Origin of the sequence: Solirubrobacter phytolaccae (assembly GCF_027587195.1) — a bacterium.
Classification (GTDB): Bacteria; Actinomycetota; Thermoleophilia; order Solirubrobacterales; family Solirubrobacteraceae; genus Solirubrobacter; species Solirubrobacter phytolaccae.
The window spans coordinates 56,666-170,708 of record NZ_JAPDDP010000003.1; the positions used below are offsets into that span (position 1 = coordinate 56,666).

Sequence of the window (114,043 nt, forward strand, 5' to 3'; positions counted from 1 at the left end):
AGACCGAGGACCTGACCGACCAGCGCGAGGCGATGGAGGCGGCCGTGCGCGACGCGCGCTCCGACCGCGACGGCCTGCGCAACCGGCTCGAGAAGGCGACCACGGACAAGGAGCGCCAGCGGCTGCGTGCGCTGGTCAACCAGGCGACCCGCCGCGTCACCCGGCGCACGCGCGAGGTCAACGAGCTCGGCCGCGACGTCAGCTACGCCACGGTCGACCTGGAGATCCGCGGCACGAAGTCCTCGGGTGCGGCCGCACCGGCCGACGACGACGGCCGCTGGACCGCGGGCGACGCGGTCGGCGACGCGGTGCGCGTGCTCGAGGTCGTGGCGGGCGTGTTGGTCATCGTCCTCGCAATCGTTCTTCCGATCGTCGCGATCGGCGTCCTGGCGTGGATTGCGGTCCGAATCACCACGCGCCGACGGCGGGAGCGCGCACTCGAGGGGGCATAGATTCCGCTGGGAGTGGTAGACCCCCCGGGTACGTGACGGGCAGCACACTCCCAACCGCCGAGCTTCTCTCCCGCGTCCCGGTGTTCGCCTCACTGGGTCCCGACGACCTCGCCCTGGTGGCCGAGGTCTCTCACCCGCGTCGCTTCGGCGCGGGTGAGGTCGTCTTCCGCGAGGGCGACGAGTCCAACACCTGCTACGTCGTCCGCACCGGCCATGCGCGCGCCGTGCGCGAGCACGCCGACGGCCGGCAGATCGCGCTCGCGACGTTCGGTCCGGGCGACATCTTCGGCGAGCTGGCGATGTTCGACGACGAGCGCCGCAGCGCCACGGTCGAGACGATCGACGCGATGGAGGCGCTCGCCATCCTCGGCCCGGACATGCGCCGCGTGATGCTGCGCCGCCCGCAGCTCGCGGTCGCGCTCGCCAGCTCCCTCGCGCGCCGGCTGCGCGCGACCAACGAGCGCCTCGCCAGCCAGTCGTTCCAGACCGTGCAGTCGCGCGTGGCGGGCGTGATCCAGCAGCTCGTCGAGCAGGCGGTGACCGAGGGCGCCTCGCCCGAGGAGGTGCAGATCACGGCCACCCAGGCCGACCTCGCCATGCTCGCCGGCTCCTCACGCGAGTCGGCTTCCCGGTTCCTCGCGACGCTCGAACGGGCAGGGGTGATCTCTCAGGGTCGCGGCCGGCTGGTCGTCCACGACCCTGACGCGCTGCGCAACTATGTCTACTGAGCTCGAGACGTCTTACGGCGGAGTGGTCCTGCGGGGAGAAGAGCTCCTCGTCATCACCCCCGCGGGCAAGACCGTCACCGGGCTCCCCAAGGGCGGGATGGAAGCGGGCGAGACGCCGGAGGAGGTCGCAGCACGCGAGGTGCGTGAGGAGACGGGCGTGGTCGCGACCGTGCTCGAGCCGCTCGGCGATGTTCGCTACACCTACCGCCGCGGCGGCCGGCGAGTCCGCAAGACCGTCCACTTCTTCCTCTGCGAGTACGTCGACGGCTCCACGAGCGACCACGATCACGAGGTCGACGACGCGCGCTGGATCGCGCTTTCACACGCCCAGGAGACACTTTCCTACCCGGGCGAGCGAGCCTTGATCGAGCGCTTGTTGTCCAAGAAGGCCTCCGGACGCTAGTCTGCCGCCTCGTGCAGGTCCTCAACTTCTACTCCACGGTGTTCGCCGACCAGATGAAGCGCGGTCGCAAGACCGCCACCATCCGCCTCGGCGACAAGCGGCACAAGTACCGCAAGAACCAGGTCGTGCTCGTCACCGTCGGCTACCAGTACTCGCCGCGCGAGAAGCTGTTCCACGCCGTCATCGACAACGTGGAGGTCAAGCGGGTCAAGGACCTGTCTCCGCGGGACATCGAGCACGACAACCCCGAGTTCCGCCGTACCGAGGAGCTCGTGCACTTCCTCAAGCAGATCTACGATCGTGAAGTCGCGCTCGACGACACGGTCACGGTGGTGCGCTTCTCGCAGATCGTCGAGAACCCCCCGGATTTCCAGGATCGCCTGCGCGGCGTCGGCGGCGCTCAGAATTAGCGCCACCTAAAGGAATTGGCACTCTTGTGAAGCGAGTGCCAATTCCCTCTTGACGACCTCGACTTTCGTCGTATCATGGGCCGCCGCTGGCACTCTCGCTGTGGGAGTGCCAACAGGATTCCGCAGGCACCCATCTGAGTGGAGGTCACTCAATGAAGCTCAAGCCGCTCGGCGATCGTCTGATCGTCAAGGCCGTCGAGGAGGAAGCGACCACTGCTTCCGGCATCGTTCTTCCCGACACGGCGAAGGAGAAGCCCCAGAAGGGCAAGGTCCTCGCGGTCGGCGACGGCAAGCTCGACGACAACGGCACGCGTCAGCCGCTCGACGTCGTCGAGGGCGATGAGGTCCTGTACTCGAAGTACGGCGGCACCGAGATCACCGTCGAGGGCGAGGATCTCCTCGTTCTCCGTGAGTCGGATGTCCTCGCCAAGGTCACTGGCTGACCCCCTAAGGAGATTTAGACTCACATGGCTCACAAGGAACTGAAGTACGACGTCGAGGCCCGCAAGGCCCTCGAGCTCGGCGTGGACGCCGTTGCCAACGCCGTCAAGGTGACCCTCGGCCCGCGCGGCCGTTACGTCGTCCTGGACAAGAAGTTCGGTGCTCCCACGATCACGAACGACGGTGTGACCATCGCTCGTGAGATCGAGGTCGAGGACGTCTTCCAGAACCAGGGCGCCCAGCTCGTCCGCGAGGTCGCCACGGCGACCAACGATGTTGCCGGCGACGGCACCACGACCGCGACGGTCCTCGCGCAGGCCATCGTCCGCACCGGCCTCAAGAACGTGGCCGCCGGCGCGAACCCGCTGTCCCTGAAGAAGGGCATCGAGATCGCCGTCGACCAGGTCGTCGAGCACATCCGCTCGCAGGCCAAGGAGATCTCCGGCAAGGACCAGATCGCTCGCGTCGCGACGATCTCGGCCGGCGACGAGGAGATCGGCGACGTCATCGCCGACGCCATCGACAAGGTCGGCAAGGACGGCGTCGTCAACGTCGAAGAGGGTCAGACCTTCGGCATGGACCTCGAGTTCACCGAGGGCATGCAGTTCGACAAGGGCTACATCTCGCCCTACATGGCGACCGATCAGGAGCGCATGGAGGCGGTCCTCGAGGATCCGTACATCCTCATCGCGAACCAGAAGATCGGTTCCGTCCGCGACATCCTCCCCGTGCTGGAGCAGGTCATCCAGTCCGGCCGCCCGCTGCTGATCATCGCCGAGGACGTCGAGGGCGAGGCTCTGGCCACGCTCATCGTCAACAAGCTCCGCGGCACGTTCACGGGCGTCGCCGTCAAGGCCCCGGGCTTCGGCGATCGCCGCAAGCGCATGCTCGAGGACATCGCGATCCTCACGGGCGGCGAGGTCATCACGGAAGAGATGGGCCTCAAGCTCGAGAACACGCAGATCTCGCAGCTCGGCCGCGCGCGTCGCGTCGTTGTCGCCAAGGACAACACGACGATCGTGGACGGCGCCGGCGAGACCGACGCCATCAAGGGCCGCATCAACCAGATCAAGGGCGAGGTCGAGAACACCGACTCCGACTTCGATCGCGAGAAGCTCCAGGAGCGCCTCGCCAAGCTCTCCGGCGGTGTCGCCGTCGTCAAGGTCGGCGCGGCCACCGAGACGGAGATGAAGGAAAAGAAGCACCGTGTCGAGGACGCCCTCCAGGCGACCCGCGCGGCGCTCGAAGAGGGCATCGTCCCCGGCGGCGGCATCGCGCTGGTTGAGGCCGCTGCGGCCATCAACCTCGACGCCACCGGCATCGACGACGAGAAGACCGGCATGCGCATCGTCCTGCGCTCGCTCGAGGAGCCGCTCCGTCAGATCTCGGAGAACGCCGGCTTCGAGGGCTCGGTCGTCGTGAACGAGGTCCGTCGCAGCGAGGCCGGCATCGGCCTCAACGCCGCGACCGGCGAGTACGTCGACCTCGTGGCCGCGGGCGTCATCGACCCGGCCATGGTCACGCGCTCCGCGCTGCAGAACGCCGCGTCGATCGCCAAGAACATCCTCACCACCGAGGCCATCGTGGCCGAGGTCCCGGAGAAGGATGGCGGCGGCGGCGGTGGCATGCCCGACATGGGCGGCATGGGCGGCATGATGTAAGCCAGCCTCACGGCTGAAGTTGTTGGCTCGAGGGCCCGGCGTTTGCCGGGCCCTCGGCCGTTAACGGCAACAGCGACGGCAGACCACACCGTCGGGCGCCGCGTCAAGAAATTCATGCCCGCGCGGCCGCGCGTTGTGCTGCCGCAACAGGAATTTCTTGACCCGTCGCGGCCGGTGTGGTGTGGGCAGGTGAGGAGGGTTCCCCTCACTGTGGAACGCGCTGCGTTCCCCCGGTTTGACGGCTAGGGCCGGTTTCGGGAGGGGGTGCCCTTACGAAACGGTCCTGTCAGGACGCTCACGTTGGGCACCCCCCTCGATCAGGCCCGAAATCGGGGGGTGCCGCACAAAAGCGGCCTGGCAGGCGCGTTTTGTACGACACCCCCTGCGAACCCGGCCCTAGCCATGTCCGAGGGGAACGCGTACGCGTTCCACAGTCCGGGGAACCCGGCTCATCTGCACATGAGCGCGCCGGCCGCGTCGGGTCAAGCGGGCTCGCCGCGAAGCGCGAGTTTGCTTGACGCGGCGCCCGACGGTGTGCTCAGCCGTTGACGTTCGCCGTCAGCGCGAGGTCAAGTGCCAGCCACCGCAGATGGTGCACTGGTACGGGCGGGTCGCGGCCGGGCGGCCCGGCGCCGCGTTCATCAGCGCGATCGACCGCGCCTCGGCCTCGCTGGCGTAGCGCTCCTTGTTCTCACAGCTCGTGCGCTGCGCGCGGGCGGGCTGGAACAGGACCGGCGGTGGGCCCGGGGCACGGCGATTGCGGCGCGGCACGGCGATTCACCGGCCGAGCCAGTTCACACGCAGCGCGCCGGCGTCGTCGAGCTCGGCGTCCACGCGCCACACGTCGCTCAGGCGCTCGGGGGTCAGGACTTCGGCGGGCTTGCCGGTCGCGGCGGTCTTGCCTGCGGCCATGACCACCACGGTATCCGCGATCGCCGCGGCCAGCGCCAGGTCGTGCACGACGAGGATCACGGACAGGCCGTCGTCGGCGAGGCGGCGCAGGAGCCGCGCGACGATCGCGGTCGCGCCGAGATCGAGGTGCGAGGTGGGCTCGTCGGCGATCAGGACGGGCGCTTCCTGCGCCAACCCGACCGCGATCTGGACGCGCTGGAGCTCGCCACCCGACAGCGTCGTCAGGCGCCGGTCCGCGAACTCGTAGGTGTTGGTGCGCTCCATGGCCTGGTCGACCGCGTCGTGGTCGTGCCGGGTGGGGCGCTGGAAGGCCTTGATGTGGGGGGAGCGGCCGAGCTCGACCGCCTCGCGGACCGTCACGCCCGCGGGTACCGGCGCGCGCTGGGGAACGAACGCGCGCAGCCGGGCGATCTTGCGCCCCTTGAGCTCGCCGAGCGGGGTGCCGCCCCAGCGGACGTCGCCCTGCTCCATCGCCTGCAACCCGGAGACCGCGCGCGACAGCGTCGACTTGCCGGCGCCGTTGGGCCCGACGACCGCGAGCAGCTCGCCCGCGTGCACGCTCATCGAGGCGCCGTGCAGGATCGGCGTGTCGCCGATCTTCACGTGCACGTCGGTGGCGACCAGACGCGCCTCGCTCATACGGCTTCGCGCAGGAGCCAGAGGAACAGCGGCACGCCCAGCACGACCATCAGCGGGCCGACGGGCAGCTCGATCGGCGCCAGGACCACGCGCGCGAGCGTGTCGGCGGCGACGAGCAGCGCCGCGCCGGTGAGCGCCGAGGCGGGGATGACGAAGCGGTGCGACGCCGTCCCGCCCGCGAGCCGCACGAGGTGCGGGATCACGAGCCCGAGGAAGCCGAGCAGGCCCGCGATCGCGGCGGCGGACGACGCCAGCAGCGCGGCCGCGGCGGCCGCCGCGAGGCGCACGAGCCGCGGACGCCCGCCGAGCGACGCGGCGACATCGTCACCCAGCGCGAGCCGGTCGAGCGGCCGCGCGAGGAAGATCGCCATCACGAAGCCGACGCTGAAGTACGGCCAGACGACGCTCAGCGACGACCACCCGTCCGACGACAGGCCGCCCGCGATCCAGAAGATCGCCGACTGCACCCGGTCGCTGTAGGCAACCATGAGCGACGTGGTGGCGGCGCTGAAGAGCGCCGTGATGGCGATCCCGGCGAGGATGACCCGCCCGATCGCACCCGCGTGCGCGCCGGACCAGCCGATCAGGAACACGATCCCCGCGGCGGTGACGCCGAAGACGAGCGCGCCGACCGGCAGCAGCGCGATCGCGCTCGGCCACACCAGCAGGGTCAGCATCGCGCCGAACCCCGCGCCGCCCGTCACGCCGATCACGTCCGGCGACGCGAGCGGGTTCGCCAGCGCGCCCTGCAGCAGCGCGCCGGCCACACCCAGCGCGGCGCCCACGACGATCGCGGACACCGTCCGCGGGAGCCGCAGCTCGACGACGATCTGCCGCAGCGGCCCTTCCTCGGCCTGCCCGGTCAGCGACTGCCAGATGTCCGAGAACGGCACGTGGACCGCGCCGAGGATCATCGACGCCGTCGCGGCCGCGAGCAGCGCGACGGTGGCCGTCACGACCACGGAAGATCGGCGGAGCGTCAAATCAGTAGTTCTTCAGGAACTTGGCGCGGACGCTGCGGATCGTCGCCGCCACGCCCGGATAGGGCTGCAGCAGCTGGTTGCCCGTGGCAACGTACACGCGCTTGTTCTTGACGGCCTTGGTGTTGCGCCAGTTCGGGTTCGACGCGTAGTACTTCGCGAGCTTGCTGATCGCGCCCGGGTTGCCGTGCGGCACGGCGATGATGATGTCCGGGTTGCGCTGCACGACGATCTCGTCCGAGATGCGGACGATCCCGCTCGGCGCGGTGAGGCCGTTGGTGAGCAGCTGCCCGCCGGCCTTGGCGACCACGTCGCCGCCCCAGGAGTTCGCGAGCATCGCGTAGGGCGTGCGGCCGACGCCGAGGATGAGCAGCACGCGCAGGCGGCGCTTGATGCCCTGCTGGGCGGCGCGCACGTCGTTCTCGATCTTGGTCGCGAGCGAGTTGGCGGCCCGCGTGCGGCCGAGGAGCTTGCCGATCGCGCGCGTCTCACGGCCGACGGCCGCAACGCTCGTGGGATCGGACTCGTAGACCTTCATCCCGAGCCGGCGCATCGGCGCGGAGCCACGCTGCCAGGTCTTGCTGGACAGCACGATGCTCGGGTTGTAGGTGGCGAGCTGCTCCATGTTCGGACCCAGCGGATGCGTGAGCGTCAGCACCGGCACGCCCTTGAGCGAGGCGAGGTACTGGTCGGTGCCACCGAGGGTCTGGCCGACCACCACCGGGCGCACGCCGAGGCGGGTGATCGTGGAAGCAGAGAAGGGAGTCAGCGCGGCGACGCGGGGAGCGGCCTGCGCGGGAGCGGCAAAGAGCAGGAGAGCCAGAAAGACGGCGACGACAAGGCGGTTCATGGGGCCCATTAGGCTACCCTAAGCCGGTGTGTTAGGGTCGTTTTCCGTCCACCCAGGTCGGAATTGGACTGATGTCTTACTGTCGCTCTGTCTTCGCTCTCGTCGTTGCGTTCTGCGCCGTGGTTCCCGCCACCGCTGCGGCCACCCCGGCACCCGCTTCCATCGAGCTGTCGGCCTCCGGCCAGCGCGCGCTGAAGCAGTCGTCGCTGAGCGTCGCCTCGGTCCCACGCGGCCCGAAGAAGACGACGCTGTGGCTCGGTCCGGGCAAGACGACGATCGGCTCCTCAGCCACCGTCGAGCTCATCGGCTCGCTCCGGTTCACCGCCGGCAAGCGCAAGGTTGACGCGACCGCGCTCGAGCTCGCGCTCGGCCGGACGTCGTCGTCGATCTCCGGCAAGGTCGGCAAGCAGCGCGTCAAGCTGTTCGCGGTCACGCCGACCCGGCCCGCTGAGCTCGACGCCGCGGCCGGCCGCCTGGCGCTCACCCGCGCGAAGATCGCGCTCACGCCGGCCGCCGCGAAGGCGCTGCGCAGCACGCTCAAGCTCAAGCGCACGCCGTCGACCGCCGCGCTCGGGACCTTCAGCGTCGCGATCGCGCCGGAGCTCGGCACGGTCCCGGCCCCGACGCCGATCGCGGTGCCTGCGCCGGGTCCGTCACCGACCGTCCAGGCCTCGCCCACGCCGGAGTCCACCCCCATCGCCACGCCGACGGTGACCGCAACGCCCACCGCCACGGCCACGGCCACCCCGAGCGCGACCGCGACGCCCGGCCCCGCCCTCGACTGCGCGCAGCGCTTCGACAAGACGCCCGCCGGCGTCGTCGACTGGTTCGGCTGCGCGCTGCCCGGCTCCACCGATCTCAAGAGCTGGACGAACTACCTGCAGATGCCGTTCCCGCAGTTCCCGTGCCCCGGCTCGGCGGGGAGCATCGTGCCCGGCTTCGGTGCGTCCCAGGTCGTCGCGGGCGACAAGTACGACCACCGCTTCCCGGTGCTCAGCAGCGAGGTGGGAACCGACGGCTCCGCCACGGTCGTGCTCGGGGGCAACGTGACCTACACGCTCCCCGTCCACGGCATCAACGAGCAGATCGGCTCGCTGCGGGTCGTCATCAACCCCGGCGGCCTGACCGGGACGGTCTACGCCGATGGCTACGCGAAGCCGTTCGACACGAGCCCGGCGACCTGCACCGCGGCGCCGACCCCGTACACGGGCCAGCCCGTCCTCTCGCTGAACCTGACGGGGATCACGCCCGTCACCACCAGCGGTGTCACGCGCTGGATCAGCGTGCCCGCGACGGTCATCGACACCGGCGACCGCATCGGCGGCGGCTCCTACGACGGCTCGGCGTGGGGCACCTTCACGATCGCGCTGCCGACGCGATGAAGCGCCTCCTCGGCACGGCGCTGGCCTTCGCGGTGCTGGCTCCGTCCGCGCAGGCCGCCACCACCGGCTCGCTCACGCTCACGGTCACCGCGAAGGCCGACCGCGCTCTCGACGCGCGCGGCGTGACCCTGGGAACGACGGGCAAGGTCTCGCGCAGCGGCCGCACGCTCTCGCTCCCGCTCAGCGCCGGGGACGCCAAGTCGCTGCGCACGGCGGGCGGGTTCCGACTGCGCGCGAAGCGCCGCTCGATCACGCTCACGGCCCCGCGTCTGGAGCTGGGCACCAACCCGCGCGTCACGGCCGTGCTCGGCGGCAAGCGCAGCACGCTCTTCACGCTCGCCGTCGCGCCCAACCAGACCGCCGCCGGCGTCTCGCTGGAGCGCACGGGCGCGACGCTGGGCGCCGCGGCCGCCCGGACGATCGCCCGCAAGCTCAAGGTGCGGGCGCTCCCGCGCTCGAGCTTCGCCACCGTCGCGGCCGCCGCCAGCTTTGGCGCCCCGGCGCCGACGGCGCCGCAGCCCGCGCCGACCGGCCCCTGCGTCACGACCACCGCCGGTGGCACGCCGCCGACGCCGGGCACGACCGAGCCACCCGTGAAGGCCCGGCCCGCCGGCGCCCGCACGGTCACCGGCGCGACGCTCACGTGGCGCGTGCGCGAGTCGTTCATCCGCTACATCGCGGCCGGCGAGGGCACCACGCCTTCACGCGGCGCCGCCGGGACGGCGCCCGAGTCGCTCGAGGGCGCCCCGCCGCTCGTCTACGCCTTCACCTTCCCGTTCGCCGAAGGCTGGTGCGACCCGGCGACGGGTGCCGCGCGCATCGCGTTCACCGGCACCGTCGCCTTCCGCTATCAGCAGCACACGATCGACCTCGTGGTCAACGACCCCGAGGTCGAGCTCGACGGACCGGCCTCCCGCGTGATCTTCCGGATGACCGGTTCGGACGGCACAGCCGGAGGCAACAAGCGGGCCGTCGTCGAGACGCTCGACGTCTCCAAGGCCACCGTCACCGGCGGGGGCAACGCCTTCGCCTACGAGCGCATCCCGGGCGCGATCCCGCCCGGGGCTGCCAGTTCGCTCTTTGCCGGCTACTACCTCCCGGGCGAGCCGTTCGGGTCGGTCTCCATCTCCTTCAACACCGAATGATCCCGCGAAAGGACTCACGGACTCACATGCGCAAGCTCTTCCTGGCGCTCGGCGCGACGGCGCTGCTCGTCGCCCCGGCCACGGCCTCGGCCGCCGACTACAAGGTCACGGGCGGCAAGGTCGACTGGACCATGGCCAACGCCTACGCCTCCGGCGCCACGACGAACACGTGGTTCGGCTACATCACCAACGCCACGGGCGGCTTCCCGTCCAACGGCTCCGTGACCGCGAACGCTCCCGCGACGATCACCGGCCCCGCCGGCGCGATCACGACGATCGACCCGGCCTCGCCGAAGGGTCTCGACCAGATCTACACGCTCGGCTTCCCGGTCGACGCCGGCGGCACGTACAGCGACCTCGGTGTCGGCACGGTCAACCTGACCGGCAAGCTGGACCTCGTCTCCCACGCATGGAACGGCACGTTCGTGAATCCGCGGATCACGCTCAACGGCCTGACCGGCACCATCACCTCCACCGGGACCACCATCGCGGCGACCCCGGTGGCCGTGGATCACTCGAAGGTCCAGTTCAACCTGGACCTGTCCAACGCGACGGTCACGCAGCGCGCCGACGGCTCCAAGCGCATCAGCAACATCGTCCCGATCGGCACCGCGGACAGTATCCTGGCCGGCTACGCGGGCCAGGCTCGCTACGGCGCGATCACGCTGACGCTCGCGGTCGAGTACCCGGAGCCGGGCACGGGTCCGCAGGGCCCGAAGGGCGACACGGGCGAGACGGGTAACGCCGGCGCGGCCGGCACGACCGTGCTGGGGTCCCCCGGCGCCGTCGGTCCGCAGGGTCCGGCCGGCCCGCAGGGTCCCGCCGGCAAGGACGGCAAGAACGGCACGAGCGCGAAGATCAGCACCTTCACGCTGAAGTCGGCGCCGTTCACCGGCACCGCGACGCGCAAGGTCCGCGTGCTCCAGCGCAAGACCGGCAAGGTCCTCGCCACCGGCACGCTCAAGGGCCGCAAGCTCCGCGTCAGCCACCTGACGACGACGAGCCTCAAGGGCAGCTACGTCGTGAAGCTCACGAGCGGCACGCGCCGCGCCCTCATCACGCTCCGTTAGGGTCACCTAACAATCTTGGCGACAGGTGTCTTGATCTTGGAGACACCTGTCGCTAACGTGCCGGGACATGGCCGCTCCCGCGTTCCCGACTGACCACATCGCGCCCGCTGACGCCTACATGGGCGCCGCGCCGCTGACTCCCGTCACTCCCTCTCAGACGCGCACCGCGGCTGAGGAGGCCCGGACGCTCGTCGCCCAGGGCAAGATGGCCGCCCTCGCGACCACGAGCGAAGACGGCACGCCGTGGGCCTCGGCCGTCCTGTACGCGGCGCTCGCGGACGGCACGCCGATCCTCTGCCTCTCCACGCTGGCCGAGCACGGCCGCAACCTCACGCGTGAGCCGCGCGCGTCGCTGATGATCGGCGAGGCCGATCCCGTCGGCGACCCGCTCGACAACGGCCGCGTCACGCTCGCGGGTCGCGTCGAGGTGCTCGCCGGCGCGGCCGAGGAGGAGGCGAAGGAGGCCTACAAGGCCGCTTCGCCCGCGTCCGGCCTGTACGGCGGCTTCGGGGACTTCACGTACTACGCGCTGCGCGTGGACCGGGTGCGCTGGGTCGGCGGCTACGGCCGCATGGACTCCGCCGACGCCGCCGACTACCACGCCGCCGAGGCCGACCCCACGGCCGCCGGCGCCGCCTACGCGATCAAGCACCTCAACGAGGACCACGCCCAGAACCTGCTGGACATGGTCCGCGTGCTCGGCGGCCACCCGGACGCGACCGAGGCGACCTGCTCAGCGATCGACCGCTACGGCATGAACCTCAACGTGCAGACGCCGCGCGGCTTCACCACCACGCGGATCGCGTTCGCGGAGACGGCGAACAAGCCGGGTGACCTGCGCGGCGCGACGGTGGAGCTCGCCCGCCGCGCCCGTGGCGAAGCGGTCTAACCCCCGCGCTTGAAGGTCACGTTCTTCTTCAGGACCTGCTTCGGCTTCTTGGTGCCCTTGACCGTCTGAGTCACGGTCAGGGTCGCCTTGAAGGACTTGAGCTTCTTGCGGAGCTTCTTTCCCTTGCTGTTGAGCTTGATCGTGACCTTCTTGCTCTGACCGCCGTTGAGCGTCACGGTCGCCTTGCCGATCGTCGTGAGCTTCGCCGCCGAGCTGTGCGCGCCCGGGAAGCCCTTGACGTACTCGCGCGTCTGGACCAGGTAGACCAGGCTGCACTTGTCCTGCGGCGGGCCGACGCAGATCTGGTTCGCGGTGATGCTGTCGCCCTTGACCGAGGGCTTGGACACGCTCGCCGTCGCCACGGTGCCGCCGGTGAGGACGGTCGTCGTGGTCGGGGTGGGCGCGGTGCCCGGGGGCGTCACGACCGTTCCCTCGCCGCCGGTCTCGGGCCCGCCGCCGCCACCGCCACCGCCGGTCGGCGGTGCGATGCCCTCGAGGCCGACGAGCCGGCCGATCGCCGTCCCGCCCGCGCCGGCGCCGCCGACGAACCAGACCGTGCCGCGCGCCGTGTCCGGCACGGCGTTGAGCGGAGCGTTGGCGCTGCCGAGCCGGTAGAGCGTGGCCTGCAGGCTCACCGCGTCCACCCGGACGATCGCGTTCGCGCTCGCCGCACCGCCGACCGCGAGCCAGAGCCCGCCGTCCGCGCCGACCGCGATCGACCGCGGGATGCCGCCGACCAAGCCCATCGCGTCGAGCGGGTACTCGACCTGGGAGGCGCCCGGCACCATGCGCGTCACCGCGCGCTTGAGCTCGTTCGTGTACCAGACGGCTCCGTCCGGGGCGACCGCGACGTCGGTGAGCCCCGTGCCGGTGTGGCTGCCCGAGCACGGCGACCCGGCGCCGCACGGCGCGTCGTACTCCACGTAGCTGCCGCCCGTCACCTTGGCGACCCGATAGCCGGCGTTGCCCGGGTTCGCCTGCGTGAACCACGGCGTCCCGTCGGGCGCGACCGTCACGCCGCGCGGCAGCGCGTCGAACCGGATCGAGTAGTAGGTGCCGGTGTAGGTCTGCAGGCTCGGCAGCTCGCCGAGCGTGAGATCGGGCGCGACGAACGCCATCCGGCTGCCGAGCCGCTGGAACGGGTCCGCAGTCCCCGGCCCGGCGGAGTACTCCGCCATCCAGGCGCCGCCGCCGGGCGCCGCGGCGATGCCCCAGGGCGCGACCGGCACGGTTCCGAGCGTGACCGTGTCGCCGACCAGCTTGCCGACCGTGCGGTCGCTGCGGGTGAAGTACAGCCGCGCGTCCTTGGCCGACCAGGTCATGTCGCGCAGCTGCGAGGAGCAGCAGCCTTCGGCGTCCGGCGTCTTGAGGCCGGTGATCCCGGTCGAGGTCCCCGGCGTGACCTGCGCGGTGTTCACGCGGCCGATCGGCGGCTCCTCGGTGTTGTCGCTGCCGCCGAAGAAGACGTTCCCGTCCGGCGTGACCTCCAGGGCACCCGTAGTGCTCGCGATCCCCGCCGGAAGCGCGAAGTATTGGGTGGTGACGTCGGCGTGGGCAGCCGGTGTCGCGACCGCCAGACCCAGCGCCGCGACGACGAACATGGCTCTCATGGCACCGACTCTCTCGCGGCCGCCACCCGCTGTGCGCCCCCCGACCGCCTAGCATTTCGCGTTCATGCCCCAGATTGACGCGCCCACAGTCGTCGAGCACCGCGCGCAGCAGCGCGAGGCGCTGCTGGACGGCGCCGAGCAGATCCTCCTCGAGGAGGGTCACAGCGCGCTCAACTTCGGGCATCTCGGCGAGCGCACCGGGCTCGCCCGCAACTCGATCTACCGCTACTTCAAGAACCGCGACGAGCTGATCGCGGCGCTGTGCGAGCGCGACATGCCTCGCTGGCTGGAGGAGCTGCGCACCGCCATGGACGCCGCCCCGGACCCGGACGCGCGCATCGCCGCCTACGTCTCGATCCAGCTCCGGCTCGTCGTCGCGGGCGCCCACCGGCTCGCCCAGCTGCTGGGCGACGCGCCGCTCGGCCCGGCCGTCCGCGCGCGCATCAACGCGCTCGCCTACCGTCCCGCCGCGCTGCTCGAGCCCGAGCTGCACGGTGACCCCGACGCCCGGCTCGCCGCCCAGCTCGTCCAGGGCGTTGTCAACGCGGGCGTCCGCCTGCTGCACTCGGCGTCGATCGACGACGTCGAGCCGCTCACCGTCGCCCTCGCGCAGACGCTGGTCGCCTCCCGCCGCGCATGAAGCCCGCGCTCGAGATCCGCTACCGCCGGGCATGACCGGTGAGGCGCTGGTCGAGCAGACGACCTTCGAAGGCGAGGAGGCGACGCGGTATCCGCTCGCACGCGCCAAGCAGGGCGTGCTGGTGGCCGGCATGCTGGTTTTGACGGCCGCCGGGAACGTCATCGCGCTCTTGGGCGAGCCGCTGATCGGCGGGTCCATCGCCGTCGCCGGCGGCGCCATGGCCGTCGTCAACGGGGTCGCGCTGCTGCGCCCGCGCGGAATCGTGCTCACCCCGACCCGGCTCGTCGCGGTGCTCAACCGCCGGCACGAGCTGTCCTGGGATGAGGTCGAGGGGGTCGAGCTCGACTCGAGGCGCTCGCGCGTGATCGTGATTCGCACCGCGAGCCAGGCGATCAGGCTGCCTGCCGACGTGTTCACCTCGCGCCCCGAAGAGATCGTCGCCGCGATCGAGGATCGTGCTGGGCTTCGCTGACCTGCCCGCGCGGATCGACGCGCTCGCGGCGGAGCAGGATCAGCTCGGCGTCGTGCTGCTGGACGCGTTCGGGTGGGCGTTCGTGCAGCGCCACGCCGACCATCCGTTCCTGAAGGGCCTGGAGATCGAGCCGATGCGCTCGCAGTTCCCGTCGACGACGACCGCGCACCTGACGACGCTCTACAGCGGGTTGCCGGTGACCGAGCACGGGTTGTACGAGTGGCGGTGCTTCGAGCCGGTCGTCGGCGACGTGATCCGGCCGCTGCGGTTCGCGTACGCCGATCGCGACGAGCCGCTGACGATCGCGCCGGCCGAGCTGTTCCCGTGGCCGAGCCGCTGCGCGGGCGCCACCGTCCTCCAGCCCGCACAGATCGCGGACACGCCGTACGGCTCGGCGGCGTTCGCGGGCGCGACGATCATCCCCTTCGAGACGATCGAGGAGGGCGCGGCGCGGCTGGGCGCGCTGCCCGGGCTCACCTTCCTCTACTGGGACGCGATCGACGCCACCGGCCACCGCGAGGGACCGTCGAGCCAGGCGTTCGTCGACGCCTCGCTGCGGGCGCTCGACGCGCTGGCGACCGTGAAGACCCCGCTGCTCGTGACCGCCGACCACGGCCAGCTCGACGTGCACACCACGGACCACCTGGACCTGTTCTGGCCGGAGGTCACGCGCCACCTGACGCGCCCGCCCGCCGGCTCCGCGCGCGACCTGTTCCTGCACGTCGACGACCCGGACACCGTCGTGCGTGAGCTGCAGGCCCGGCTCGAGCACCGCGCCGAGGTCCGCCTCGCGCACGAGCTGTTCGAGCAGCTCGGCCCGCGCCTGCGCGACCGCCTCGCCGACGTCTGCGTGCTGCCGGCGCCCGGCCGCATGGTCGGCCTGACGAGCGCGCCGAGCCCGGAACGCCGCTTCAAGGGCCACCACGGCGGCCTCACGCCCGAGGAGTCCGAGACCTGGATCGGCATCCAGGCATGAAAGTGACGGGGCGGAGGAGGTGTTCCTCGTGCTCGCCGGCACGCTCACGCTCGGCATCGAGGGCGAAGAGCGGGCGCTGGAGCAGGGCGAGATCGTGCGCGTCGCGCCTGACGTACGGCGCCAGCTCGTCAACCGCGGCCCCGCCGACTGCCTGCTGCTCGCGCTCGGCGGCGCGGGCGAGCACATCGGCCGCGACGGCGAGGCCTACGAGGCGTGGGACGCCGAGACCGGCGCCCCACCCCAGCAGGTGCCGCTACCCGGCGATCTCTGAGCGGACGTCGACGAACGCGTCGATCGCGCGGTCGATGTCCTCGAGCGAGTGCGCGGCCGACATCTGCGTGCGGATGCGGGCCTGCTCGCGCGGGACGACCGGGAACGAGAACGCGATCACGTAGACGCCGCGCTCGAGCATCGCCTCGGCCGTGCGACCGGCCAGCACCGCGTCACCGAACATGACCGGCGCGATCGGGTGATCGCCTGGCAGCACGTCGAATCCGAGCTCGGTCATGCGCGAGCGGAAGCGCTGGGTGTTGGCGCGCAGCTTCTCGCGCAGCTCGCCGCCGCTCTCCAGCAGCTCGAGCGCCTTCAGCGAGGCGGCCACGATCGGCGGCGCGAGCGTGTTGGAGAACAGGTACGGGCGCGAGCGCTGGCGCAGGAGCGCGACGATCTCGGCCTTGCCGCTCGTGTAGCCGCCCGACGCGCCGCCGAGGGCCTTGCCGAGCGTGCCGGTGATGATGTCCACGCGGTCCATCACGCCCTTGAGCTCCGGCGTGCCGCGGCCGCCCTCGCCGACGAAGCCGACGGCGTGCGAGTCGTCGACCATGACCATCGCGTCGTACTTCTCCGCGAGGTCGCAGATCTCGTCGAGCTTGGCCACGTAGCCGTCCATGGAGAAGACGCCGTCGGTCGCGATGAGCCGGCGCCGGGCACCGGACGCGGCCTTCAGGTGCGCCTCGAGCTCGTCCATGTCCGAGTTCGCGTAGCGGTAGCGCTGGGCCTTGCAGAGGCGGATGCCGTCGATGATCGACGCGTGGTTCAGCGCGTCGGAGATGACCGCGTCCTCAGGCCCGAGGAGCGTCTCGAAGAGCCCGCCGTTGGCGTCGAAGCAGGAGCCGTAGAGGATCGTGTCCTCCATGCCGAGGAACGACGAGATGCGCGCCTCGAGCTCCTTGTGGATCTCCTGCGTGCCGCAGATGAAGCGCACGGACGCCATGCCGAAGCCCCAGCGGTCCAGGGCCTCCTGCGCGGCCTCGATCAGCGCGGGATGATCCGCGAGCCCGAGGTAGTTGTTCGCGCAGAGGTTCAGGACCTCACCGCCAGCGACCGTCACGTTGGCCTGCTGGGGCGAGCCGATCACACGCTCGGCCTTGAACAGGCCCGCGGCGCGGATCTCGTCGAGCTCACCGGCGAGCTGCTCACGAACCGAGTACATGCCCTAGTCCCTCCAGTGCAGGATGACCTTGCCCGCCTCGCCGCTCGCCGCCGTGGCGAAGGCTTCCTCGTGGTCGGCGGCGGAGAAGTGGTGCGTGATCACGGGCGAGATGTCCAGCCCGCTCTGGACCATGACGGTCATCGCGTACCACGTCTCGTACATCTCGCGGCCGTAGATGCCCTTGATCGTGAGCATGTTGAACACGACCTGGTTCCAGTCGATCGCGAACTCCTCGGGCGGGATGCCCAGGAGCGCGATCTTCCCGCCGTGCGACATGTTGGCGATCATGTCGCGCAGCGCGCTGGCGTTGCCCGACATCTCCAGGCCGACGTCGAAGCCCTCGTCCATGCCCAGCTCGTGCTGGACGTCGGCGAGCTTCTCGGTGCGCACGTCGACGGCGCGCGTGACGCCCATCTTGCGCGCGAGCTCGAGCCGGCTCGGGTTGACGTCGGTGATGACGACGTGGCGCGCGCCGGCGTGGCGGACGACCGCCGCGGCCATCGCGCCGATCGGGCCCGCGCCGGTGATCAGCACGTCCTCGCCGAGCACCGGGAACGCCAGCGCCGTGTGGACGGCGTTGCCGAACGGGTCGAAGATCGACGCCACGTCGCGGTCGATGTTCGCGCCGTGATGCCAGACGTTGGTCATCGGCAGCGCGATGTACTCGGCGAACGCGCCGGTCCGCGAGACGCCGATGCCCTCGGTGTGCGCGCACAGATGGCGCCGGCCCGCCATGCAGTTGCGGCAGCGGCCGCAGACGAGGTGGCCCTCGCCGCTGACGTGGTCGCCGGGCTTGAAGCCGGTGACGTTGTCGCCGACGGCGACGACGTCCCCCGCGAACTCGTGCCCGATCACGAGCCCGACCGGGACGGTCTTCTGGGCCCAGGCGTCCCAGTTGGAGATGTGCAGGTCAGTGCCGCAGATCCCCGTGCGGTCGACGCGGATGAGCACGTCGTTGATCCCGATCTCAGGCTCGGGTACGTCCTGGAGCCACAGACCGGGCTCAGCGTGTGCCTTGACAAGTGCGCGCATAAAGCGGCGACGACACTAGTAGGTAGGGTGCCCGGATGGTGGACACCGCGTTCGCTTCCGCCGTGGAGATCTCTGCGCTCGTCCGGAGCGGGGAGGCCAGCGCGCGGGAGGTCACCGAGGCGGCGCTGCGCCGGATCGAGGCGCTGAACCCGGCGATCAACGCGTTCACGGCCGTCGAGGCCGAGCGGGCGCTCGCCGCGGCGGACCGGGTCGAGCCCGGCGACGGGCAGCCGTTCGCGGGCGTGCCGATCGCCATCAAGGGCAACGTGCCGGTCGAGGGCTATCCGCTCAGCAGCGGCTCGAAGTTCCTCGACGGCTTCCGGCCCGATCACTCGGCCTTCCTGGTCCAGCGCCTCCAGGAAGCGGGCTTCGTGGTCGTGGGCATCACGAACCTGCCGGAGTTCGCGATCCTGCCGACCACCGAGCCGCGCTTCGACGGTCCCACGCGCAACCCGTGGAACCTGGAGCGCACGCCGGGCGGCTCCAGCGGCGGGTCGGCGGCGGCGGTCGCGGCGGGGCTGGTGCCGATCGCGCACGGCAACGACGGTGGGGGCTCGATCCGGATCCCCGCGGCCTGCTGCGGGCTGGTGGGGCTGAAGCCGAGCCGCGGCCGCGTGTCGGTCGGCCCGGACATGGGCGAGTCCTTCCTGGCCTGCAACGGCGTGCTCACGCGCACGGTCGCGGACACCGCGCACGCGCTGGACGTGATCGGCGGCTACGAGGTCGGCGACGCCAACTGGGCGCCGAAGCCGCCCGAGCCGTACGCGACGGCGATGCGGCGGGACCCGGGGAAGCTGCGGATCGCCGTCACGGCCGCGAACCCGCTCGGCGTGGAGCCGCCCGCGGACGCGCTCGCCGGCGTGCGCACGGCGGCGGAGATCCTCCAGGGCGTCGGCCACGAGGTCGAGGAGGTCACGCCGCCCTTCCCGCCCGCCGAGGTACTGGACGCGTTCATCAACGTCTTCGGCCCGGCGATCGCGCTCGGGATCGAGTCGGCGGTGCGGATCAACGGCCGCGAGCCGGGAGAGGACGAGATCGAGCCGCTCTCCCGCGCGATCCTCGACCGCGCCCGCACGACCCCCGCCGTCGCCTACCTGAGCACGCTCGCCCAGCTGCAGGGGCTCGCGCGGCGGCTCGTGGCCTTCTTCGCCGACTACGACGTCCTGCTCACGCCCGCGCTGGGCGAGCGGCCGCTGAAGATCGGCGAGTGCCACGGCTGCGGCGAGGAGCCGATGCGCGACCTCTCGCGCTCCGGCGTCTTCACGCCCTACACGTCGCTGTTCAACGTGACCGGGCAGCCCGCGATCGCGGTGCCGATCGGGCTCGGCGCCGACGGCCTGCCGACCGGCGTGCAACTCATCGGCCGGCCGCTGGCCGAGGATCGGCTCCTGCAGCTGGCACGGCAACTCGAGTACGCGAATCCCTGGGCGCACCTAAGACCGCCGACATCGGGCGCGGGGTGACGCCGAGCGCGCGGGCGTCCTCGGTCCCGCGCGTGGAGAGCATCTCGATCGCGAGCAGCTGCGCCTCGTCCCACGTGATCAAGGACGTGGGCCCGGCGAGCGTCTCCTCGGCCCGCAGCGCGGCCCGCAGGCCCGCCAGCGGCAGCGGGAGCGGGCGGCGTCGCCTTCCGGCCGCGGCCAGCACGAGCCGGACGACCTCACGCTGCGTGAGGGTCTCCGGGCCGGCGAGCTCGAACCGGCGGTGCCCGTCGGCGCCGTTCAGCGTGGCGAGCACCGCGTCGGCCATGTCCTCGGCCCAGATCGGCTGCGTGCGCGCGATCCCGCGACCGACCAGCGGCACCACGGGCAGGTAGCCGAGCCGCTCGATCCACAGCAGGTGGCGGTCGCCGGGAGCGTAGATGAGCGAGTGGGCGAGCGTCGTGGTCGGGATCTCGGCCTCCTCCACCACCGCGCCGGCGAGCGCCTTCGCCCGCTGCATGCGCATCGGGTGGTGGGGCGTCGCGCCGAGCGGCGTGATCCACACGAAGTGCTCCACGCCCACCCGCTCCGCGGCCTGCAGCAGCCGGAAGGTGGCGAGGCCGTTGAGCTCCTCGACGGACGCGCGAGCCTGGTCGCGCGCACCGCCCGCGAGGTGGATCACGGTGTCCACACCACGCAACGCGTTGCGCCACGAAGACGGATCGGCCAGATCTCCGATCGCCAATTGCACCCTTACGCGCTCGGGTCCCAGACGGCGCGGATCCCGCACCAGACAGCGCACGGGGACGCCTCGCGCGACCAGACGTCGCACGACGGCGTGACCCAGCAGGCCAGTGGCACCGGTCAGAAGCAGCAAGTCGATCTTCAGCCTATGCGACCATTGACGCCATGGCCTACGTGATCGCCGAGCCCTGCATTGGAACCAAGGACAACTCCTGCGTCGAGGTCTGCCCCGTCGACTGCATCCACCCGACGCCCGACGAGCCGGACTACGACAAGGTCGAAATGCTCTTCATCGACCCGGACGAGTGCATCGATTGCGACGCCTGCGTCGAAGCCTGCCCCGTAGACGCGTGCTTCGCTGAAGATCAGCTGCCGGAGGAGTGGGCTCCCTTCGCTGAGCGCAACGCTGCGTACTTTGCCGGTCGCTAGCACCCAGAGCGTCCTCGACGAGCTTCACGCCCGCGGTCTCTTCGACGAGTGCACCGACGAGGAGGCGCTGCGCGCCCGCCTCGCCGAGGGCCCGCTGAAGCTGTACTGCGGGTTCGATCCGACGGCGTCCAGCCTGCACGTCGGCCACCTGCAGGGCCTGGCCGTGCTGCGCCTGTTCGCGCGCTTCGGCCACCGGCCGATCGCGCTCGTCGGTGGCTTCACCGGCATGGTCGGGGACCCGTCGGGCAAGAGCGCCGAGCGCAACCTGCTCGGCGAGGAGGAGCTGGACCGCAACCGGGCCGGGCTCTACGAGCAGATGTCACGCCTGCTCGAGGGCTCGGAGCCGATCATGGCCGACAACCGCGACTGGTGGCTGCGGATCTCCGCGCTGGAGCTGCTGCGCGAGATCGGCAAGCTGGTCTCGGTCAACGACATGCTCAACCGCACTTCGGTGCGCACGCGGCTGGCGTCGGACGCCGGGCTCTCCTACACCGAGTTCAGCTACCAGATCCTCCAGGCCTACGACTTCGTGCACCTGCGCAAGGCGGAGGAGTGCGAGCTCCAGGTCGGCGGCTCGGACCAGTACGGGAACATCACGGCCGGCACGGACATGATCCGGCGCCGCGGCCTCGGTCGCGCGTTCGGGCTTGTCTGGCCGCTGATGACCAAGGCCGACGGCACCAAGTTCGGCAAGACCGAGGGCGGGAGCGTCTGGCTCGACCCCGAGCGCACCTCGCCCTACGCGTTCCACCAGTTCTGGCTCAACAGCGCCGATGACGACGTCCGCTCGCTGCTGCTGAAGTTCACGCAGCTGAGCGCCGAGGACGTCGACGCGCTGATGGCCGAGCACGAGGAGAACCGTGGCCGGCGCTTGCCGCAGGCGCGGCTCGCCGACGAGCTGACGTCCTGGGTGCACGGCGAGGAGGCCACGGAGGCCGCCAACCGCGCCCGCGCGGCGCTGTTCAGTGGCACGCTGGAGGAACGCGACCTCGACGTGCTGGACGGCGAGATCCCGACGTTCCGGTTCACCCGCACCGAGCTGGCCGAGAAGAACACCGCGGGCCTGCTGCAGGCCACCGGCCTCGTCTCGAGCTACTCCGAGGGCCGCCGCACGGTCGAGTCGGGCGGCGCCTACGTGAACGGTGAGCGCGCCGAGGCCGAGCTGGACGCGGCAGACGCGACGTTCCTGCTGCTGCGCCGCGGTCGGCGCAACCACGCGCTGGTGCGGATCGAGGACTAGCCGAGGCGGCGGCCCCCGCCGCCGCCTCGAAGCTTCTTGCTAGCCGGCCATGGGGAGGGACATCCCCACGGGCTGCGGCGGGCCGGCCTGGACGACCTGGAGGGCCGGAGCCGGGGTGGAGTCCAGCACGGGCAGGGCGATCGGCTTCGCGGGCGCGAGCGCGATGAGGCCGCGTGCGGCGTGGAAGATCGCCTGCGCGGCGGCGTCGTCGGGATCGACGGCCACCAGCGGGATGCCGGCGTCCGCGTGGGCGCGCAGCGGCATCGTCAGCGGCACCTGGCCGAGCAGCGGCACGTCGAGCTCGTCGGCCAGGTTCTGGCCGCCGCCCTCGCCGAAGATCGGGAAGCGCTCGCCGGACGGCGTCGTGAAGCCGGACATGTTCTCGATCACGGAGCTGATCGTCAGGTCGACCTTGTCGGCCATCTGCGCGGCGCGGCGCGCGACCTTCTGGGCGGCGTCCTGGGGCGTCGTGACGATCATGAACGTGGCCTGCGGGAGCAGCTGGGAGAGCGTCATCGAGACGTCGCCGGTGCCCGGCGGCAGGTCGATCAGCAGGTAGTCCAGCTCGCCCCAGGCGACGTCGTCGAGGAACTGCGTGAGCGCCTTGTGCAGCATCGGGCCACGCCACACGACCGCCTCGTCCTCCTTGAGGAAGAAGCCGATCGAGATGACCTTCAGGCCGTGCGCCTCCAGCGGGAGGATCTTGCGCTCGGGAGAGACCTTGGGACGCTGGCCGCCGAGGCCGAGCATGCGCGGGATCGAGTAGCCCCACACGTCCGCGTCCAGCACGCCGACCGTCTTGCCCTCGGCCAGCAGCGCGGCGGCGAGGTTGACCGTCAGCGTGGACTTGCCGACGCCGCCCTTGCCCGAGCCGATGCAGACGACGTTCGCGACCTGCGCGAGTGCGCCCTCGGGCAGCCCCGCGGCACGACCGAGCTTCTTCTGCAGGCCCTGCTTCTCGACGTCGGACAGCACGTCGAAGCCGACGCTGACGGCGGTGACGCCTTCGACGGACTTGACCGCGGCGGCGACGCCGGTCTGGAAATGGCCTTTGATCGGGCAGCCGGGGGTCGTCAGCGAGACCGTGACGTTCACGGCACCGGACTCCGCGATGTCAATCGAGCGGACCATCCCGAGCGTGACGATGTCTTTGTGGAGCTCGGGATCGATGACGACCTTAAGCGCCTCGAGGATCTGGTCTCTCGTGGGCATGCCGCCTATTTTGGCAGGGTGCGCTAGGCGGCCGCGAGGGGTCGGCGCCCCGACAGCCGCGCGAGCATCTGCTGACGCCGCGTAAGCGCCGACTGGAGCGAAAGGCCGAGCGTCGACGCCAGCTCCTCCTCGGATACGCCGTGGGCGAGCATGCCCAGGATCGCGAGGTCCGACGGCTCCAGCCGCTCCCCGACGGCCCGCAGCGCGCGCGGGTCCAGCGCCGGGCGCAGCTCGCCACGCAGCACGGACGTCAGCGCGCGCGGCGACGCCGACTTGGCGAGCACCGCGTAGGCCCCGGCGATGGCCGCCCGCACGCCGAGCGCCGCGTCCGCGAACGCGCTGTAGATGACGACCCGCGGCGGCTCCGGCAGCGCGCGCGTGCGCAGGGTGAGCGAGAGCCCGTCGTCGTCGGGCAGGTGCAGATCCACGAGCGCGACCGCCGGACGCAGGTCCGCGATCGCCTCGAACCCCTCGCGCGCGGTGGCCGCGGTGGCCACCACGCGCAGCCCGTCCTCATCGTCGAGCAACCCGCGCAACCCCGACCGGACCGCGGGATGGTCATCGACGATCACGAGATCCAGCATCCGCCGAGGATGCGGGAGCGGCGGGGCCCGGTCTATCCGGGCCGCCCCGTATTTCGCGACTAGGGCTCCACCAGTCCACGCCGGATGGCGTAGCGGACGAGCTCCACGCGGTCGCGCATCCCGAGCTTGGCGAGGATGTTCGTGCGGTGGCGCTCGACCGTTTTCTCGCTCAGCACGAGATCGCCGGCGATCTCCCGCGTCGTCCGCGCCTCGGCGATCAGCTTCACGATCTCGACCTCGCGCGGGGTGAGCGGATCGTCGGGCGGCGTCTCGCCGCGGCGGGCGCGGTCCACGAAGTCGCGCATCAGCGCGCGGACCGCCCCCGGGTACAGGAACGGCTCCCCACGCATCGTGGCGCGGCAGGCCTCGACCAGATCCCGGTCGGCGACGCTCTTGAGCACGTAACCCGACGCGCCCGCCCGCAGCGCCTCGAACAGGTACTGCTCGTTGTCGTGCATGCTGAGGATCAGCACCCGCAGGCCCTCGCGCCGGTTCGTCAGCTCGCGCGCGGCCTGCAGGCCGGTCATGCGCGGCATCGAGATGTCCAGCACGGCGAGGTCCACGTCGTCCTGCAGCCCGCGCTCGACGGCCTCGGCGCCGTCGCCGACCTCCGCGACCACGCGCAGGTCCGGCTCGCCTTCGAGCACGAGGCGGAGGCCGCGGCGGACGACGGCGTGGTCGTCGGCGAGCATGATTCGGGTCTGGAGGCTCATGAGGGAAGCTCAAGGGTGACGCGTGTGCCCCCGAGTGGGCTGCGGGCCACCTTCAGCGTCCCACCGACGAGTACCGCCCGCTCGCGCATGCCGAGCACCCCGCCGCCCTCCTGGGCTTCGCCCGGGACGCCGCTGCCGTCGTCGTCGACCTCGAGCCGCGACCGCCCGGCGGCGCGCTCGAGCCGCACCTCGGCGCGCTTGGCGCCGGCGTGGCGGGCGACGTTCGTCAGCGCCTCCTGCGCGACCCGGTAGAGCACGAGCTCCTCGTCGGCGCCGAACTCCAGGCTGGGCTGGACGTGGACGTCGACGCGCAGCTCCGTGTGCTCGGCCACCCGCTCGCCGAGCACGTGCAGCGCGCTGGCGAGCCCGAGGTCGTCGAGCGCCTCCGGCCGCAGCCGGCGCGCGATCCGGCGCACCTCCTCGAGGCTCTCACGCGCGGTCTCCTGGGCCTCGACGACGCGCGGGCGGGCGCCTTCGTCGACGTCGCGCACCACCCGCCCGAGCTGGAGGACCACGCCGGTGAGGCTCTGCCCGACGCCGTCGTGCAGCTCCTGCGCCACGCGCAGCCGCTCACCTTCCTGGGCCGCGAGCGCACGGCCGACGCTCGCGCGCCGCTCGGCCTCCAGCCGGTCGAGCATGTCGTTGAACGCGTCCGCGAGCTCGGTGGCCTCGGAATCGCCGCCCGTCACCTGCAGGCGCAGGCCGGGCTCGAGCGGGTCGATCCGGCGCGCGAAGCTGGTCAGCTCCCGCAGCGGGCCGAGCGCCCTTCGCAGCAGCAGCAGGTTGATGGCGAGCATCGACGCGAGGCCGCCGAGGAAGATCGCGAACTCGCGCAGCGCGATGTCCGTCTCGCTCGGGGCGAACACGAACGCGGTGATCACGCACGCGACGGCCAGGACTGCGGCGTTGCCGATGGCGACGCGCCAGAACAGTGCCGGGCCGCGAGAACGTGGGGTCACGGCGCTCAGTCTGACGGCAACCGAGGCGACGGAGTCGGGCGCCACCGGCACGCTAACCGAAGCGTGCTCGAGGGGGTCTGGCCGCGGGCACGCCGCCAGTGAAACGGCTAGCGATGCCGGTGGGCCCTACGTCCATGTCGCAGGGTGGATACTCACACGTCCGTCTCATCTGTGCCATGAGGGTTACCCCGCATATGCGGTCGGGGGCGCCCCGCTAAACGGCTCCTAAGCGAAGGTGACGCCGGTCAGCTGCTCGGACAGCGTCCACAGACGCTCGGCCGCCCGCTCGTCGGCGATCGGCTTGTAGGGCTTCTGCTCGGCAGGCGCGCCCGCGAGGTGTTGGAAGCCCTTGGGGCCGTAGAACCGGCCGCCCTCGGCGTCTGGGCTGGTCGCGGCGTAGAGCGCGGGCAACGCGCCTTCTCGGGCGGTCTGCCCGAACGGGAGGCGGCTCGTTGCCACGCGACGGATGATGCGGACCGCTCGCGTGTCGCTCTCGCGGCCCAGCTCGGGATGTGACGCGAGCAGGTTGGTGGCCGAGATGCCCGGGTGGGCGACGTTGCTGGTAAGCCCCCAGCCGTGCTCGCGGCTGAGGCGGTCGAGCTGCAGGCCGAACAGGGAGACGGCGATCTTCGAGCTCGCGTACGCCTTGTCCGTGTCGTAGCCGCGCTCCCACTGCGGGTCGTCCCAGTGGACGCCGCCACTGCGGGCCGCCACGCTGGACTGCGTCGTCACCCGCGCGGTGCGCAGCAGCGGCAGCAGACGGCCGGCGAGCGCGAAGTGCCCGAGGTGATTGGTGGCGAGCTGGAGCTCGAAGCCGTCGACGGTCTCCCGGCGCTCCGGCGGGGTCATCACACCCGCGTTGTTGACCAGGATGTCGATCGGGCGGCCCTCGGCCACCAGCTCGGTGGCAAGCCGCCGGACCGAGGCCAGCGAGGCGAGATCCACCTCCCGCACGTGGACGACCGCGCCAGGGACGCTCGCGCGGATGCGGTCCGCCGCCGTCATCCCCTTGGCCCGATTGCGGACCGGCATGAGCACTTCGGCGCCGGCCCCGGCCAGGCGCTCGGCGAGGACCAGGCCGAGGCCGTCGCTGGCGCCGGTGACGAGTGCGAGCTTGCCGGTCAGACGGGGGACGTCGATGTCGACGAGGGTGCGAGGCATACGACGAGCGTCGCGCGCCGCGGGCGCCGGTTGAAGAGAGCGCTGATCCAGGGATCGCCGCTCCCTGGATCAGGAGAACTGCTGGGTCCCGATCACCGACAGCAGCTGGAGCTTGTCGTAGTCGTCGGTGCCCGGCGTAGCGGTGTAGACGAGCAGCACCTGGCCCTCGTCGGCGGCGATCAGCTCCTGGCAGTGGAGGTCCAGAGTCCCGACGCGGGGATGCACGAAGCGCTTGCGCTCGCTGAAGTCGACGGCCACCTCGTGCTCGTCCCAGAGGGCGGTGAACTCGGGGCTGTGGAGCTTGAGCAGCTCGACGATCTCGCCGGCGCGCACATCCGCGGGGTCACGGGCGAGGACGCCGCGCGCGTAGGCCACGTAGACGCGGGAGTGCTGCAGGTGCTCCTCCGGCGCGTAGAGCGCGCGCTCGGCGGGATCGGTGAACCAGCGGTGCAGCAGGCTGCGCGCCGGGCCGGTGAAGCGCGTCTGATCGCCGACGAGCGCGACCGCCAGCGGGTTCTGGACGAGGGTCTCGCCGAGGTCGGACATGACCTGGGCCGGCGCGTCGATCCGGTCCAGCACCCGCATCAGGGCCGGATTGACGTGGTCGGTGCGCCGCGCCCGCGGACCGGGCGTCTTGCCCCCGAGCCGGAACAGGTGATCCCGCTCGTCCTGACTGAGCCGGAGGGCACGGGCGAGCGCCGCGAGCATCTGCTCGGACGGCTGCGGGCTCCGCTGCTGCTCCAGCCGCGCGTAGTAGTCGGTGGACATGTGCGCGAGCATCGCCACCTCCTCGCGTCGCAGGCCCTTGGTGCGGCGCCGCGCACCGGAGCCGAACCCGACATCCTCGGGCCGGAGCGCCTCGCGCCGGGTGCGTAGGAAGTCGGCGAGCTGGACGCGATCCATCATCAGACCAAGTATCGACATCCCAGGACCGCCGAACCAGGGAGCGTGGATCTCCCCTTAAACACCACCGCCGCCCCCAAAACGGGAGCGGCGGCTGAGGGAGGAGAGGGTGCTACACCCACTGGTGGACCCAGTGAGTCCCACCGACGGGATATGAGGTCGGCAGGCTTACCCGCAAGGCCGCACCCTCTCCGGTGCGGGCGGGGGAAATCGGTCCTACACGAGCGCGGTGACCCGGTCCTTCGCGAGCGTGCCCACGCGGGAGACGGTGGCGACGCCGACCTGGGCGACACCTTCGACGCGCGAGGAGACGCCGGCCAGCTGCTCCGTGACCACGTTGCCGCGGCGCGAGGCGTCGCGCTCGACGGCGTTGCGGTTGCGGCGCACGGTGCGCTCGACGCGCGTGCGGGCCTTCTTGACGTCGCGCTCGAGCTGGTTGCGAGCCTTCACGCCACGGCGCTCGGCGCGGCCCTGCAGCTTGTTGAGCTCACGCTCGGCCGACTTGCGGCTGCCGAGCGTGTCGACGACCGTCGTGGCGGCGCCGAGGACGCGATCGCGCACCTCGAGCGTGGCGCCGACGTAGGTGAGCGCGGCGCGCTCGGCCAGCGACTTGCCCTGCTCGGCCGTGATGCGAGCGGCGCGCGCCTGCGCCGAAGCGGCGGTACGCGTCTCGTTCTTGGCCTGCGTGCGGACCCGACGACCCGTGGTGCGCGACGGCGTGGTCGCCGTCGCGCGGCGCGCGGCCGACTTACGCTTCGCGGCGGCCTTCGCCTTCGGCGTGCGCTTGGCAGCCGCCGGCTTCTTGGCGCTCGGCTTCGTCGTGGTGGAAGTGGTGGTGGTGTTCTCGGCCATATGGCTCAACCCCTGCCCTTGTTCGCGTTCAGAAACTATGTTCGCCTCGCTCACAGATACGGGCCGAACATATGTACGTAAACCGAAGCCCTGGACGGGTTACAACTGCGTGCCTCAGTTTGTAGCACTAACTGGGATACCAGCCGTGAACGAGCCGTAAACTCCCCAAAAGTTTGTGCGGATCAGAACGCGGGTTCGACCGGCTGCGTGCGGTTGAGCCACCCGGACGGATCGCTGAGCTCAGACCACGCGGGCATGGTCTCGGGCGAGATCCAGACCCGGTTGAGACCGTCGATGCCGGCCTGCGCGACCACCGCGTCGCAGAACTCCTTGCCCAGCTCGTACTGGCGCAGCTTGAGGTCCATGCCGATCAGCCGTTCCAGCAGCTTCAGCAGGCCAGAGCGGTCCCGGCGCCGGCGCTGCAGGGCGCTGCGGAGCGCGGGCAGGTCGTCGAGGACGTCCGCGCCGACCGCGTCCATGACGTGCTCGGCGTACCCCTCGAGCACGGCCATGAAGGCCTGGACGCGATCGAGCGTCTCACGCTTGTCCTCACCGATCATCACCGTCGCGAGCCCGTCCTCGCGCAGCCGCTCGACGAGCTTCTTGAGGTCTGTGACATCCGGCACACGCAGCAGCGAGCCCGGGTTCATCTGCAGCGCGTCCAGCAGCTCGCGCAGCATCCCGGCGAGGTGCTCACGCAGCCACGGGACGCCACCGAACTGCAGCGCGTGCGTCATCTCGTGCAGCGCGACCCAGCGCAGGAGCTGGTCGGCGGGCGCCTCGAGCGCCTCCGCGGCCTGCGCGAGGTTCGGCGTGACGAACAGCAGCCGCGCGGGGCGGTCGGGCTCGAGTACGGGGAACTCGTACTGGCCGAGCACGCGCCCGGCGAGGAAACCGCTGATCGCGCCCGCCTCGATCGCCATCACGCCGCCGGCCACGACCCCGAGCGGGCCGAGCTTGCCGCCGATCCGCTGCGTGGTCGGCTCGAGCACGGTCCCCAGCGAGGCGAGGTTGGCGTCGATCCAGCCGGGCCGTTCGATCGCCTCGGCGACCGGGACCGGCTGCGCGGGCACGAGGCCGGTGTAGGCGGAGACGAGACGCTCGGCCTCCGCGGCCGGCCCGGCCAGCTGCTCGAACGGTCCCGGGTTGCCGGCGGGCTGCAGGTTGGCGACGCCGCGGGCGACGGTGCCGGCGAGCTTCCAGTCGATCACCTGGCCCAGCATGCCAGGGCGGGCTTCGCGAACCCTAAGGCCAGGCGGGTACGCGACGCATGTCCTCGATGCCCGCCTGCGTGCGTGCGGCGATCACCGGCGAGCGCGGCTCGAGGTCCAGCGGCGCGGCCAGCGGGTCGTCGTAGGTGACGAACTCGACGATCCCGCCCGCCTCGCGGACGATCAGCTGCGCCGCGGCCGCGTCCACGGCCCGGCAGCGCTTGAGCGAGGCCATCGCGTCGAAGCGACCGGCCGCAACCTGGCATAGGGACACGGCGATCGCGCCGATCGCGCGCAGCCGGTGCGCGGTCTCCACCAGCACGTCGGCGGACTGCGCGACCCAGCGCGGATCGGCCGACTCGATGCCGAGCACCTCGAGCTTGCCGTCGCGCGTGCGGCGCTCGACGATCGAGCCGTCGAGGGGGACGCCGTCGAGCAGCGCGCCCTCGCCGCGGGTCGCGACCCACTCCTCGTCGGGCCCGAAGTCCTGTACGAACCCGAACACGACGTCAGCCATGGTTGCGCCCTCGGCCACCGCGATCGACAGCGCGTGATGCGGCAGTCCGCGCTTGGCGTTGACCGAGCCGTCGATCGGGTCGATCACGACGAGCCGGTGCGGATCGCCGAAGTCCACGGTCCCGCGCTCCTCGCTGATCGCCGTGAACCGGGCGCCCGCGTCGTGGAGCTTCTCGAGCTCGGCGAAGACGAAGTCCTCGGCCGCCGCGTCGATCAGCAGCGTCTTGTCACCGCCCTCGCCGCGGGTGCCGGTCTCCTTGACCCGCTCGGCGATCGTCGGGCGGTCGGCGAGCATCGCTCGGATGGCATCGGCGGATCGCCGACACGCTCCAAGCCAGTCAGGGGCTGAGTCGGCGGCCATGCGGGCCTATCCTACGGCGGTGCCTGCCGTGCTCGAGCCGACCTCCGCCCAGCGCGAGGCCGTCGAACATGCCGGCGGCCCGCTCCTCGTCCTCGGTGGCGCCGGCACGGGCAAGACGACCGCGCTGGTCGAGCGCTTCGTGCGCCTCGCGGCCCTGCGCCCGCCGGACGAGCTGCTCGCGCTGACGCTGGACGCCGACGCCCTGCGTGAGCGGATCGAGTCGCGCCTGACGGTCTCCTACGACGAGCTGTCGGTCACCACGTTCAGCGGTCTGTGCGCGCGGCTCCTGCGCGACGAGGCGCTCGAAGCGGGCGTGGACCCATTCGCCACGCCGGTCGCGGCCGCCGACCGGCTCGCGATGCTGCTCGAGCACATCAACGCGCTGCCGCTGCGCCATCACGACCTGCGCGGCAACCCGTCGGCGACGCTCGGCGAGATCGTCCGCCGGATCGACCACCTGAAGGAGGAGCTGGTCTCCGCGGCGGACTACCGCGCCTGGGCCGCGCGACTACCGGAGGACCCGCTCGGCGCCCGCGAGCGTGAGTTCGCGGCGCTGTTCGCCGCCCACGACGCGCTGCTGGGCGAAGCGGGCGCGCTGGACACGGGCGACCTCGTCCTGCACGCGTTCCGGCTCCTGCGCGAGAAGCCACACGTCCGCGCCCGGCTCGCCCAGCGCTACCGGCACGTGCTGGTGGACGAACTCCAGGACGCCAGCTTCGCCCAGGGCCTGCTCCTGCGGCTGCTCGTCGCCGAGCACGGCGGGATCAGCGCGTTCGCCGACGACGACCAGGCGATCCACCGCTACCGCGGCGCGGCGACCAAGAACGTCCGCGACTTCCGGGCCGAGTGGCCGCTGGCGACGATCGTGCGGCTGGACACCTCGCTGCGCTCGTCCCGCCAGGTGGTCGTGGCCGCCCAGGCGGTGGTCGAGCCGATCGAGGACCGGCTGGAGAAGACGCTGCAGCCGGCCGAGGACGCCGCCGAGGGTGAAGTCGCGTTCTGGCGCTGCGCGTCCGAGCGCGCGCAGGCCCAGGCCGTCGCGGCGGACGTCGAGCGGCTGATCGCCCGCGGCGCGTGCGCTCCGGAGGACATCTGCGTGCTGGTGCGCTCCGTCCGCGCGGAGGGTCAGGCCGTGGGGGTCGCGTTCGAGGAGCGCGCCGTGCCGTACTACCTGTCCGGCGCCGCCGCGTTCTTCCAGCGCGCCGAGATCCGCGACCTGATCGCGTGGCTGCGGCTGCTGGTCGACCCGGGTGACGCGGGCGCGGTGGTGCGGGCGCTGGCGCGGTCGCCGGTGGAGCTGCGTGCGGTCGACCTCGCGCGGGTGACCCAGATCGCGCGCCGGCGCAAGCTGGACATGGTCGCGGCTTTGAGCGCGGCGCTCGAGTCGCCGCAGATCCCGCCCGAGGCGCGCGACCGCATCCAGGTCTTCCTCAAGCTCTACCGGAGCGCCGCGGGCGCGATCGACACCACGCGCCCGGACCTCTACGTGCACCGGCTGATCGAGCGGCTCGGCCTGCGCCGGCAGCTGCTGTTCGCGGCCACGACCGAGGTGGTCGAGCGGCTGCGCAACCTCGCGCGCTTCGCGGAGATCGCCGCCGCCTACGTGCGCCGCGCGCCGAACGCCACCGCACGCGAGTTCGCCCGCTCGATCGCGGCCGTGGCGGACGCGGGGCTGCGCGAGGAGGAGGCGACGGGCGCCGAATCCGCGCGGGGCGTGCGCGTGATGACGATGCACGACGCGAAGGGCCACGAGTTCGAGCACGTCTTCGTCCTCGGCCTCATGAGCGCGCGGATGCCGGGCCCGCGGCGCCAGACGCTCGAGCCGATCGCCGACGCGCTGCTCAAGGAGTCGCTCCCGCGCGCCTCGCGGTCGACCCACGCCGCCGGGATGCGGCGCCTGCTGCACGTGGGGATGACCCGCGCGCGGACGCGGCTCGTGCTCGCGTACCCGGAGAAGACGGACAAGGGCGCCGTACAGCAGCCGTCGCCGTTCGCCGAGGACGCGCGGCTCGCGGTCGGCGGCGAGTGGGAGCCGCGCGAGGAGGAGCTGTTCGGGCCGGCGGAGACGCTGCAGTCGACGTTCCGGCTCCTGCGCGACGAGCTGCTGACGACGGTCGCGCAGGTCGGCGGGCGGCTCGGCGAGCTGCGCTTCGACACCGACTTGGACGTGTCGCACGCGGTCGTGCGGTACCTGGAGCTGCTGAAGCTCAGCGCGCTGCTCGAGCGCACGCGGTCCGGCGAGCTGTCGGTCGAGGAGGCGCTGCCCGAGGTCAACATCCGGCTGCTGCAGGCCGCGACCTCCGAGCAGAAGGAGATCTTCGAGACCAGCGCGCTGGACGAGTACCTGCTGGACGCCGAGCGCGACGAGCAGGCGCGGGCGCGCGCCGTGGCCAAGCGCAACGAGCCGTCGCTGGAGCCGTTCCTGCCCCGGCGCGGCGACGGGCTGCTGCTGAGCGCGACCGACATCGAGAGCTACCGCTCGTGCCCGCTCAAGTACAAGTTCGCGCGCGTGTTCCGGATCCCGAGCGAGCCGACCATGAACCAGCGGTTCGGCATCCTCGTCCACCAGGTGCTCGAGCGCTACCACGGCGCCACCGACGCCGGGCTCCCGGAGATGCTCGGGCTGCTCGAGGCCGGCTGGCGGCGCGGCGGCTTCGGCGACTCCGAGGAGGAGCGCCAGTTCCGCGCGAAGGCCACCTCGGCGCTCGTCCGCTACCACGACCGCTTCAAGGAGGAGGACGGCGAGCCGATGTGGTTCGAGCGCTCCTTCCAGTTCCGGATGGGGCCGCACGTGCTGCGCGGCCGGGTCGACCGGGTCGACCGCAAGCCGGACGGCGGCTACGAGCTGATCGACTACAAGACCGGGCGCCCGAAGACCCCCGCGCAGCTGCGCGAGGACGTGCAGCTGTCCCTGTATGCGGTCGGCGCGCGCGAGTCGTGGGAGCTCGACGCCGCCTCCCAGGCCTACTACTACGTGCTCGACGACGAGAAGGTGCCCGTCGAGCGCTCCGAGCGGGACCGCGACTGGATCACCGAGACGGTGATGACGGTCGCCGACGGGATCCTGTCGCAGGGCTTCGAGCCGACCCCGTCGTGGGCGGCCTGCTCGATGTGCGACTACCGGATCGCGTGTCCGGCCGCCGAGCGCTAAGCGTCAGATCCGCGTTGGCGCAGGAAGCGCTGGAACTCGCGGGCGATCACGTCGCCGGACGGGAGGCTGCCCGGGTCGGGACGGCCGGATTCCTCGTCGGCGGCGCGCTCGAGGCGTTCCACGAACGCCTGCACGTCGGGGTCCAGCTCGACGGCGCGGGAGACCTGGGTCTCGTACTCGGTGGCCGCGTCCTCGAGGTCGGTCGCGTCGACGGTCACGCCGACGAGCGATTCCAGGCGCCGCAGCAGCGCGAGCGCGCCCTTCGGGTTCGGCGCGACGGCGACGTAGTGCGGCACGGCCGCCCACAGCGAGGCGGCGGGCAGGCCGGCGTCCGTGAAGGCCTGGTGGAGCACGCCGACGATGCCGGTCGGGCCCTCGTAGGTCGGCGGCGTGAGCGCGAGCCGCTCGACGAGGCCCGGATCGGACGCGTGGGCCGTCACCGAGACGGGACGCGAGTGCGGCACGTCGGCCAGCAGCGCGCCGAGCAGCACGGCCATCTGGACGCCGAGCGCCTCGGCCAGATCCACGACCGTGCGGCTGAACGTGCGCCAGCGGAACGCGGGCTCGGGGCCGGAGAGCAGCACGAGGTCACGCGGCGCGCGCGGGATCCGCACGGCGTGCAGCTCGTACTCCGGCCAGTCGATCCTGCGCGTGACGCCGTCCTCCAGCCGCACCAGCGGGCGCGTGTTCTGGAAGTCGACGAACTCCTCCGGGTCGATCTTCGCGAACGACTCGGCACCGAGGCTCGAAGCCACGAACGTAAGGGCCGACGTCGCGGACTCACCCGCGTCGTTCCAGCCCTTGAAGGCACAGACGAGCGCGGGTGCTCGCAGACCATCTGGACGGCGCTCCCAGCGCAGCGGCTGCATGAGTTCACGGTACCGCGTCAAGATGGAGCCCTTCCGCGATGACCGCCCCCACCGAGACCACGATCGCCTCCCTCCGCGCCGGAGACAACGTCGACGCGGTCTTCGCCTGCTCGCGCAAGGACCGCCTGACCGCCCGCTCCGGCTCGCCCTACCTGGCGCTGGAGTTCCGCGACAAGACCGGGACGATCCCGGGCCGCGCGTTCCGCGACGCCGACGTGCTGGCGGGCCGCTTCGAGAAGGGCGACCTGGTCCGTGTCGCGGGCCGCGTCGAGCGCTTCCGCGAGGAGCTCCAGCTCGAGGTCCGGGCGATCATGAAGGTCGAGGCCTCGGACCCGTCCGCCTTCCTGCCGGTCGCCTACCGGGACCTGGACGAGCTCGACGGGTTCCTCGAGCACCTGGCGCGCGAGGTGCACGATCCGGCCTACCGGGGACTGCTGGACGCCTTGCTGGGCGACGCGACGCTGCGGGCCGAGTGGCGCCGCGCGCCGTGCACGCGGGCCGGCCATCACGCGTATCTGGGCGGCTTGCTCGAGCACACGGTCGCGGTGGGGACTCTGGCTCTGGAGGCGTGCCAGCTGCACCCGCGGCTGAACTCGGACCTGCTCATCACGGCCGCTTTGGTGCACGACCTCGGCAAGACGCGCGAGTTCACGTACGGCGCCGAGATCGGGTTGTCCGACGCGGGCCGCCTACTGGGCCACATCGTGCTGAGCCAGCAGTTGCTCGAGCCCTACTCGTTGCCGGACGACCGGCGGCTGGCGCTGCTGCACTGCGTGTTGACCCACCACGGGGCTGACGGTGCCCCGGGGCGGCGGTTCGGCTCGGCGGAGGCGCTCGCGCTCTACCGGCTCAATGCGCTGGACGCTTCGGTGAAGGGCGCGCTCGAGCACGGACTCCCGTAGGCACGCGCAACTGATAAGTTGCGCGTCATGGAACTGCTCGTCCTCGGCGGCACCGTGTTCCTCGGCCGCCACGTCGTCAACGAGGCTGTTGCTCGCGGCCACGACGTCACGATCTACACGCGCGGACTGCACGGCGCCGCGCATCCGGACGTCGAGCACGTCAAAGGCGACCGCGCCGACCTCACCCCGCTCCACAACCGTCATTGGGACGCCGCGATCGACACGTCCGGCTTCGATCCCGAGCCGGTGCAGGCCAGCGCGAGCCTCGATCTCGGGCACTACGTGTTCGTCTCCAGCTGCAACGTGTACCCGGACTGGCCCGACAAGCCGGTGGACGAGGACTCGCCGACGTGGCAGGACGGCGAGGGCTACGGGCAGGGCAAGGCGGCGGCCGAGCGCGCGGCGCACGCCGCGATGGACGGGCGCTTCGCGACCGTGCGCGCCGGGCTCATCGTCGGCCCGCACGACAACGTGTTCCGGCTGCCGTGGTGGGTGAGCCGGATCATGCGGGGTGGGAAGGTCCCGGCGCCCGGCGCCCCGGAGCGCAGCATGCAGATCATCGACGCGCGGGACCTCGCGCGGTTCCTCGTGGACCTGGCCGAGCAACGCGTCAGCGGGACGTTCAACGGGACCGGGCCGATCGGGCAGACCTCCTGGGGCGAGCTGCTCACGGCCGCCGGCGACGCGGAGCTGGTCTGGCTCCCCGACGAGAAGCTGATCGAGGCCGAGATCGAGGAGTGGACGGAGCTGCCGATGTGGCTTCCGGCGAAATATGAGGGAACCTGGCGCGTCGACACGACCCGGGCACAGGCGGCCGGGCTGACCACGCGACCGGTCCTCGAAACCGTGCGGGATGTCCGCTCCTGGCTGGAAAACGGCGGCGCGGACGAGCTGCACGACTGGCGCTCGGAGTTCCGGCCCAAGCCGATGAGCGCCGAGCGTGAGGCAGCGCTATTCCGACTGGTCTGATAGGTATTAGGCCGCCCTAACACGCTCCGTCCCCCGAGGGGTCCATGTCGCGCTCCATGTTTGCCGTTGTCGCCTGCCTCGCCGCGTTCGCCAGCGCGTGCGGAGGCGATGAAGAACCCAATGCGTCCGCCGAGTCCACGCCTGCCGCCACGCAGACGGCGGAGGCGGCGGCGAACCTCGACGCGATCAAGACGTACCTGCTCGAGCACACGGAGCGGCTGGTGACGGACACGACCCAGCTGCAGACCGACGCGCAGGCGTACTACGACCTCGCCAAGGCCCAGGACTTCGACTACGCGAAGCTGCTCGAGGGCGATCGCGAGTCGGTGCAGGCCGCGGTCACCAAGATCCAGGAGGACCACGTCAAGGCCAACCCGGCCTACGAGGAGATGGAGGGCGTCGTCGCGGGCGTGCCCGAGCTCGCCGACTACGACGTGATCATCGACGCCGGCAGCGACGGGTCCGACCCCGAGAGCGCGGTGCCGTTCAGCTTCAAGACCCAGGACGGCCGCGAGTTCAAGCAGCCCGGCAACTTCTTCGCCCTCGTTGAGACGAGCGCGTTCGGCACCGAGCCCAAGTTCGTGGCCAAGGATGTCGAGCCCGACCTCGACGGCGACGGCAAGGTCGCGTTCCCGGAAGCGCTGCCGGACGCGGACTTCCTGCTGGCCGCGACCACCGAGTTCGTCAAGTACGCGAAGGAGCTCGACGAGGCCGCGAAGGCCTGGGCGCCCAAGCCCGAGGACGCGTTCACGGCCGTGGTCGTGATGACGCCGACGATGTCGGAGTACTTCGACGCCTGGAAGAACTCGCGCTTCATCGCCGGCGAGAAGGCAGATGAGAAGGGCTTCGTGGCAACGTCGCGCCTCTCGGACATCCGTGACATCCTCGGCGGCATCGTGCTGATCTACGAGAACCTGCGCCCGAGCATCGAGGCCGTCGACCCCGAAGGCGCCGGCCAGACCGCGCAGCAGCTCACCGAGCTGCACCAGTTCGCCGAGCGGCTGCTCACCGAGGAGCAGGGCGGCAAGAAGTTCACGGCCGAGGAAGCCGACACGCTCGGCTCGGAGGCGCAGCGCAAGGCGGAGGCGATCGCGGGCCAGGTCTCCCAGCAGGCGGGCAAGCTGAACCTCCAGCTGGAGAACTGATGCGGTTCGCGCTGGCCCTCCTGGCAGCGCTCCTCCTCACCCCGGCCGCCGCACAGGCGGCCGAGCCGTGGCAGGACGCCGGCAAGATCACGGACGGACTCTTCGACGCGCAGACGGAGCTCGTCCTGTCAGGCCCGAAAGAGGCGGCGCGCGACGCCACGCGTGCCCGCGCCGCCTATGACGGCGCGTTCGCGAGGACGATCGCCGCCGCCGACCCCGAGACCGACGAGGCGATCACCGAGGGCCTGCGGGAAGCCGCGCGCGCCGTCGAGGAGAACGACCAGACCGCGCTCGCCGGCGCCCGCGGCGCCGTGCGCGCCGGGCTGTTCCGCGGCGCCTACGCCGTGACGACCGAGGCGACCGCGCGCGGCGACGCGGACACCGCGCGCCGCTGGCTGCTCCTGCGCGAGTACCGGACCGCCACGCGCTTCACGCGCCCAGGCGCGCACGCGACGCTCGCGCTCGACCAGCTCGAGCGCGGCAAGACCTCCCCGAAGGCCGCGTCCCAGGCGGTCACCAAGGACCTGCTCGACGCCTACCAGGCGCGCCTGCGGGAGCTGCTCGCCGACGTCCAGCGCGGGATCGAGCAGGACTTCGCGACGCGCCAGGCCGAGGCGTCCGCGCAGGCCGCGGGCTACTTCGCGATCCTCGCCGACCGCTACACGGCCGACCGCGGCGCCGCCGCCACCGAGCAGGCCACCGCCGCCTTCGCGGGCCTCCCGGACACGCTCGCCCAGGCCCAGGCCGCGCTCACCGGCTTCACCGCCGCCCCGTTCACGCCCGAGGAGGCCGCGCGCCGCGCCCAGCAGCTGCTGCAGTTCCTCGAGCTCGTCCCGGTCGAGTACGGCCGCGGCGTCAAGGACGACAACGTCACGCGCGACTTCGAGATCCAGGAGGCCGTCGCCTTCCGCACCGGTGCGGTCGGGGCGTTCGCCGACCTGCGCGACCAGCTCGCCAAGCGCGATCCGCAACGCACGCAGCTCGCCGCCGACGCCATCACCGAGCTCGGCCGGATGGTCGAGAACGCGAACAAGACCAAGCAGGGCGTCGCGACGCACGAGCAGGTCGAGCAGGTCGAGCTGCGCGCGGAGAACGCGCTCAAGGCCGCCATGCCGAAGGCGTGGACCGAAGAGACCGACGAGTCCGACTACGACCTGATCGCCCTCACGCTCGACCGGATGGAGGCCGCCGTCGGCGCCGGCCAGTACCGCCAGGCCGAGCAGGCGCGGCTGGAGGCGTACGCGTTCTTCGAGTTCGGCCCGGAGCGCCGGCTGCGCTCCTTCGACCCCGGGCTCGCGCTCGACATCGAGGGCCTGATCTGGTTCGGCGCGGGCGGGAAGGACGGGCTCGCGACCCAGATCGCCGACCGCGCGGGGCGGCGCCAGATCCGCGAGACCCGCCTCGCGCTGGACACCAAGCTCGGCGACGCCGCCGCCACGCTCGGCGACTCCGCCAACAAGGCGACGGTGGTCACCAACAGCGCGATCATCGTCTTCCGCGAAGGCCTGGAAGGCGTGCTGATCCTCGCCGCGATCACCGCCTCGATGGTCGGGCTGCGACGCCGGCTGCGACGCCCGGTGTTCATCGGCGCGTTCGCCGGGCTGATCGTCTCGATGATCACCTGGGTCCTGGCGATCACGATCCTGCAGTCGCTCGAGCGCTACGGCGAGAAGCTCGAGGCGGTGGTCGGGCTCATAGCCATCGGCGTATTGCTGCTGATCACGAACTGGTTCTTCCACAAGGTCTACTGGTCGGAGTGGATCGCCAAGTTCCACCGCCAGCGCAAGCGCTACGAGAAGCTGGAGCGAACCGGCTTCATCTCCGCGCAGGCGATCGGCCTGTTCGTGCTCGGCCTGACGAGCGTGTACCGCGAGGGCTTCGAGACGGTGCTCTTCCTGCAGTCGCTGCAGCTCTCAGCGGGCACCGCGACCGTGCTCGAGGGCGCGGGCCTGGGTCTCGCGCTGACGTTCGCGGTCGGCGCGGTCACGTTCTTCCTCCAGCGCAAGCTCCCCTACAAGAAGATGCTGATCGTCACCGGCGTCTTCATCGGGTTCGTGCTGGTCGTGATGGTCGGCCAGACCGTGCGCACGATGCAGGGCACGGGCTGGGTGCCGATCACGCCGATCGACATCACCCTCCCCTACTGGCCCGGGCTGTGGCTCGGCGTCTACCCGACCGTGGAGACGATCGGCGCGCAGGTCGCCGCCGCCGTGTTCGTGATCGGCTCCTACTACCTCGCGCAGGAGATGAAGGTCAAGCGCCCGCGCCGCAAGTCAATGCGCAAGCGCGCCGACGCGGCGGGTGCGGTCGAGCGGCCGGCGGTAGCGACGAACGGGCAGGGGCTCGACCGCGGCGAGGCGCAGCCCGAGCCCGTGCTTCGCGGCGACGCGCCCGATGAGGCCCGCGTCGAGTGAGCCGTGGCGCTCGAGCACCAGCTCGGCGCCGTCGAACCCGATGATCGAGGTCGAGCACGGCCGGTGGTGCGGGTAGCGCCGCCGGTTCGCGCGCTCGTTGCGGTGGCCGATGAAGACGACGTCGTCGCGGTGGCCGAACTCCTTGCGGATCTCGGCGATCGCGTAGTGCGTCTGATCCTTGTTGGCGTTCGCGGAGGTGATGTAGAGGATGTCCTCGCCGATCAGGTCGAGGACGTTGCCGACGAGCGCGTTCGACGGGCAGGCGTCGCCGGGCGTGATCAGCTGCACGGTGCCGTCGACGGTCAGGTGCGCGGGGATGTGCTTCGCCGCGGGGCCGCGGAAGCCGATCGGGCCGAGCGCGTGCAGGTCGGCCATCGTGCCCATTAGCGCGCTCCACAGGAGCTGGACGGCGTCCCAGTCGAAGACGCGGTTGCCGAGCTCGGGCGTGGTCGTGACGCTGCCCACCTGGTCGCGCGGGCGGCCCTTGAGCGCGTTCATCGCGTGCAGCGTCTCCAGGTCGGGCTTGGCCGCGAGCGCGCAGAAGTTCCCGAAGGCGTAGAAGAGCGCGGCGCCGTCCGCGACGGCCTCGGCCGCCTCCCGCCGGTGGGCCAGGTCTGAGATGTCGAGGATCGGCTGCATGTGGGATGTCTCCCACATGCAGCTTGGCCTCTTCTTGACTGCTTCTTGGCGCTACGGGGTGCTGGTCGCCAAGGTGAACGTCAGCGAGCGCGTGTAGGCGCCGGTGCGCAGCGCGTCGGTGTCCTTCACGAGCTGCTTGAAGGCGATGTCCACGTCCTCGTTGGTCGTGGGCGCGTTCCAGCTCGTCTTGGCGAGCTCCACCCGCAGCGGCTCCGGGAGGGAGAAGGCGCCGTTGGCGAGGTGGCCCGGCTCGGAGACGGACAGCGTCGCGTCGGCGGCGGTGGACACGACCGTGGCCTTCGTCTGCGCCGTGTACTCCTTCGTGACGCCGGGGGTGAACGCGCCGAACGTCGGCGTGCCGGCGAGCGTGAGCGACAGCGTGGCCGGGACCGTGCCGCCCGCGGTGCTCGGCTTGGTGTCCGTGGCCGTCGGCTGGACCGGCTTGCCGTCGGCGCGCAGGTGCAGCGTGGCGTTCGGCTTGCCGTCGAGCGCGACCTCGACGCGCGCGCCGTCACCCAGCGCCGCGTGCTGCAGGTCACTGATCGGGAAGCGGGCCTTGCCGTCGGTGACCGTGGCAGTGCCGAGGTCGAAGCGGTCGCCCGTGTGCGGCTCGACGACCTGCGTCGCGGCCGTGGTGGCGGCGCCGGTGACGGCGACCTCGATCGTGCGGCCGGTCAGGGTGGCGGTGGTCGCCTCGCTGGTGACCGGCGTACGCGCGGCGTTCATGAACTTCGTCGCCGGGAGCGCGTGGTCGACGATGCGGACGTCACCGATCAGGCCGTTGAAGGTCTGCTCGACCACGTTGGCGTAGTCGGTGGCGCCGAGCATCCAGTACTTGCCGGTGCTGCCGAGGCCGATCGCGGGCGAGAGCGGGTTGCGGCCCATCAGCGCGCCGTCGATGTACAGGTCGGTGTAGCGACCGTCGTTGACCGCGGCGACGTGCGTCCAGCGCTGCGACGCCATGCCGTGGCCCCAGGCGGTGATGTTGCGGTCGGTGTTCGTCGGCCAGACGGCCCACTGCAGCTCCGCGCCGCCGGACAGCGCCAGGGCGATCGCGGACTCGTCCGGATCGTCCTTCGTGCGACCGAGGTCGCGCCCCGTGCCCTGCTGGCCGAGGATGCCCATCCAGCTGTTGCTGTTGCAGCAGCTCGCGGGGAGCTTGACGAACGCCTCGATCGTGTAGCCGTTCTTGAACTCGTTCGTGTTCAGCGGCGCGCCGTCGGCCGTGCGCAGGTACGTGCCGCGGCGCTGGCTCTTGTTGGCCGTGAACTTGAGGGAGCGTGCCGACGGCTGGTCGTCACCGTGGTCCTCGTTGACGCTGATCTGCGCCTGCTCGCCCGTGGAGCTCGCAAGCGTCGTCGGCGTCAGGTCGTTGCCGTTGCCGGAGAGGTCGTCGAGCTTGGTGACGGTGCCGGTGCCGGTCGGGCGCCACAGCGCGACCGTGCCGGGGACCTTCAGGGCGTCGGTGGCGACCTCGGCGGGCGCCGGCTTCGGGTCCAGGCGCTGCGCGAGCGCCTTGAAGTCGAGCGGGATCGAGAAGCGGCTCTGCGGCTCGGTCTTCTCCATCATGAGCCGCTCGTGCAGCGAGCGGTCGGCCTCGTTCTGCGCCAGGATCCACGGCGAGAAGGTCTCGACGTCGATCGTGTCGCGGTCCAGGTCGAACTGGTACGTGCGGATCATGCCGGCGCCGCCGTAGTACATGTCCTGGTAGTCGGCGAGGTTCAGGTACACGTCGTGCCCGAAGTCGTTCTTCTGCGTGACGCGCCCGACCGGCCAGTTGTGCCCCGAGAGGCTGAGCACGATCTGGTCGTTCTTCCTGATCAGGTTGTTCCACAGCGTGGTGCCGTAGGACGTGAGGGAGGCGTTGCCCTCCGCGTTGCTCGAGAGCGTCTCGTGCGTCGTGACGATCGTCGGGACGGTCTTGTTCGCGTCCAGGACCGACTGCGCCCACGCCGTGCCGGCCGTCGAGAGGCGCCAGTCGAGCGCGAGGATCAGCCACTGGCGGCCGCCCGCCGTGAACTTGTGCGCACTGTTGTACCCGTTGGCCGAGGAGCCGAGATACGTCGGCATGCCCGTGTAGCGCTGCGGGCCGAACGCCTTCGAGAACGGCGTCTCGCCACGCGTGTCGTTCGTGCCCGAGTTGATGTCGTGGTTGCCGGCGAGGACGCTGTACGGCAGCTTCGCCCGGTCGAGGATCTTGTACGCGTGATCCGCGCGATCGACCTCGTTCTGCAGGCCATCCTGGGTCACATCGCCCAAGCCCGCCGCGAACGCGATGTTCTCGCGCTCGCGGTTCTCGACCATCCAGTCGAACGCGGCCGCCACCGGCTCGGTGTCCCCCCGGTCGTCGTCGAACAGGTACTGCGTGTCCGGGACCACCGCGATCGTGAAGCGATGGCTCGTCGGATCGAAGCTCGGCGCGGAGGCTCCGCCGCCGGTCTGGGCGTTCACAGCCACCGCGACCAGCAGCGTGAGCACGAAGCTCAACGCCGCCGCGGCGCGCACGGGTCGGGTCATACGTCGTCCTTTCAAGGTCATTGGCGGGGCGACGCTATGCCCGCTGTGCGCGCGGGTTGTGACGGGTCCGTGTCCGACCCGTGAACGCCTGGTTAGCCGCGCTGCGGGACCGCCTAGACAAGCGCCGGCCCCGACAACTACGTCTGCCACATGGCCGCCGACCGGACTCGCCGTTCACGGTCGAGGGTGAGCGGCCGCGAGCACGGCTGACGCCGCGCGACGAAGGCCCTGAACGACATGCACTGTTTTCTGTTGGTGGCGGGATTCCCTCTAGGTCCCGCCGATTCGCGGCAGTCTGGCATTAATGAGCACTTCTAGTGTGCCTTACGTGCCGGGTCGGTGGTGGGTGCCCACGGGAGTAGGCACCCACCAGACGCTGCTAGTCGACGAACTCGAACTCGCCGTTCAACAACTCCTGCTTCATGTCTCGCATGATGTTGGCCGCCTCGACCTTGTCACAGCCGGTGCCCACGACCGCCGCCACCAGGCGGACGTTGACCGACGTCCAGTAGCGGTTCGTGTGGAGCCCGGGATGGTAGGTACGCCGCTTGTCTCGGTCCGAGAGGAGCGCGTAGCCGCCGCGGGTATCGGCCACGTGGCGATACCGGTTCCGCAGATACACGCCGTTGACGACGTCATTGGGCTCGATCTCGCACTTCGAAGCGATGATCCGAGCCCAGACCGCTTTGCGATGGTGGGCGCCGACAATGTGATGGGCCGCGAACCCCTTCCGGACGTTGTTCGTGTCCGCAGGGGCGTCCCCGAGCTCGAGCCGGAGAGCCTTTGACGCGCTACTACGGACGATGCTGCCGCCAGGCTGCAGCTTCACCCGGTCCTTCCACCACTGCGGCGTGTGCGGCCGGTTGGCCTCGGTGCAGTGGCCGAGCAGCTGGCACACCTCGATGAGCTCGCAGTTGTGTGCCGGCGGCGGAACCTCGCAATCGTCTACCAGCGGAGTGCTTCCCCGGGAAGCGGACGTGGTGTCTCGGAGCGCGACGAAGAGGTCGTGTGTCATGGCCTCGAATCCGTCCCCGGTGCCGTCGCCCGTCCAGGTGGACGGGCTGCTGCTGTACCCGGTCTGTTCCTCGACGAACGCTTGGTCGGCCGGACTCAGCAGGTTCCATATCTGCTCGGCAGCGGACTGGCTGCTCGCGTTGTCGATCGCGTCAGCAACGTCCTCCGCCTCCGAATCCGTGTTCACGACGTGATCGGGACCACCGTGGTTCCACGACGTCGGGTAGATCAGCGGCTGCTCGTTGGGTGCGAGCCCGGTCCACAGGTGGCTGTCCGGCCTCCCATAGTGCGTGGTACCGAACACATCACGGACGTTCTGGATGTCTTGAGCCGTGTCGATGACGTTGGGGTAGCCACCACCCGAGTTGCCGTGTACGTAGGACGTGGCGTAGATCCACGGGATGTCCGAGAGGTCGACGTTGGTCCAGATGTACGGGTTGTGGTAACCGGTCGGTCCGGCCAGGGCACGGATGCAGGCCTGCTCCGCGGGTACGGTCTCGTCGACGGTGCCGGTGGTCGGCAGCTCGGTGTCGCAGGTGATCGACCAGGGGTGGTCGACGGCGTTGCCTGGAGGGCTGCCGTCCGTGCGCACGATGCCGGGCATGTCGCGAGGGTCCGCATCCTTGATCCAGTCACCGACAACGGGGTAGTCGCCCGGGTTGCCATACGTGAACGAGACGTGGGGTGCGGTGGCCGGAGTCTCGTGGTCGTTGCGCAGCTTCCACGTTGCGTTGGCCGGGTTGTAGATGCCGATGGTGTCGGTGCCGTTCCCGTCCCAGTCGCCGGCCAGCGGGATGACGCCGCTGTTGGGATCGCCGAAGTGGACGATGTGGTGGGTCGTACCGCTGAAGTCGTTCGACAGATAGAAGCGCGCCTCCCCGATGCGATAGACGCCTGGGGTGTCGGTGCCGTTGCCGTCCCAGTCACCGACGATCGGGATGTCTCCGACCCAGAGCCCGTAGACGACAAACCGATTGTGGTTCACGTCCCAGTGGTGGTCCTGCAGGTACCAGCCGCGGTAGTGCGTGTCGTGCTGGCGGACCACGCCCTGGGAGTCGTACTTGTCGGCGTTCCAGTCGCCGGCCACGGGGTAGTCGACCGAGTTCCACCCGAAGCTGAAGCTGAAGGTGGCGTCCAGCTGGCGGAGCCAGTCGTTCCGCCCCAACCACGAGAGCAGTCCGTTGCTGCCGCTGCGGACCACCAACGGCGTGTCGACGTCATCGGCATTCCAGTCCCCCGCCCGGAAGACGTCGCTCGGCCAGCCGTATTGCGTCCAGGTGAAGCCGTACCCCGGTGCCTGGGAGTTCTTCGGATACCACGTCGCGCGCACGGGTCCAGGCGTCGGGGTAGCGGTCGGCGTGGCGATCGGCGTCGCGGTCGGCGTCGCGGTCGGCGTCGCGGTCGGCGTGGATGTCACGGTCGGAGTCGGAGTCGGCGTCGGGTTCGGGTTCACCGGCGGGTTCGTCGCGTTTGCGGCCACCGTCACCGTGATCGGATCCGGCCATTCAGCAACCTCGACTTCGATGACCCCGTGAGTCCCTAGGAAGTGCAGGTTGCAGTCGTCGATCCACGGCTCGAGCGTCTCGTCGAGGCACCAGTTCCCAGCGTTGGGGTCTTCAGTGAGGTTGCCGGACGTGATCGTCACGCCCTCGATCGATACCGAGGTGGTGCCCGTGTTCGTCAGCGTGAGCGTCGAGGCGTCCCACCAAGCCTGCAGCTTCGGCTTGGCGGCGGCGTTGGTGGGCACCGTCACGAGGATCGGCTCCGGCCACTCGTACACGTCCACCTCGAGGGTCCCGAAGCCACCCGTGATGCTCGTGTAGCACGTGCTGCTCGACGGAGTGAGGACCTGCCAGCGGCAACCATTGCCCGCGCCCTCGCCGAGGGGTCCGGACGTGATCCGGATGTCATTGATCGACAGCGTCATGTCGCTGTTGTTGCTCAGCGCGAGGACGCCGTCGTCCCAGAAGGCTCCGATCTCAGGGGCCGCCGGGGTCGGAGTCGCCGTCGGCGTGGACGTCGGAGTCGCCGTGGGCGTGGACGTCGGAGTCGGCGTCGACGTCGGCGTGGGAGTCGGCGTCGGCGTGGGAGTCGGCGTGGGCGTGGGAGTCGGCGTGGGAGTCGGTGTCGGTGTCGGCGTCGGGCCGGGATTGGTCGGCGGGGAGGTGTCGGACCCGACGACGACCTCGATTGGGAACGGATGCTGGAACGTGTCGACCTCGAGCGTTCCGTAAGAGCCGAAGAAGTGCAGATCGCACGCCGGCCCCCAGGGCTCGAGCGTCTCGCCGACGCACCAGTTCCCGGCGATCCAGTCCTCCCACAGGTCTCCGGAGGTGATTCGCACCTCGGTGACCGTCAACGGAGTCGAGCTGGTCGACATGAGCTGCAGATAGCCACTGGTTTCCCAGTACGCCGACAGCTGAGGGTCGGCGGATGCAGCCGCCGGAGCCCCCGCCATGCCAACGAGCATGGCAACGAACGCGGCTATCGCCGCGCGAAAACTACCCCTGAACGACATGGACCGCCTTCTGTTGTTGACGCAACCCCCTACGGTTCCGTCGGGCGCGCGCAGTCTGGCATTCATGAGTGATCAGTGGGAAATTGGTTAGTGTTGAGATAGCTCAACACTCATGACGACGCCGGTCCAGTCGAGCTGGGGAGACGGAACTCGGCTGACTTGGACCGAGTGCTCATCATGGGCTCGTGAACACGATGCTGCGCGACCTCGCCGACGAGTCGTTCGTCTCCCTGACCACGTTCCGCCGCACCGGTGAGGGCGTTCCCACGACGGTGTGGGTGGCCGCCGACCCTGACGGCGACGGGCTCGTGGTGATGACCATCGACGGCAGCGGCAAGGTCAAGCGGGTGCGCAACGACCCGCGCGTGACGCTGCGGCCGTGCGGGCGGCTCGGGAACGTGGACGACGACGCGGCGACGGTGGAGGCGACGGCGCGGGTCGGGGCGTTCACCGAGCGGATCGAGCAGGCGTTCAAGGACGCCTATGGCGCGGAGTACGCGGTCGTCCGCGGCGTGGAGCGGCTGACGAGCGACAAGCGGCGCGTGGCGTTGCACCTGACCGCTTAACGAGTTGAGCCGCCCGGTCGGGGGCGGCTCGTCAATCGGGTTATCGGCAAAGCCACGCCCGGGCTTTAGCCCCTCGCGTATGCTTGGCGCGTTGCCACTCGGAACGCTTGAGACGCTCGATCGCTGGAGCCGCTATCCGGTTCCCCGCATGGTGCGCGAAGCGGCCATCGGTGCCCTGCTGTTCGGGCTCATCTGGGTCCTCGGAAGCCACTTCATCTTCGATCGCGATGCGAGCTGGGCGAGGAGCGCGCTGATCGGCGCGTTCGCGGGCGCCGGGATGTTCGTCCTGGACTTCGGGCGGATGCTGTGGGCGCGGCGCCAGGCGCGCCGCGGTGAGTTCACCGCGCTCACCGAAGACGACGGCTGACCGCCTCGACTTACGAAGTTCCCAGGTTCCTCATAGCTGGCTCTGACGGACGGCCGGAAGGCTGGGGCCATGTCGACCATGACCTCCGCCCAGCCCCTCACGCTCCGGCCGCCGACGCAGCTCGCCGGGCGACTGTTCGTCGGGAACGCCGACGACGCCGGCACGTGGACGCTGCACGTGCTCTCCGACGCGGGGAGCGACACGCTGCTCGTCACCCGCGAACGCCGTGATCTCGCGGAGGCGATGCTCCGCGACGCGTTCCCCGGTCATCTGATCCGCGCCGACCTGATCGACGCGCTGAGCCGCGAGTGGGAGCCGCCGGACGGTGGCTTCGTGTTGCCGGCCGATCTCGTGGCGGGCTGGGCGCTCCGCTGGGCCCTCGACCACTAACCGTCGCACTGGGTAAGGCCGAGGTCGCCGGCGAGCGCGGCGGCGCGGTCGAACCGGTCGAGCACGCGGTCGCGGGCGTCCTCGTTGCCGGCGTCGGCGGCGTAGCGGCGCCAGGCCTGGACCAGGTCGGCGTTCGCGCGCACCCACTTGGCGTGCGCGGCGCGGTCCTCTTCCGGCGGCTCGAGGGCGCGCAGGACCTCGAGCTCCTGCTCGTAGAGCCGGGTGGAGGCGTCGAGCAGCTCGTCGGCTTGGAGCTCGGCGAGCGCCTCCTGCCCGGCGGCGCGGTCACGGCAGGCAGAGTTGGCCTCCCGGACGAACGTCTCACGGTCCGGGCCGCCGCAGCCGACGACCACCAGCCCGAGGAGAAGCGCACACCGCCGCATCGGGGGTGTGGTACCCGTTCAGGGACATGCTGGACGTGCTTCGCAGCTGGGCGGTGCAGGACTCCCCGCCGGGAGCGGCGGTCGCGGCGCTCGTCGCGCGGACCGACCTCGAGGTGGGTGCACTGGACCGCGCGCTGTATGAGGAGCGGACCGCGGTCGCGCTCTACAACGCCCGGTCGGCGACGGCGATCGTGCCCGCGGACGAGGTCGCGGCGTACGCGACCGCGCAGCTCCCGGAGGGCGACGACCAGCTCGGCCCGCTCTTCAAGAACGCCGCGCCGGAGGGCGGGTACGCCGACGCGTTCGCGCTCGCGACCGACGCCATCAGCGACGCGCTCGACGGCCGCGCGCTGAGCCGCGACGACCTGCACGAGGCGCTGCGCCAGCGGCTCCCGGAGGCGCTGCTGCCGTGGTGCGAGGGCTGCCAGAGCCATCACGCGCGGCGCGGGCTGCTGATCATCGCCGGGCTGCGCGGGCGGCTGTGCCTCTCGGGGCGGGTCGGCCGCCAGCCGGAGTTCGCGCGCACGGACCAGCTGATCGGCTGGGACGCACCCGCGCGCGAGGAAGCCGGCAAGGCGCTGGTCGACCGTTATCGGCGTCAGTACGGCGCGTCGAGCGCGACCGAGTTCGCGCAGTGGTCTGGGCTCGCGCCCGCGCACGCGCGTGAGCTGTGGGCGCTGAGCCGCGTGAAGGGCGGCGTCGAGCAGCTCGACGGCGTCCGGCTGCTCGCCCCCGGCGACCCGCAGCTGCAACGCCGCGACCGCGAGGCGTTCATCGAGGACGCGGCCTGGCGCAAGAAGGTGTGGGCCGCGTCGGGCGGAGCCGGCGTAGTCACGGAGGACGGCCAAGTGGTCGCCCTGTGGCGCGCGCGCAAGAAAGGAAAGAAGCTGGAGGTAACGGTCGAGGGCGCGGAGATCGACGTGACCGAGCAGGCCGAGGGGCTCGCCCCGCACCGCGGTTGTGTGACCGCCGTCATCCAGTTCGCCTGAACACCTCACCCCGCCGAGTGAGAAATATGGGTCGAGCGCGGAGTACTTGCTCACCGTGACCCGCTCTCTCCTCGCCGCCTTCGCGGCCCTCCTCATCGCCGCCGTCCCGGCCGACGCGGCCCCGCGGACCGTCCAGTCCGTGGTGACGCTGTCCTCGCCGACGCTGACCGTGCAGCTGGCCTCCGGCTCGCGCGTGAAGACCGTACGGGGCGGCACCGTGAAGGTCCGCGGGCGGGTGGCGACGATCGCCGCGCGCGGGAAGACCGTGCGGCTGACGACGACGAGCGCGCCCAAGGCGTTCCGCGTCGGCGCGACGCAATGCACGATGAAGAAGGCCGGCAAGCGCAAGCTCGCGGTGACGTGCCCGGCGCCGCAGGGCGCGAACGGCGGCGCGCCGGGCGCGGGCGGCAACGGCGGCACGGGCGGCAACGGCGGCACGGGCGGCAACGCCGGCACGGGCGGCAACGGCGGCAATGGCGGCAATGGCGGTGGCGCAACGCCGGGCGGCGGCCCGACGACCGGCGGCGACGACACGCCCGGCGGCGAGCCGGCTGACGCGGCGGCGCCGTTCCGCTTCGCGCCCTACGTCGACATGTCCCTCCCGCCCTTCCCGGACCTGCCGGCGCTCAGCGCGACGACGGGCGTCAAGCACTTCTCGCTCGGCTTCGTGGTCGCGGACAGCACCTGCGCGCCGTCCTGGGGCGGCTTCAGCGAATACCCCGCGACCGGCGACAGCGCGTTCCGCAAGGACAACATCGCGCAGCTCAAGGCCGCGGGCGGCGACGTCGTCATCTCCTTCGGCGGCGCCGCCGGCAAGGAGCTCACCGACTGCCACACCGGCGTGAAGGCGCTCGCCAACGCGTACGACGCCGTGATCACGACGTACGGCGTGACCCACCTGGACTTCGACATCGAGGGCGGCGCGCTGGACACCAGCAACCACGACCTGCGCGCGAAGGCGATCCGGCAGCTGCAGGTCCGCCACCCCGGGCTCGTCGTCACCTTCACCGTGCCCACGCTCACGACCGGGCTGCTGACGAACGCGAAGACGATGCTCGCCAACGCGGTCGGCAACAGCGTGGACATCGCCGCCGTGAACATCATGGCCATGGAGCTGGAGGTCTCCAGCACTGCGGGCAAGCTCGGCCAGCACGTGATCGACGCCGGCAACGGCCTCTATGGCAACCTCGTCGAGCTCTACCCCGGCCTCACCCCCGCCCAGCGCTGGCGCAAGGTCGGCATCACCCCGATGCTCGGCATGAACTGGAACACCGAGCAGGTGTTCACGCCCGCGGACGCCCGCAAGGTCACCGACTGGGCCAAGACGCAGCACATCGGCATGCTCGCGATGTGGCAGCTCGGCATCGACAAGGCGTGCCCGGCCCCGACGACGATGCCGCAGCTCACCTGCTCCGGCACCGCTCAGCAGCCGTTCGAGTTCGCGAAGATCTTCAACGAGTTCACCGGCTGACCCGGTTAGGCTCGCGCCGTGCGGCGCGTCGCGATCATCGCCTCGGCATCCGGGAACGGCAAGACCACGCTCGGGCGGGAGCTCGCCTCCCGCCTGGACGTGCCGTTCGTGGAGCTGGACGCGATCGTGCACGGCCCGAACTGGACGCAGATCTCCGACGACGGGCTGCGCGCGGCACTCGAGCCGATCCTGCCGCAGCCCGGCTGGGTAATAGATGGCACCTACCACGGCAAGATCGGCAACCTGGTGCCGGACGCGGCCGACACGATCGTGTGGCTGGACCTGCCGGTGCACGTGTGGCTGCCGCGGCTGCTCCGGCGCACGTACCGCCGCATCCGGGGCCACGAGCGGATCTTCAACGACAACCGGGAGTCCTGGCGGACCGCGCTGGTCGGCCGTGACGCGCTGATCCCGTTCGCGCTCCGCAGCCACTTCCGCCGCCGGCGCGAGTGGCCGCAGCGCTACTCGGGACGCAACGTGATCCGTCTACGGACCCCGCGCGAGGTCGCCGAATGGCTGAGCTGAGTCCCGGCACCGAGTTCGCCGATCACGTCATCCGTGACGTGATCGGCCGCGGCGGGATGGGCGTCGTGTACCGCGCGACGCACGTCCCGCTCGACCGCGACGTGGCGCTGAAGGTGATCGCGCCGGGCTTCTCGGACGACCACGAGTTCCGGCGCCGATTCCGGCGTGAGTTCCGCGCCACGGCGTCGATCCAGCACCCGAACGTGATCCCGATCTTCCACGCCGGTGAGGAGGACGGGCAGCTGTACGTGACGATGCGGTACGTCGACGGCACGGACCTCGCGCGGCTGCTCCGGCAGGAGAAGCGGCTCGACCCGGTGCGGGCCGCGCGCCTGATCGCGCAGGTCGCGAGCGCGCTCGACACCGCGCATCGGGCCGGGATCGTCCACCGCGACGTCAAGCCCGCGAACGTCCTGATCGACGGGGACACCGCGGTGCTGACCGACTTCGGGCTGATGAAGGACGTACGCGCGACGACGCAGCTGACGAACGCCGGCACGGTGATCGGCACGTTCGACTACGCCGCGCCCGAGCAACTGCGGGAAGGCCCGGTGGACGCGCGCGCCGACGTGTACGCGCTCGGCGGCGTGCTCTACCAGGCGCTGACGGGCAAGGTCCCGTACCCGCGCGAGACGGCCGCGGCGACGATGCTCGCGCACCTGGACTCCCCGCCGCCCTCGGTCCTCTCGATCCTGCCGGACGCGAGCGAGCGGCTCGGCGAGGTCGTGCGCCGCGCGATGGCCAAGGACCCGAACGCGCGCTACCCGTCGGCCGGCGACCTCGGCCGAGCCGTGCTCGCCGCGGTGGAAGACCACGACGGCGCGCCGCAGCCCGAGCGCAGCATCGCCACCGGCCCGGCCGCGGGCGCCGCCACCGCCGCGCTGCCGCTCCCGCCCACGCTCTCCACCGAGACCACGCGCGGCGCGTTCGCCGGCCGCGCCGAGCCGCTGCGCGCGCTCGAGACCCGCTACGCCACCGCCGAGGCCGGCCAGCGCCAGTTCGTGCTGATCGCGGGCGAGCCGGGGATCGGCAAGACGCGCCTGGCGACCGAGTTCGCGCGCCGCGCGCACGAGGAGGGCGCGACCGTCCTCTACGGCCGCTCGGACGCCGAGTCGCTCATCCCCTACCAGCCGTTCATCTCCGCGCTCGCGCACTACGTGGACGAGAGCGAGCGGCTGCGGCTTCCCAATGGCCTCGACCTGGAGCTGTGGGAGGTCGCGCAGTTCGTGCCCGGCCTGCGGGCGCTGCTGCGCGAGCCGAGCGACGCGGGCAGCGGCGCCGACGTCCGCCGCTACCGGCTCTTCGAAGGCGTCGCGCGGCTGCTGGCGAGCGCGGCGGCCGAGCGCCCGCTCGTGCTGATCGTCGACGACCTGCAGTGGGCCGACACCGGCACCCTGCAACTGCTCGGCCACGTGCTCCAGGACGCCGCGCGAGCCCGGTTGCTGGTCGTCGGCACCGCCCGCGCCGCCGACCTAGGCGAGCTCCTCGGGCGTCTGCGCCGGCTCTCTTCGTTCGAGCAGGTCACGCTCGAGGGCCTCACCGCCGACGAGACCCGCGCGCTGATCGGCGACCAGGCCAGCTCGGGCTTCGTGCGCCGCCTGACCGAGGAGACGCAGGGCAATCCGTTCTTCATCGAGGAGACGCTGCGCTCGCTGCCGGAGCTGGAGGAGCGCGCGCTGAGCCGGATCGCGGTGCCCGAAGGCGTCAAGGAGATGATCTCCCGCCGGCTCGCCCAGCTGTCCGCCACCGCCAACCAGGTGCTCGGCATCGCGTCGGTCGTCGGGCGCCAGTTCGACCTCCCGCTGTTGGAGGAGCTGCTGCCCGGCGAGGCGGTGCTCGACGCGCTGGAGGAGGCCGTCGCCGCCGGGCTGATCCGCGAGGCCGACGAGATCGACCACTTCACGTACGCGCACGCGCTCGTGCGCGAGACGCTCTACGAGACGCAGTCCGCGAGCCGCCGCGCGCGGCTGCACCTGCGGATCGGCGAGGCGCTGGAGGGCACGTCCACGCCCGCTGAGCTCGCCTACCACTTCGCCGAGGGCCGCTCCGACAAGGCGGTCGCCTACGCGCTCGCGGCCGGTGACGCCGCGGTCGCCGCCTTCGCCTACGACGAGGCCGCCGAGCACTACCGCCGCGCCGGTGACGAACTCCCCACGCTCCTCAAGCGCGGCGCGGCCGAGCTGCGCGCCGGGGACGCCGCCGCCCGCGCGACGTTCACCGCGGCGGCGGCCGCAGCCCGTTCGGCGCACGACCGCGACGCGCTCGCCCAGGCCGCGCTCGGGTTCGCGGGCCGCCACGCGGAGGCGGGCGTGATCGACGACGACGGCATCGCGCTGCTCGAGGAAGCGCTCGCCGCCTACGACGAGGACCACCTGGTCGCGATCCAGCTGCGTGCCCGGCTCGTCGACCGGCTGCAGTTCGCGAATCAGCCTGAGCGGCGGGAGGCGCTGAGCGAGCAGGCGCTGGCGATGGCCGAGCGGCTCGGCGACCCGCGCGGGCGCGTCGCCGCGCTCGAGTCACGCCACGGCGTGCGCATGCACATCGACCACGTCGACGAGCGCCTGCGGCTGAGCGAGGAGCTGCTGATGCTCGCCAAGCGGGTCGGCGAGCCCGAGCTGGAGGCGCTGGCGCAGCACTGGCGCGTCTACGACCTGCTCGAGGCCGCGCGCGTGGACGAGGCCCGCCACGCGCACCGCCGCCTCGCGGTGCTTGCCGCCGAGCTCCGTCAGCCACTCTACAGCCACTTCTCCGTCGGCTGGGAAGTCGTGTGGGCGCAGATGGCCGGCCGGGTCGAGGACGCCGAGCGGCTCGCGCGCGAGAGCTTCGACCTCGGCCGCCGCGCCCAGGCCCGCGACGCCACGACGATCCTCGCCGCCCAGACGCTGATCCTGCGCCGGCGCGAGGACGCGCTCCAGGACTTCGTGGGCGCGATCGAGCACCACATCGCGCAGAACCCGGCGCTCGTCGCCTGGCGCTCGATCCTGCCCATGGCCCACCTGCTGGGCGGGAACACGGCCGCGGGCGTCGCCGCGTTCCGCGAGCTCGCGCCGGACGACTTCGCCGCGATCCCGCGCGACATGTTCTGGTTCACCGCGATCGCGTTGCTCGGCGAGACGTGCGCGCTGATCGGCGACACCGAGCAGGCCGCCGTCCTGTACCGGCTGCTGCACCCGCACAGCGAGCGCATGGTCCAGGTCACGCAGGCCGCGAACCTCGGCTCCACGCACCGCTTCCTCGCGCTGCTGAGCGCCGCCTGCGGCGACCTCGGCGCGGCCGAGCACCACTTCGAGACGGCGCTGGAGGTCAACCGCCCGCTGCGGCCGGTGGTCGCGCTGATGCGGCGCGAGTACGCGGAGATGCTGCTCGCGCGCGACGGCGACGGCGACCGCACGCGGGCCGAGGCCCTTCTGCGCCAGACGCTTCGCGAGGCGCAGGAGGGCGGCATGTCCCAGCTCATCAGCCGGATCGAGTCACGCCTGGCCGAGCTCGGCGCGTAACGCCTCGAGCACACGCTCGGCCTCGTCGCGATCCGCATCGACGATGTGGATCTTGCGGCCGCCGTACTGAAAAGCGAGCTGACCCGGGATGCGCAGGTTCGCGAAGGGCACGACCCAGGACAACGTGTGGCCCTCCTCGAGGCGGAGGTCCTCGATAGCCGCGCGCTCATATTCTCGCCGCAGCCGGAGTGGACCGAGGCCGCGGATGCGCACCAGGCGCCGGGGATCGACGAGCAGCCGCTCGCGGTACAGCGCCTGCCAGAAGGCGACGACCAGCGACACGACGCCCACGCCGAGCCAGATGATGCGAACGTCCGTCGCCTTCGTCTCGACGAACAGGGCGCCGATCGTGATCAGCACGATCAGCACGACCACGGTGACGAACCGCCCCGCGAGCGGCTTCCGACGCACGTCGATCCGGTGCGGCACCCCGGACCAGTTACCCCAGCGGCCCGCCCAGCGAACCGGGCGGGCCGCTGGACCGCGGTCACGGGTTCGTGGTCGACAGCGTGAACGTCAGCGTCTTCGAGTAGGAGCCCGTGCGCAGCGGCTCCTTGTCCCCGATCGCCTGCTTGAACGTGATCGGCACCTTCTCGTTCGACGTGGGCGCGCTCCACGTCTTCACGACGCCGAGCCCCTGCAGCGGCTGCGCGAGCTTGAACGCGCCGTTGAGCAGGTAGCCCGGGCTCGGGCCGGTGTCGGCGACGCTGAGCGTCGCGTCACCCGCGGTGGAGACGACGGTGGCGTCGGTCGAGGCCGTGTACTCCCTCGTGACGCCCGGCGTGAACGCGCCGAACGACGCCGGAGCGCCGAGCGACAGCGACAGCGTCGCCGGGACCGTCCCGCCGACCGTGCCCTCGTCGCCGCCGGTCGCGTTCAGGAACGCCTCCGAGCCCCCGACGACCGGGAGCGAGAGCGACGTGCCGGCCAGGTCGACGGAGACCTCGGTGCCCGGCTGCGGGCGCAGCGTGAACAGGCGGTCGCTGGAGAAGACCATCAGCGCGAGCTGCTGGCCCGCCAGGACGACCTTGTCCGTCGGCTGCAGGTTGAAGTTCACGTCGACGAACTCGCCCGGGACGAGCGGGGCGCCGCCGGAGATTCCGCCGCGGTTCTGCGGGTCGGCCCAGCCGCGCGTGATCACGTGCGACGTGTTGATCGTGGTCGACGTGCAGGTGAGCGACGGCGTGAACGGCAGCGCGACGAGGTAGACCGACAGGTTCGCGGCCGCCTTGCTCGCCGCCATCCGCACCTTGATGCGCGGCGTGCCCGAGAGGTGCACCGGCGCCGTGAGGAAGTTCGTCGAGTACAGGAGCCGCTGCGGGCCCGCGTTGACGAAGTTGCCCGGCTGGCAGGAGACGTCGTCGACGAGCTTCTCCGTCCCCGTGCCCGCGGGCGCGACCGACAAGCCGCCCGTCGTGTTCCCGCCCGCGCGCGGACGCAGCTCGACCGCCTTGGAAGCCGGGTTCGGGTAGTCCCCGTACGGCGTCGGGTTCGCGGTCGAGCAGACGATGCTCACGGTGGCGCCACCCGCGACCTTGTCGCCCGCCGCGGTCGCGACCGCCGAGTCCAGCAGGACCGTGGTCGCGCTCGGGATCGCCAAGATCGCCCGCGTGACGTTGGCGGTCGTCCCGGCCGCGTTCGTCTGCGGGATCGTCAGCGTCATGCCGACCTGCAGCTGGCTCGTGCTGCCGACCGTGAGCGTCGCGGTGTTGGTCTGGTCGCCGGTCACCGTCGCCGTACGCGGCGGGCAGGCCGCCGTCTCACGCGTCACCCACGCCTTCGGGTCGTTCTCGACGCCGTTCTGGACGCCGTACAGGTAGCGCGTGAACCAGCGGTTGCGCAGGCCGAGCGGCGGCGCCCCGCCGTGCCCACCCTGGTGGTAGAACTGCTGCAGCGGCACCTTGCCCTTGAGCGCCTCGGCGATCCGCACGCTGTGCTCGGGCACGACGTTCCAGTCGTTGAACGCGTGCGCCATCAGCGTCGCGGCCTTGACCTTGGCGAGCTGGTTGAGCTGGTCGCGGCCGGCCCAGAAGTCGTTGGAGTCGCCGGTGGTGCGGTCCTGGCGGACCTTCATCAGCCCTTCGCGGACGGTGTCGATGCAGTACTGGCGCCGCGCCGGATCGCCGCTGTTGATGTAGTCGAACAGGTAGTCGATGTCCTCGCCGACCCAGCCGCCCGGGTTCCGCACCATGCCGTTGGAGCGGTAGTAGTGGTAGTAGGACGTGTTCGGCGCGATCGGGATGATCGCCTCGAGCCCGTCGACGCCGGTCGTCGCGGCGGAGATCGGCAGCGTGCCGTTGTAGGACGTGCCGGTCATGCCGACCTTGCCCGTGGACCAGCTCGCCGCGACCTCGGTGGTGCCGTCGATCGTCGTGTAGCCCTTCGCGCGGCCGTTGAGCCAGTCGACGACCGCCTTGGGGCCGTCGTTCTCGTTGCTGCCGCCGACCGTCGGGCAGCCCTGCGAGAGCCCGGTGCCCGGCGACTCCGAGTGGACGACCGCGAACCCGCGCGGCACCCACGTGTTGACCTCGCTGGTCGAGATCGAGGTCCGGTTCGGGTTCCACGAGATCGCCGGCGGAGACGTGCGCGGCGGCGGCGGCGTGCCGAGCTCGTGGTTCGGGTTCCAGAAGTACTGCGACGCCGTCGAGGCCGTGCCCGCGTAATACGGGCTCGTCTCGTAGACCACCGGCACCTTCAGGTTCTCGGTGTTGGTCTGCGCCGGCCGCGTGACGTCCACGTGCATGCGGTCGCGCTTGCCGTCGCCGTCGCTGTCGAACTCGGTCTCGACCCACAGCCGCTGGCGGATCCAGTCGGCCGACACGCTGAAGGCCGGCACGACCTGCGCCTGGCCGTTGACGAACACCGGCTGCGTCTGCGCCGACGCGGCCGCGGTCGGCACCACCGCGAGCACCGCGGCCAACAGCCCTACACGACTTCGAATTCCCATCCCGTCATCCCTCCGTCAGAGCTGATGCACCCTCTCGGGGCGACCGTACGCCAGTCGCGCGGCGCGCTCATCCAACGGTTGTCGGAAGCCCAGGTCCCGCTCAGAGACGGTCGTCGCGATGCACCACACGCCCGCCGACCACGGTCAGCCAGACCGGGGTGTCCGGGAGCTCCGCGGCGGGCGTGTCGATCGGGTCGCGCGCCAGGCCGGTGAGGTCGGCGCGCATCCCTTCGCGGATGCGGCCGGTCCACTCGTCGCCGGCCACGAGCGCGGGCGCCGTCGTGTAGCCGGCCAGCGCTTCCGTCGCCGTGATCCGTTGCGCGGGAACCACGTCGCGGAGCTGGGCGGCGGCGAGGCCGCGGCGCGGGTCGGCGTCGGCCACGGGCCAGTCGGATCCCAAGGTCAGGAGCGCGCCCGCGTCGAGCAGGTCCCGCATCCGGAACGCGCGGGCGGCTCGCTCCGGCCCCAGCCGCTCGTTCCAGACGCCGGTGCCGTCCGCGCGGACCGAACTCACGTGGACCGGCTGCATCGAGGCGACCACGCCCGCGCGCGGGATCGACCGGACGAGGTCGTCGGGGATCGCCTCCAGGTGCTCGAGCCGGTGCCGGACGCCGGGCGCCGCGCCGGCGCGGATGTAGGCGCCGAGCGTGAAGCGCACGGCGGCGTCGCCGATCGTGTGGGTCGCGAGCTGGAAGCCCGCCACGGCGAAGCGCGCCATCACCGCCGCCATCCGCTCCGGGTCGGGCCAGAGCGGCGCGTGGCTCTCGCCGTGGGTGTCGGGCGCCTCGAGCCAGGCCGTGCCCGCGTCGATCACGCCGTCGGCGAAGCACTTCACGACGCCGCCGCGCCAGAGCCGTCCGCGGACGTCCTTCAACGTCAGCAGGTGCTCGATCTGCTCGTCGGTGACCTCCGGCGTGATCCAGAACGGGACGCGCAGGCGCATCGTCAGATCGCCCGCGCCTTCGAGCTCGCGGAGCATCTCGAGCGTCGAGAGGTCGCCGTCCATCATGTGCCCGCCGGTCAGCCCGAGCGCGTTCAGCTCTCGCAGGATCTCGGCGTGGCGGGCCCGCAGCTGCGGCCAGCGCAGCTTCGGCGCGGCGCGCAGCACGAGGTCGCCCGCGGTCTCGCGCAGCACGCCGGTCGGGGCGCCGTCGTCGTCGACCACGACGGACTCGTGGTCGCCGGTGACGTGCGCGAGCTGCAGCGCCCGCGGGGAGGCGAGCGCCGTGTGCAGGTCCGCGAGCTGGACGAACACCGCGGCGCCGCGGCACGCCTCACCGATCTCGACCGGCGTCGGCGCGACGTCGTAGTCCAGCCCCCAGGCGAACAGCCAGCCGCGCTGCGGTTCCGCGGCCGCGAGCCGCTCCAGCGCCTCGGCCGGCGATGCGCACCCGCGCAGGTCCACGCCGCGCGTGACCTCCGCGCCCCAGAACGGGTGGATGTGCGAGTCGACGAGCCCGGGGATGAGGGCCGCGCCGCGCGCGTCGATCACCTCCGTGCGGGCGTCGCAGGCCGCGCGCACCTCGTCCCCCACGGCGACGATCGTCCCGCCGCGCACCGCCACCGCACGGGCGAACGGGCGCTCCGGGTCCAGCGTGCGCACCCGCGCGCCCACGATCGCGAGATCAGCGGCCATCCACCCAATGATGGTGGAGGCCGTTCCCACCCCAGGGTGAGGCGAGCGACCCCGCGCGGCGGCGAGGATCAAGCGCATGATTCGCCCCCTCCTCCCCGTGCTCTCCGTCCTGGCCGTGTTCGCGGCCCTCGCTCCCTCCGCCCACGCCGCTTCCAAGAGCTGCACCCGCGACGGCGCGACGCTGCTCGCCGCCTCCGGCAAGGTGCGGGTCGTGTCCGTCAAGGAGAAGCCGCAGAACTCCGAGTCGCGCCGCGACCGGATCTACGGCTGCTGGACGACGACCGGCCGCCGCTTCACGCTCTTCCAGTCGCGCGACTTCGGCCTGGACTCGATCGAGCGCGACCACTTCGAGATCGTCGACGGGCGCTTCATCGGCGCGATCCGCAGCTTCGAGGGCGGCGCGAGCGAGTCGCGCACCGCGGCCACGTTCGACGCTCAGAAGCACAAGGCCGTGCACGACACCGATCCGTGCGACGAGGTCTCCGCCGGCGACTTCACCGGGGTCGAGGACGCGGTGTTCTTCCGCAATGGCGGAATCGCCTACACGTGCTTCAAGCAGTCCCGGATCGTCGACGGCAAGGGCGACCGTGTGCTGGAGCCCAACGGGGTCGTCGTCACGAGCCTCGCCGTCTCGGCCAACTCCAACAGCTTCAGCGAGCGGCTCTTCTACCTCGCCGACGAGGCGCCGAAGAGCGTGCAGCTCTAGGTCTCTGCCAACGCGCTGTTAAGGGCGCCGCACAAACACGGACCAGCCACGATGACCAGACTGTGCCTGAGAGCGATTATGTCAAGGCGATTTCGACGTTGTGCCTCGAGACGCGCCCAGGAAGGATTGGCGCGTCGAGCGCGGCGGACATCCCAATATCCGAGATGGGAGTCGTGTACAGATCGCGACCGAACCAGGCGCGGTATCGGTCGATGATTCGCTCTGAGTCATCGACCGACGTCCCCTCGCGGGCGAGCCTTTCCTTCTGGTAGGCGACATGGCCGGTCAACGTGCCGCGAGAGGTCAGAACTCGATGACCCGGCAGCCCCGCTGCCTCGGCGCGCTTGACGTATGCGGGGAGCGCTCGCACGTACGCGCGCTTTCCGCCGATGAGCCTCAGCAGGATGTCGTACGTCAACACGTTGCCCGCCGGCACCTGACCTAGCACCCACGCGGCTCGGCTCGCCATTGCGTCCGGGACAACAGGGAACCGCGCGTGATCGTCGAGCACCACCCGTCCGCCCCTAAGAATTGCGCCGTCGCGCACGACGACCCCTAGGGCGCCTCGCTCGCCGACGAGTGCCCTGTACGTGGCGGCGTCGACGAATTTGCGGAGCGCAGAGCAGATCTCGCAGGCGTGGGTTATACGGACGACGGCGCCCGATTCGAATACAAGAACCCGACCTGAAGTCAGGTCTTCCTCGCCGAAGCCCGCCACGACGGCGTTCGCACGAAGAGAGCACGCGTCGGTGCCGAGACGATCTAGCACTTCCTGCCGGCAGATCAGTACCTGTCGCGGCCCGAGTGGACCTCCATTGCAATCGCCGAGCAACCCGACCCCGACTCGAGCGTCTAGCGCCGGCCGCGGTTCCATTGGACAACCCGCCTTGGGCTTCACAAGTACCTCAGTGACCGTTCCGACCTGCACGAGACAACTGTTCGCCGGGTGAGGCGTGCGTCCTCCGTTCGTCTACTTGACTGAGAACACGATCGGCGCAGGAGACAGATCGAGATCGATCACGCGTTGCCCGGCCGACTCTGCAATTCGTCTGGCGACGGCCCGGCGCGACTCGTCCGGACCGCCGATGAGACACGTGCGGTGCCTAAGGGCAAGCCCAGCCGCCCAGGTGTCGCCCTCTCTGCCTTTCGCCTCCAACAAGGAGGGCCGCGAAACGTAGTACGTATCGATCTGTACACACGTCCGCGCGATCTGAATCCCTTCGGCCTCAGATCGAAGATCTAGGACAAGTTCGATGTCTTCCCCCGAGAACAACTGCGCGAGTCGCTCGTCGTCGCCGGCCTGCGCCGTAAACAACGAGCGATTGAAACGAGCCTGATGCCCTGTCATTCGCCGGTCACCTCTCTCCAGGTTGCCCGTGGGACGGCAAGGGTGACCCTGGCTTTCCCACGCGCGTCGTACTCGGCGCCGAGCCGCGCCTCGCGGCTCAGTTTCGTTTCGCGCCACCATTCGGCCCGAACCTGAGGCCTTACTCCCGTGAGCGGAACATCATCCATGTTCGCGCGCAGATCCGGGTCTGGCCGAGCTGGCTCCTTTGCTCGAATAGCGAGTTCGCTGAATGGCGACCATCGAGTCGGAGCCTGCCCGGGGTGCCTCCCGAAGCCGAGAATCTCCGACCAGTGGTCGAGTGCAACCGCCGTGCGGAGGCTCACACGCACGATCTCGCCGAGGTCGGCGTCTTGGTCGGCTCCAAGGACACGCAAGTCCCATCCTTCCACGGCTCCGAGCGCCGCGACAAGACTCGCCAGCTCAAACCCCGCATCGTCCGCACGCGGCACGATCAGACTCAGGATGTCGGTTTCGGGCGCTCGAATACGCGCCGCGACATATGCAGCGAGACTTGCCACGTCGCCATCAGCATCGACATCAATTGCCTCCCAGCCATGTTGCGGGCGTGTCTCGGAGAGATAGCCCGCGAAAAGGCAACCGCTGTGACCCCCGGAGTACCAGTGCGCCTGCACGGCCACGACCAGTTCATCGTCCGAAACAAGATCGCGCTCACACCGGACGAGTCCACGACGTCGCAGTGCGACGACATAGTCGTGTCGAGTCGGGTACACGAACTCATTTCCAGCGCCGCTGTCGTAGACCCCCGTCGGGACAAGGGCTTCGAGCGCAGATTGGATTTCGTGGTTCGTCCTCATCGATCGGTACGATCGTTTTGAGGAGACTTTACGTAGCGATACAGACAGATGCCGAAACGACGAGAGCAACATGGGTCCACGCGGATCTGGACGATTGGACACTCTCACCACGATGTGGCGCTGGTCGTATCGCTACTGCGAGCGCATGACATCAAACGCGTCGTCGACATCCGCTCCCGTCCGGCATCGCAGTGGGCGCATCAGTTCGACAAGGTCCGCATAGAACCGACACTGCACGCCGCCGAGTTCGCCTATAGCTGGCGTGGCGAACTGCTAGGCCAGCGTCCTGAGGGAACGGAGTTCTACGACGAGGACGGATGCACGCTGTATGACCGCGTAGTCGCTAGACCGGGATTCTCGGATGAATATGACGCGCTAAAGGCAACTGCTAACGAACAGCGGACTGCGCTGTTCTGCCTTGAGGAGGAGCCCGAGCGCTGTCATCGCTACCACATGCTGGGCATCATGCTCACGCGCGATGGGTTCGAGGTGCTCCATATTCGCAAGACCGGTCGCGTCGAGTCTCAGAAGGACGTTTTCCTTCGACTGGGCGGTGAGCAGCGGTCACTGCTGGACGCCCCCAAACCGTGGCGTTCGCCGATGCCCATGGAAGGCGGGCACGGCGTGGCCGGAAAACCAACTCGCTGAGGTAGAGAGGCTCCGCCGTCCGTGATCGACGAGCGACGGACACGCGCCACCGCATTGCGTTTCTCTCCGCCCGCCAATTTTATCCCGACCACAGGCAGTAAAGGCGACTAAGACAGCGCCGCCGCCAGCTTGTGGTGGCGCAGCTTCTCCGGCGGATCGCCGTGGAGGAGCCACGCGCCGTCGTCGCGGCGACTGACCTTGCCGGACTTGGCCAGCGCGCCCATCGCCGTCGTCACGGACGGGCGGTGGGCGCCGACGATGCTCGCCAGCCGCTCGTGGGAGAGCGGCAGCGGCACGACGATCCCGTCCGGCGTGACCTTGCCCCAGCGCTCCGCGAGGTGCCAGAGCGTCAGCAGCAGCCGGTCCTCGACCCGGTTGTGATGGGCGATCGCGAGCGCGACCGCGAGATGGTGCGCGCGCCGCGTGCCGCGGTTGAAGAGCTCCACGCCGAGCTGCGGCCACGGGTTGATGCGGGTGACGAGCGCGTGGTCGAGCACCGCCAGCTTCGTCGGCTCGAGCACCTCCCAGCCGACCTCGGCGCGCACGTGCGAGCCGGCGTCGTCCCAGCTCCAGGGCCGCATCACGTCGCCGGGACCGATCAACTCGATGCAGTGGCGGCCGAGCACGTCAACCTCACGCGACAGCAGGCCTTCGGCGATCATGAACCCGCGGTGGTGCACGTCGGGCTCGAGCGCGTTCGCGACGTCCCACTCGCCGGGGCTCAGACGTTGCACGCGGGTCAGCGCCTCATGGCGCGCCCGCTCGAGTTGCTCGTCGTCGAGCTGCTCGGCGAGGTCCGGGTCGGCGTCGACGATGGAGATGGTCGATGCGCTCACGCCGGGTGTAGTACCCGACCACGCGACGCGCACACTGCGGCCGGAAGGGGAGCCGGTCGCAGGACGGAGGTAAATGCGCGTCGCGTGGTGGGGAGGGGAGGAGAGCGGGATTCGGAGGTGCTCACCCTCAAGTTCGGCCGCCGGCGACGGGTTGCTGACCCGCCCCACCCCCGCACGGGGGACGGGTGCGCACCCCAGCGCTAGGGTTCGGCCGCGATGCCCGTCGTGCTGCGACTGGATGACCCGGACGCCCGCTTCAAGGCCGTCCGCCTCGCCAGCGACCTTCACCTCTCGCACGAGCAGCGCTCGTTCACGCGCAACGGGGAGAGCTGGAAGCTCGAGGTCGAGCTGCCCGACGTGCAGCGGCTCGAGTACAAGCTCGAGGTCGAGCATCCCGACGGCGGTACCGAGCACATCCTGGACCCGGCCTCCGACAAGCGTGCGCCGGGGGCGTTCGGCGAGAAGTCCGTGCTCGAGCTCGACGGCTACGAGGCGCCCGCCTGGCTGGAGGCCGAAGGCGTGCCCGGCCGCTACGACGACGCCGAGATCCGCGGGCGCGGGCTGGGTGGCAGCGTCGCCCTGCGCGTGTGGAGCCCCGAGGACGCGCCGCCCGGCACGCCGCTCCGGCTGCTCCTCGCCAACGACGGCCCCGAGTACGACGCGCTCGCCCAGCTCACGCGCTACGCCGCCGCGACGATCGCCGCCGGGACCGTGCCGCCGTTCCGGGTCGCGCTCCTGCAGCCCGGCGACCGCGACAACTGGTACTCGGCGAGCGCCGCCTACAGCCGCGTGCTCGACTCGGACGTGCTGCCCCAGCTGCGCGGCGCGTTCGGCGTGATCGGCGCGCCGGTCGGGATGGGCGCGAGCCTCGGCGCGCTGGCGATGCTGCACGCGCAGCGGCGTTTCCCGCGCATGTTCAGCGGCCTGTTCCTGCAGTCGGGCTCGTACTTCATCCCGCGCTACGACCGGCACGAGAGCGGGTTCAGCCGGTACACGCGGATCACGCGCTTCGTCCGCGACACGCTGCGAGACGGTGAGTACGCGATGCCCGTTCCGGTGACCATCACCGTCGGCAAGGCGGAGGAGAACGCGAGCAACAACCGAGATATGGCGCGTGCGCTGGCCGCTCAGGGGTACGAAGTGAGCTTGGAGGAGGTGCTCGACATGCACAACTACGTCGGTTGGCGGGATGCTTTCGACCCGCACTTGACCCAGCTGCTCAAACGCGCCTGGACACGATGAACCACGCCCACCACGAGCTGTACTCGCCTGCCATCGGCACGGCCGGCACGGTTGCGGTCTTCGGGCACTACGGGCGGGCGGTGCTCGCGTTCCCGTCCGAGGCGGGCAAGGCGTACGACTGGCGTGACAACGGGATGGTCGGCGCCGTCGCCGACCTGATCGACGCCGGCCGCGTGAAGCTCTACTGCGTGGACTCCTACGACGCGGCCTCGTGGTCGAACCGCCAGCTGTCGCTCGAGGACCGGGCGCGCGAGCACGGCCGCTACGAGTCGTGGGTCTTCGACCAGGTCGTGCCGTTCATCCACCACGACACGGGCGGGGAGATCATGACCACGGGGTCGAGCCTCGGCGCCTTCCACGCCGCCAACTTCGCGCTCAAGCGCGCGGACCTGTTCCCGCTCGCGCTCTGCATGTCCGGCAACTACGACCCGTCGACCTGGAACGCCTGGGGCGACCGCGGCGAGCAGACCTACTTCAACAACCCGATCGACTACGTCGGGAACCTGGGCGGCGACCACCTCGAGTGGTTGCGGTCGCAGCTGAGCCTCCTGCTGGTGTGCGGCCAGGGGCAGTGGGAGGACACCACCGGCGCGCTGTCGTCCACGCGGCGGCTCGCCGGCATGCTGGCCGAGAAGGGAATCCGCCACGAGCTGGACCTGTGGGGCTACGACGTCCCGCACGACTGGCACTCGTGGCGCGCGCAGCTCGCCCACCATCTTCCGAGGTTCTGCTGATGCCTTCCGACGCTTCGCACCTGATCGGCCTCCTGCTCGGCACCGAGGAGGACTGGCCGCGTGCCTTCGAGACGCTGCTGAGCCGCGTGGGGCAGGTGAAGTACAAGGGCTCCACGCACCACGTGAGCAGCGAGCGGATCACCATCGAGCCCTTCGACCTGCGCGATAAGCCGCGCTACGACCTCGTCGTGGACCGGCTTGCGTGGTGGTACTTCGTCCCGCGCGAGTGGCTCAAGAAGGCCGCGCTGATGGACGACGTGTACCTGCTCAACTCACCGTTCACGTTCCAGGCGATGGAGAAGCACGCGGCCTACGCGGCGATGATCCGGCTCGGGCTCAAGGTGCCGCAGACCGTGCTGGTCCCGCACAAGAACCCGCCCGAGAACACGCGCTTCGAGTACACCGCGGCCAAGTACAACAAGCCGTTCGACCTCGGCGCGATCGCCGCCAACATCGGCTACCCGTTGTTCATGAAGCCCTACGACGGCGGCCAGTGGGTCGGCGTGACGCGGATCAAGGACCACGAGCAGCTGATGGCGGCCTACAACGAGTCCGGCGAGCGGCTCATGCACCTGCAGGAGTCGATCGAGGGCTTCGACAAGTTCGCGCGCTCGCTGAGCATCGGCGCCGAGACGATGGTCATGGACTTCCAGCCCGACCAGCCGATGCACAACCGCTACTCGATCTCGCACGGCTTCCTCGCGCCGGAGACGGGCGAGGAGATCATCACGATCTCGCGGCTCATCAACGCGTTCTTCCGCTGGGAGTTCAACTCCTGCGAGACGCTCGTGCGGGGCACCGAGGCGCACCCGATCGACTACGCGAACGCGTCGCCGGACGTGGCGCTGACGTCGCTGCACTACTACTTCCCGTGGGCGATCTCCGCGCTGCTGAAGTGGACGATCTTCTGCACCGTGACCGGGCGCGACTCGCGCGTGGTGGACATGGACACGCGCCGCTACTTCGCGGTCGGCGACCGCGAGGACCTCAGCTACGAGGAGAAGCTCGCCGCGTACCGCAAGATGGCCGACGAGCACTTCCAGGTCGAGGAGTACAAGGCGTTCTGCTCCACGGCTTTGAAGCACGTGGACGAGCTGATGCTCGAGTGGGTGTCCTCCTCGGACTTCGACGGCCTGCTCGCCGGCACCGTGCGGGAGACCTACCCGGCGCACGAGCACGAGGAGTTCCTCGAGCTGTTCCGTGGCCGCGTCGGGTTGTGGGTGCGCGAACGCGGCCGGACGCCCCAGACGGCATGAAGGGCTGGGTCGAGGGACCGGAGGCGCGGGACGACCTCCCGGAGCCCGAGGGCGACACGATCGTCGCCGTGCGGGCGACGTCGGTCAACAACATCGACCGCTTCACGAAGGGCGTGCTCGGCCATGACTTCGCGGGCGTGACCGACGACGGCTCCGAGGTGTTCGGGGTCGTCTGGGGCGGGGCGTGGGCGGAGCGGATCGTGCCGGGCGAGCTGATCGCGCCGAAGCCTTCGTCCCTGAGCATGGCCGAGGCGGGCGCCGCAGGCCTCGCGGGGTTGTTCGCGCTGGTCTACGTCGAGTCGCTGGGCCTGAAGGGCGGCGAGCGGGTGCTCATCGAAGGCGCCAACGGCGGCGCGGGCGCGTTCGCGATCCAGCTGTGCGTCGCGGCGGGCGCGACCGTGATCACCCCGGCGCTGGCGATCGACGAGGCCTACCTGCGGGGCCTCGGCGCGAGCGAGGTGGTCTCACGCGAGGAGCATCCGGCCACCGATCACGTCATCGACTTCGTGTCGCCGGCGCGCGGCATCATGGCCTCGAACGGCTCGATGGCGCGGCTCGGCGAGCTGATCGACGCGCACTCGATCCGCGTCCCGATCTGCGAGGCGTTCTCGTTCGGACAGGTGCCCGAAGCGCTCGAGGCGTTCGGCGAGCACAAGCAGGGCAAGTTGTCGGTCGCCTGAGCGCGATTTTCGTCCCGCGGTCCAATTGCGGGCCGCGGAGGCGGGCATTAGCGTGGCGCGAGCATGCTGCTGACGCCTTCAGACCAGGCCAAGCTGCTGCTCGCCGTCGCGGGGATGGTCGCCCGGGATCGCCTGGAGCGCGGGGTGAAGCTCAACCAGCCGGAGGCGGTGGCACTGCTCTCGTGCTGGGTGATCGAGCGGGCGCGCGAGGGGCGCGCCGTCGCGGACCTGATGAGCGAGGGGCGCTCGGTGCTCGCGCGCGATCAGGTCATGGAGGGCGTGCCCGAGCTCGTGAGCGAGGTGCAGGTGGAGGCGACGTTCCCGGACGGGCGCAAGCTCGTGACGCTGCACGAGCCGATCACATGATCCCCGGCGAGCTGATCGTGGGTCCCGGCGAGCTCGAGCTCAACGCGGGGCGCGAGACGAAGACGCTCCGGGTGATGAACGTGGGCGACCGGCCGATCCAGGTCGGCTCGCACTTCGAGTTCTCCTCCACGAACAGCGCGTTGTCGTTCGATCGCGAGGCGGCGTACGGGTTCCGGCTGGACGTGCCCGCGGGGACGTCGGTGCGCTTCGAGCCGGGTGCGGAGCGCGACGTGGACCTGGTGGCGCTCGGCGGGTTGAAGACCGTGCGGGGGCTGCAGCGATGAGGATCTCGCGGGAGCGCTACGCCGCGCTGTATGGGCCGACCGTCGGCGATCGCGTGCGGCTCGCGGACACCGACCTCTGGCTCGAGGTCGAAGAGGACCGCTGCGTCGGCGGCGACGAGGCCGTGTTCGGCGGCGGCAAGACGATTCGCGAGTCCATGCTGCAGGGCATCGGACAGGGCCCGGACGTGGTCATCACCAACGTCGTCGTGCTCGATCACTGGGGCGTCGTCAAGTGCGACGTCGCGATCAAGAGCGGGCGGATCGCGGCGCTGGGGAAGGCCGGCAACCCGGACGTGATGGACGGGGTCGACATCGAGATCGGGCCGACGACCGAGATCATCGCCGGCGAAGGGCGGATCCTGACGGCGGGCGGGATCGACTCGCACGTGCACTTCATCTGCCCGCAGATCGTCGACGAGGCGGTCTCGGCGGGCATGACGACGCTGATCGGCGGCGGTACCGGCCCGGCCGAGGGCACGCGCGCCACGACGTGCACGCCTTCCCCGTGGCAGATCCGCGAGATGCTGCTCGCGCTCGACGAGTACCCCGTGAACGTGCTGCTGCTGGGCAAGGGGAACACGGTCAGCGAGGCCGGGCTGCGCGCGCAGGCGGCGGCCGGGGTCGGCGGCTTCAAGCTGCACGAGGACTGGGGCACGACGCCCGCGGCGATCGACACGTGCCTGCGGATCGCGGCCGAGACCGGCGTGCAGGCGGCGATCCACACCGACACCTTGAACGAGGCCGGCTACGTGCAGTCGACGCTCGACGCGATCGCCGGCCGTTCGATCCACGCCTACCACACGGAGGGCGCGGGCGGCGGCCACGCGCCGGACATCATCACCGTCGCCGGGCAGCCGAACGTCATCCCGGGCTCCACGAACCCGACCCGCCCGCACACGGTCAACACCGTCGACGAGCACCTCGACATGCTGATCGTCTGCCACCACCTGAACCCGCGGATCCCCGAGGACCTCGCGTTCGCGGAGTCGCGCATCCGGGGCACGACGATCGCGGCGGAGGACCTGCTGCACGACCTGGGCGCGATCTCGATCATCGGCAGCGACTCACAGGCGATGGGTCGCGTCGGCGAGACGATCATCCGCACCTGGCAGACCGCGCACGTGATGGCCGGCAAGCGCGGCGGCGCATCGAACGAACGCCTGAAGCGCTACGTCGCCAAGTACACGATCTGCCCGGCGATTGCTCACGGGATCGACGACCAGGTCGGCTCGGTCGAGGTCGGCAAGCTGGCGGACCTGGTGCTGTGGGACCCCGCGTACTTCGCGATCCGCCCGCGGCTGGTGTTGAAGGGCGGCGTGATCGCCTACGCGCCGATGGGCGACGCGAACGCCTCGATCCCGACGCCGCAGCCCGTCCTGATGCAGCCGATGTTCGCGGGGCGCGGGCGGTTGGCGGGACGTCGCTCGCTCGCGTTCGTCTCGCCTCTGGCCGTCGAGGGCTTGGCCGATCTCGGGCTGGAGGCGGGCGTGGTCGCGGTCAAGGACACGCGCGCCGTGATGAAGGCGGACATGCCGCTCAACGACGCCTGCCCCGACATCCGCGTCGAGCCGGACACCTTCAAGGTCTGGGTCGACGGCGAGGAGATCGTGCCGGACCCCGCCGCCGAGCTGCCGCTGGCGCAGCGCTACTCGCTGTTCTGATGGACCCGCTGACGCTGCTGCTGGCCGACTCGCGGTTCCCGTCGGGCTCGTACGCGCACTCGCTGGGCCTCGAGCAGGCGGTCAACGACGGGCTCCGGGACGTGCCCGCGTTCATCCGCGCCCGGCAACGGCATGTCGCTTCGGCCGACGCGCGCTTCGCCGTTGAGGCGAGAAGAGGGAACGTTCTCGAGGATGAGTGGTACGCCCGCACACCCAGTCCTGTACTGAGGGAGTCGGCACAACGACTCGGGTCTCAACTGCTGCGCTCGGCAGCGAAGATCTGGGACGTCCCGGTGGCTCGGATGCCCCGTCCACTGGCTCTGGGTGTGGTGGCCGCGGCGGCCGGCGTGTCGGACGAGGACACGGCGCTGCTCGCGCTCTACGACGACGCCGCCACGGTCGCCAGCGCGGCGCTCAAGCTGCTGCCGCTCGACCCTGCCGTCACGGCGCGCTGGCTCGCGGACCTCGCGCCGGACCTGGCGCGCGTCGCCCAAGCGATCGCGCACGACGACGGGCCGTTGCCGTCGCCGGCCGCCGTCGCGATCGAGCTTTCCGCCCCCATCCACCTCGAGCAGAGGGAGCGCCTCTTTGCCAGTTGAACGTGCGTTGCGGATCGGCGTCGGCGGTCCCGTCGGCTCCGGCAAGTCCAGCCTGATCGCCGCGCTGTGCGGCGCGCTGGCCGGTGAGGCCCGGCTCGGCGTCGTGACCAACGACATCTACACGACCGAGGACGCGGAGTTCCTGCGCTCCACGGGCGTGCTCCCGGAGGAGCGCATCACGGCGGTGCAGACCGGCGGCTGCCCGCACACCGCGATCCGCGACGACATCTCCGCCAACCTGGAGGCGGTCGAGGAGCTGGAGGCCGCGACCGGTCCGCTGGACCTCGTGTTCGTCGAGAGCGGCGGCGACAACCTGACCGCGATCTTCTCGCCCGCCCTCGCCGACGTGCAGATCTTCGTCATCGACGTCGCCGGCGGGGACGACATCCCGCGCAAGGGCGGCCCCGGCATCGCGCGCGCCGACCTGCTCGTGATCAACAAGACCGACCTCGCGCCGTACGTCGGCGCCGACGACGCGAAGATGGTGCGAGAGGCGTCCGAGCGCCGCGGCTCACTGCCCGTCGCTCCGACCTCGCTGCGCACCGAAGGCGCCGACCAGGTCGCCGGCTGGGTCCGTGCCCAGCTCGCGGCCTTCCGCGCCCACGGCCACCTCCACTCGTCCATGGAAGGCGTGCCCGATCACCACCACGACCACGATCACGTCCACTGAGACGGGCTTCACGACGCTGCGGCGCGGGGAGCGGATCGCGCCGCGCGTCCTCGCCCCGGGGCGGATCACGCTGCTGCGCTCCCAGGCGGGGCCGCTCGCGGGCGATCACGACCGGGTCGAGATCGTCGTCGAGTCGGGGACGCTGACGGTCGAGCCGATCGCGGCGAGCATCGCGCTGCCCGGGAGAGAGCCGACGCTCCTCGAGCTCGACGTCACGGTCGGGCCCGGCGCGCACCTGCACCTTCAGGACGCGCCGCTCGTGGTGGCCGAGGGCGCCGACGTCACCCGCACGACGACGATCCGGCTCGCCCCGGGCGCGACCGCGACCGTCATCGACGTGATCATCCTCGGGCGTGCCGGCGAAGGTCCGGGGCGGCTGCGCTCGCTCCTGCGCGCCGACGGCCCGGACGGCGTGATCCTCCACGACGTCTTCCACGTGGAGCCGGCCAGCTGGGTCGAGGACGCGTACGTCGCGCTCGCTCCCGGGCACCGCGCGCTCGCCACCGTGGCGAGGTTCGGGGAGCCCGGCAACCTGCACGGGCTCGGAAATCTGGAGCGTCACTCGGCGGCCTCGGCGGCCGACCTGGGCGTATCGTCCTGAGCATGGACGTCCTGATCGCCGGCGGCGGGATCGCCGGACTCGAGGCGCTGCTCGGCCTCCGCGAGGTGGCCGGAGAACGCGTGCGCCTGACCCTGGTGGCTCCCGATCCTGACTTCACCTACCGGCCGATGGCCGTCGCCGAGCCGTTCGCGGTCGGCCAGGCCAAGCGGGTGCCGTTGACCGAGATCGCCGCGGGCGCGGAGATCATCACCGACGCCGTGGTCGGGGTCGACGACGCCGCCGGCCAGGTGCGCCTCGAAGGCGGTGGCACGCGTGCGTTCGACGCGCTGCTGATCGCGGCGGGCGCGCACGCCATCGAGGGCGTCGAGGGCGCCACCACGTGGTGGCCCGGCGGCGACTCGGAGGCCTTCGGCGGCCTGCTCCGGGACGTCGAGGAGGGCTACTCGAAGCGCCTGGCGATCGTCATCCCGCCCGGTGCAGTGTGGCCGCTCCCCGCCTACGAGCTCGCGATCATGACCGCCGGCGAAGCGCGTGAGCAGGGCCACGACGACGTGCGGATCACGGTCGTCACGCCGGAGCGCACGCCGCTGTCGATCTTCGGGCCGGACGTGAGCACCGCGGTCGCCGAGGAGCTCGAGCGGGCGGGCGTGCAGCTGATCACCGGCGCCGTCGCGACCCGTGCCGAGGGCGGCGGGCTGACCCTCCAGCCCAGCGGCGACCGGCTCGACGTGCAGCGCGTGGTCGCGATCCCGCGCCTGATCGGGCCGGCGATCGAAGGTCTCGCGGCCGACGACGAAGGCTTCCTGCTCACCGGCGAGGACGGGCGCGTCCAGGGCACCGAGCGGGTCTGGGCGGCCGGCGACGGCATCGACTCCCCGGTGAAGTTCGGCGGGCTCGCGACGCACCAGGCGCGCGTCGCGATCGCCGGCATCGCGAAGCTGGCGGGCGTCGAGGACGACCTGGACCCGGGCGAGGCGGTGCTCGAAGGGCGGCTGCTGCTCGGGAGCCGGCAGACCCGCCGCCTGCACGGCGCCGGCGACCACGACGGCGCGCCGCTGTGGTGGCCGCAGGGCAAGGTCTCGGGCTCCTTCCTCCCGCGCTGGCTGGCCGAGCACGACTTCGCGCCGCCGGCCTCCGCCGTGCCCGCGCCGGACGAGGGCATCGAGGTGCGCCGCCCGGTGCGCGCGCTCGCCGAGGAGGCGCAGCAGCTGTTCGACATCCGCCGGCAGTACCGGATCGCCGACCCGGACATCGCGGCGCTGGGGCGGCGGATGCGCGCGCTCCAATCGCGACCGCGCTGATCACCATGTAAGGCGTGGCGTCGTCGCGACAGAGAGGGGGTGTGAGCGATCCGCAAGCGTTCCGCGCGATCTACGAGACCCATCACGCCGCCGTCTGCGCGTACTTCGCGCGCCGGGCACCGCGGGATGAGGTCGAGGATCTCGCGGCCGAGACCTTCGTCGTCGCGTGGCGCAAGCTGCCGCGGCGGCTCGAGCACCCGCTCCCGTGGCTGTACGCCGTGGCCGGCAAGGTGCTCTCCAACCACCGCCGCAAGGCGAACCGCCGCGGCGCCTTCGCGCCGGACCCGGCCACGGGCGACCCCGCGGAGCGCTTCAGCAGCGACCGCGGCCTCGCCACCGCGTTCGCCGAGCTGAGCGAGCGCGAACGCGAGGCGATCCGCCTCGTCGCCTGGGAAGGCCTGTCCACGGAGGACGCTGCCCGCGCCGCGGGCTGCAGCCGGGCCACGTTCTCCGTCCGCTTCTCCCGCGCCCGCTCGAAGCTCGCACAGCACCTCGACCCGCCACCCGTTGCCACGTATGCCGTCCCGGAGAGGATCTGACATGGACCCCGTGCTCGATCGCGTCCGTGCCGCGAACCCCGTCTCCGAGGACGAGTTCGCCGGCCTGACCGACTTCACCGCCCTGGAGCTCGCCCCGCGCAAGCGCCGCCGCCGCTTCCTCGCCGTGCCCGCTCTGGGCGCCGTGATCGCCGCGCTCGTCGTGCTCCCCAACTCCGCCCCGCAGGCGAGCGAGGTGCTCAAGCACGCCGTGAACGCGGTCGCCGTCGATGACGGCGGCATCCTCTACGCCCGCTCGAAGGCGACCTGGGGCCCCACCGGCGAGGCGCCGGGCGGCGTCAGCGCCCGCCAGGTGTGGGTGCAGGGCGACACCGCCATGCGCTGGCTCGAGGACGGTGGCGACGAGGAGGTCTTCCGCAAGGGCGAGGGCACCACGCGCCGCGCCGCCGACGGCACCGTCAAGACCGAGGCCGACGTAACGATGGTCCCGACCGAGGTCTTCCGCGCGAGCGGCCTGCTCCGCAAGGCCCAGAACGGCACCCAGATCAAGCTCGACGAGGACGAGCTCGACGGCCGCGACGTCTACGTGCTGCGCTGGAACGAGCCCTCCGGCCCGCCGCACTTCCCGAAGATCGAGATGACCATGTGGATCGACAAGGACAGCTACGCCCCGCTGCGCTTCGTCGACCACTCGCTCGGCAAGGACGTCGAGGGCAAGCCGTTCGACCACACCTACACCGAGGACATCCTGGAGTTCAAGACGCTCCCGGACACGCCGGAGAACCGGCGGCTGCTCACGATGCACTAGGCGAACTGCGAGAGTCTACTTTGTCCTATACCTTTAGCGATATGTAATCCCTGTGCTTGCCTTAGGCTCCGCGCGTCCGAGACGTAGTGAGGAGTTCAGGGATGGGGATCCGGTTCAGGGCCTGCGCAATCGCGCTGGTCGTCGTTGGAATGACAGGTTGCGGCGGCGCGTCGTCGGCCGACAGCGAGAAGATCGCCGAGCTCGAGAAGCGGGTCGAGGCGGCTGAGAGTCAGGCAGCCGCCGCCGAAGCGGAGACCGAGACGCCCGCGGACACCAAGGCCGACGCGGAGACGGAACCCGTCGTCGAAGAGGCGGTCGAGAACGACTCCACCGAGGAAGAGCCCTCGGACGGCAGTGGCGACTGCATCAGAGTGCCGAACGTCGTGGGCAAGGACCATCAGCTTGCTCAGGACACGATGCAGGCCGCTGGCCTGTACGTGCTCGCCGAACGGGACGCCAGCGGCCAGGGCCGGATGCTGCTGCTGGATCGCAACTGGACCACGGTCAAACAGCGTCCGAAGGCCGGCAAGTGCGTCTCCGAGGACACCGAGATCCTGCTCTCAGCCGTCAAGGACGACGAGCGATGAGCTGGGTGAAGTGGGGCCTGGCCGCGCTGATCTGCCTCGCCGTCATCGGGGCCGTGTTCGGCGAGGACGAGACACCCGACGAGACGGGAGCCGCGGCCGTGGCCGCGGCGACCAGCACCAGCGCTCCGGAACCCGTGGCGACGGAGACCGCGACGCCAGCACCAACACCAACGCCCAAGCCGGAAGTCAGCATCACCGTCACGGGTCCGTCCACCGCGCGAAGCGACAATGTCACGCTCAGGGGCACGGTCGATCCGGCCAATGCGCGTATCCGCATCAAGGGGCGGTCCGTCAAGGTTCGCCGCGGCAAGTGGACTGTCCCGGTCACGCTGACGAAGCGCGGCAAGAACACGTTCCGTGTCGTGGCGACCCGCAAGGGCTTCGTCAAGGCCACCGAGACCGCCGTCGTCACTCGCAAGCTGTCAGCCGCCGAGAAGGCCGCGATCCGTCGAGAGAAGGTCCAGCGGCGCGCGAACCGGAGAGCGTTGGAGTCGGCGGAGAGCTATCTCGAGACGTCGGGGTTCTCCAAGCAGGGCCTCTACGAGCAGCTGTCGTCCGAATACGGATCCGGCTTCACGCAGGCCGAGGCGCAGTACGCGGTGGATCACGTGGACGTCGACTGGAACAAGGAGGCCGTCGAGGCGGCCGAGAGCTATCTCGACACCATGCCGATGTCCCGGCAGGCGTTGATCGATCAGCTGACTTCCGAGTACGGATCCGGCTTCACCTACGAGCAGGCGGTCCACGCGGTGGACAAGGTCTACTAACGAGGCGGCCCGAGAACCGGCGTTCAGTAGCGTTTCCGCATGGGCTCAATCAGGGTTGGTACGCAGAACTCGACCGACATCGTCCTCAACTATGAGGACCAGGGCTCCGGGCAGCCCGTCGTCCTGATCCACGGCTACCCGCTCGATGGGTTCAGCTGGGAGAAGCAGACCGTCGCGTTGCTCGATGCCGGCTACCGCGTCATCACCTATGACCGGCGCGGGTTCGGTGGCTCTTCCAAGGTGGCCGGCGGCTACGACTACGACACGTTCGCGGCCGACCTGAACGCGCTGCTGACGGAGCTCGACCTGAGCGACGTGATCCTGGTCGGCTTCTCGATGGGCACCGGCGAGCTGGCCCGGTACGTCGGCAAGTACGGCGGCGACCGGGTCGCGAAGCTGGCGTTCCTGGCCTCGCTGGAGCCGTTCCTGCTCAAGACCGACGACAACCCGGACGGCGTCCCGAAGGACGTGTTCGACGGCATCGTCGATGCCGCGAAGAGCGACCGCTACGCGTGGTTCACGAACTTCTACAAGGACTTCTACAACCTCGACGAGAACCTCGGGAGCCGGATCTCCGAGGAGGTCGTGACCGCGAGTTGGAACACCGCCACCCGCAGCGCGCCGGTCGCCGCGTACGCCGTCGTGCCGTCCTGGCTCGAGGACTTCCGCGACGACGTGACCGCGGTGGCGGCAGCGGGCAAGCCGACGCTCATCCTGCACGGCACCGGCGACCGGATCCTGCCGATCGACGTGACCGCGCGACGGTTCGCCAAGCTCGTGCCTGACGCGAAGTACGTCGAGGTCGAGGGCGCGCCGCACGGCCTGCTGTGGACGCACACGGACGAGGTGAACGCGGCGCTGCTGGAGTTCGTGGGCGCCTAGCTCGCGCTGAGATAGCGCTGGACGGCGCGTGAGCAGCCGCGGCCTTCCGCGATCGCCGTGACGATCAGCGACTGGCCGCGGCGCGCGTCGCCCGCCGCGAACACGCCGTCGACGTTGGTGGCGTAGTCGGTGGTCTCGATCCCGCGCGCGATGCCGGTCACGCCCAGCGCCTCCGGCAGCTCGCGCTCGGGGCCGGTGAAGCCGATCGCGATCAGCACGAGGTCCGCGGGCAGCTCCAGGGTCTCGCCGGTCGGCGTGAAGTCGGGCGGATCGCTCACGTGGTCACCGATCAAGGCGGCCACGTGGCCGTCGCCGGTGAACGCGGTGGCGTTGAAGGAGGAGCGACGCGTCCCGCCCTCGTCGAGCGCGTAGGTCGACCACATGCGCTTCGGGAAGTCCGGCCACTGGGCAAGCTCGCGGTACTTCTTGCCGGCGGGCGGCGGGTAGATGTCGAGCTGCGTGACGGAGCGCGCGCCCTCTCGATGCGCGCTCGCCACGCAGTCTGCGGCCGTGTCGCCGCCGCCGATCACGACCACGTGCTTGCCGGCGGCGGTGATCGTCGGCTGCGCGATCCTCGCCACGTCGCGGTTGCGCTGGACGAGGTAGGACATCGCCGTGTGGATGCCGGGAAGGTCGTGGCCGGGCAGGTCGATCCCGCGCTCGATCCGCGAGCCGGTCGCCAGCACGACCGCGTCGTGGCGGGCGCGCAGCTCGTCCACGGACAGCGTGCCGCCGACGTCGCAGCCGTAGACGAACTCGATCCCGGCCTCCTCGAGCAGCGCGACGCGCCGGTCGATGATCCACTTCTCGAGCTTGAAGTCCGGCACGCCGAGGCGGATCAGGCCGCCCGGGCCCTCGTCGCGTTCGTAGACGACGACGCGGTGGCCGAGCACGTTGAGCTCCTCGGCCGCGGCCAGCCCCGCTGGGCCCGAACCGACCACGCCCACGCTCCACGGCGAGCGCCCGATCGGCGTCTTCGGTCGCACCCAGCCCTCGCGGAACCCGCGCTGGATGATCCCCCACTCGAGCTGCTTGATCATCACCGGGTCGTCGTTGATCGCCAGCACGCACGCGGCCTCGCACGGCGCCGGGCAGATCAGCCCGGTGAACTCCGGGAAGTTGTTGGTCTCGTGCAGGCGCTCGAGCGCGAGCTCCCACTCGTCGCGACGGACGAGGTCGTTCCACTCCGGGATGAGGTTGCCGAGCGGGCAGCCGTTGTGGCAGAACGGCACGCCGCAGTCCATGCAGCGCCGGCCCTGGTCGCGCAGCTGCTCGGCCTTGAGCGTGAGGAAGATCTCGTGGTGGTCCTTGGTCCGCGTGCGCGGGTCGCGCTCCGGCGGCTCGATCCGCTCGACCTCGAGGAACCCGCGTGGGTCAGCCATGCTCAGGCGGCCTCCGCCAAGGGCACGTCACGCCGCAGCGCCCGCTTGTACTCGTGCGGGATGACCTTGACGAGCCGGCGGTAGTCGACCCGCACGGTCGAGCCCGTGCGCCCGATGTGCTCGTCGACGAGCGCGTGCACGATCCGCACGTCGTCGTCGTCCAGCGGCTCCAGCCCGACCAGCGTCCGGTTGCACCGCGCCGGGTCCAGGTCCAGCACGTAGGCGATCCCGCCGCTCATGCCCGCCGCGAAGTTGCGGCCCGTCGGGCCGAGCACGACCACGTGGCCGCCGGTCATGTACTCGCAGCCGTGGTCGCCGCAGCCCTCGACGACGGCGTCGGCCCCGGAGTTGCGCACCGCGAACCGCTCACCCGCCATCCCGCGGAAGAACGCGCGGCCCGAAGTCGCCCCGTAGAGCGTCGTGTTGCCTGCGACCACGTCGCCGTCGGCGACGCCGTGGACCGTGATCACGCCGCCGGACAGCCCCTTCCCGGCGTAGTCGTTGACGTCGCCGATCACCGTCAGGTCGACGCCCGGCGCGAGCCACGCGCCGAAGCTCTGTCCGGCCGAGCCGCGGAACGTCACGCGCACGTCGGCCTCGATCCCGCGCCGCACGATCTCGCCGGACAGCAGCCCACCGACCGTGCGGTCGCGGTTGGTGATCGCGTACTCGCCGCGCACGACCGGGAGCTGCTCGACGAGCTCATAGTCCAGCGGCGCCTCCAGGTCGATCGTCACCGGACGGGAGCGCCGGTCGCCGTCGCCGCCCCGCCCGAGCAGCGGCGTCACGTCGAGCCCGGTCGCCTTCCAGTGGTCCAGCCGGTCCACGCGCAGCAGGTCCACGCGCCCGACCAGGTCCTTGAAGCGCGCGATCCCGAGCGAAGCCATGATCACGCGCACGTCCTCAGCCAGCAGCGTGAAGAAGCGCACGACGTGCTCGGGCTTGCCGGCGAACCGCTCGCGCAGCTCGGGATCCTGCGTCGCGATCCCCACCGGGCACGTGTTCAGGTGGCAGACGCGCATCATGATGCAGCCGAGCACCACCAACGGCGCCGTCGAGGCCCCGATCTCCTCGGCGCCGAGCAGGGCAGCGATCACGACGTCGCGCCCCGTGCGCATGCCGCCGTCGGCCTGCAGCACCACCCGCGAGCGCAGCCCGTTGCGCACCAGCGTCTGCTGCGTCTCCGCCAACCCGAGCTCCCACGGCACGCCCGCGTGCATGAGCGACGACTGCGGCGAGGCGCCGGTGCCGCCGTCGAACCCCGCGATCACGATGTGGTCGGCGTGCGCCTTCACGACGCCCGCCGCGACCGTCCCCACGCCCGCCTCGGCGGCGAGCTTGACGGAGATCCGGGCGCGCGGGTTGGCACAGCGCAGGTCGTGGATGAGCTGCTTGAGGTCCTCGATCGAGTAGATGTCGTGGTGCGGCGGCGGTGAGATGAGCTCCACGCCGGGCGTCGCGTACCGCAGCCGGCCGATGTTGGCGTCGACCTTGTGGCCGGGGAGCTGGCCGCCCTCGCCGGGCTTGGCGCCCTGGGAGACCTTGATCTGCAGCTCGTCGGCGTTGACGAGGTAGTCGATCGTCACGCCGAAGCGCGCGCTCGCCACCTGCTTGATCGAGGAGCGCCGGTTGTCGTGGAAGCGCGCCGGGTCCTCGCCGCCCTCGCCCGTGTTCGAGCGCCCGCCGACCGCGTTCATGGCGACCGCCAGCGACTCGTGCGCCTCCGGCGAGATCGACCCGAGCGACATCGCGCCGGTCGCGAAGCGCTTCATGATCTCGGTCGCCGGCTCGACGTTGTCCAGGTCGATCGGGTCCGTCTCGCGGAACGCCAGCTGCCCGCGCAGGGAGCCGTGGCGCGCGGCGTCGTCGGCGGCCTCGACGTAGCGCCGCCATTCGCCGCGCTGCAGCGCGGCGATCGTGTCCGGGTTCCAGCCGTGGCGCTCACCGCCGCGCCGCCAGCGGTAGAGCCCGCCGCCGGGCAGGGAGGAGCGCGCGTGACGCTCGAGCACCTCGCGCGCGAGCCCGCGCAGGCCGATCCCGCCGAGCTTGGACGGCGTGCCCGCGAAGTGGCGGTCGATCAGCTCCGGCGCGAGCCCGATCGCCTCGAACACCTGGGCGCCGCGGTACGCGGAGACGGTCGAGACGCCCATCTTCGACATCACCTTGCGCAGGCCCGGGCTCAGCGCGGGGACGATCCCGTCGCCCGCGAGCCAGCCATGGACGGCGTCGGCGCCGTAGCCGATGAGGCAGGCGAAGTGGTGCACCTCGCGCGGCTCGCCCGAGTCGATCACGAGGGAAGCGCGGGTGCGCAGGCCCGCCCGCACGAGCTCGTGGTGGACCGCCGCGGTGGCCAGCAGGGCGGGCACCGGCGCGCGCTTGGCACCCACGTTGCGGTCGCCGATGACGAGCAGCTCCGCGCCTGCCGACACCGCCTTGACGGCCTCGCCGATCAGGCGCTCGACCGCCGCCTCGAGCCCGGCTTCCCCGAGCGAGGTCGGGAAGGTCGCGTCCAGCGGCACCCACGCCAGCGGCGACGAGCACACGCGGTCGAGGTCCTCGCCGGTCAGGATCGGGGTGTCCAACCGGAGCCGGCGCGCGGTGCCCGGCCCGTCGTCGAGCAGGTCCGGGCCGCACCCGAGCCACGTCGTCAGGCTCATCACCAGGTCTTCCCGCAGCGAGTCGATCGCGGGGTTGGTGACCTGGGCGAAGCGCTGCTTGAAGTAGCTGAACAGCGACGGCGACTGGTCGCTGAGCGCGGGCAGCGCGGCGTCGGCGCCCATCGAGCCGGTCGGCTCCTTGCCCGCCGCGGCCATCGGCCCGATGATCACGTCGAGGTCCTCGCGGGTGTAGCCGAACGCGGGCGCCACGCCACCGGGCGGCAGCGGCCGCGTGGTGGTCACCGCGACGTCCTCGAGCCGGATCGTCGCCTCGTCGGCCCACTGCCCGTACGGCTTGCGCGACGCGATCTCGCACTCCACCTCGCGGTCGGCGAGCACCAGCCCGCGCTCGAGGTCGACGATCCACAGCGCGCCCGGCTTCAGCCGCCCGCGCTTGACCACCCGCGCGGGATCGACCGGCATCGCGCCCGTCTCGCTCGCCAGCACGACCCAGCCGTCGTCCGTCTGCAGCCAGCGGCCCGGGCGGAGCCCGTTGCGGTCCAGCTTCGCGCCGAGGATCTTCCCGTCGGAGAACGTGATCGAGGCCGGCCCGTCCCACGGCTCCATGCGCTGCTCGTGGTAGGCGTAGAAGCCGCGCAGGCTCTCGGGCAGGTCGTCGCGGCCCTCCCAGGCCTCGGGCACGAGCATCATCACCGCGTGCGCGAGCGGGCGGCCCGCGAGCACGAGCAGCTCGAGCACGGCGTCGAAGCTCGCGGAGTCGGACGCGCCGCTCGGGATCACCGGCCGCACCTCGGCGAACTCGCCCAGGCCGTGCTCGCGCGCCCGCATCCAGTTCACGTTCCCGCGCAGGGTGTTGATCTCGCCGTTGTGGGCGACGAAGCGGAACGGGTGCGCGAGCGGCCAGCTCGGGAAGGTGTTCGTCGAGAAGCGCGAGTGGACGATCGCCAGCGCGCTGGCGAACCGCGGGTCGCACAGGTCGCGGTAGAAGCGTGGGAGCTGCGGCGCGCCGAGCATCCCCTTCAGGACCATCGTCTTCGACGAGAAGCTCGTGAAGTACACGGCGTCGCCCAGGCCGCGCTCGGCCCGGCGGCGGATCCCGTACAGCGCGCGCTCGAAGTGCCCCTCACCGTGGCCGACGATCAGCTGGCGGATGACCGGCATCGTCGGCCGCGCGCCCGAGCCGGGCACGCGCTCGTCCACGGGCACGTCGCGCCAGCCGAGCACGCGCTGGCCGCCGTCGACGACCAACCGCTCGATCACGCTCTCGGCCGCCTCGCGCCGGTCGTCCTCGCGCGGGAGCATGCACACGGCGACCGCGTACTCGCCCGCGGCCGGCAGGGCGAAGTCCAGCTCCGCGCGCAGGAACGCGTCGGGGATCTGGGTCAGGATGCCGGCGCCGTCGCCGGTCTCGGCGTCCGCGCCCTCGGCACCCCGGTGCTCCAGGTTGTCCAGGGTGTCGATCGCGCGACTGATCGTCTCGTGCGCCGGCTGCCCGTCAAGGCGCGCCAGGCACGCGACGCCACAGCCGTCGTGCTCGAAGGCAGGGTCATAGAGGCCCACTGGCTGAGCGTACGGGCGGACCGGACCCCCTCCCTCGGACACACGGTCCAGCGTTGGCGCGCGCGGCTGTGACCGCCGGTCCGTTTTCGCAGCCCTCCGGGGTCCGTAGCTTCGCGGCCCATGAACGCAGCGCTGCATACAGAGTCGGATGCGGTGGCTCGATTGGCCGCTGCGCGGCCGATGGTGGTCGACGTCGTGCCGGCTTCCGAGATCTCCGCACACCACGCCGCCGGCGGCGTCAGCCACGCCGGGCCGCCGATCGAGCCGGAGCGGATGTGCCCGCCGATGCGGGCCGCCCTCGGCAGCGCGCTGTGGCTGGAGGGCGTCGCCGAGACGCCCGCCGCCGCACTCGCGCTCGTCGAGGACGGCGAGATCCCGCTGACGACGAACCACGACGCGGGCGGCGTCGGGCCGATGGCCGGCGTCGTGAACCCGAGCATGCCGGTCTGGGTGGCGCGCGACGAGGCGACGGGCAAGGTCGCGTGGTGTCCGTTGAACGAGGGCTCCGGTGCCGTCCTGCGCTACGGCGCCGACGGCCCGGAGGTCCTGGAGCGGCTCATCTGGATGAAGGACGTGCTCGCCCCCGAGCTGCGCCGCGCGCTCGACGGTGCGCCGCTGGACCTGTTCGACCTGCACGTGCAGTCGATCGCGCTCGGCGACGAGGCGCACCACCGCACCGAGCAGGGCACGGCGCTGACGCTCGACGCGCTCGGCATCGAGCAGCCCGAGGTGCGCGCGTTCATCGCCGGCAACGGCCAGTTCTTCCTCAACCTCGCGATGCTCTTCTCCAAGCTCGCGCTCGACTGCGCCGCGGACGTGCCCGGCTCGCCGGTCCTCACCGCGATCGCCCGCAACGGCGTCGAAGTCGGCATCCGTGTCTCGGGGCTCGGCGACCAGTGGTTCGTCGGCCCCGCCGCGCTGCCGGCCCCGGCGAAGCTCTTCCCCGGCTACACGCCCGCCGACATGAACCCCGACCTCGGCGACTCCGCGATCGTCGAGACCTACGGGTTGGGCGCGCTGGCCGTGGCGGCCTCGCCGATCTCGGCGCCGTCCGTGGGCCTGGACGTCCACGCGATCGACGCCATCGACACCGAGCTGCGGGCGATCGCGGCCGGCGAGTCGCCGGACATCCGCTTCCCGGACGGGCGCGCCGCGATCCTCGGGATCGACGCGCGCAAGGTCGCGGCGACGCGGCTCTCCCCACCCGTGCACACCGGCATCGCGCACAAGCAGCCCGGCATCGGGCAGATCGGCGGCGGCGTCACGCACCCGCCGCTGCAGGCCTTCGACCTCGCAGTGCAGGCTCTTGACGCGCGCTGACGACGTCCATCGCGAGCTCCGCGCCGCACTGCTCTCGGGCACGTTCCCCTACGGCCAGCGACTGGTCGAGGAGCAGCTCGCGGAGCGCTTCAACACGAGCCGGACGCCGGTGCGCGAGGCGCTGCGCCGGCTGGAGGGCGACGGGCACGTCGTCCGCGACCGCTCCGGCGGCGTGCGGCCGAACGCGCCGCGGGTGACCGCGACCCGCGAGCTGTACGCCGTCCGCACCGTGCTGGAGGACCTCGCCGTCCGCACGGCGGACCCCGAGAAGCTGGAGCCGCTGCAGGAGGAGTGGCTCGAGCTGCGCTCCGAGCGCGACGAGTCGCCGGACTTCGTCTACGCGGACGAGAGCTTCCACGAGGCGATCGCCCACGCCTCCGGCAACAGCGCCACCGAGCGCTACCTGCACGACATCAACGAGCGCATCCGCGTGATCCGCATCCACGACTTCACGACCGTGGACCGGATCGTGACGACCATCGAGGAGCACCTGGAGATCCTCGACGCGCTCCGGTCCGGCAAGACGGACGCCGGCGCCGCGCTGATGCGCGTGCACATCGAACGCAGTGCCGAAGTCGTCGAGCGCCGGGTGGGCGAGCTGCTCACGCGCATGTTCGAGGAGGAACGACCGTGAGCTCAGTCGCCACCAACGCCTTCGCCGCCGCCCGGGAACGGCTCGCCGCGCAGGTCATCGACCCGCCGGAATCGCGTCCGGCCTACGAGGTCTTCGGGGCACCGCCCGCGCCGCTGCCGGCGCTCGGCGGGCTGCCCTCGACCGGCGCGATCGCCGGCGCCGCGGGCGTCTCCAGCGTCGAGCTGGTCGAGGCCGCACTCGCGCGGATCGCGCAGGACGAGTGGACGGCGTTCGTGCACGTCGACGCGGAGGGCGCGCTCGCGCAGGCCCGGGCGCGGGACGCCGAGCGGCGCGCCGGCACCGTCCGCGGCCCGCTCCACGGCATCCCCGTGAGCGTCAAGGACGTCATCCACGTCGCCGGCATGCCGACGCGCTGCGGCTCCGACGCGTTCCACCAGGTGCCCGAGGTCGACGCCGCGGGCGTGGACCTGTGGCGCGCGGCCGGCGCCGTGATCCTCGGCAAGACGAGCACGCACGAGTTCGCGCTCGGGGTGACCTCCCCGCAGGCGCGCAATCCCCACGACCCCACGCGGATCCCGGGCGGGTCGAGCGGCGGGTCGGCGATCGCGGTCGCGACCGGGATGGGCCTCGCCTCGCTGGGGACCGACACCCGCGCGTCGATCCGCGTTCCCGCGGCGCTGTGCGGCGTGGTGGGGTTGAAGCCGACCTACGGCACCGTGCCCACGCGCGGCATCGTCCCGCTCTCGTGGACGATGGACCACGCCGCGGTGATGGCGTCCGGCGTGGAAGACGCGGCGCTCGCGCTCGACGCGCTCCGGCCCGACGCGCCCGCGATCGCTCCGGCGGTGGGCGCACGCGTGAACCACCTGCGCGTGGGCCTGGCGACCGCCGCCTGGGAAGGCGCCGAGGCCGTGGTCGAAGCGGCCGTGGCGCGCCAGATCGACAAGTTGACCGGGCTCGTGGCGTCTGTGCGCGAGACCGACCGTCCCACCGCCGCCGACTTCGGCGGCGCCAACGCGATGGGGTTGCTCGTCTCGCGCTGCGAGGCCGCGACCTTCCACCGCGCCGCCGGGCTGGACCGCTCGCTGTACTGGGCGGAGGTCCGTGACCAGCTGGACGCCGCGGACGGCGTTCCCGCCACGGACTACATCGACGCGCAGCGCTACCGCGCCGCGCTGAGGGAGGAGATGCTCGCGGTCCTGCGTGAGCACCACGTGCTCGTTATGCCGACGGCGCCCGTCCTGGCGCCGGTGGTCGAGCGAGCCGACGAGTACCTCACGATCCTGTCGCGCAACGCGATCCTCTGGAGCTTCGTCGGGTTCCCGGCGATCTCCGTGCCGTGCCCCACCGAAGGGTTGCCGGTCGGCCTGCAGCTGGTGGCGGGTCCCGGCGGGGAAGCACTGCTGATCGCGCTCGCGGCGGCCCTCACGAAAGAAGGCGGCTGATGACCACGCTTGTGCCCGCGAAGCCGGGCCCGTTCGCGTTCGATGTGGAGACCACGGCGCTCGTCGTGATCGACATGCAACGCGACTTCCTCGAACCGGGCGGCTTCGGGTCGGCGCTCGGCAACGACGTCTCGTTGCTGTCCGCCGCCGTCGAGCCGCTGCAGCGCGTGCTTGCCGCCGCGCGTGAGCTCGGGATGACGATCATCCACACGCGCGAGGGCCACCGGCCCGACATGAGCGACTGCCCGCCGGCCAAGTACGCGCGCGGTGAGTTCATCGGGACCGACTCGCCCAAGGGCCGGATCCTGATCCGCGGCGAGTACGGGCACGACATCGTCGACGAGCTCGCGCCTCTGCCGGGCGAGATCGTGCTCGACAAGCCCGGCAAGGGCTCCTTCTACGCCACCGACCTCGAACTGATCCTGCGCAACGGTGGGATCACGTCGCTGATCGTCACCGGCGTCACCACCGAGGTCTGCGTGCACACGACCGTGCGCGAGGCCAACGACCGCGGGTTCGAGTGTCTCGTCTTGAGCGACTGCTGCGGTTCCTACTTCCCCGAGTTCCACGAGGTCGCGCTGCGGATGATCTCCGCCCAGGGCGGGATCTTCGGCTGGGTGGGCTCATCGTCGGACCTTCTGTCCTCCCTCCCCGTCGGAGCCCGCGCATGACCCTCCCGTTCTGGACCCGAGGCGACCTGAACGCCTTCTTCGGGCTCGGCATCAACATGCTCGTCAACGTGCTGGTGCTCGCCGGCCTGTGCATCGGCGTCGTCAACATCGCGCCCGACGACGTCTACGGCATCATCCTGCCGGCGCTCGGCATCGAGCTGTTGGTCGGCAACATCTTCTACTTCTACCTCGCGCGGCGGCTGGCGATGAAGGAGAAGCGCGCGGACGTGACGGCGCTGCCGTACGGGCCGAGCGTGCCGCACATGTTCATCGTGACGCTGGTGATCATGCTGCCGACGTACCTGGCGACCCAGGACGCCGTCGCCGCCTGGACCGCCGGCCTCGCCTGGGCCTTCATCATCGGCTGCATCATCTTGATCGGCGCGTTCGTCGGGCCGACGATCCGCCATCTGACGCCGCGCGCGGCCATGCTCGGCACGCTCGCCGGCATCTCGCTCGCGTTCATCTCGATGCGGCCGGGCGCGCAGATGTGGGGCGCGCTGTGGATCGCGCTGCCCGTCTTCATGATCATCATCGCCGGGTTCATCGCGGGCGTGCGGCTGCCGGGGAACTTCCCGATCGGCCTGGCCGCGCTGCTCGTCGGCTGCGCGATCGGCTGGATCGGCGGCTACATGGAGCCCGCCGCGGTCACCGACTCCGTCGAGGCGATCGCGATCGGCATCCCGTCGCTGAACGTCGACCTGCTGTTCGACGGGCTCGAGGGCATCTCGCCGCTGCTCGCAACTGCGATCCCGTTGGGCATCTACAACTTCACCGAGGCGATGAGCAACGTGGAGTCGGCCGCCGCGGCGGGCGACAACTACAACCTGCGCCACGTGCTGCTGGCCGACGGCACCGGTGCCGTCGTCGGCGCCGCGCTGGGCTCGCCGTTCCCTCCCGCCGTGTACATCGGGCATCCCGGCTGGAAGGCCGCCGGCGGACGCATCTCCTACTCGCTGGCGTCCGGCGTGCTGATCTTCGCGCTCTGCGCCTTCGGGCTCTTCCCGCTGCTCGCCGCGCTGCTGCCGATCCCGGCGATCGTGCCGATCCTGCTCTTCATCGGTCTCGTGATCGGCTCGCAGGCGTTCGTCGCGGTGCCCAAGGCGCACTACGCGGCGGTGGTGCTGGCGGCGATCCCGTCCTTGGCGCAATGGGGCTCGGGGATGGTCCACGACGCGCTGCTGGCCGCCGGGACGAGCGTGCAGGAGGTCGGGGTCGACGCGCTGGCCGCGGGCGGCGTGTTGTACGGCGGACTGGCGACGATCGGCGCCGGATCGGTGCTCGTCGGCATGATCCTGGGCACGATCGCGGTGTTCGTGATCGACCGGCGGTTCATCCACGCGGCGGCGGCGTGCGGGGTCGGCGGCGTGCTGACGCTCGTCGGCTTGATCCACTCCGAGGAGGTCCACGTCTTCTCGAACCCGCGGATCGCGCTCGGCTACGGGCTCGCGGGTCTGGTCTGCCTGGCCTACTCGCTGCTCAAGCTCCCGCCGCGTGAGCCGGACATCACCGACCCGATGGACATGGAGGTCGCGGCCGAGCAGAACCGGTTCGTGCGCGAGGAGGAAAGGGTGGCTGTCCCCGCCTGAAGACTGGGGCTGTCCCCAAGTGACTTTCGAGGTAGGAGCGGTACCTTGGCTCTATGAGCACCGCCGCGCTCCTCGACACCGTTTCGGGGCCTAAGCCCAGCCGCAAGGAACGCGCGGCCAAGACCGTCAACGCGGCCCTGCGCGGGGGTGTCCTCGCCGGGGCCGTGGCCGCGATCGCGTGGCTGCTCGCCGTCGCGCTCAGCGGCACCGTGTTCTTCCTGCTGATCATCGCGACCGTGATCGCGCTCGTCTACACGGTCGTGGCCGGCGACAAGGCCCGCATGGGTCTCTGGGGCCTGTTGGCGATCGCCTGGGCCCTGATCATCGCTCAACGCTGGGCGGTCAACGACAACGGCGGCATCATCGTCGCCGGCGCCGCCTGGATCGGCGTCGTCATGGGCGCCCGCCGCGCCGGCATCGCCAAGAAGTCGATGGCGCTGCTGGCCTACCCGCTCCTCTCGCTGGCCGTCGTTATCGCCGCGAACGAGAGCGTCCGCGAGCCCTGGGGCATGGACTGGCTCTGGGTCCTCGCCGTGCTGGGCCCGGTCCTCGGCGCCCGCACCCTCCTGAACCCCTCACCTCGGGACCACAAGCCCACGCCATGAAGCTCATCGTCAACTACCGCCTCGACCCCACGGTCGCGGCGGCGCTCCTCCCTGCCCATTTCCGGCCGCGCCTCGTGAGCGGCCACGCCGTCGCCGGCCTCCTGCTGGACGACGAGAAGACCGAGTACCGATTGGCCGTCGAGTCCGGCGCCTACCTGCTCAACAGCGAGTCCGGCCCGCTGCTCTCCGAAGAGCTCTCCCGCCAGGTCTACGCGTCCTTCCGAGGCGAGGAGACGGTCGACGTCTCGGTCCGCCCGGCGCACGCCTGGCGTTCGGACCTGTTCGGCGACGCCCACGCCGCGGCGCGCTTCGCGGGCATGATCGCGGCGGTTCCGGTCCGCATCGACTGGGTGCGGTCGACGTACTTCGCGCGCCTGGGCGGGACGGCCGACTGCGCCCTGCTCGTCCCGGACGTGCCGATGTCAATGGACCTGGCCGCCTGAACGTCAACGGCCGAGCACACCCGCTGCCGCCGCGTTCCCCGTTCGTATGGGGAAGCCGAAACCGCCCGCGGGTGTGATCAGCCGTTCAGCGTCCCTCGTACACTCGACCGCCGTGATTTCGCGCGACCGCGCACCCGCCGCGATCCTCGCGCTGATCCTGCTCGTAGCGTTCGGGCTGCGGGTGTGGAGCCTGGGGCACGGGCTGCCGTACGCGTACAACCTGGACGAGCGGGCGCACTTCGTCCCGCACGCGGTGGCGATGACGACCGGGGACCTGAACCCCGGGTACTTCATCAACCCGCCGTTCCTGACCTACATCCTCGCCGGATGGCTGAGCGTGATCCATCTGGGTGGCGTCGAGCAGTGGTTCGCGGACGACGCGGGCGCGGTGTTCCTCGCGGGCCGCTGGATCAGCGTGTTCTTCGGGGTCGGGACGGTCGCGGCGACGTACTTCGCGGGCAAGGCGTGGTTCGGGCGCAAGGCCGGGCTGATCGCTGCGGCGGTCATCGCCGTCACGTTCCTGCCGGTCTTCTACTCGCGGCTCGCTTTGAACGACGGGCCGGGGATGCTGCCGTGCGCGCTCGCGTTGTGGGCGTGCGCGGTCGTCCTGCGCACGGGCTCGACGAAGGCGCTGCTCGCGGGCGGCGCCGCCGTCGGCCTCGCGGCGAGCTTCAAGTACTCCGACGGTGCGGTCGTGATCGCGCTGGTAATCGCCGCGTTCTTGAGCCCGCTGTCCATCAAGGACGCGCTCAAGGGCCTCGTGTTCGCCGGGCTGATCGCGATCGCCGCCGTGATCGTCACCAACCCGTACCTGTTCGCGGACTGGGACACGTTCATCAACGACCTGGACCGCCAGCGCAAGTTCGCGGGCGGCGCGGCGCTGCTCGGCCAGCCCGAGCGCAACGGCTGGTGGTACTACCTGACGTCCTCCACGTGGGCGCTGGGCTGGTTCCCGAGCGTGTTCGCCGTCCTCGGCGGGGCCCTGCTGATCGCCAAGCGCCGTTACAAGGAGGCCGCCGTCCTCGGCGGCCTGATCTTCCTGTACTGGCTGTACATGGGCAGCCAGAGCCGCTTCTACGCGCGCTGGATGCTGCCGCTGTACCCGGCGCTCGCGGTCCTCGTGGGCTACGCGCTGTCGGTCGCCTTCGCCGAGGCCAGGACGAAGAAGCTCTGGGTTCCGGCCCTCGTGACGACGCTGCTGATCCTCGTCACCGCGATCCCGACGATCGAGAACGCGATCGTCATGGGCCGCGAGGACACGCGCACGCAGACCCGCAACTGGCTCGTCGCCAACGTCCCGCAGGGCACGAAGGTGTCGTTCGAGCCGATCGCGCCGACCGAGTGGTACGGCTCCACGCCGGGCGGCGGCGCGAAGGCGCACCCCATCCAGCAGTGGGAGCGCTTCAACCGCAACGACGCGATCATCGCCGAGCTCGCCAAGGAGCACGGCGGTGCCCGGCGCACCGCGAACTTCCAGAACTACGAGCGCACGCTCACCCCCGGGCTGGTGGACATCTACCGGCGCGAGGGCGTGTGCTGGATCGTCACCGGCTCCACGCAGTACGGCCGCGCGCAGGCCGAGCCCAAGCGCGCGCCCGCGGCGCTCAAGTACTACGCCGCGCTCGAGCAGCAGGCCGACGTCGTCTTCAAGACCGACCCCACCGACGGCAACCTGCCGCGCTACCAGGTGGACAAGTCGTTCAACTACATCGAGTCCGCGTTCAAGCGACCGGGGCCGGAGATGATCGTGTACCGGCTCCGCAACTGCGCCTGAGTCGGCGCGTTAAGGGTCCTCGTGCGGATCCTGATTGCTTCGCTGCTGCTTCTCCTCGCCGCGCCGGTCGCCTCGGCCCGCGTCGTCGTCGTCGCCACCGGTACCAACCAGGTGCAGCTGATCGACACCCGCACGAACGCGCCCGCCTCGGTGCGCGTCCCCGGCCCGGCCAAGGCGGTCGCGGCCACGCCCGACGGCTCGCGCGCGCTGATCGCGACGGACCGGACCGTCACGATCTATGACCTCAACGCCCGCGCGGTCCTCGGCGTCGTGCAGCTGCAGGGCGCGCCGGCCGCGCTCGCGATCTCCCCGGACGGCACCCGCGCGTACGCCGCGCGCAAGAGCGGGATCGAGATCATCGACCTCGCGACCGCCACCCGCGCAGGCCTGCGCACGCTCTCCGGCACGCCGCTCGACCTGGCGGTGACGACCGACCGCGCGGTGGTAGTCCAGACGGGCGGCAAGGTGGCCGTGCTCAACCTCGACACCGGCCGGCTCGTCCGCCGCCTGAAGCTCAAGGGCGCCGCGGGCGTCTCGATCGCCCAGGGCCAGGCGTGGATTTCCGCGACCGAGCCCAAGCGCAAGAAGAAGAAGCCGGCGGCGCGGCTCGTCCGCATCAGCCCCGCGACCGGCGGCCTGACCGGCTCGGTCGCGCTGCGCACCGACGGCGGTGGCGGCGTGGGCGTCTCGCCCGACGGGTCCCGCGCGATCGTCGCCCCCGGCGCCAAGCTCGCGGGCATCCATCGCAAGGCCGCGCTCGTCGACCTCGCCAAGCGCCGCGTGATCGCCCGCCCGGCCACCGGCGGCGGGCCCGGCCGCGCCGCGTACGCCCCGGACGGCGCGCGCCTGTACGTGTCGGACGCGAAGGCCAAGACGGTCTCGGTGCTATCCGCGTTCACGGGCGTGCGCCTGAAGACGGTCCGGCTCGGCGGCGCGCCCGGCGCGCTCGTCGTCCAGCCCGGGCTCGCGCTGCTGGTCGGCACGGAGCTCGACGACGTCCTCAACGGCACCCGCGGCGCCGACTTCCTGCGCGGGCTCGGCGGCAACGACATCCTGCGCGGCCAGCGCGGCGACGACCAGCTCGACGGTGGCCCCGGCAACGACATCCTCTCCGGCGCCTCGGGCAACGAGACGATCGTCGGCGGCGAGGGCAACGACACGGCCTACGGCGACACCGGCCAGGACCAGATCGACCTCGGCCCCGGCGACGACACCGCCCAGGGCGGCCTCTCCAACGACGTGATCGACGGCGGCCCCGGCAACGACAAGATGGACGGCGGCGACGCGGACGACACCCTGCGCGGCGGCGAGGGCGACGACATCATCGGCGAGAAGGGCCTCGGCAACGACATCCTGCTCGAGGGCGGCCCCGGCAACGACCTGCTCGACGGCGGCCGCGGCAACGACCGCCTGATCGACGGCGGGCCGGGCGACGACCAGCTCTACGGCCAGAACGGCGCCGACAAGCTCGACGGCGGCGACGGCGACGACTTCCTCGTCGGCGGCCGCGCCGGCGACCAGCTCCTCGGCCGCGCCGGCAACGACACCATCCAGGGCAACGCCGGGCGCGACAACATCTTCGGCCAGGCCGGCGACGACACGCTCGACGGCGGCGGTGAGGACGACCGCCTGTCCGGCTACGACGGGGACGACCAGATCACCGGCGGCAGCGGCGCCGACGAGATCTTCGGCGGTGACGACGACGACACCATCCGCGTCGCCGACGACTCCGCCGACTTCGTCTTCTGCGGCCGCGGCAAGGACACGGTCTACACCGAGGACACCGCCCCCACCCGCGACCAGCTCGACTCGTGCGAGACCGTCGTCGCGATCCCGCCCGAGCCGTCCACCGACGAGCCGCCGCCCTCGGTCATCCGCGGCGGCTTCGGCAACGACAACCTCGTCGGCACCGAAGGCCCCGACTCGCTGTTCGGCTCGGTCGGCAACGACACCCTCAACGGCCTCGGCGGCGACGACTACGTGGACGGCGAGCATCAGGACGACGTCGTCACCGGCGGCGCGGGCAACGACCAGGTCTACGGCCGCTACGGCGACGACCAGGTGTTCGGCGGCGACGGCAACGACCAGATCGAGGGCGGCTTCGGCCGCGACTACGTCGACGGCGGCCCGGGCGACGACATCATCTCCGGCACCCAGGACGAGGACCTCGTCCAGGGCGGCCCCGGCAACGACCGCATCGACGCGGTCGACGGCGCCGTGGACCGCATCGACTGCGGCGACGGCCAGGACGTCGTTGCGGTGGACCCGGTCGACGTCGTCGTCGGGGGCTGCGAGGACATCCGCCGCTAGCCGGCGGCGGCGAGCGCGGCCTCGAGCGCGTCCATGAACGCCGGGGTGACGATCCCGGCGTCCGAGACGAGGTACGTGACGTCGCGCTCGACCTTCTCGAGGATCACGGTGTCCGCCGCGACGATCGCCTGGATGAGCTGGTCGGCCGGCGTCGTGAGCCAGTCGGCCGGGACCAGCTCCTGCATGTAGGGCGTGAGCCCGACCGCGAGCGTCGGGCCGAAGGAGTCGATCAGGAACGCGGTGCGGCCCGGGTACACGGGCGCGCCCGCGGGCCGCTGGATCTTCCAGTCCGGCCCGGTGCGCGTGGCGTTGGCGCCGATCAGCGCGGCCAGGTCGCCGGTGTGCTCGACGCGGCCCTTGACGATCTCGGACTCGCGGATGGGCGGGCCGTCGAGGTGCTCGAGCACCGCGCGCGCCGCCTGCACGCCGCCCTTGGTGTTCCAGTGCGTGTCCTCGGGCCAGTAGCTCTCCTGCGGCGGGTCGGCGCGCCCGGCGAGCATCGTCTTGCGCAGCGGGAGCAGCTCGGGGAGACCGGCGTCCTCGACCCGTCGCCACCCCTCGCGCTTACCCGCCGCGTAGCAATCCTGCTCGGCGAAGCCGTCCTTCGGCAGGTAGCGCGAATAGACCGTGGACTTGTCCGGCGGGATCACGAAGGCGACCTTGCGCCCGCTGTCGCGAATGAGCTCGATGAGCCGGCGGTAGCGACGCATCGCCTCGTCCCAGGCGATCGACGGCTTGCAGGCGTTCTGGAGATCAGCCTCCAGGAAGAGCCAGCCGTCGCGGCCCTTCAGCACGCCGGTCGGCGGCGGCGCGGCACCGGGCGCGGGCGTGGGGGTCGGCTTGGCCGGCTGCTCGGGCTTGCCGAACGGCAGCGCGTTCTCCTCGCCGCCCGAGTAGTCCGGCGTGGTGTCGAACACGTTCACCGACACCCAGGTGTTGGCGCGCACGGCCTGCTCGCGCAACGGCAGGCGGTCGACGAAGAAGCGCGTGGCGCCGTCGAACGCGTCCCAGCCGTCCGACAGCGCCGGGCGCGGCGCCATCGGGCGGTTCTCGAACGGCCGCGCGCGGACGCCGCCCGCCCACAGCAGCAGCGGGGCGGCGAAGAACAGCAGGGCGAAGGCGGCGACGAGCTTGCGCATCAGAACTGGAAGTAGAGGAAGGGGCTGAAGGAGCCGGCGGCGACCACGATCGCCGCGTACGCCGCCGTGGCGAGCACCGCGCAGCGCGCGTACAGCGGCGCGCCGTCCCAACGGCCCATCAGCACCTTGCCCATGACGAAGTCACGCGGGAGCAGGGCGCTGGCCAGGCCGACCACGAGCGCGAACACGGCCTGACCGTGCAGCGCGGCCTCCACGCGCGGGTCCAGCCCGCTGAAGTCGAAGGACACCATCGCGCCCATGAAGGCGAGCGCCTGGTCCAGGTCGGCGACGCGGAACAGGACCCAGCCGAACACGACGACGACGAAGGTGACGAGGCGCCGCGGCCACTGCAGGCGCTCGTCGCTCCAGCGGTTGATCCCGCCCAGGCGCTCACCGACGAGCAGCAGGCCGTTGTAGACCCCCCACAGCAGGAACGTCCACGCCGCGCCGTGCCAGAAGCCGGTGAGCAGGAACACGAACAGCAGGTTGCGCACGGTGTGCGCCTGCGTGCCGCGCGAACCGCCGAGCGGGATGTACACGTAGTCGCGGAACCAGCGCGACAGCGTCATGTGCCAGCGCCGCCAGAAGTCCGTCATCGACACCGACGAGTACGGGCGGTTGAAGTTCTCCGGGAAGCGCAGGCCGAACATCCGCGCCATGCCGATGGCCATGTCGCTGTAGCCCGAGAAGTCGAAGTAGATCTGGACCGTGTAGGCCAGCGCGCCCAGCCACGCCGTGCCCGACGTCGGGTTGCTGGAGACCGCGAACGCGGCGTCCGCCACGCGGCCCGCCGGATCGGCGATCACGACCTTCTTCGACAGGCCGAGGGCGAAGCGCGGGAAGCCCTCCGCGATGTCGTTCAGGCGCTCCGACCGCGGCGGCGGCGTACGGATCTGGTCGTCGATCTCGTGGTAGCGGATGATCGGTCCCGCGATCAGCTGCGGGAAGAACGCCATGTACTCCGTGTAGTCCGCCAGCGAGCGCATCGGCCGCGCGTGGCCGCGGTAGATGTCGACGATGTACGAGATCGCGTGGAACGTGAAGAACGAGATGCCGATCGGCAGCGCGATGTCCGGGACGCCGATCGTCCCGTCGCCCAGCAGCGCGTCGATCTGCTCGGCCACGAACACCGTGTACTTCCAAGCGAACAGCAGCGCCAGGTTGAAGACCAGCGCGACGATCAGCGCCGTCTTGGCCCGCTCCGGCCTGGGGCCGTGCTTGAAGCGCTGGATGAGCGCGCCGGCGACGAAGTTGAAGCCGATGCTCGCCAGGAACACGAACAGGAACGCGTGGGCGCCCCAGACGTAGAAGCCGAGGCTGACGACCGCCAGCAGCGCGTTGCGGCCGGCGGGCGGCAACGCCAGGTAGCCGGCCAGCACGACCGGCATGAACAACCACAGGAACTCGATCGAGGAGAAGACCATGCACGGCCCGTCGCCGGGCGGAGCAGTCTACGAAGTGAACCGGAAGCGGAACAGCGCGGCGACGGCGCCGAAGCCGTCCTTCCACGTGATCTTCTTGCCCTCGGCGTACGAGCGGCCGTAGTAGGAGATCGGCACTTCGTAGAGCCGGATCTCCGGGCCGAAGCGGAGGATCTTCGCGGTCAGCTCGGGCTCGATGCGGAAGTCGTTGGAGACGAGCGTGAGGCCACGCACGAGGTCGCCGCGGAAGGCCTTGTAGCCGACTTCCATGTCCGAGATCGTCGTGTTGTAGAGCACGTTCGACAGCAGCGTGAGGAAGCGGTTGCCGGCGTAGTGCCAGAAGAGGTGGGCGCGCTGGGCGTGGGCGCCGCCGCGCAGGCGGGTGCCGAAGACGGCGTCGGCGACGCCGGTCAGGAGCGGGTCGATCAGCGCCGGGATGTCCTTGGGCGAGTACTCGAGGTCGGCGTCCTGGATGAGCAGGATGTCGCCGTGGGACTCGTCGATGCCGCGGCGGACCGCGGCGCCCTTGCCGAGGTTGCGCGGCTGGGCGTGGACCGTCACCTGCGGGTAGGTGGCGGCGAGGCGCGCGAGCTCGGCGGCGGAGCCGTCCGTGGAGCCGTCGTCGACGAGCAGGATCTCGAGGCGCAGGTCGAGCGCGAGCAGCTCCTCGACGACCTGCGCGACGGTCTTCTCCTCGTTGAAGACCGGGACGACGACGCTGACGAGCGGCCGTCCGGCGCCGTTGCTGGGCTCAGACACGGCGCGCCATGCTAGCCGGTGGACCGCACAAGCTCAGCGTTCACGGACCAACCGCCCTCGTAGGCCCGCACCTCACCGTCGGCCACGTGCACGATCCGGTCGGCGATCCGGTCCAGGAAGTAGCGGTCGTGCGAGACGGCGATGACGGTCCCGTCGTAGCGCTCCAGCGCGCCTTCGAGCGCCTCGATCGAGTCGATGTCGAGGTGGTTCGTCGGCTCGTCGAGGACGAGGCAGTTCGGCGCGTCCTGCATCAGGCACAGGAACGCGAGCCGGGTCCGCTCGCCGCCGCTCAGCGACCCGACCGGCCGCCGCGTCTGCTCGTAGTCGAACAGGAACGCCATCAGGAGCCGCACGGCGGCGTCCTCGGCCAGCGAGCGGCCGGCGCGGAGCGCGTCGAGCACGGTCGCCTCGTCCGACAGCGAGCCCGCCGCCTGGGAGAGATAGCCCAGCGTGATGCCGTCACCGGCCCAGCGCGTGCCGTCGAGCGGCTCGAGCTCCTCGGTCAACACGCGCAGCAAGGTCGTCTTGCCGCCGCCGTTCGGGCCGACGACGCCGACGCGCTCGCCCCGCCCGACGACCAGCTCGACGTCGAGCAGCACCGGCTCGTCGCCGTAGCCCGCGTCAACGCCCTCCAGGGCGAGCACGCGCTGGCCGCCGCGCTGGCCGGACCGCAGCGCCAAAGCCATCTTGCGCCGCTCGAAGACGGGCCGGTCGACCTTCTCCATGCGGTCGATCTGCATCTGCTTGACGCGCGCCTGCTTGGCCATCCGCTCGTTGACGCGGATGTGCGCCCAGTGGCGGAAGCGCCGCACCGCCTCTTCCAGGCGCGCGATCTCCTTCTGCTGGGTCACGTACACCTGCCGCTGGCGTTCGAGCTCGAGCTCGCGCGCGAGGACGTAGGCGCTGTAGTTGCCCGGCCACATGCGGATCGTGCCGTTGTCGAGCTCGGCGATCTCGGCCACGGCCGCGTCGAGCAGGTGGCGGTCGTGGGAGATCATCACGACCGCGCCGTCGAAGTCGTCCAACAGCGCGCCGAACCGCTCGCGGCGGGCCATGTCCAGGTGCGCCTCGGGCTCGTCGAGCAGCAGGACGTCCGGCCGGCGCGCGAGGCAGGCCGCCAGCGCGACGAGCTTGCGCTGGCCGCCGGAGAGCTCGCTCGTGGGCATCTCGAGCAGCGGACCGTCGATGCCGAGCGCGCGCAGATGGCCGAGCGCCTCGCCCTCGGCGCGGTCGCCGCCCGCGTCCGTCCAGCGGGCGAGCACGCGCTCGTGGTGCGCGAGCGCGCGGCTCATCGCGTCCAGGTCGGACGCGAGGTGCGGGTCCGACAGGCGGCGCTCCGCCGCGTGCAGCTCCGCTTCCAGCGTCTCCAGCTCCGGTCGGGCGGCGCGGACCGTGGCCCGCGGGTCGCGCTCGTCGCCGTCGACGATCTGCGGCAGGTGCGCCCACACCAGCCCGCGACGGCGGGTGACGGCGCCGTCGTCGGCCACGTCCAGCCCGGCGAGGATCCGCAGCAGCGTGGACTTGCCGCCGCCGTTGGGCCCGAGGATGCCGATCCGCGAGCTCGCCTCGACGTCGAGGTCGGTGCCGCGCAGGATCTTCCGGCCGCCGAACGACTTCGTCAGGCCTCGGGCGGCGAGCAGCGGTACGACGGACATGGCGGATAGCGTCGCGAGCACCCGGGTATGGGGCAATCGAGCCAGCCGCACCCGTACACACGAGATGCCCGCCCCCAAGATCCATATCGGCCCCGAACCGGCCGACCACCTCGTCCAGGCCGTCGAGGACGGTGGCGGGCGCGTGGTCGGCCTGAGCGAGGCCGAGGCGATCGTCTGGGCCGGGCCGGAGACGGACTTCCCCGCGGAGCTGCCGTCGAGCGTCCGCTGGGTCCAGCTGCAGTCCGCGGGGATCGAGCCGTGGGTGGAGCGGATCCGCGCTGCGCCGGAGGACGTCCAGTTCACGAGCGCGGTCGGCGCGTACGCGTCGCAGGTCGCCGAGCACGCGCTCGCGCTGCTCCTCGCGGGTGTCCGCGGGATCGCGGGCTACGCGCGGGCGAGGACGTGGGACCGCCGCGACGACCCGGTCCTCGAAGGCTCGACGGTCGCGATCGTCGGCGCCGGCGGGATCGGGCGCGAGCTGATCCGCCTGCTCGAACCGCACGACGTGCAGATCCTCGCCGTCACCCGCTCTGGGCGGGACGACACGATCCCGGTCGAGCGGCTCGGCGAAGTCTGGGGCAAGGCCGACCACTTCGTGATCGCCGCGCCCGCGACGGACGGCACCCGCCATCTCGTTGGTGCGGACGAGCTCGCGCAGATGCGCCCGCACGCGTGGATCGTGAACATCGCGCGCGGGTCGCTGATCGACCAGGACGCGCTCGTCGAGGCCTTGCGCTCGAACAAGATCGGCGGCGCGGCGCTCGACGTGACCGACCCCGAGCCGCTGCCGGACGACCACCCGCTGTGGAACGAGCCGCGCGCGCTGATCACCCCGCACGTCGCCAACCCGCAGCAGACCATGGACCGCGACCTCGCCAAGCGCGTGCGCGCGAACGTGGAACGTTTCGCGGCGGGGGAGGCGCTGATCGCGCCGATCAGCCGCGATCAGGGGTACTGAGCCGCCGCTGCAAGCGCGAGACTCCCGCGCATGCTGAAAGAGTTTCGCGAGTTCGTCCTGCGGGGCAACGTTGTCGACCTCGCCATCGCCGTCATCATCGGCGCCGCGTTCGGAGCGCTGGTCGCCTCGGCGGTGGAGAACATCTTCACGCCGTTGATCGCCGCGATCGTCGGCAAGCCGGACTTCAGTGAGCTGACGTTCTCGATCAACGGGTCGGTGTTCAAGTACGGCCTGTTCCTCAACGCGCTGATCTCGTTCCTCTCGATCGCCGCGGTCGTGTTCTTCTTCGTCGTCAAGCCGATGAACACGTTCCTGGCGCTGCGCAAGCAGGACGACGTCACGCCCGAGGCGGAGTCTCCCGCCGAGGATGTGCGCCTGCTCACGGAGATCCGTGACCTGCTGGCGGAGCGTCGCCCGTAGGCAATACTGGACCCGTGCCCTCAGCCACGATCGAAGACCTCCTCCAACCGCTGCGCGACGCGCCTGAGCGCTCCGCGGTGCTCCTGGACGTCGACGGCGTGCTCGCGCCGATCGTGGAGCAGCCCGACGACGCCCACATGCCCGAGACGACGCGCCGGCCGTTGATCGAGGTCGCGCGCCGCTACGGCGTCGTGGCCTGCGTGTCCGGGCGGCGGGCGTCCGACGCGCGCCGGATCGTCTCCCTCGGCTCGATCGCGTACCTCGGCTCGCACGGCTCCGAGGTGCTGCGGCCCGGCACGATCGCGCCGGAGATGGACCGGGAGCTGCAGGCGTGGACGCGCCGGGTGCAGGCCTTCGCCCACGACGCCTACGGCGAGAAGCTGCGGCGCCTGCGCGTCCGGCTGGAGGACAAGGAGGCGATCGCCGCGCTGCACTGGCGCGGCACGCCCGACGAGGAGGACTCGCGGGCCGCGATCGAGGAGGTCGCCGAGAACGCCGAGGCGGCCGGCTTCGTCACGCACTGGGGCCGCAAGGTGCTGGAGATCCGCCCGCCCGTCCGGATCGACAAGGGCGCCGGGATCGTCGGCCTGCTGCACTCCACGGACCTCGCCGCCGCCGTCTACGTCGGCGATGACGTGACCGACCTCGACGCCTTCCGCGGGCTCGCCGAGCTGCAGGAACGCGGGCGGCTCGGCTACGCGCTGCGCGTCGGCGTGCGCTCGGACGAGACGCCGCCGGCCCTCGAGGAAGAGGCCGACACGATGGTCGAGGGCACGGACGGCGTCCGCGACCTGCTCCGCGCGTTGTTGATCTAGGTGCGCTTCGGCGACTTCCTGAAAGCGACGGTCCTGCTGAGCGCAGCGTCGGCGACGTTGCTCGCCGCGCTGACCGTGATCGGGATCTCCGGCCAGCTCGACCAGACGCCCGCGATCGTGTGCGCCGTCTGGTGGGTGCTCGCCACCCTCATCGGGACCGTGATGGGCGCGCGCACGGAGGCCACGGCGCAGATCGCGCGGCTGCTGGCGATGGCGCGCACGGAGCACATGCTCCCCGACCTGCACCCGGCGCGGACGATCCTCAACCGGCTCTGGCCGCTGCTGATCTCGACGGTCGGCGCGGGCGTGCTGTCGGTGTTCCTGCCGCAGGTGGGCGGGATCGCGGCCGGGTTCGCGATCATCTGGGCGCTCGCGTGGCGCCGCCAGGAGGCCGCGGTCGCCGCGATCGAGGAACGCGACGGCGCCCGCTTCTACATCGACAAGACGTCACCGCTCGGCGCGATGAAGCTCGTCCGCACGCCGGGGTTCGGCGGCGACTACCTGCGCGTCTGAGCTTCCGCTTCCACCTCAACGGTCCAGCGGGGGTCCAGGAGCGAGTGGATCACCAGCATCGTCGAGGCGGGCCGCGCATCGGCGAACACCTCGCCGTGGGCGCGCATCGCGCCGTCGACGTCGGCCTCGGGCGTGAGGTAGGTGCGGGTGCGGACGACGTCGTCCACGGTCGCGCCCGCCTCGTTGAGCGCCTTCGCGACGATCTCCCAGGCCCGCTTGGCCTGCTCGTAGGTGGACTCGGGGCAGCCGCCGTCGGGCAGCACCGGGCCGGTGCCGGAGACGAGCACGCGGTCGCCGTCGCGCACCGCGCGTGAGAAGCCGATCACCGGCTCGTACGGCGAGCCCGAGGAGATCAGTCGCCGGCCCAGGGACTGCAGCGCGGCGAGCGCGGCCTCCAGGTCCGGGGCCTTCACGAGCACGTAGTCGGTGTCGTAGGTGGAGACGGCGAAGATCGAGATGCCGGCCGCGGCGAGCGGCGTCGCGATCCGCGCGAGCACACCCGTCTCGCTGAACGGGATCGGCCCCGGCACCTGCAGCGCCTTCCAGCCCTCCTCGACCGTGACGTCCGGCGGCACGGCCTCCTCCGGGCACACGATCGACAGCTCGTCCGGCGTGCGCGTGATCGACATGAGCCCCTCGTGCAGCTCGAGCGCCCACGAGGGCACGCGATCCGACGGCGGGAGGCGGCAGATGGAGTAGGTCCCTTCGAGCACGTTCATCTCGCGCCAGAATGCCAGGCCGATGGCCCGAGCCGACGTCTTGATCGTGTCCCTCGGCGGCACCGCCGGCCTGCGTGAGGCCGACGAGGAGCTCGCCGCGTCCCTGCGCCGCGCCGGCGCGAGGGTCGAGATCGCCCGCACGCAGCGCCCGCCGGAGCTGCGCACGTACGCCGCGCTCGAGCTCGCCTGGGCCCTGAACGCCCGCCGGGCCGCCGTGCAGGCGATCCGCGAGCACACCCCGCGCGCGGTCCTGTACTCGAGCACCACGGCGGCGCTGCTCGGCCCGGTCCCGGGCGCGATCCGCTTCGACGCGCCCGCGGCCGGCAACCGCCCCGGCCGCCACGGGATCTGGCAACGCCCGGTGGAGGCGCGCCGCTTCAACGCCGCGCCGCTGCTCGTGCCGTGGAGCGAGGGCGGGCTGGAAGAGGCCCCGACGCCGCGCGCGGGCGCCGTGATCGTCCCGGTCCCGGTCGAGCCGAGTGGCCCGCCCGAGGTGAAGGACATCGCCGCGCTCACCTACGGCGCGAACCCGGAGAAGAAGGGCCTGGACCGCGTCCTCGCCGCCTGGGCGCGCAACGGCCGCGCGGGCGAGGAGCTGGTCGTGGCGGGCCTCGACGCGGCCGCGGGCGGCGAATGGCTGGAGCGGGCGGGCGGGGCCGCCGCGGGCGCCGTGGGCGGCACGGGCGGCACGGGCGGCACGGTGCGGTTCACCGGCATGATCCCGCGCGACGAGTACCGCGCGCTGTTGCGGCGAGCCCGCGTCTTCGTCACCGCCCCGCGCCGCGAGGACTACGGCATCGCCCAGCTCGAGGCCCTCGCCGACGGCTGCCTGCTCGTCACCAACGCGGCGGCAGGGCCGTACGCCGCCCTGCCGCTCGCCTGGGCGCTCGACCCGCGCCTGGTCGGCGACGCGCTGGACGTCCGCGCCGCGCTCGACGACCCCGTCCCCGGCTACGCGGCCCGCGCGGCCGCGGCGGTCGCGCCGTTCGGGCGCGCCGCCGTGGACCGCGTGGTCGCCGAGGCGCTGTTGCCGCGGCTCGTTCCCTAGGGCGTGCTGGCCGCGAGCGTGTAGGTCAGCGTCTTCCGGTAGTCGCCGGTCAGCAGCGCGTCCCGGGCGTTGATGCGCTGGCGGAACTCGACCCGCGCGGGCTCGAGGCTGAAGGGGCTCTGCCAGGCCTGGAGTCGCACCGGGCCTGCGGCCAGCGTCCCGAACGAGCCGCCGGTCCCGCGGGCCTCGAGCGCGGTCGGCAGCGCGGCGGTGCCGTTGACGAGCCGCCCCGTCGCGGTCGTGCTCGGATCGTGCACCGTCAGCACCGCGGCCCCGGTCGTCGACGTCGCGGTCACGTCCATCGACGCGAGGTAGTCGCGCGTCAGACCGGGCGAGAACGTCCCGAAGCGGGGCGGCGCGCCCAGGCTGAGCGACAGCACCGGCGCCACCGTGCCGACGATGTCCCCGATCGCGGAGGTCGACTCCGGGCAGTTGAGCACGAGATCGAGGTTCGTGACCTCGGGCGGGATCTCGAGCACACCCGATTCGACGAAGTCCTTGCTCGGGTCCTGCGGGTCGGTGCACCCGGCCTTGCTCGCGCGCACCTTGTAGAAGCCCTTTGCGACGAGCCAGGCGTACTCGCCGCGCGTGCCCGTGCGGTCGGGGTTGCGGCGGTTGCTCGGGGACATGATCGTGCTGCCGTCCGGCACGACCGTGAACGGGCCGCCCGCGTCGTCGGAGCGCAGCAGCGTGACCGTCGCGTCCTCGACCGCGGCCCCGGAGGGCGTGAGCACGCGCCCGCTCGGGTCCAGGTAGATGTCGAACTCGAGGGGCGGTGTCGACCCGTCCGGGCAGGTGATCTCGTAGCGGAACGTGACGCGATCGGGTTGCCAGCTCAAGCCGCCCGGGAAGCTCGCCACGTACTGGCCGGGCTGGGTCGCCGATTCCGGGAGCACCGTCGTGAGCAGCCGCTGGCCGGAGCTCGCGAAGACCCGCAGGATGACCAGCGCGCCGGGGCAGGCCGTCGTCGTGACGTCGAAGTCGGTCGTGTTGTCGATGCTCGGCAGCCCGAGCAGGTTCAGGTGCCACGGCGTGATCGTGGTCCCGTCCGGCACGAGGAGCGGCCGGCCGAGCACGATCTTGTTCGCGGTCACCGCCGGGCTCGTGGCCGGGATCTGGAGCGGGATCGTCTCGGGCAGCACGCCCGCGAGGATCGCGTTCGCCGTCACGGTGTGCGGTCCCGGAGCGAGCCCCGTCAGCGTGTAGTCGCCGTTGGCGTCGGTGTTGCCGCTGACGCACGGGCCCGGATTCGTCGGGCAGATCTCGATGCTGCTGAGCACCGGGTTGCCCTTGTTGTCCACGACCTGGCCCGACACCGAGATGCCGGTCGCGGCGCCGCCGCCGCGGAACAGGAACGTGTAGCGGCCGAGGATCGTCGAGTTCAACGAGCCCTTGGTCAGCCCGGTCGGCGAGCTGTCGAGCAGCGCGCCGGGAACCGTCGACCCAGGCAGCTCGAATAGCTTCGGCGCCAAGCGATCGCCGTTGCCGTAGCCGACCCGCGCCGGACGGCCGCCGAGGCCGTTCGTCCCACCGTCGAAGTCCCCGCTCTCCCACTCGACCTTGTCGTAGTTGAACTGGACGTCGAAGTCGCCCGGCACGCCCGGCGACGCTGACTGGTCGATCAACAGCAGCTGGAACGTGTTGCGGCGGTTGTCGTGCACGTCGCCATAGCCCACACCCTGGTTGGACGACCCGACCCAGTTCGCGCAGAAGACGTCGACGCCGCCGATCTTCGTGGTGCCCCACGTCACCAGGCCCGAGAACGCGCCACGCGTGTCGACATCGGCGTAGAACGGCGCGATCACCGGCTGGCCCGCCGCGGCCAGGTCCTGCCGGGTGTTCGGCCGCTCGAACGGATGCCCGTTGAACGCGACGTGGCCGTTGTTGCTGAGCCACAGCCGCGTGTAGCTCTTGCCGAACAGGTTCACCGCGAACGGCAGCGGGATCGCCGCGGTCGCGGAGTCGTTCGCCGGGACCGTGTTGCTCATGCACGCCGGGTCCTGCACGACCGCCGCCGCGTGCACGGGCGTGGACGGCAACGCGAGCACGACACCTGCCGCCAGCACGGCGACCGGCGCACACCTCTTCACCCATCTCATGGCACGACCTCCTACGGACTCGGGAGTTCCTTCCGAGCCGTAGAGGGCTTCACGTGCCTCGGTTGATCTACTTCTTATGCAAGCCTGGATCTTCGGCTAGTGACCGCTTGCGGAGCTTGGCGAACTCCGCCCACGGGCGCGTGTTGGCCACCTGCTCAGGGGTGAGCCAGGCGCGGCGCGCGGTCGCGACGCCGTAGCGGAGGTTGCCCAGCGTCTCCGCGCCGTGCGCGTCGGAGTCGATCAGGATCGTCACGCCCGCCGCGGCCGCGGCGCGGGCGTAGATGTCGTTCATGTCGCGGCGGTCCGGGGCCGAGTTGATCTCGATCATCGTGCCGTTGGCGGCCGCCGCTTCGATCACGCGGCTCATGTCGATCGCGTACGCGGGGCGGGCCTCGATCTTGCGGCCCGTCGGATGGCCGATCGCGTCCAGCCACGGGTGGTTGATCGCCGTGATCATGCGCTCGGTCATCGCGGCCTCGTCCATGCCGAAGGACGTGTGGACCGAGCCGATCACCCAGTCCAGGCGCTGCAGGAGCTCGTCCGGGTAGTCCAGCGAGCCGTCCGGGAGGATGTTGGACTCCGTGCCCGCGAGCACGGTGAAGCCGTCCAGGCGTTCGTTCAAGGCCGCGATCTCGTCGATCCGCGCCTCCAGCGCCTCGGGGGTGACGTGGTTGCCGAACCCGTGCGAGGCCGAGTGGTCGGTGATCGCGAGGTACTCGTAGCCGAGCTGCTGCGCCGCCGCGACCATCTCCTCGAGCGTGTTGCGGCCGTCCGACAAGGTCGTGTGGCAGTGCAGGTCGCCGCGCATTTCGTCGAGCGTGATCAGCTCCGGCAGCTCGCCCTTGAGCGCCGCGTCGAGCTCCCCGCGCCCCTCGCGCAGCTCGGGCGGGATCCACGGCAGGCCGAGCCGCTCGTAGACCTCCTCCTCGGTCGCGCAGCGCGTCGTCTCGCCGGTCTCGTCGTCGAGCACGCCGTACTCGGAGATGTGCAGGCCGCGCTTGACCATCGCCTCGCGCAGCTGCACGTTGTGGGCCTTGGAGCCCGTGAAGTGCTGCAACACGTTGCCGAACTGGTCGGGTGCGACGACCTTCAGGTCCACCTTCATGCCCGAGTGGGTGACCACGCGGGCGCCGGCCGGGCCGCTCTGCTGGACGGACTCGACGAGCTCGAGGCCCGCCAGCGTGTCGACGAGCGCCTGCGCGTCGGACGCGGTGGCGATGATGTCGATGTCCTTGACCGAGTCGCCCCAGCGGCGCGCGGAGCCCGCGACCTCGACCTGATCGGACGACGGATGCTCGCGCAGCGCGCCGGCGATCTGCTCGGCGATCGGCAGCGCGCGGGAGAGCACGACGCGCTCCGCGGGCGCGCCGCCGGCCGCCTCGTGCGCGGCGAGCGCCTTGAGCAGGTTCTCCTCGCCCTTGGGCCCGAAGCCCTTGACCGCGCGCACCTGCTCCTGCTCGGCTGCGGCCCGCAGCGCCTCGAGCGAGTCGACGCCGAGCGCGTCGTAGAGCTGGCGCGCCCGCTTGGCGCCGAACCCGGGCAGCTTGGTCATCTCGACCAGCCCGGCGGGGAACTTGGCGCGCAGCTTGACGGCGGACGGGATGTCCCCGGTCTCGTCGAGGGCGCGCAGCTTCTCCTCGAGCGTCTTGCCGATCCCCGGCACGGTCGTGACCTTGCCCTCGCGGGTGAGGCCCATGATCGAGACGGAGGAGTCGCGCACGGCCTTGGCCGCCGTGCGGTAGGCGATCACTCGATAGGAGACGGCTCCGTCGAGCTCGTAGAGATCGCCCAGCTCATCCAGCCGGGCGGCAATGTCGGCGTTGGTGTGCATCGGCCCCGTTAACCTACGCGCCTCGCTATGGACGGCTCCGTTTGGGTGATCCTGCCGACCTACAACGAAGCCGACAACTTGGAGGCCGTCGTAGGGGGCATTCGCGCGGCCACGCCCGAGGTTCACATCCTCGTCGTGGACGACAACTCGCCCGACGGCACGGGCAGGCTGGCCGACGGCATGGCCGAGACGGACGCGCGGCTGCACGTCCTCCATCGCCCGGGGAAGTCCGGCCTCGGCCGCGCGTACACCGCCGGCTTCGCGTACGCGCTCGAGCAGGACGCGGGCTACGTGGTCGAGATGGACGCGGACCTCTCGCACGACCCGGCCGACCTGCCGCGGCTGATCGCGGCCGCGGTCGACGGCGCCGACCTCGTGCTCGGCTCGCGCTACACGACCGGCGGCGGGATCGAGAACTGGGGCCTGGAGCGGCGGATCATCTCGCGCGTCGGCTGCAGCTACGCGCGGCGCGTGCTCGGCGTGAAGGTGCGCGACCTCACCGGCGGCTTCAAGTGCTTCCGCGCCGAGACGCTGCGCGCGATCGACGCCGCCAGCGCCGAGGCGCAGGGCTACGGCTTCCAGGTCGAGCTCACGTACCGCGTGCTCTCGCTCGGGCTGAAGGTGGTCGAGGTGCCGATCCGCTTCCGCGAGCGCCGGCTCGGCGAGTCCAAGATGTCCGCCCACATCGCCCTCGAGGCGGCGTGGCGCGTTCCGGCGTTGCGGTTCGGACCTCGGCGGTGGCGTCCGCTTGAGGCCGCGCGCAGCAGCGCCGATGCAGTACCCAATGAAGGCTGACTCGCTCGCCGTCGTCCAGGGCTGGCCGCACACCCGCGCCACGCTGCGCCGGTGGAACGCCAACCCCTGGCGGATGTTCGGCGCGTGGGCGTTCGGGTCGCTGCTGGTCACCGCGCTGCTGCTGGCCGCGACCTGGTTCGTGGCCGACAACGCGCTACCCGACTCCACGCGCCACAGCTACCCCGGGCTCACCCGCCCCGCGACGCTGGAGGACTTCGGCTTTGTCCTGCGCCGCAACTTCACGGTGCTGGCGCTGCACGCCCTGGCCTGCGTGGCCGGGTTCATGGCGGGCTGGGTCCGCCCCGGCGAGCGCGCGACGCGCGCCCAGCGCCATGCCGCGCCCCTCGCGATCATCTTCGTCACCGCGGCCACGCTCTTCTCCCTCATCGCGCAGGCCAACGCGCTCGGTCACGGTGCCGCCGACCTGGCCTGGATGCTGAACGTGGAACCGCATACGCTGTTGCTGCGCCTGCTTCCCCACGCGCTGCCGGAGCTGTTCGCCGTCTTCCTGCCGCTCGCGGCGTGGTCGATCGCCAGCCGACGTGGCGCATGGGACGAGCTCTTGGCGGCAACAATCGCGACAACGGCGATCGCGGGCCCGCTGGTGCTCCTCGCGGCCGCCATCGAGACCTGGGTGACACCGCTATACTTTTTATAGCGACCCGAGACTTCCCGAAGGGACCTTTTCAGCCATGGCAGCCAACATCACCGACGTCAGCGACAACAACTTCCAGGCGGAAGTGCTCGAGAACGACAAGCCGGTGCTGGTGGACTTCTGGGCTCCCTGGTGTGGCCCGTGCCGTATGGTCGCCCCCGCGCTGGAGCAGATCGCGTCCGAGCGCGACGACCTGCGCATCGTCAAGCTGAACACCGACGAGAACCAGCAGACCGCGATCCAGTACCAGGTGCTCGCGATCCCGACCATGATCCTGTTCAAGAACGGGCAGGAAGTCACGCGGATCCAGGGCGCCAAGCCCAAGAAGGGCATCGAAGCCGACATCGAGCCCGCGCTGGCCTAGTAGGTTCCCGCCGGTTGAGCGCCGGCTGGAACATCAACCTCTGTGGCGAGCTCCGGGTGGAGCTCGCCGGTGAGCAGCGCGAGCTGCGTGGCCGCCAGGGCCGCCTCGCGTTCGCCTACCTCGTGCTGCACCGCGACCGCGCGGTGCGCCGGGACGAGCTGATCGACGCGCTGTGGGCGCACGAGGGCGCCCCGCCCTCGGACACGGCGCTCGCGCCCGTCCTCTCCCGCCTGCGCCGGGCGATCGCGCCGGCGACGCTCGAAGGCCGCGAGACGCTGCGGTTGCACTTCCCGGCCCCGGTGTGGATCGACGTCGAAGCCATCCGCACCGCCGAGCCGCGCCAGGTCGCGGCGCTCACCGAGCCCGGGCTGCTGCCGCAGTTCGACGTGCCGTGGCTGCGCGAGCCCCGCGAGGCACTCGAGGAGCAGCGGCTGAACGCGCTCGAGTGGCTCGCCCGCGCCGGCGACGAGCGCGCCGGCCGTGAGGCGGTCGCCGCCGCGCCGTTCCGCGAGTCGGCGCGGGTGGCGCTGATCGAGGCGCTGATCGCGCGCGGCAACCACGCCGAGGCGCTGCGCACCTACGACGAGCTGCGCGTGCTCTTGCGCGAGGAGCTCGGCACGACGCCCGGGCCAGACCTGATCGCGCTGCACGAGCGGCTGCTCGAGCCCGCGCCGCGAGTCCGCGCGGCGCGGCCCGCGGGCCTGGTCGAGCGCGAGGACGAGCTCGCCGCGATCACCGGCGCGCTCGCCCGGCTCGCCACGGGAGAGGGCGGCGTGCTGGCCTTCGAGGGTCCCGCCGGGATCGGCAAGACGCGGCTGCTCGGCGTGCTGCGCGAGCGCGCGCTGGACGCGGGCGTGACCGTGCTCGACGCCCGTGCGGGCGTGCTCGAGCGCGAGTTCGGCTTCGGCGTCGTGCGCCAGCTGTTCGAGGCGGTCGCCGCGGCCGACCCCCCGCCCGCCGGTGCCCGCGCGGTGTTCGGCGGCGAGGCGGTCGCGAGCGAGGGCCTGTTCTCGGTCTTGTCGGCGCTGTTCCAGTACACGGCGGGGCTCGCGACGCGCGGCCCGCTCGTGCTCGCGATCGACGACCTGCAGTGGAGCGACACGTCGTCGCTGCGGTTCGTCGCCTACCTCGCACGGCGGATCGCGGCGCTGCCCGTGCTCGTCGCGACGACCGTGCGCACCGGCGAGCCCGACGTCGACGAGCTGCTGCTGGGCGAGGTCGGGCAGGACCCGGCGACCGTCGCCGTGCAGCCGCGGCCCCTGAGCGCCGACGGAACCGCGGGCGTGGTCGGCGACGTGCTCGGCGCCGACGCCGACGGCGCGTTCGTGGCCGCCTGCCGGGAGGTCACCGGCGGCAACCCGTTGCTGCTGCGCCAGCTGCTCGCCGCGCTCGCCGCCGAGCAGGTGGTGCCGGACGCCGCGCACGCCGCGTCCGTGCGGGCGATCGGCCCGCGCGCGGTCTCGAAGACCGTCCTGCTGCGGCTGGCGCGACTGCCGGCGCCGGCCGTCGACGTCGCCCGCGCGGTCGCCGTGCTCGGCGAAGGGCCGGAGCTCCCCGCGCTCGCGGCGCTGGCCGGGACGACCGAGGACGTCGCCGCGGAGACGATCGAGGCGCTGACGCGGGCCGAGATCCTGCGCGCCGACGAGCCGCTCGGCTTCGTCCACCCGCTCGTGCGCGACGCCGTCTACCTCGAGCTGCCCGCCGCCCGTCGCGGGCTCGAGCACGCGCGCGCCGCACGGCTGCTGGTGGACCTGGGCGCCACGCCCGAGCGGATCGCCGCGCAGCTGATGCTCGCCCCGCCGCGCGGGGACGCCTGGGTGGTCGAGCGGCTGCGGGAGGCGGCGCGGATCGCGATCGAGCGCGGCGCGCCCGACGCGGCGCTCACCCACCTCCAGCGGGCGCAGGACGAGCCGCCCGCGCCGGAAGAGCGCGCCGCGCTCACGCTCGAGCTGGGTACCGCCGCCGAGTTCCTGCGCGGGACGCCCGCCGCGGAGGCGCTCGCGCAGGCCCACGCGTCGCTCACCGATCCCGACGCCCGCGGCCTGGCCGCTCTGCTGCTCGCCCGCACGCTGCTGTTCATGGATCCGGCGGACGCGATGGACGTCGTCGACCGCGCGCTCGCCGAGCTGCAGCCCGGCCAGGAGGATCTCGAGTACGCGCTACGTGCGATCCGGATCGTCGGCGTGTTCTTCGGCGTCTCCGACCCCGCGAACCTGCGGGAGCTGGAGGCCTGGCGCGCCGGCCCACGCGGGCAGGGCCCTGGCGCCAAGACGCTGACCGCGATCACGTCCCTGGCGGTCGCGATCCTGCTCGGCGGCGGTGACGAGGCCGCGGCCCTCGCGCGTGAGTCGCTGGAGGGGGACGCGATGCCGCAGTTCGACCGCGGGACGTTCACGGTGCTCCCGGCGACCGTGCTGACCCTGGACGAGCCTGCCTCCTCCGAGCCCGAGTGGGTGCGAATCCGTGCGCTGTCGGCCCGCCGCGGCTCGGTGCTCGACGCGGTCGGCGCAGACCTGTGGAGCGGCTACGCCGCGCTCTGGACCGGCGACCTCGTCGCCGCTGTCGAGCGGCTGGAGCACGCGATGGAGGGCGAGGCGCTGTTCGGCAGCGCCGGCAACGCGCACATGGCGTACTCGTCCGCGTTCCTCGCGCTCGCGTGGCACGAGCGCGGCGACCGGGAGCGGGCGTGGGAGGCGCTGCGCCACGCCGGCGACCAGGCGGGCCCGTCCGATGGCGAGCGGTTCTGGATGATCAGCCACGCGGAGCTGCTGCTCGCGGACGGGGAGACGGCGCGGGCCCGCGCACTGGCGGAGGCGCTGGCGGCCACGCGGCCGCCCGACATGCACCCGCTCTGGCATCCGTGGCGCTCCCTGCTCGCGCGAGCCGCGGCGGCGGAGGGCGATCGGGACACCGCGTCACGCCTCGCGGGCGAAGAGCTGGCGCTCGCTCGCCGGCGCGCCGCACCGTGGGTCGTGGGCCGGAGCCTGCGGCTGCTCGGCTCGCTGACCGGCGACGCTGACGCGTTGCGGGAAGCGGTGACGCTGCTCGACGCCACGTCGGCGCGCCTGGAGCGCGCCAAGGCGCACGCGGCGGCCGGCAACCACGCGCTCGCGTCCGAGCTCGCGCGGGCGTGCGGCGCGGTCCGCCTCGCCGTCTGACGTCGATCTGCAGCATGTCGCGGGGCATCGTGCCCCGCGAGCGTTGCCGGAACGTTGCCGCGCTAGGGCTCGACCGTGACGGTCGTGGCAACACCGAGCACGGTGACGCGATACACGCCGGGCTCGAGTCCGTTCAGCCCCACGCCGACGATCTCACGCCTCCCCGGTTCGAGCAGCGTCACGGCCGGCAGATCGACGCAAGTCGGCTGCGCGCTCCCGGGCGGCAACACGGTTCCCGCGCAGTCGGAGAGGATCGCGTCACCGTCAAGCGTCGTCCAGCGCGGCCGCAGGATGGCGGGTACGCCGAAGCAGCCCGGGCCGCGGCTCGTGATCTCGGCCGTGACCGCGCCACCAGCCTTGACGACCGTCGGCGTGATGACGATGTCGGCACTTCCGGCATCACCCCCGGCGCACGGGTCGGATGCCGGCACCGAGGGCGGCGGCGTCGCCGTCGACACGGGCGCGACCGTCGGTGTGGGAGCGGGAGCGGCGACCGTGACGGTGCGCGATCGCAGACGCTTCCCGTCCTTCACTCGCAGCGCGTAGGTGCCGACCCGTCCGAGCGTCGCCGACAGCGTTCCTCGCTTCAGACTGCGCCGGGCCACGGTCGCAATCGGCTTGCCGGCCGCGTTCGTGCGCACCACCGAGACCGCCACCTTGCGTTTGGCCGCCACGGTGATCGCGATCTGCTCACCCGGCTTGTACTCGCGCTGGGCGGGCCAGGTGATCTTGGTCGCCGCCGCGTTGGCCGGCGCGGCGAAGAGCAGCAGCGCGGCGAGCGTGAGGAGCGCGGGCCGCATCTCAGGCCACCACTTCGAACTCGGGCCACGTCGCGGCACCCTCTTCGAACAACCGGTACTTCCCGGGCGCCGCGTCCGCGGCCACGGACAGGACCTTCGTGAACACGGCGCCCTTCGAGAACAGGAAGGCGATGCTCGGGACCGGCTGCTGCCACGGGACGGGCTGCCACGTTCCATCGGGCTGCTGGGCCTCGAGCCCGTAGCCGAGGCCGACGGCCCAGCAGCCGTCGCTCGTGTTCACGATGGAGTACGGCTTGATCTCGCCGGGACGGATCGTCGTGATCGCGAACTGCACGTCGACGGTCTTGACGGTCGCCGGGGCGCAATCCCACGGCGACGGCGCCTTCGCGGCGGGCGGCGTGACCGGAGCCGGCGGCTCGGGCGGCGCGACCGCCTTGACCGCCCGGCTGCGGACGCGCGCCCCGTCGTCCACGCGGACCGCGTAGGTGCCGGCGGCGGCGAGCTTCGCCTTCAACGTGCCCGCCTTTAGGCTGCGCTTGGCGACGCGGGCGATCGGCTTCCCGGCGGCGTTCGTCCGGACCACCGAGACCTGCACCTTGCGTTGCGCCTTCACCGTGACGGCGACTTCATCGCCTGGCTTCACCTCACGATCGGAGGGCCAGGTGACCTTGACCGACGCGGCCTGAGCCGGCGCGGAGACGACAAGCAGTGCGAGGAAAGTGAGAAGCGCGGTCCGCATGCGCTGAGTACTAGCGGACACGCGCCAACACTGAACCTAAAGATTCGCCCTCTGGACGGCTATATGAAGTGACCGTCCCTCGATGGTCACGGGTTCGACGCCGCCGGCGCCGTTGTACTCCGCCTCGACCGCGAGCGTCTCGCGCTTGACGTAGGCCTCGTGCTCGCGTGCGGCGGCCAGCAGCTCCTCGTCGCCGCCGAGGCCGAGCGTGATCCGATCCTCGACCTGCAGGCCCGCGGACTTGCGCGCGTTCTGGATCGCGTGCACGATCTCCCGCGCCAGGCCCTCGCGGCGCAGCTCGTCGTCGAGCTCGAGCTCGAGCGCGACGGCGTGCGAGCCCTCGCGTTCGAGCTGGTAGCCCTCGAGCGGGCTCATGGCGAGCATCAGGTCGTCCGCGCCGAGCTCGTGGTCGTGCCCGTCGATGCTGATGGCGACGGTTGCGCCGCCGCGCAGCGCGTCGGCGACGTGCCCCGGATCGAGCGCGGCCACGGCGGCCGCGACCTGCGGCATCTGCTTGCCGAAGCGCGGGCCGAGCGCACGGTAGTTGGGCTTGACCTCGTAGGAGCCGAGCTCGTCGGCCTGCGAGACGTACCGCAGCTCCTTGACGTTGAGCTCCTCGCGGGCGACGTCGGCGAGCTGCTCGATCGCGTCCCGTTCGGCGCCGGACGCGACGACCACGGCGGCGCGCAGCGGCTGGCGGACCTTCAGCTTGGCCTGGCCGCGCGCGGCGAGGCCGAGGCGGACGGTCTCGCGCACGGTCGCCATCGCGAACTCCAGCGCCTCGTCGCGCTCCCCGGGCTCGGGCCAGTCGCACAGGTGCACGCTCGGCTCGGTGCCGTCGAGGTTGCCGTAGATCTCGTCCGCGATGAACGGGACGAACGGCGCGAGCAGCTTCGTGACCGTGACCAGCGCGGTGCGCAGCGTGGCGAACGCAGCCGGGTCGCCGTCCCAGAAGCGGCGACGCGAGCGGCGCACGTACCAGTTCGAGAGGTCGTCGACGAAGGCCTGGATCGTCTGGCCGGCGCGCGTGGCGTCGTAGTGCTCCAGGCGGTCGGTGACGGTCTCGACGGTGGCGCTCAGGCGCGAAAGCACCCAGCGGTCCAGGTCGTTCGCCGGCGCCACGTCCTCCGGCGCCACGTCGTTGACGTTCGCGTACAGGACGTAGAAGCCGTACGTGTTCCACAGCTGCAGCAGGAACTGACGCAGCGACTCACCGACGGTGTCGGTGTCGAAGTTGTAGCCGTCCCACGGCAGCTTGGTGGCCAGGAAGTACCAGCGGAAGGCGTCCGCGCCG

General features: G+C 71.4%; 105 protein-coding genes and 1 pseudogene (2 of these 106 cut by a window edge). 65 read left to right on the forward strand and 41 right to left on the reverse strand.

The genetic code is table 11. From position 1 onward, the window contains the following. From OJ997_RS02240 to groL, 6 genes are all read left to right on the forward strand, one after another. Positions 1-452: the end of a DUF4349 domain-containing protein gene (locus tag OJ997_RS02240; protein WP_270023368.1), read on the forward strand. The gene continues 619 nt to the left of window position 1, outside the view; only the last 452 of its 1,071 coding nucleotides appear in the window; the start codon falls outside the window, past its left edge; it ends in the stop codon at positions 450-452. An 80-nt stretch (positions 453-532) separates the two neighbouring features. Further along, on the forward strand, positions 533-1,180 hold the full coding sequence (locus OJ997_RS02245) for a Crp/Fnr family transcriptional regulator (protein WP_270023369.1): 648 nt from the start codon (positions 533-535) through the stop codon (positions 1,178-1,180). Next, the gene (locus OJ997_RS02250; RefSeq protein ID WP_270023370.1) at positions 1,170-1,583 is read left to right on the forward strand and encodes an NUDIX hydrolase; all 414 of its coding nucleotides are present in this window, start codon (positions 1,170-1,172) and stop codon (positions 1,581-1,583) included. Before OJ997_RS02245 ends, OJ997_RS02250 begins: the two co-directional genes overlap by 11 nt. A gap of 11 nt (positions 1,584-1,594) precedes the next feature. Continuing rightward, positions 1,595-1,993: an ASCH domain-containing protein gene (locus OJ997_RS02255; protein ID WP_028062855.1), complete on the forward strand. Its 399-nt coding sequence runs from the start codon at positions 1,595-1,597 to the stop codon at positions 1,991-1,993. 152 nt (positions 1,994-2,145) lie between these two features. After that, positions 2,146-2,436, forward strand: coding sequence for a co-chaperone GroES (gene groES / locus OJ997_RS02260; RefSeq protein ID WP_028062857.1), 291 nt, complete (start codon positions 2,146-2,148; stop codon positions 2,434-2,436). A gap of 24 nt (positions 2,437-2,460) precedes the next feature. Further along, complete coding sequence (gene groL, locus OJ997_RS02265; RefSeq protein WP_270023371.1) at positions 2,461-4,095, forward strand: chaperonin GroEL; 1,635 nt, start codon at positions 2,461-2,463, stop codon at positions 4,093-4,095. A 558-nt stretch (positions 4,096-4,653) separates the two neighbouring features. On the opposite strand, the gene OJ997_RS02270 is transcribed toward groL, so the two are convergent. The 4 genes from OJ997_RS02270 to OJ997_RS02285 are packed head-to-tail and all read right to left on the reverse strand — an operon-like array spanning position 4,654 to position 7,476. Beyond that, positions 4,654-4,866: a hypothetical protein gene (locus tag OJ997_RS02270; protein ID WP_270023372.1), complete on the reverse strand. Its 213-nt coding sequence runs from the start codon at positions 4,864-4,866 to the stop codon at positions 4,654-4,656. 6 nt (positions 4,867-4,872) lie between these two features. Next, positions 4,873-5,646, reverse strand: a complete 774-nt coding sequence (locus OJ997_RS02275) for an ABC transporter ATP-binding protein (protein ID WP_270023373.1) — start codon at positions 5,644-5,646, stop codon at positions 4,873-4,875. Then, positions 5,643-6,602: a FecCD family ABC transporter permease gene (locus OJ997_RS02280; RefSeq protein ID WP_270023374.1), complete on the reverse strand. Its 960-nt coding sequence runs from the start codon at positions 6,600-6,602 to the stop codon at positions 5,643-5,645. The genes OJ997_RS02275 and OJ997_RS02280 overlap by 4 nt, the downstream gene beginning before the upstream one ends. Before the next feature lie 28 nt (positions 6,603-6,630). Further along, positions 6,631-7,476, reverse strand: a complete 846-nt coding sequence (locus OJ997_RS02285) for an ABC transporter substrate-binding protein (protein ID WP_270023375.1) — start codon at positions 7,474-7,476, stop codon at positions 6,631-6,633. Positions 7,477-7,595: 119 nt separating this feature from the next. On the opposite strand from OJ997_RS02285, the gene OJ997_RS02290 reads away from it, so the two are divergent. The 4 genes from OJ997_RS02290 (at position 7,596) to OJ997_RS02305 (ending at position 11,962) form a co-directional block, all read left to right on the forward strand. Next, a complete protein-coding gene (locus OJ997_RS02290; protein WP_270023376.1) occupies positions 7,596-8,858 on the forward strand; it encodes an HtaA domain-containing protein in 1,263 nt (420 codons plus the stop codon). Continuing rightward, complete coding sequence (locus tag OJ997_RS02295; protein WP_270023377.1) at positions 8,855-10,003, forward strand: HtaA domain-containing protein; 1,149 nt, start codon at positions 8,855-8,857, stop codon at positions 10,001-10,003. Before OJ997_RS02290 ends, OJ997_RS02295 begins: the two co-directional genes overlap by 4 nt. A 26-nt stretch (positions 10,004-10,029) precedes the next feature. After that, a complete protein-coding gene (locus tag OJ997_RS02300; protein ID WP_270023378.1) occupies positions 10,030-11,073 on the forward strand; it encodes a hypothetical protein in 1,044 nt (347 codons plus the stop codon). Between the two features lie 67 nt (positions 11,074-11,140). After that, the gene (locus tag OJ997_RS02305) at positions 11,141-11,962 is read left to right on the forward strand and encodes a HugZ family pyridoxamine 5'-phosphate oxidase (RefSeq protein WP_270023379.1); all 822 of its coding nucleotides are present in this window, start codon (positions 11,141-11,143) and stop codon (positions 11,960-11,962) included. Here the strand turns inward: OJ997_RS02305 and OJ997_RS02310 are convergent. Beyond that, positions 11,959-13,572, reverse strand: a complete 1,614-nt coding sequence (locus tag OJ997_RS02310; protein ID WP_270023380.1) for a virginiamycin B lyase family protein — start codon at positions 13,570-13,572, stop codon at positions 11,959-11,961. The two genes, OJ997_RS02305 and OJ997_RS02310, sit on opposite strands and share 4 nt — an antisense overlap. A gap of 64 nt (positions 13,573-13,636) precedes the next feature. Here OJ997_RS02310 and OJ997_RS02315 point away from each other — a divergent pair, with 64 nt between their 5' ends. Genes OJ997_RS02315 through OJ997_RS02330 form a run of 4 tightly spaced genes read left to right on the forward strand, consistent with a single transcriptional unit; the run spans position 13,637 to position 15,931 of the window. Beyond that, the gene (locus OJ997_RS02315; RefSeq protein WP_270023381.1) at positions 13,637-14,212 is read left to right on the forward strand and encodes a TetR/AcrR family transcriptional regulator; all 576 of its coding nucleotides are present in this window, start codon (positions 13,637-13,639) and stop codon (positions 14,210-14,212) included. Positions 14,213-14,243: 31 nt separating this feature from the next. After that, positions 14,244-14,684: a hypothetical protein gene (locus OJ997_RS02320; RefSeq protein ID WP_270023382.1), complete on the forward strand. Its 441-nt coding sequence runs from the start codon at positions 14,244-14,246 to the stop codon at positions 14,682-14,684. Then, on the forward strand, positions 14,668-15,660 hold the full coding sequence (locus tag OJ997_RS02325; protein ID WP_270023383.1) for an alkaline phosphatase family protein: 993 nt from the start codon (positions 14,668-14,670) through the stop codon (positions 15,658-15,660). The genes OJ997_RS02320 and OJ997_RS02325 overlap by 17 nt, the downstream gene beginning before the upstream one ends. Positions 15,661-15,679: 19 nt before the next feature. After that, positions 15,680-15,931 carry a cupin domain-containing protein gene (locus tag OJ997_RS02330; RefSeq protein ID WP_270023384.1) on the forward strand — a complete coding sequence of 84 codons (252 nt, stop codon included), beginning with the start codon at positions 15,680-15,682 and terminating at the stop codon, positions 15,929-15,931. On the opposite strand, the gene OJ997_RS02335 is transcribed toward OJ997_RS02330, so the two are convergent. Beyond that, complete coding sequence (locus OJ997_RS02335) at positions 15,914-17,092, reverse strand: glycine C-acetyltransferase (protein WP_270023385.1); 1,179 nt, start codon at positions 17,090-17,092, stop codon at positions 15,914-15,916. The genes OJ997_RS02330 and OJ997_RS02335 overlap by 18 nt on opposite strands. Before the next feature lie 3 nt (positions 17,093-17,095). Then, positions 17,096-18,124 (reverse strand): L-threonine 3-dehydrogenase, encoded by a 1,029-nt coding sequence (gene tdh / locus OJ997_RS02340; RefSeq protein WP_270023386.1) that lies wholly within the window; start codon positions 18,122-18,124, stop codon positions 17,096-17,098. Between the two features lie 35 nt (positions 18,125-18,159). Between tdh and OJ997_RS02345 the strand changes: the two genes are divergently transcribed. Next, entirely contained in the window at positions 18,160-19,587 is a 1,428-nt protein-coding gene (locus OJ997_RS02345) for an amidase (RefSeq protein ID WP_270023387.1), read from the forward strand. Here OJ997_RS02345 and OJ997_RS02350 read toward each other — a convergent pair. Continuing rightward, positions 19,481-20,422, reverse strand: coding sequence for an SDR family oxidoreductase (locus tag OJ997_RS02350; RefSeq protein WP_270023388.1), 942 nt, complete (start codon positions 20,420-20,422; stop codon positions 19,481-19,483). The two genes, OJ997_RS02345 and OJ997_RS02350, sit on opposite strands and share 107 nt — an antisense overlap. 32 nt (positions 20,423-20,454) lie before the next feature. Here OJ997_RS02350 and OJ997_RS02355 point away from each other — a divergent pair, with 32 nt between their 5' ends. Both OJ997_RS02355 and tyrS read left to right on the forward strand, forming a co-directional pair. After that, positions 20,455-20,718 (forward strand): 4Fe-4S dicluster domain-containing protein, encoded by a 264-nt coding sequence (locus OJ997_RS02355; protein ID WP_270023389.1) that lies wholly within the window; start codon positions 20,455-20,457, stop codon positions 20,716-20,718. Beyond that, positions 20,705-21,958, forward strand: coding sequence for a tyrosine--tRNA ligase (gene tyrS, locus OJ997_RS02360; protein WP_270023390.1), 1,254 nt, complete (start codon positions 20,705-20,707; stop codon positions 21,956-21,958). Before OJ997_RS02355 ends, tyrS begins: the two co-directional genes overlap by 14 nt. Positions 21,959-21,997: 39 nt before the next feature. Here tyrS and OJ997_RS02365 read toward each other — a convergent pair whose 3' ends face one another. From OJ997_RS02365 to OJ997_RS02405, 9 genes are all read right to left on the reverse strand, one after another. Continuing rightward, positions 21,998-23,170, reverse strand: coding sequence for an Mrp/NBP35 family ATP-binding protein (locus tag OJ997_RS02365; protein WP_270023391.1), 1,173 nt, complete (start codon positions 23,168-23,170; stop codon positions 21,998-22,000). A 23-nt stretch (positions 23,171-23,193) separates the two neighbouring features. Further along, a complete protein-coding gene (locus tag OJ997_RS02370; protein WP_270023392.1) occupies positions 23,194-23,754 on the reverse strand; it encodes a response regulator in 561 nt (186 codons plus the stop codon). Between the two features lie 59 nt (positions 23,755-23,813). Further along, positions 23,814-24,467, reverse strand: a complete 654-nt coding sequence (locus OJ997_RS02375) for a response regulator (protein ID WP_270023393.1) — start codon at positions 24,465-24,467, stop codon at positions 23,814-23,816. Beyond that, positions 24,464-25,426, reverse strand: a complete 963-nt coding sequence (locus OJ997_RS02380) for a HAMP domain-containing sensor histidine kinase (RefSeq protein WP_270023394.1) — start codon at positions 25,424-25,426, stop codon at positions 24,464-24,466. Before OJ997_RS02380 ends, OJ997_RS02375 begins: the two co-directional genes overlap by 4 nt. A gap of 225 nt (positions 25,427-25,651) precedes the next feature. Continuing rightward, the gene (locus OJ997_RS02385) at positions 25,652-26,587 is read right to left on the reverse strand and encodes an SDR family oxidoreductase (RefSeq protein WP_270023395.1); all 936 of its coding nucleotides are present in this window, start codon (positions 26,585-26,587) and stop codon (positions 25,652-25,654) included. A 69-nt stretch (positions 26,588-26,656) separates the two neighbouring features. Next, entirely contained in the window at positions 26,657-27,490 is an 834-nt protein-coding gene (locus OJ997_RS02390) for a helix-turn-helix transcriptional regulator (RefSeq protein ID WP_443732119.1), read from the reverse strand. Positions 27,491-27,706: 216 nt separating this feature from the next. After that, a complete protein-coding gene (locus tag OJ997_RS02395) occupies positions 27,707-28,342 on the reverse strand; it encodes a hypothetical protein (RefSeq protein ID WP_270023397.1) in 636 nt (211 codons plus the stop codon). A 182-nt stretch (positions 28,343-28,524) separates the two neighbouring features. After that, positions 28,525-29,565: an Rv3626c family coenzyme F420 biosynthesis-associated protein gene (locus OJ997_RS02400; RefSeq protein ID WP_270023398.1), complete on the reverse strand. Its 1,041-nt coding sequence runs from the start codon at positions 29,563-29,565 to the stop codon at positions 28,525-28,527. Positions 29,566-29,587: 22 nt separating this feature from the next. Further along, entirely contained in the window at positions 29,588-30,364 is a 777-nt protein-coding gene (locus OJ997_RS02405; RefSeq protein WP_270023399.1) for an inositol monophosphatase family protein, read from the reverse strand. 85 nt (positions 30,365-30,449) lie between these two features. Here OJ997_RS02405 and OJ997_RS02410 point away from each other — a divergent pair, with 85 nt between their 5' ends. Beyond that, positions 30,450-33,581, forward strand: a complete 3,132-nt coding sequence (locus OJ997_RS02410; RefSeq protein WP_270023400.1) for an ATP-dependent helicase — start codon at positions 30,450-30,452, stop codon at positions 33,579-33,581. Here the strand turns inward: OJ997_RS02410 and OJ997_RS02415 are convergent. Continuing rightward, the gene (locus OJ997_RS02415) at positions 33,578-34,450 is read right to left on the reverse strand and encodes a PAC2 family protein (RefSeq protein WP_270023401.1); all 873 of its coding nucleotides are present in this window, start codon (positions 34,448-34,450) and stop codon (positions 33,578-33,580) included. The two genes, OJ997_RS02410 and OJ997_RS02415, sit on opposite strands and share 4 nt — an antisense overlap. A gap of 38 nt (positions 34,451-34,488) precedes the next feature. On the opposite strand from OJ997_RS02415, the gene OJ997_RS02420 reads away from it, so the two are divergent. From OJ997_RS02420 to OJ997_RS02435, 4 genes are read left to right on the forward strand one after another with little or no spacing between them, the layout of a single operon-like run. Beyond that, positions 34,489-35,352, forward strand: a complete 864-nt coding sequence (locus tag OJ997_RS02420) for an HD domain-containing protein (protein ID WP_270023402.1) — start codon at positions 34,489-34,491, stop codon at positions 35,350-35,352. Positions 35,353-35,379: 27 nt separating this feature from the next. Next, positions 35,380-36,321 (forward strand): NAD-dependent epimerase/dehydratase family protein, encoded by a 942-nt coding sequence (locus tag OJ997_RS02425; RefSeq protein WP_270023403.1) that lies wholly within the window; start codon positions 35,380-35,382, stop codon positions 36,319-36,321. A gap of 56 nt (positions 36,322-36,377) precedes the next feature. Beyond that, on the forward strand, positions 36,378-37,466 hold the full coding sequence (locus OJ997_RS02430; protein WP_270023404.1) for an imelysin family protein: 1,089 nt from the start codon (positions 36,378-36,380) through the stop codon (positions 37,464-37,466). Further along, complete coding sequence (locus OJ997_RS02435) at positions 37,466-39,880, forward strand: FTR1 family iron permease (protein ID WP_270023405.1); 2,415 nt, start codon at positions 37,466-37,468, stop codon at positions 39,878-39,880. Before OJ997_RS02430 ends, OJ997_RS02435 begins: the two co-directional genes overlap by 1 nt. Positions 39,881-40,570: 690 nt before the next feature. Here OJ997_RS02435 and OJ997_RS02440 read toward each other — a convergent pair. Next, complete coding sequence (locus tag OJ997_RS02440; protein ID WP_270023406.1) at positions 40,571-43,036, reverse strand: laminin G domain-containing metallophosphoesterase family protein; 2,466 nt, start codon at positions 43,034-43,036, stop codon at positions 40,571-40,573. Positions 43,037-43,415: 379 nt separating this feature from the next. Beyond that, positions 43,416-46,508 carry an AHH domain-containing protein gene (locus OJ997_RS02445; RefSeq protein ID WP_270023407.1) on the reverse strand — a complete coding sequence of 1,031 codons (3,093 nt, stop codon included), beginning with the start codon at positions 46,506-46,508 and terminating at the stop codon, positions 43,416-43,418. A gap of 254 nt (positions 46,509-46,762) precedes the next feature. Between OJ997_RS02445 and OJ997_RS02450 the strand changes: the two genes are divergently transcribed. The 3 genes from OJ997_RS02450 (at position 46,763) to OJ997_RS02460 (ending at position 47,891) form a co-directional block, all read left to right on the forward strand. After that, entirely contained in the window at positions 46,763-47,134 is a 372-nt protein-coding gene (locus tag OJ997_RS02450) for a PPOX class F420-dependent oxidoreductase (RefSeq protein WP_270023493.1), read from the forward strand. Between the two features lie 91 nt (positions 47,135-47,225). Then, entirely contained in the window at positions 47,226-47,501 is a 276-nt protein-coding gene (locus OJ997_RS02455; protein ID WP_270023408.1) for a hypothetical protein, read from the forward strand. A 69-nt stretch (positions 47,502-47,570) separates the two neighbouring features. Beyond that, positions 47,571-47,891, forward strand: a complete 321-nt coding sequence (locus OJ997_RS02460; protein WP_270023409.1) for a hypothetical protein — start codon at positions 47,571-47,573, stop codon at positions 47,889-47,891. Here the strand turns inward: OJ997_RS02460 and OJ997_RS02465 are convergent. Continuing rightward, entirely contained in the window at positions 47,888-48,274 is a 387-nt protein-coding gene (locus OJ997_RS02465) for a type 2 periplasmic-binding domain-containing protein (RefSeq protein WP_270023410.1), read from the reverse strand. The two genes, OJ997_RS02460 and OJ997_RS02465, sit on opposite strands and share 4 nt — an antisense overlap. Positions 48,275-48,300: 26 nt before the next feature. Between OJ997_RS02465 and OJ997_RS02470 the strand changes: the two genes are divergently transcribed. Genes OJ997_RS02470 through OJ997_RS02485 form a run of 4 tightly spaced genes read left to right on the forward strand, consistent with a single transcriptional unit; the run spans position 48,301 to position 54,756 of the window. Continuing rightward, entirely contained in the window at positions 48,301-49,263 is a 963-nt protein-coding gene (locus OJ997_RS02470; RefSeq protein ID WP_270023411.1) for a DNA glycosylase AlkZ-like family protein, read from the forward strand. 55 nt (positions 49,264-49,318) lie between these two features. Beyond that, complete coding sequence (locus OJ997_RS37305) at positions 49,319-50,734, forward strand: chitinase (RefSeq protein ID WP_270023412.1); 1,416 nt, start codon at positions 49,319-49,321, stop codon at positions 50,732-50,734. Between the two features lie 18 nt (positions 50,735-50,752). Beyond that, on the forward strand, positions 50,753-51,259 hold the full coding sequence (locus tag OJ997_RS02480; RefSeq protein ID WP_270023413.1) for a shikimate kinase: 507 nt from the start codon (positions 50,753-50,755) through the stop codon (positions 51,257-51,259). Continuing rightward, positions 51,247-54,756, forward strand: coding sequence for a serine/threonine-protein kinase (locus OJ997_RS02485; RefSeq protein WP_270023414.1), 3,510 nt, complete (start codon positions 51,247-51,249; stop codon positions 54,754-54,756). The genes OJ997_RS02480 and OJ997_RS02485 overlap by 13 nt, the downstream gene beginning before the upstream one ends. On the opposite strand, the gene OJ997_RS02490 is transcribed toward OJ997_RS02485, so the two are convergent. From OJ997_RS02490 to OJ997_RS02500, 4 genes and pseudogenes are all read right to left on the reverse strand, one after another. Next, positions 54,730-55,125: a hypothetical protein gene (locus OJ997_RS02490; RefSeq protein WP_270023415.1), complete on the reverse strand. Its 396-nt coding sequence runs from the start codon at positions 55,123-55,125 to the stop codon at positions 54,730-54,732. The genes OJ997_RS02485 and OJ997_RS02490 overlap by 27 nt on opposite strands. Positions 55,126-55,243: 118 nt before the next feature. Continuing rightward, positions 55,244-56,419: a CocE/NonD family hydrolase C-terminal non-catalytic domain-containing protein gene (locus OJ997_RS38030; RefSeq protein ID WP_372517861.1), complete on the reverse strand. Its 1,176-nt coding sequence runs from the start codon at positions 56,417-56,419 to the stop codon at positions 55,244-55,246. A gap of 96 nt (positions 56,420-56,515) precedes the next feature. Further along, positions 56,516-57,703 (reverse strand): annotated as a pseudogene (locus OJ997_RS38035) (CocE/NonD family hydrolase); the annotation flags it as partial. Positions 57,704-57,803: 100 nt separating this feature from the next. Next, on the reverse strand, positions 57,804-59,339 hold the full coding sequence (locus OJ997_RS02500; RefSeq protein WP_270023416.1) for an amidohydrolase: 1,536 nt from the start codon (positions 59,337-59,339) through the stop codon (positions 57,804-57,806). 76 nt (positions 59,340-59,415) lie between these two features. On the opposite strand from OJ997_RS02500, the gene OJ997_RS02505 reads away from it, so the two are divergent. Then, on the forward strand, positions 59,416-60,045 hold the full coding sequence (locus OJ997_RS02505; protein ID WP_270023417.1) for a hypothetical protein: 630 nt from the start codon (positions 59,416-59,418) through the stop codon (positions 60,043-60,045). 76 nt (positions 60,046-60,121) lie between these two features. Here OJ997_RS02505 and OJ997_RS37310 read toward each other — a convergent pair whose 3' ends face one another. The 3 genes from OJ997_RS37310 to OJ997_RS02520 form a co-directional block, all read right to left on the reverse strand. Beyond that, complete coding sequence (locus tag OJ997_RS37310; RefSeq protein WP_270023418.1) at positions 60,122-60,763, reverse strand: MGMT family protein; 642 nt, start codon at positions 60,761-60,763, stop codon at positions 60,122-60,124. Positions 60,764-61,015: 252 nt separating this feature from the next. Continuing rightward, entirely contained in the window at positions 61,016-61,393 is a 378-nt protein-coding gene (locus tag OJ997_RS02515; protein WP_270023419.1) for a hypothetical protein, read from the reverse strand. Continuing rightward, a complete protein-coding gene (locus OJ997_RS02520; RefSeq protein WP_270023420.1) occupies positions 61,390-62,208 on the reverse strand; it encodes a hypothetical protein in 819 nt (272 codons plus the stop codon). The genes OJ997_RS02515 and OJ997_RS02520 overlap by 4 nt, the downstream gene beginning before the upstream one ends. Before the next feature lie 114 nt (positions 62,209-62,322). On the opposite strand from OJ997_RS02520, the gene OJ997_RS02525 reads away from it, so the two are divergent. Next, positions 62,323-62,856, forward strand: a complete 534-nt coding sequence (locus OJ997_RS02525; protein ID WP_270023421.1) for a DUF488 domain-containing protein — start codon at positions 62,323-62,325, stop codon at positions 62,854-62,856. 107 nt (positions 62,857-62,963) lie between these two features. Here the strand turns inward: OJ997_RS02525 and OJ997_RS02530 are convergent, their stop codons facing one another. Further along, positions 62,964-63,692, reverse strand: a complete 729-nt coding sequence (locus OJ997_RS02530) for a Crp/Fnr family transcriptional regulator (protein ID WP_270023422.1) — start codon at positions 63,690-63,692, stop codon at positions 62,964-62,966. Between the two features lie 216 nt (positions 63,693-63,908). On the opposite strand from OJ997_RS02530, the gene OJ997_RS02535 reads away from it, so the two are divergent. From OJ997_RS02535 to OJ997_RS02610, 16 genes are all read left to right on the forward strand, one after another. Further along, positions 63,909-64,934: an alpha/beta hydrolase gene (locus tag OJ997_RS02535; RefSeq protein WP_270023423.1), complete on the forward strand. Its 1,026-nt coding sequence runs from the start codon at positions 63,909-63,911 to the stop codon at positions 64,932-64,934. Then, positions 64,931-65,668, forward strand: a complete 738-nt coding sequence (locus OJ997_RS02540) for an esterase family protein (RefSeq protein ID WP_270023424.1) — start codon at positions 64,931-64,933, stop codon at positions 65,666-65,668. The genes OJ997_RS02535 and OJ997_RS02540 overlap by 4 nt, the downstream gene beginning before the upstream one ends. Then, positions 65,668-66,924 (forward strand): ATP-grasp domain-containing protein, encoded by a 1,257-nt coding sequence (locus OJ997_RS02545; protein WP_270023425.1) that lies wholly within the window; start codon positions 65,668-65,670, stop codon positions 66,922-66,924. The genes OJ997_RS02540 and OJ997_RS02545 overlap by 1 nt, the downstream gene beginning before the upstream one ends. Continuing rightward, positions 66,921-67,604, forward strand: coding sequence for an MDR/zinc-dependent alcohol dehydrogenase-like family protein (locus OJ997_RS02550; RefSeq protein WP_270023426.1), 684 nt, complete (start codon positions 66,921-66,923; stop codon positions 67,602-67,604). Before OJ997_RS02545 ends, OJ997_RS02550 begins: the two co-directional genes overlap by 4 nt. A 63-nt stretch (positions 67,605-67,667) precedes the next feature. Further along, positions 67,668-67,970, forward strand: a complete 303-nt coding sequence (locus OJ997_RS02555; RefSeq protein ID WP_270023427.1) for an urease subunit gamma — start codon at positions 67,668-67,670, stop codon at positions 67,968-67,970. Next, entirely contained in the window at positions 67,967-68,254 is a 288-nt protein-coding gene (locus OJ997_RS02560) for an urease subunit beta (RefSeq protein WP_270023428.1), read from the forward strand. Before OJ997_RS02555 ends, OJ997_RS02560 begins: the two co-directional genes overlap by 4 nt. Further along, positions 68,251-69,915, forward strand: a complete 1,665-nt coding sequence (locus tag OJ997_RS02565) for an urease subunit alpha (protein WP_270023429.1) — start codon at positions 68,251-68,253, stop codon at positions 69,913-69,915. The genes OJ997_RS02560 and OJ997_RS02565 overlap by 4 nt, the downstream gene beginning before the upstream one ends. Continuing rightward, positions 69,915-70,514 carry an urease accessory protein UreF gene (locus OJ997_RS02570; protein ID WP_270023430.1) on the forward strand — a complete coding sequence of 200 codons (600 nt, stop codon included), beginning with the start codon at positions 69,915-69,917 and terminating at the stop codon, positions 70,512-70,514. Before OJ997_RS02565 ends, OJ997_RS02570 begins: the two co-directional genes overlap by 1 nt. Beyond that, positions 70,504-71,184 (forward strand): urease accessory protein UreG, encoded by a 681-nt coding sequence (gene ureG, locus OJ997_RS02575; protein ID WP_270023431.1) that lies wholly within the window; start codon positions 70,504-70,506, stop codon positions 71,182-71,184. The genes OJ997_RS02570 and ureG overlap by 11 nt, the downstream gene beginning before the upstream one ends. Next, positions 71,090-71,785 (forward strand): urease accessory protein UreD, encoded by a 696-nt coding sequence (locus OJ997_RS02580; protein WP_270023432.1) that lies wholly within the window; start codon positions 71,090-71,092, stop codon positions 71,783-71,785. The genes ureG and OJ997_RS02580 overlap by 95 nt, the downstream gene beginning before the upstream one ends. A 2-nt stretch (positions 71,786-71,787) precedes the next feature. Then, positions 71,788-73,047 carry an NAD(P)/FAD-dependent oxidoreductase gene (locus OJ997_RS02585; RefSeq protein ID WP_270023433.1) on the forward strand — a complete coding sequence of 420 codons (1,260 nt, stop codon included), beginning with the start codon at positions 71,788-71,790 and terminating at the stop codon, positions 73,045-73,047. Positions 73,048-73,088: 41 nt separating this feature from the next. Beyond that, entirely contained in the window at positions 73,089-73,586 is a 498-nt protein-coding gene (locus OJ997_RS02590; protein WP_270023434.1) for an RNA polymerase sigma factor, read from the forward strand. A 1-nt stretch (position 73,587) separates the two neighbouring features. Next, positions 73,588-74,352, forward strand: a complete 765-nt coding sequence (locus tag OJ997_RS02595) for a hypothetical protein (RefSeq protein WP_270023435.1) — start codon at positions 73,588-73,590, stop codon at positions 74,350-74,352. A 101-nt stretch (positions 74,353-74,453) separates the two neighbouring features. Then, the gene (locus tag OJ997_RS02600) at positions 74,454-74,939 is read left to right on the forward strand and encodes a PASTA domain-containing protein (protein WP_270023436.1); all 486 of its coding nucleotides are present in this window, start codon (positions 74,454-74,456) and stop codon (positions 74,937-74,939) included. Further along, on the forward strand, positions 74,936-75,706 hold the full coding sequence (locus OJ997_RS02605) for an Ltp family lipoprotein (protein WP_270023437.1): 771 nt from the start codon (positions 74,936-74,938) through the stop codon (positions 75,704-75,706). Before OJ997_RS02600 ends, OJ997_RS02605 begins: the two co-directional genes overlap by 4 nt. Positions 75,707-75,745: 39 nt before the next feature. Continuing rightward, positions 75,746-76,588: an alpha/beta fold hydrolase gene (locus OJ997_RS02610; RefSeq protein WP_270023438.1), complete on the forward strand. Its 843-nt coding sequence runs from the start codon at positions 75,746-75,748 to the stop codon at positions 76,586-76,588. Here OJ997_RS02610 and OJ997_RS02615 read toward each other — a convergent pair. Further along, positions 76,585-77,970, reverse strand: a complete 1,386-nt coding sequence (locus tag OJ997_RS02615) for a glutamate synthase subunit beta (RefSeq protein WP_270023439.1) — start codon at positions 77,968-77,970, stop codon at positions 76,585-76,587. The two genes, OJ997_RS02610 and OJ997_RS02615, sit on opposite strands and share 4 nt — an antisense overlap. Positions 77,971-77,972: 2 nt before the next feature. Next, the gene (gene gltB, locus OJ997_RS02620; protein WP_272599258.1) at positions 77,973-82,286 is read right to left on the reverse strand and encodes a glutamate synthase large subunit; all 4,314 of its coding nucleotides are present in this window, start codon (positions 82,284-82,286) and stop codon (positions 77,973-77,975) included. Here gltB and OJ997_RS02625 point away from each other — a divergent pair. The 9 genes from OJ997_RS02625 to OJ997_RS02665 all read left to right on the forward strand — a co-directional run bounded on the left by OJ997_RS02625 (position 82,269) and on the right by OJ997_RS02665 (position 92,900). Continuing rightward, the gene (locus tag OJ997_RS02625; RefSeq protein ID WP_270023441.1) at positions 82,269-83,468 is read left to right on the forward strand and encodes a YlbE family protein; all 1,200 of its coding nucleotides are present in this window, start codon (positions 82,269-82,271) and stop codon (positions 83,466-83,468) included. The genes gltB and OJ997_RS02625 overlap by 18 nt on opposite strands. Further along, positions 83,455-84,102 (forward strand): GntR family transcriptional regulator, encoded by a 648-nt coding sequence (locus OJ997_RS02630; protein WP_270023442.1) that lies wholly within the window; start codon positions 83,455-83,457, stop codon positions 84,100-84,102. Before OJ997_RS02625 ends, OJ997_RS02630 begins: the two co-directional genes overlap by 14 nt. Next, entirely contained in the window at positions 84,099-85,508 is a 1,410-nt protein-coding gene (locus tag OJ997_RS02635; protein WP_270023443.1) for an amidase, read from the forward strand. The genes OJ997_RS02630 and OJ997_RS02635 overlap by 4 nt, the downstream gene beginning before the upstream one ends. After that, complete coding sequence (locus OJ997_RS02640; RefSeq protein WP_270023444.1) at positions 85,508-86,179, forward strand: cysteine hydrolase family protein; 672 nt, start codon at positions 85,508-85,510, stop codon at positions 86,177-86,179. The genes OJ997_RS02635 and OJ997_RS02640 overlap by 1 nt, the downstream gene beginning before the upstream one ends. Further along, complete coding sequence (locus OJ997_RS02645; RefSeq protein WP_270023445.1) at positions 86,176-87,768, forward strand: hypothetical protein; 1,593 nt, start codon at positions 86,176-86,178, stop codon at positions 87,766-87,768. Before OJ997_RS02640 ends, OJ997_RS02645 begins: the two co-directional genes overlap by 4 nt. Before the next feature lie 53 nt (positions 87,769-87,821). Further along, positions 87,822-88,373: a hypothetical protein gene (locus tag OJ997_RS02650; protein WP_270023446.1), complete on the forward strand. Its 552-nt coding sequence runs from the start codon at positions 87,822-87,824 to the stop codon at positions 88,371-88,373. Further along, the gene (locus OJ997_RS02655; protein ID WP_270023447.1) at positions 88,370-88,816 is read left to right on the forward strand and encodes a hypothetical protein; all 447 of its coding nucleotides are present in this window, start codon (positions 88,370-88,372) and stop codon (positions 88,814-88,816) included. The genes OJ997_RS02650 and OJ997_RS02655 overlap by 4 nt, the downstream gene beginning before the upstream one ends. Before the next feature lie 112 nt (positions 88,817-88,928). Then, complete coding sequence (locus OJ997_RS02660) at positions 88,929-90,590, forward strand: ArnT family glycosyltransferase (RefSeq protein ID WP_270023448.1); 1,662 nt, start codon at positions 88,929-88,931, stop codon at positions 90,588-90,590. A gap of 21 nt (positions 90,591-90,611) precedes the next feature. Further along, positions 90,612-92,900 carry a hypothetical protein gene (locus OJ997_RS02665; RefSeq protein WP_270023449.1) on the forward strand — a complete coding sequence of 763 codons (2,289 nt, stop codon included), beginning with the start codon at positions 90,612-90,614 and terminating at the stop codon, positions 92,898-92,900. Here the strand turns inward: OJ997_RS02665 and OJ997_RS02670 are convergent. From OJ997_RS02670 to abc-f, 4 genes are read right to left on the reverse strand one after another with little or no spacing between them, the layout of a single operon-like run. Next, positions 92,897-94,039 (reverse strand): alginate O-acetyltransferase AlgX-related protein, encoded by a 1,143-nt coding sequence (locus OJ997_RS02670; protein WP_270023450.1) that lies wholly within the window; start codon positions 94,037-94,039, stop codon positions 92,897-92,899. The genes OJ997_RS02665 and OJ997_RS02670 overlap by 4 nt on opposite strands. After that, positions 94,039-95,463, reverse strand: a complete 1,425-nt coding sequence (locus tag OJ997_RS02675; RefSeq protein WP_270023451.1) for an MBOAT family O-acyltransferase — start codon at positions 95,461-95,463, stop codon at positions 94,039-94,041. Before OJ997_RS02675 ends, OJ997_RS02670 begins: the two co-directional genes overlap by 1 nt. Positions 95,464-95,490: 27 nt before the next feature. Beyond that, a complete protein-coding gene (locus OJ997_RS02680) occupies positions 95,491-96,219 on the reverse strand; it encodes a glycosyltransferase family 2 protein (RefSeq protein ID WP_270023452.1) in 729 nt (242 codons plus the stop codon). 11 nt (positions 96,220-96,230) lie between these two features. Then, on the reverse strand, positions 96,231-97,874 hold the full coding sequence (abc-f, locus tag OJ997_RS02685) for a ribosomal protection-like ABC-F family protein (RefSeq protein ID WP_270023453.1): 1,644 nt from the start codon (positions 97,872-97,874) through the stop codon (positions 96,231-96,233). A 64-nt stretch (positions 97,875-97,938) separates the two neighbouring features. Here abc-f and OJ997_RS02690 point away from each other — a divergent pair, with 64 nt between their 5' ends. Genes OJ997_RS02690 through OJ997_RS02705 form a run of 4 tightly spaced genes read left to right on the forward strand, consistent with a single transcriptional unit; the run spans position 97,939 to position 100,580 of the window. Continuing rightward, positions 97,939-98,832, forward strand: a complete 894-nt coding sequence (locus tag OJ997_RS02690; protein WP_270023454.1) for a D-isomer specific 2-hydroxyacid dehydrogenase family protein — start codon at positions 97,939-97,941, stop codon at positions 98,830-98,832. A 30-nt stretch (positions 98,833-98,862) separates the two neighbouring features. Continuing rightward, a complete protein-coding gene (gene mscL, locus OJ997_RS02695; protein WP_270023455.1) occupies positions 98,863-99,252 on the forward strand; it encodes a large conductance mechanosensitive channel protein MscL in 390 nt (129 codons plus the stop codon). Between the two features lie 14 nt (positions 99,253-99,266). Then, the gene (gene otsB, locus OJ997_RS02700) at positions 99,267-100,067 is read left to right on the forward strand and encodes a trehalose-phosphatase (RefSeq protein WP_270023456.1); all 801 of its coding nucleotides are present in this window, start codon (positions 99,267-99,269) and stop codon (positions 100,065-100,067) included. Continuing rightward, a complete protein-coding gene (locus OJ997_RS02705) occupies positions 100,068-100,580 on the forward strand; it encodes a hypothetical protein (RefSeq protein WP_270023457.1) in 513 nt (170 codons plus the stop codon). It begins immediately after the preceding gene. Here the strand turns inward: OJ997_RS02705 and OJ997_RS02710 are convergent. Further along, complete coding sequence (locus OJ997_RS02710; RefSeq protein ID WP_270023458.1) at positions 100,565-101,299, reverse strand: ACT domain-containing protein; 735 nt, start codon at positions 101,297-101,299, stop codon at positions 100,565-100,567. The genes OJ997_RS02705 and OJ997_RS02710 overlap by 16 nt on opposite strands. Before the next feature lie 22 nt (positions 101,300-101,321). On the opposite strand from OJ997_RS02710, the gene OJ997_RS02715 reads away from it, so the two are divergent. After that, a complete protein-coding gene (locus tag OJ997_RS02715; RefSeq protein WP_270023459.1) occupies positions 101,322-102,347 on the forward strand; it encodes a glycosyltransferase in 1,026 nt (341 codons plus the stop codon). Here the strand turns inward: OJ997_RS02715 and OJ997_RS02720 are convergent. Then, positions 102,344-104,446, reverse strand: a complete 2,103-nt coding sequence (locus tag OJ997_RS02720; protein ID WP_270023460.1) for a nidogen-like domain-containing protein — start codon at positions 104,444-104,446, stop codon at positions 102,344-102,346. The genes OJ997_RS02715 and OJ997_RS02720 overlap by 4 nt on opposite strands. Before the next feature lie 67 nt (positions 104,447-104,513). Beyond that, positions 104,514-106,277 (reverse strand): DNA polymerase/3'-5' exonuclease PolX, encoded by a 1,764-nt coding sequence (gene polX / locus OJ997_RS02725; protein WP_270023461.1) that lies wholly within the window; start codon positions 106,275-106,277, stop codon positions 104,514-104,516. A gap of 27 nt (positions 106,278-106,304) precedes the next feature. Between polX and OJ997_RS02730 the strand changes: the two genes are divergently transcribed. Genes OJ997_RS02730 through OJ997_RS02745 form a run of 4 tightly spaced genes read left to right on the forward strand, consistent with a single transcriptional unit; the run spans position 106,305 to position 111,249 of the window. Continuing rightward, the gene (locus OJ997_RS02730) at positions 106,305-107,072 is read left to right on the forward strand and encodes a polyprenol monophosphomannose synthase (protein ID WP_270023462.1); all 768 of its coding nucleotides are present in this window, start codon (positions 106,305-106,307) and stop codon (positions 107,070-107,072) included. Beyond that, a complete protein-coding gene (locus OJ997_RS02735) occupies positions 107,062-107,730 on the forward strand; it encodes a hypothetical protein (protein WP_270023463.1) in 669 nt (222 codons plus the stop codon). Before OJ997_RS02730 ends, OJ997_RS02735 begins: the two co-directional genes overlap by 11 nt. A gap of 34 nt (positions 107,731-107,764) precedes the next feature. Then, complete coding sequence (gene trxA, locus OJ997_RS02740) at positions 107,765-108,091, forward strand: thioredoxin (protein WP_270023464.1); 327 nt, start codon at positions 107,765-107,767, stop codon at positions 108,089-108,091. Positions 108,092-108,105: 14 nt separating this feature from the next. Further along, positions 108,106-111,249 carry an ATP-binding protein gene (locus OJ997_RS02745; protein ID WP_270023465.1) on the forward strand — a complete coding sequence of 1,048 codons (3,144 nt, stop codon included), beginning with the start codon at positions 108,106-108,108 and terminating at the stop codon, positions 111,247-111,249. 62 nt (positions 111,250-111,311) lie between these two features. Here OJ997_RS02745 and OJ997_RS02750 read toward each other — a convergent pair whose 3' ends face one another. The 3 genes in view from OJ997_RS02750 to ileS are tightly spaced (at most 36 nt apart) and all read right to left on the reverse strand, a layout consistent with a single transcriptional unit that may run on beyond the window. After that, positions 111,312-112,049 carry a hypothetical protein gene (locus OJ997_RS02750; protein WP_270023466.1) on the reverse strand — a complete coding sequence of 246 codons (738 nt, stop codon included), beginning with the start codon at positions 112,047-112,049 and terminating at the stop codon, positions 111,312-111,314. Position 112,050: 1 nt separating this feature from the next. Then, a complete protein-coding gene (locus tag OJ997_RS02755) occupies positions 112,051-112,749 on the reverse strand; it encodes a hypothetical protein (RefSeq protein WP_270023467.1) in 699 nt (232 codons plus the stop codon). A 36-nt stretch (positions 112,750-112,785) separates the two neighbouring features. Beyond that, positions 112,786-114,043: the 3' end of an isoleucine--tRNA ligase gene (gene ileS, locus OJ997_RS02760; protein ID WP_270023468.1), read on the reverse strand. 1,838 nt of this gene lie beyond the right edge of the window; only the last 1,258 of its 3,096 coding nucleotides appear in the window; the start codon falls outside the window, past its right edge; the stop codon is at positions 112,786-112,788.

Coding starts and splice junctions, on each gene's coding strand:
- OJ997_RS02250 (WP_270023370.1), top strand. CDS start 1,170: ATGTCTACTGAGCTCGAGACGTCTTACGGCGGAGTGGTCCTGCGGGGA.
- groES (WP_028062857.1), top strand. CDS start 2,146: ATGAAGCTCAAGCCGCTCGGCGATCGTCTGATCGTCAAGGCCGTCGAG.
- groL (WP_270023371.1), top strand. CDS start 2,461: ATGGCTCACAAGGAACTGAAGTACGACGTCGAGGCCCGCAAGGCCCTC.
- OJ997_RS02275 (WP_270023373.1), bottom strand. CDS start 5,646: ATGAGCGAGGCGCGTCTGGTCGCCACCGACGTGCACGTGAAGATCGGC.
- OJ997_RS02285 (WP_270023375.1), bottom strand. CDS start 7,476: ATGAACCGCCTTGTCGTCGCCGTCTTTCTGGCTCTCCTGCTCTTTGCC.
- OJ997_RS02295 (WP_270023377.1), top strand. CDS start 8,855: ATGAAGCGCCTCCTCGGCACGGCGCTGGCCTTCGCGGTGCTGGCTCCG.
- OJ997_RS02300 (WP_270023378.1), top strand. CDS start 10,030: ATGCGCAAGCTCTTCCTGGCGCTCGGCGCGACGGCGCTGCTCGTCGCC.
- OJ997_RS02305 (WP_270023379.1), top strand. CDS start 11,141: ATGGCCGCTCCCGCGTTCCCGACTGACCACATCGCGCCCGCTGACGCC.
- OJ997_RS02310 (WP_270023380.1), bottom strand. CDS start 13,572: ATGAGAGCCATGTTCGTCGTCGCGGCGCTGGGTCTGGCGGTCGCGACA.
- OJ997_RS02315 (WP_270023381.1), top strand. CDS start 13,637: ATGCCCCAGATTGACGCGCCCACAGTCGTCGAGCACCGCGCGCAGCAG.
- OJ997_RS02320 (WP_270023382.1), top strand. CDS start 14,244: ATGACCGGTGAGGCGCTGGTCGAGCAGACGACCTTCGAAGGCGAGGAG.
- OJ997_RS02335 (WP_270023385.1), bottom strand. CDS start 17,092: ATGTACTCGGTTCGTGAGCAGCTCGCCGGTGAGCTCGACGAGATCCGC.
- tdh (WP_270023386.1), bottom strand. CDS start 18,124: ATGCGCGCACTTGTCAAGGCACACGCTGAGCCCGGTCTGTGGCTCCAG.
- OJ997_RS02345 (WP_270023387.1), top strand. CDS start 18,160: ATGGTGGACACCGCGTTCGCTTCCGCCGTGGAGATCTCTGCGCTCGTC.
- OJ997_RS02355 (WP_270023389.1), top strand. CDS start 20,455: ATGGCCTACGTGATCGCCGAGCCCTGCATTGGAACCAAGGACAACTCC.
- OJ997_RS02365 (WP_270023391.1), bottom strand. CDS start 23,170: ATGCCCACGAGAGACCAGATCCTCGAGGCGCTTAAGGTCGTCATCGAT.
- OJ997_RS02370 (WP_270023392.1), bottom strand. CDS start 23,754: ATGCTGGATCTCGTGATCGTCGATGACCATCCCGCGGTCCGGTCGGGG.
- OJ997_RS02375 (WP_270023393.1), bottom strand. CDS start 24,467: ATGAGCCTCCAGACCCGAATCATGCTCGCCGACGACCACGCCGTCGTC.
- OJ997_RS02385 (WP_270023395.1), bottom strand. CDS start 26,587: ATGCCTCGCACCCTCGTCGACATCGACGTCCCCCGTCTGACCGGCAAG.
- OJ997_RS02390 (WP_443732119.1), bottom strand. CDS start 27,490: ATGGATCGCGTCCAGCTCGCCGACTTCCTACGCACCCGGCGCGAGGCG.
- OJ997_RS02395 (WP_270023397.1), bottom strand. CDS start 28,342: ATGGCCGAGAACACCACCACCACTTCCACCACGACGAAGCCGAGCGCC.
- OJ997_RS02400 (WP_270023398.1), bottom strand. CDS start 29,565: ATGCTGGGCCAGGTGATCGACTGGAAGCTCGCCGGCACCGTCGCCCGC.
- OJ997_RS02405 (WP_270023399.1), bottom strand. CDS start 30,364: ATGCTCGCCGACCGCCCGACGATCGCCGAGCGGGTCAAGGAGACCGGC.
- OJ997_RS02415 (WP_270023401.1), bottom strand. CDS start 34,450: ATGCAGCCGCTGCGCTGGGAGCGCCGTCCAGATGGTCTGCGAGCACCC.
- OJ997_RS02420 (WP_270023402.1), top strand. CDS start 34,489: ATGACCGCCCCCACCGAGACCACGATCGCCTCCCTCCGCGCCGGAGAC.
- OJ997_RS02425 (WP_270023403.1), top strand. CDS start 35,380: ATGGAACTGCTCGTCCTCGGCGGCACCGTGTTCCTCGGCCGCCACGTC.
- OJ997_RS02430 (WP_270023404.1), top strand. CDS start 36,378: ATGTTTGCCGTTGTCGCCTGCCTCGCCGCGTTCGCCAGCGCGTGCGGA.
- OJ997_RS02435 (WP_270023405.1), top strand. CDS start 37,466: ATGCGGTTCGCGCTGGCCCTCCTGGCAGCGCTCCTCCTCACCCCGGCC.
- OJ997_RS02440 (WP_270023406.1), bottom strand. CDS start 43,036: ATGACCCGACCCGTGCGCGCCGCGGCGGCGTTGAGCTTCGTGCTCACG.
- OJ997_RS02445 (WP_270023407.1), bottom strand. CDS start 46,508: ATGGCGGGGGCTCCGGCGGCTGCATCCGCCGACCCTCAGCTGTCGGCG.
- OJ997_RS02450 (WP_270023493.1), top strand. CDS start 46,763: ATGCTGCGCGACCTCGCCGACGAGTCGTTCGTCTCCCTGACCACGTTC.
- OJ997_RS02460 (WP_270023409.1), top strand. CDS start 47,571: ATGTCGACCATGACCTCCGCCCAGCCCCTCACGCTCCGGCCGCCGACG.
- OJ997_RS02465 (WP_270023410.1), bottom strand. CDS start 48,274: ATGCGGCGGTGTGCGCTTCTCCTCGGGCTGGTGGTCGTCGGCTGCGGC.
- OJ997_RS02470 (WP_270023411.1), top strand. CDS start 48,301: ATGCTGGACGTGCTTCGCAGCTGGGCGGTGCAGGACTCCCCGCCGGGA.
- OJ997_RS02485 (WP_270023414.1), top strand. CDS start 51,247: ATGGCTGAGCTGAGTCCCGGCACCGAGTTCGCCGATCACGTCATCCGT.
- OJ997_RS38030 (WP_372517861.1), bottom strand. CDS start 56,419: ATGACGCTGACGATCCCGCAGACGAACGCGGCCGGGACGACCGCCAAC.
- OJ997_RS02500 (WP_270023416.1), bottom strand. CDS start 59,339: ATGGCCGCTGATCTCGCGATCGTGGGCGCGCGGGTGCGCACGCTGGAC.
- OJ997_RS02505 (WP_270023417.1), top strand. CDS start 59,416: ATGATTCGCCCCCTCCTCCCCGTGCTCTCCGTCCTGGCCGTGTTCGCG.
- OJ997_RS02515 (WP_270023419.1), bottom strand. CDS start 61,393: ATGACAGGGCATCAGGCTCGTTTCAATCGCTCGTTGTTTACGGCGCAG.
- OJ997_RS02520 (WP_270023420.1), bottom strand. CDS start 62,208: ATGAGGACGAACCACGAAATCCAATCTGCGCTCGAAGCCCTTGTCCCG.
- OJ997_RS02535 (WP_270023423.1), top strand. CDS start 63,909: ATGCCCGTCGTGCTGCGACTGGATGACCCGGACGCCCGCTTCAAGGCC.
- OJ997_RS02540 (WP_270023424.1), top strand. CDS start 64,931: ATGAACCACGCCCACCACGAGCTGTACTCGCCTGCCATCGGCACGGCC.
- OJ997_RS02545 (WP_270023425.1), top strand. CDS start 65,668: ATGCCTTCCGACGCTTCGCACCTGATCGGCCTCCTGCTCGGCACCGAG.
- OJ997_RS02550 (WP_270023426.1), top strand. CDS start 66,921: ATGAAGGGCTGGGTCGAGGGACCGGAGGCGCGGGACGACCTCCCGGAG.
- OJ997_RS02555 (WP_270023427.1), top strand. CDS start 67,668: ATGCTGCTGACGCCTTCAGACCAGGCCAAGCTGCTGCTCGCCGTCGCG.
- OJ997_RS02560 (WP_270023428.1), top strand. CDS start 67,967: ATGATCCCCGGCGAGCTGATCGTGGGTCCCGGCGAGCTCGAGCTCAAC.
- OJ997_RS02565 (WP_270023429.1), top strand. CDS start 68,251: ATGAGGATCTCGCGGGAGCGCTACGCCGCGCTGTATGGGCCGACCGTC.
- OJ997_RS02570 (WP_270023430.1), top strand. CDS start 69,915: ATGGACCCGCTGACGCTGCTGCTGGCCGACTCGCGGTTCCCGTCGGGC.
- OJ997_RS02585 (WP_270023433.1), top strand. CDS start 71,788: ATGGACGTCCTGATCGCCGGCGGCGGGATCGCCGGACTCGAGGCGCTG.
- OJ997_RS02595 (WP_270023435.1), top strand. CDS start 73,588: ATGGACCCCGTGCTCGATCGCGTCCGTGCCGCGAACCCCGTCTCCGAG.
- OJ997_RS02600 (WP_270023436.1), top strand. CDS start 74,454: ATGGGGATCCGGTTCAGGGCCTGCGCAATCGCGCTGGTCGTCGTTGGA.
- OJ997_RS02605 (WP_270023437.1), top strand. CDS start 74,936: ATGAGCTGGGTGAAGTGGGGCCTGGCCGCGCTGATCTGCCTCGCCGTC.
- OJ997_RS02610 (WP_270023438.1), top strand. CDS start 75,746: ATGGGCTCAATCAGGGTTGGTACGCAGAACTCGACCGACATCGTCCTC.
- OJ997_RS02615 (WP_270023439.1), bottom strand. CDS start 77,970: ATGGCTGACCCACGCGGGTTCCTCGAGGTCGAGCGGATCGAGCCGCCG.
- OJ997_RS02625 (WP_270023441.1), top strand. CDS start 82,269: ATGAACGCAGCGCTGCATACAGAGTCGGATGCGGTGGCTCGATTGGCC.
- gltB (WP_272599258.1), bottom strand. CDS start 82,286: ATGCAGCGCTGCGTTCATGGGCCGCGAAGCTACGGACCCCGGAGGGCT.
- OJ997_RS02640 (WP_270023444.1), top strand. CDS start 85,508: ATGACCACGCTTGTGCCCGCGAAGCCGGGCCCGTTCGCGTTCGATGTG.
- OJ997_RS02645 (WP_270023445.1), top strand. CDS start 86,176: ATGACCCTCCCGTTCTGGACCCGAGGCGACCTGAACGCCTTCTTCGGG.
- OJ997_RS02650 (WP_270023446.1), top strand. CDS start 87,822: ATGAGCACCGCCGCGCTCCTCGACACCGTTTCGGGGCCTAAGCCCAGC.
- OJ997_RS02655 (WP_270023447.1), top strand. CDS start 88,370: ATGAAGCTCATCGTCAACTACCGCCTCGACCCCACGGTCGCGGCGGCG.
- OJ997_RS02670 (WP_270023450.1), bottom strand. CDS start 94,039: ATGCGCAAGCTCGTCGCCGCCTTCGCCCTGCTGTTCTTCGCCGCCCCG.
- OJ997_RS02675 (WP_270023451.1), bottom strand. CDS start 95,463: ATGGTCTTCTCCTCGATCGAGTTCCTGTGGTTGTTCATGCCGGTCGTG.
- abc-f (WP_270023453.1), bottom strand. CDS start 97,874: ATGTCCGTCGTACCGCTGCTCGCCGCCCGAGGCCTGACGAAGTCGTTC.
- OJ997_RS02690 (WP_270023454.1), top strand. CDS start 97,939: ATGCCCGCCCCCAAGATCCATATCGGCCCCGAACCGGCCGACCACCTC.
- mscL (WP_270023455.1), top strand. CDS start 98,863: ATGCTGAAAGAGTTTCGCGAGTTCGTCCTGCGGGGCAACGTTGTCGAC.
- OJ997_RS02710 (WP_270023458.1), bottom strand. CDS start 101,299: ATGAACGTGCTCGAAGGGACCTACTCCATCTGCCGCCTCCCGCCGTCG.
- OJ997_RS02715 (WP_270023459.1), top strand. CDS start 101,322: ATGGCCCGAGCCGACGTCTTGATCGTGTCCCTCGGCGGCACCGCCGGC.
- OJ997_RS02720 (WP_270023460.1), bottom strand. CDS start 104,446: ATGAGATGGGTGAAGAGGTGTGCGCCGGTCGCCGTGCTGGCGGCAGGT.
- polX (WP_270023461.1), bottom strand. CDS start 106,277: ATGCACACCAACGCCGACATTGCCGCCCGGCTGGATGAGCTGGGCGAT.
- OJ997_RS02730 (WP_270023462.1), top strand. CDS start 106,305: ATGGACGGCTCCGTTTGGGTGATCCTGCCGACCTACAACGAAGCCGAC.
- OJ997_RS02735 (WP_270023463.1), top strand. CDS start 107,062: ATGAAGGCTGACTCGCTCGCCGTCGTCCAGGGCTGGCCGCACACCCGC.
- trxA (WP_270023464.1), top strand. CDS start 107,765: ATGGCAGCCAACATCACCGACGTCAGCGACAACAACTTCCAGGCGGAA.
- OJ997_RS02750 (WP_270023466.1), bottom strand. CDS start 112,049: ATGCGGCCCGCGCTCCTCACGCTCGCCGCGCTGCTGCTCTTCGCCGCG.
- OJ997_RS02755 (WP_270023467.1), bottom strand. CDS start 112,749: ATGCGGACCGCGCTTCTCACTTTCCTCGCACTGCTTGTCGTCTCCGCG.